Origin of the sequence: Clostridioides sp. ES-S-0048-02 (assembly GCF_020658495.1) — a bacterium.
Taxonomy (GTDB): Bacteria; Bacillota; Clostridia; order Peptostreptococcales; family Peptostreptococcaceae; genus Clostridioides.
In genome coordinates, this window is sequence record NZ_JACVWH010000008.1 from 54,869 (window position 1) to 170,211 (window position 115,343).

Sequence of the window (115,343 nt, forward strand, 5' to 3'; positions counted from 1 at the left end):
AATTCTTTAAGTGGAGCTAAAGCTTTTTCACATATATTAGGCTTAAGTGCTACTATCACTACATCTGAATTTGCAACAGCCACCTTTGAATCAGTTGTAGTATTTATTCCAAATTGTTCTTTTACTTTATCTAAAGCAACTTGACTTAAGTCTGATACAGTTATATCTTCTGCTTTTACTAATCCTGATTTTACTATACCACCTATCATTGCACTTCCCATATTTCCTGAACCAATAAATCCTAAAGTTTTCATATCAAATCTCCTCTTTTTCTATTAGTTTTTATTTTAAAGTAGCTAAATTTATAATATTTTAACTGCTTAAAATTATCTTAGTTATTATAAAATATAATTTTATTATGATTATTATAAATTACTTCTTTATATAGTTTATTAAATATAAATTTAACGATTTTTTCATTAAACTCAACGAGCTAACTTCCTATCCAGAAAGTTAGCTCAGAATTAATCTAAAATTTTTTAAAATGGTATCTGGTAATATATACTATTATACCAGTTACATTTTTATATAGTAAGAAGTTTTATTTACAAACAATCCTAGAATGTTTGCTCAGTTCTACCTATTATTTCATCTTGTAATGTTCTACTTAAATTGTTGAAATGGTCACTATATCCTGCAACTCTAACTATTAAGTCTTTGTAATCTTGAGGATTCTTTTGAGCCTCTAATAATACATTTTTATCAAATACATTGAATTGTATATGATGTCCATCCATATTAAAGTATGCTCTTACTAGATTAGCCATGTTGTCTAATCCTTTTTCACCTTGTACTACTGATGGTGCAAATCTTTGATTTAACAATGTTCCACCAGTTTTTATATGGTCCATCTTAGCACAAGATTTTATAACTGCTGTAGGTCCATTAGTATCTCCACCTTTTTCTGGAGAGATTCCTTCTGAAACTGGTTTTGCACAAAGTCTACCATTTGCACTTGCTCCCATAATTTCTCCAAAGTATACATGGCAAGTAGTTGGCAACATATCTACTCTATATTCTCCACCACAAACAGTTGGTCTACCAGTTACTTCATTGTAATATGCATTAAATATTTCTTCCATTATTCCATCAGCATAATCATCATCATTTCCATACTTAGGAGTTTTATTTGAAACTATATTAAGTATAGCTTCATATCCTTCAAAGTTAGAATCAAGTGCCTTAAGTAATGTATCCATATCAAATTTTTTCTTGTCAAATACATTATATTTTATTGCTGTTAAACTATCTGTTATAGTTCCTATACCAACACCTTGTATATATCTAGTGTTATATCTTGCTCCACCTCTTTGATAGTCTTTACCTTTTGCTATACAATCATCAACTATTGTAGACATAAGTGGGCAAGGCATATGTTTTGCACATATATTTTCTATTACAGCATTTCCTTGTATTTTTATATCAATCATATAATGTAACTGCTTTTTAAATGCGTCAAATAATTCTTCATAAGATTTAAAATCTCTAGGGTCTCCAGTTTCAATACCTATTTGCTTTTTCGCAATTGGGTCATAACCGTTATTTAGTGTTAATTCAAGTATTTTTGGAATATTCATATATCCAGTTAAAACATATGCTTCTTTACCAAAACATCCAGTTTCAACACAACCACTAGTTCCTCCAAGTCTTGCATCTTCTATAGTTTTACCAGCTTCCATAAGCTCTTGAACTATTGCTTCAGTATTATAAAATGCTGGTTGACCCCATCCTTTTCTTGATATTTCACAAGCTCTCTTTAAGAATTTTTGAGGAGTCTTTTTACTTATTTGAACATTTGAACTAGGTTGTATTAATTTCATTTCATCCATAACATCAAGTATTATATAACTAACTTCATTAACACCATCTTGACCATCTGGATTTATTCCACCAGTATTTATATTTGCAAAGTCTGTATATGTGCTACTCTCTTTCAGTGTTATACCAACTTTTGGTGGTGCTGGTTGATTGTTAAATTTAACCCATAAACATTCAAGTAATTCTTGTGCTCTATCTCTATCTAATATTCCATTTTCTACATCTCTTTCATAAAAAGGATTTAGATGTTGGTCTAGTCTTCCTGGAGTAAATGCATCCCATATATTAAGCTCAGTAGTAACCCCTATATGAACAAACCAGTACATTTGTATAGCTTGATGATAAGTTTCTGGTTTATGAGCTGGTACAACATCACAAGTTTCAGCAATTAACAATAAGTCTTTTTTCTTAGCTTCATCAGTTTCTTCTTCTGCCATTTTTCTTGCCTTTTCAGCATATCTCTTTCCTAATATAACCATTGCATCACAAGCTATTGCCATAGCTTCTAAATCAGCTTTTTTATTATATGCATCTAAGTCATTAAGGAAATCTAATTCTTTTAGTCTTGCTTCTATATCTTTCTTTAAATCTAAAAATCCTTTTTTATATATTGTATCTCCACAAACTGTGTGTCCTGGAGCTCTTTGTTCCATAAACTCTGTAAACATACCTGCTTCATATGCTGCTAACCATTCAGGTGTCATAGCATTTATTATCTTATCTCTGGTTTGTCTCTTCTTCCAGAAAGGTATTATTTCCTCTTGATGTATTTTTCTAGATTCTTCAGACACACTAAAATTTATTATGTCTCTATTATGCATTACTTCTAAATCTTCCATTGTATGACAACAAATTTCTGGATATGTTGGTGCTCCATTAGGTGAATCTCCTTTTTCGCCTACTATTAATTCTCCATCATTTATACTAAGAGTTCTGTTTTCAATGTAATGTTTAAATGATAAAGCACGAAGTACAGGAATTTCTACACTTCCTTCATATTTTTTATAAGCTTCTGTCATAAGTACTGCTCTTTCAATAGATATGTGTGGTTCTGCATTAATACTTTCTTCTCTTAATTTTTTAGTTCTTTCAAAAGTTCCTCTTAACATTTTATTACCCCCCAATCTTAGTATTGAAATTACTTGCTTCAAACAGCCTTTTTATTTCTTCTAATTTTTCTTCAGTAGGTCTTTGTAACTCTTCTCCTTCATACTTTTTATAAATTTTATCATACTTATGTTTACCAATATTATGATATGGAAGAAGACTTACATCTTTTATATTCAAAGGCTTTAAAAACTCTATCATTTTTTTAACCTCTAAATTTTCATCATCTACATTTACGCCTACAATTAATGGTATTCTTATATTTATATTAGCTCCTGATTCACTCAAAAGTTTAACATTTTTAAGTATTAAATCATTTGATTTTCCTGTAAATTTTATATGTTTTTCCTCATCAATAAGTTTAATATCGTATAAGAACAAATCTGCACATTCAGCAACTCTTTCGTAATTTTCTGACTTTGCATATCCACAAGTATCAATTGCCACATGAATTCCCTTTGATTTACACATGTTTATTACTCCACAAATAAAATCCATATCTTGAGCCATTACTTCTCCACCTGATAAAGTTACTCCTCCACCTGATTCTTCATAGAAAATTCTATCTTTTTCTATCTCTTTAACCAGTTCTTTAACAGAATACTCTTGACCTACTATTTCTCTAGCATTGTTTATACAATAATCTAAACAAGTTTCACAAAACTCACATTTTTCTTGGTCTAGACATATTTTTGTTTCACCTTTGTAAATTGCTTTGTGAGGACATATATTTATACATGCTTCACATCTTGAACATCTCTCTTCATTATACAAAACTTGTTTTGTATATGTTTGACTTTCTGGATTATGACACCAAACACATTCAAGTGGGCATCCTTTAAAAAAAACTGTACTTCTTATCCCTGGACCATCATGTATACTACATTTTTGTAAATTTATAACTAATGGATTCATAATTTTTTCACCCCTAAAGAATATCCATTCCTTTTTTTTCATCTTTATGTAATTCATCTTCATAGGTTATTTCTATGAAAAGCATTTCTACAATTACATAATACTATATTCGTTATTATTTTGTCTATATTTTTTTAGTAATATTAAAAATTTTTATTTTATTATGATATTTATATTGATTTTATAAATTAAATTTAAATATTTATTAATTTTATTTTTATAAGTAAATATAGATAATCTCTATAAACAATATGTTATTTTAATTAATTTAGATATATATACTATAAAAATTAAATAAAAACAGAGACTACACTTTACCATGTAGTCTCTGTTTCTCTAGTAACATTTAGAATTTTACATTTATTGTTACTGCTTTTCCGCCTCTATTTAATGTAATTTTTGTGCTAGCACCTTTTGAGAAAGTATATAACTTTTTATTAAGGTCATTCATACCAGTTATATCTGCATCTCCTACTTTAGTTATAATATCCCCTACTTTTACTCCTGCTTTTTCTGCTGATGAACCAGATATTACTTCTGCAACATATACTCCTTTGTCAGTACTTAATTTTGTACCTGTAGCTGCTTCATAATTTGATACATCTGTTCCTTTTATACCTAAAGTTACTTTTTCATATTTTCCAGTTTTTATTACTTCTTCAACTATACTTTTAGCTGTATTGATTGGTATCGCAAATCCTAACCCTTCTGCTTGAGAAGCTTTTGCTGTATTTATACCAATTACTTGACCTTTTTGATTTAACAATGGCCCTCCACTATTTCCTGCATTTATACTTGCATCAGTTTGTAATAACCCTGTCATATTAGTTTTTTCTGTTTGTATAGTTCTATCTAATCCACTTATTATACCTTGAGTAACTGTCTTTTGGAAGTCTAGTCCAAGTGGGTTACCTATTGCTATTGATATATCTCCAACTTTTACTTTATCACTATCTGCAAATTCAGCTGGTGTTAATCCAGTTTTATCAACTTTAACTATGGCCAAATCAAGTTGTTGGTCAAACCATACCACTTTACCTGATGTTGTTGAACCATCATTAAATAAAACATTAACACTAGTTGCTTGGCCATCTGATATAACATGAGAATTAGTAAGTATATATCCATTTGAATCTACTATAATCCCAGTTCCTACTCCTTGTGTTTCAGTTGGTATTGCAAACATATTACTAGTATCGACGCTAGTTGTCGTAATACCTACAACAGATGGTGTTGCCTTTTCTGCAACTGCTTGGTAAATGTTTTGGCTCTTTCCATCATCACTTACAACTATGGGCGTAGAACTTCCTGTAGATTTACTTCCTAAATTATCTTTAACTAAAATTATTGTTAGCAAACTACTAAGTATTGAACTTATTATAGCGACTAATATTACTAAACTTATACCTTTCTTTCTTCTTGACATCTCATACCACTCCCTATCTAAATATAATATAAATTATCAAAATATATTTTTCCCAATTTTCCATAAAAAAATGAAATCATCTATTTTGAGTAAACTCTCTTTCGATGATTTCATTATATTATTCTAATCTTAATTAAACCTTAACTATCTAAAATTATTTAAGTCTTTTTTCTAATTCTTCTTTTTCTTTTTCATAACCTGGTTTTCCTAGTAAAGCAAACATATTTTTCTTGTATGCTTCTACTCCTGGTTGGTCAAATGGATTAACTCCTAGTAAATATCCACTTATTCCACAAGCTTTTTCAAAGAAATACACTAAATATCCAAAATTATACTCATCTAACTTAGGTATATTTATTACCAAGTTAGGCACTTTTCCATCAGTATGTGCTAATAGAGTACCTTCAAAAGCTTTATGATTTACAAAATCTACAGTTTTGCCTGCTAAATAATTTAAACCATCTAAATCTACTTCTTCTGAATTTATAGTTATATTTCTCTTAGAACTTTCAACATTAAGTACTGTTTCAAATAAAAGTCTTTTTCCATCTTGAATATATTGTCCCATAGAATGTAAGTCTGTTGAAAAATCTACAGAAGCAGGAAATAATCCTTTATTTTCTTTTCCTTCACTTTCTCCATAAAGTTGTTTCCACCACTCACTCATATAATGTAGTTGAGGTTCATAGTTAACCAATAACTCTACATCTTTTCCTTTTCTATGTAAAATTGTTCTAGCTACAGCATATTTATAACTGTCATTATTTTTTAAGTCAGAATTTTGAAATGCTTCACGAGCATCATTTGCACCATTCATTATGGCATCAATATCAAGTCCTGCAGCTGCAATAGGAAGTAATCCAACAGCTGTCAATACAGAAAAACGACCACCTACATCATCTGGTATTACAAAAGTCTCATATCCTTCTTCTGTAGCTAATTCTCTAAGCGCCCCTTTACTTGAATCTGTTGTTGCATATATTCTCTTTCTAGCTTCTTCTTTTCCATATTTTTTTTCTAAATAATTTTTAAATATTCTAAAAGCAAGAGCTGGCTCTGTAGTAGTACCTGATTTAGATATTACATTTACAGAAACATCTTTACCTTCAATTACATCTAGTAAATCCATAATATATGTTGAGCTTATGTTATGACCTACAAAATATACTTCAGGAGCATTTCTTTGCTCTTTTTTAAGCCCATTTCTAAAAGAATGACTTACCATGTCTATCGCAGCTCTTGAACCCAAATAAGAGCCTCCTATACCGATTACTAAAAGAACCTCAGAATCAGATTTTATCTTCTCAGCAGATTTTTTTATTCTAGCAAACTCTTCCTTATCATAATTTTTAGGAAGGTCTATCCATCCTAAAAAAGTATTTCCTAAACCAGTTTTATTATGTAACATATCATGTGCCACATCTACATACGGCTGCATGACATCTATTTCTTTTTGGCAAAAAAATTCCGTAGCTTTACTATAATCAAAATTTATTTTTCCCATTTAAATCCCTCTTTTCAGCATATGCGTTTTACAGAGATTATAACATAAAATCTAGGTGTTTTTTTAAAAAGTTTGCCACAAAATAATGCATATATCCTCAAGCATTATTAGGAAATCGATTCTTCTAAATATTACAACTCTTTGTCAATTATAAAATTTTAATTAAATAAATGAATAGTCTAATAGCAAAATGTTATCTTTTTATTTCTCTCATATATATAAAATGTAACTTATTATAAATGTATTTTTCTTAACAATAATCTGTTGATTAAAATAATTAAGAATGTTATGCTAATTGTAATTATTAAAAGGGAAAAGAGGTAATTTAATATGTTTAAGCAAAGATTATTTAAGTTATTATCTAGCACATTGGTACTTAGTATGTTATTTACAGCTACTCCAAATATTACTTTTGCTGATAATGACACAAACAATATCTCCGATAAGTATCAAAGCTCTGATATAGAGTTAAATGATTATAGTAAAGGTTCGGAGTCTTACACAAAAACTAGAGCTCTTGCTAAAGAGAAAATTCAAACTTTACTATCTAAATACGGAGCTGTAAGCGCTCAATATGCTCTAATTGATAATGGTAAAATTGAGATTTCTGGAAATGGTGGAGTATACAGCAAACAAGATAATAAAAATTTAACTAAGGATAATATGTACAATATTGCATCTATCAGTAAAGTATTTACTACTACAGCTGTTATGAAGTTGGTTGAACAGGGAAAAGTAAATTTAGATACTCCTGTTGTAAAATATATACCTGAATTTAAAATGGCTGATGATAGATATAAAGAAATCACTCCAAGAATGTTATTAAATCACTCATCAGGGCTAATGGGAAGTAGTTTTAAAAATGCCCTTTTATTGGGAGACAATGATTCTTATAATCATGATAATTTCTTAGAAGAATTAAAGAAACAAAGATTAAAAGCTAAGCCAGGGGCTTTTTCTGTTTATTGTAATGATGGATTTACTTTAGCTGAAATTTTAGTAGAAAGAGTATCTGGTATGTCATTTACTAATTTTCTTGATAAATACATAAACAATCCACTTAACTTACAAAACACAAAAACTCCAGAAAATAGCTTTGATAGTTCAAAACTTGCAAAAGCCTATGTACCTTATTGGGAAGATGCAGTTCCACAAGATAACCTTAATACTATAGGTGCAGGTGGTTTATATTCAAGTGCAGAAAATCTATGTACATTTGCACAAACATTTATGAAAAAATCAAATGGAATTCTTTCTCCTGCTTCAGTAAAAGCTATGGAAAATAAAGAATATTTAAATGGTCTATGGCCTGAGGGAGAAGACTCTATCCTTGGATATGGTTTAGGATGGGATTGTGTCAACACTTATCCATTTAATCAATATAATCTAAAAGCACTTACAAAAGGTGGGGATTCTTTATTATTCCATAGTAATCTTACAGTGCTTCCAGATGAAAATATGGCAGTTGCAGTTGTTTCTTCTGGTGGAAGTAGTCAACTTAACGAAGTAATCGGACAAGAAATTTTACTATCTGCATTAAAAGAAAAAGGTAAAATTAAAGAAATAAAACCTGATAAAACATTTAGTAAGCCACAACAAGTCAAAATGCCAAGTTATTTAAAAGAAAATAGTGGACTTTATGCTTCTTCAAATATGCTAAAAGTTGATGTTAATGATAATGGTACTCTAACAGTATCTTCTCCATACATAGAAAATGGACCTGAAGATAAATATGTATACATAGGTCAAGATAGATTCGTATCTGAAAAAGGTAATAGTTGCCTAAAATTTGTAAAAGAAAAAAATAATATCACATATTTAAATATGAGCTCTTATGATGATGTTCCTGGATTAGGTCAGACAGCAAGTTTATACTACGTAGCTCAAAAGGTAGATGACAATAATATATCAAATAGTGTCAAAGAAGCATGGGAAAAAAGAGGTGAAAAAGGCTACTATATAGTGGATGAAAAATATACTTCTCAATACTATATGTTTGGTTCTGTTAAAGCAATTCTTGGTGTTTCTGATAAAACTCCAGGTTTTTTAGCTAATACTAAAATAATAGATGAGAATAATTCAAATGCTTTTATAGAAATACCTGGTGTAATGGGTCGTGATTTGAGTGATATCAAACTGTATAAAGAAAATGGTACAGAATACCTAAAATTCGCAACACAAACATATGTAAGTGAAGATTCCCTAACTAATTTATCATCAGAAAAATCTTTTACATATCAAATAGATTCAAAGGGGTATGCAAAATGGTACAAAATTGGCGATGATATAGCAAATAAAAAAATAGAAGTTAATCTTCCTCAAAATTCATCTTTTGCAGTTTATGATGATAAAGGAACTCCTGTAAATTACTCTTTAGTGACAAAGAATAATAGAGTTAGATTGCCAAAAGGAGGCGTAATAGCTTTCTTAGGAAGTCCAAATGCCAAATTTGAAGTTACATACCAAGATGAAGTAAATGCAAATGCATTAACAGGAACTGATAGATATGAAACTTCTATTAAGATAAGCCAAGCAGGTTGGGAAAACGCTGAAAATGCCGTTTTAATAAATGATTCTGCAATTGCAGATGCTTTGGCTGCAACACCATTTGCATATAAAAAAGATGCTCCTATATTGCTAACTGGAAGTTCTCAAATAAATGAGAAGACTTTAGCTGAATTAAAGAGATTAAAAGTTAAAAATGTATATGTAATCGGTGGTGAAGCTTCTGTAAACGAAAAATCTTTAGATACTATAAAGTCAGATAATATGTCTGTATCTAGAATTTCAGGAAATGATAGATATGAGACTTCTCTAAATCTTGCTAAAGAATTAAAAGGAATTAGTAATATATCAAAAATATCAGTAGTTAATGGTGAAAAAGGATTAGCAGATGCAGTAAGTATTGGTGCAGCATCAGCTCAAAATGATATGCCTATAATACTTACTAATGAAAATAGTAATATAACTGAAATAAATAATTTATTCAAAGATAAAAAAATAGATAAATCTTATATAATAGGTGGAGAATACACAGTTTCTAAAAATATAGAAAACAAACTTAAAAATCCACAAAGAATATCAGGTAGTACTAGAAATGAAACAAATGCAAAAGTAATAAAAGAGTTCTACAAGGATTCTACTATAAGCAACCTATATGTAGCTAAAAATGGAATCAATAAACAAGATGATTTAATAGATGGTTTATCTGTTGGGGTTTTAGCTGGAAAAACTAAATCTCCTGTAATACTAGTAGGAAATTTACTAGACTATAGTCAAAAAGAACTATTTAAAACTATGAGATTTAAATCAGTAACACAAATTGGTGGAAATGGAAATGAAAATTCATTTAAACAAATTAAAGAAATAGCTTAATATTTTGATTATAAAATATACAGTGTTATAAACAAATTGTATCGCCATTAGACATTGAAACAATTATTCTTTATGATGATTTATTAAGAATAATTAGCCTAAATTTTAAAGGAGTTGAACTTAAAATTTGATTAGAAAAAATCAATTTTAAGACAACTCCTTCTTTTTTGTTCATTATCTATTTTAATTCTTACTTTATTTTAAATTACTATTTTTAATCAGTTCCCAATCTCTTAGCTATAACTTGTTGTGCTATATTAACAGCGTGGTCAGATATTCTTTCTAGATTACTTATTACATCTAAATAAATAACTCCATTTTCTATACTACATAAATTATTATTCAATCTATACATATGATTAGCTCTACAAGATTTCTCCATTATATCAACTTGCTCTTCAATTTTTATAACCTTACAAGCTAAATCCACATCATCAGTTCTCATTGACTCTAAAGCATAAGTATAAGCTGAAACAACTTTATTGTACATAATATCAAGTTCAGCTTGTCCTTCTTCAGAGAAAGAAATATTTGAATCTATTGCAACTTGAGATAATTCAGCTATATTTTTAGCATGGTCACCAATTCTTTCTATATCATTAACTGTATTAAATAAGGTGTCTACAACTTCTCTAGAATTATCATCTAAAGGTGCCTTTGAAAGTTTAAGCAAGTAATTTAAGATAGCTTTTTGTAAATCATTTATTAGTTTTTCACGTCTGTATGTCTTATCTATTTTTTCAGTTGAATGTTCTACTAACGCTTCCATAGATGCATTTAAGCTTTCCTTAGCTTTTTCTCCCATACGAAGTGCTTCTTTTATCGTATTGGCAAGAGCTATGGAAGGAGTTTCTATCATTCTATCATCTATATATTTAATAGTCTTAGCTTCATCTTCATCTGCATCACCAGCTTTATCAGGAACAAGCTTAATGGCTAGTTTTATGATAACCTTTGTAAATGGTAGAAGTATTAAGACGGATATAATATTAAACAATGTGTGTGTATTAGCTATTTGTCTTGCAACATTACTTGGGTCCCAACTTGTAACTAAATTTACAATTGGTTTATTCAACAACAATAAGAATATTACTGTTCCTAAAACATTGAAGATTAAATGCATCATAGCTGCTCTTCGTGCATTTTTATTAGCACCAATACTTGATAGCAATGAAGTTACACATGTACCAATATTTTGACCATAAAGAATTGGTAATGCTGCTGCTAGTGGTATTAAACCTTCTGCTGCTAATGCAACCAACATACCCATAGATGCACTTGAACTCTGTATTATTGCTGTAATACCAAATCCTAATAATAGTCCAAGTAGCGGATAATTACCAAATGTAACAAGTAAATCAGTGAACCCTTGATAGTCCTTTAATGGTTCAACTGCCATTTTCATAAAATCCATACCTGTAAATAATATCCCAAAACCTATAAGTATCTCGGCTATATTTTTTATTCTAGGTTTATTTCCAAATAAATAAAGTATAATACCTATACCTAATGCTACTGGAGCCATTCCAGCTAAATCAAAAGATACTAATTGGGCTGTAACAGTAGTACCTATATTAGCACCCATTATAACCCCTATTGCTTGTTTTAAAGTCATTATGCCTGCATTTACGAAACCAACAACCATTACAGTAGTAGCACTTGAACTTTGTATTACTGCTGTAACTCCTGTACCTACTAAAACTCCCATAAATAGATTACTAGTAAGTAATTTTATTATCTTTTTTAATTTTGTCCCAGCAGATTTTTGCAGACCTTCTCCCATAAGGTTCATACCATATAAGAACAGCCCTAATCCACCCATTAGACTTATTATAATATTCAAATTATTTCCTCCTTGTAAAGAGATTACTGTATTTAAAAAATTTTATAACCTATTGTATTTTATCAAATTATAGGAGTAGTAATGTTAAATTCATGTTAAATATTAAAAAAACATTAAGTTTATGTTAAATTTTTGTATTATTAGCATATTTTTGTATTATTTTTTCTGAACATTTTATACCATCTACTGCTGCTGTGACTATTCCACCTGCATATCCAGCACCTTCACCACAGGGATATAAATTTTTAATACTTATTGACTCCAAACTGTTTTCATCTCTTACTATTCTTATTGGTGATGATGACCTAGTTTCTACACCAGTTAAGACTGCATCATGCATTGCAAATCCATTTAATTTTTTATCAAGAGAGATAAATGCTTCTCTCATAGTTTCTACCACAAAACTAGGCAAACATTCATTCAAATTTGTAAGCTTGTATCCAGGTTTATATGATGGTTCAACACTTCCTAAATTTTCAGAAGTCTTATTATTAATAAAATCTCCAACAAGTTGAACTGGCGCATTGTAATTTTTACCACCTAATTCAAAAGCTAATTTCTCATATTTTTGCTGAAAATGAACCCCTGCTAGTGGATTATCACTATCAAAATCTTCTGGAAGTACATTTACTAGAAATGCACTATTAGCATTTATTTTATCTCTTGCATGTTCACTCATTCCATTTGTAACTATTTCAAAATCATTTGATGCAGATGCTATGACACTTCCTCCTGGACACATACAAAAAGTATATGCTGTTCTTCCATTTGAGACATGTTCTATAAGTCTATAATCAGCAGCTCCTAGTCGAGGATGATTATAAAATTCCTTATACTGTGCTTTATTTATCAAGTCTTGAGGATGTTCAATTCTAGCTCCTATTGCAAATGGTTTCTGAATTATTTTTACACCTCTTGAATGCAACATCTCATAAGTATCTCTTGCACTATGCCCAACAGCTAATATAACTGCATCTGTATCTATTTTTTCACTATCATTTACAATTACAGATTGTATAGAATTATTTAATACAACTATATCTGTAACTTTTGAATCAAATTTAACTTGTCCACCTAGATTTATTATTTCATTTCTTATATTTTTAACTACACTTTTTAATATATCTGTACCAACATGTGGCTTATGTGAATATAATATTTCATCTGGTGCTCCAAACTGAACTAATTCTTCTAGCACTTTTCTACATCGTATATCTTTTATTCTAGTTGTGAGTTTCCCATCTGAAAAAGTTCCTGCTCCACCTTCTCCAAATTGAACATTTGAATTATTTTTAAACTTTCTAGTCGTCCAAAAATTACTTATGTCCTTAGTTCTACTATCAACATCAAGACCTCTTTCAAGTATAATTGGTTCATAACCCATTTGAGCCAAAATAAGCCCTGCAAATAGACCAGCTGGTCCACTTCCAATTACTAAAGGTCTATTATTCAATTTTTTATGACCCATAGCTACATTCACATATTTTACATCTTTTATTTTTGTTACATCTTTTATTTTTGAGTTTAGTATTTTACTTTCATCTCTAACTTCTACATCTACAGAATAAACAAATTCCATCTTCCCTTTTTTTCTAGCATCTATAGATTCTTTATATATACTATATTTTATTAAGTTTTTTTCTTTTATTCTTAATTTCTTAAGTACAATATCTTTTAATAAAGATATATCTTTATCGATTCCAAGTTTTATATTAGATACCCTTAACATATTGTTTTCCTCTCTTAGATTATAATATAAAAAAGCTAGGGTTACTCCTAGCTTTCTACAAATATAACTTCTATATTCTCTTTTACTAGATTTTCTACCCAAATTTCGTCTAGCACAAATTTCTTTATTTTGTCTACAATAAGTTCTTTACCCAAATCTTTTTTTAGATTTTTTACTAAAACCATTGCTTCAACTGATTTATTCAATCTTTCAACGTATAAAGAATTAACTTTAATTAATATAACCCTTAATTCACATATATATAAATCTTCACTACCTAAAGTGATTTCATCATCGTATTTATATACACTAAATTCATATATGTTTTCATATGGTGTTATATTTTCTATACCAATAAACTCCATTAACTTATCCTCTTTTAGTTATAAGGCCTCTTATAACTTTCATGTTATTAAATACCTTTTCTAAGAAGTTTTCTGCTTCTTCATTATCCAAAAGATTTATTTCAAGATTTTCATTTTCTACAATATTTTTAGATTTGCAGTACTCCTTAGCAACTTCTACTAGTTCATTTTTTCTATCCATAGATAAATCGAACTCTTTATAGTCTATTATTATATATTGTTTAGTATCAGGTGATACACCATTATTATATCCTATTTCTATATGATAAATAACTGCATATATTTCTTCTCCGTCGTATACAGGTACTGCTGGGTTAGATTTTATAAAGTTTGTTGATACAGCAATTGCATTTCCTAAACTAAGACTCATTATTAATACCTCTTTCTACACATTATACATATATTATACTATAGATTCTTTATCTATGACTTAAAGCTTTTTATAATTAATTAAGATATTTTTAAATCTTTGTATCTTTTTCCTAATGTACTAGAGCTTATATCATATTTTTTTGATATTTGCACTTGAGTTATAGGTTGTCCTGCTTCTTTCTTAACATAGTACTCAACAGCAGCTGCCCAACCACTTTCAGCTCCTTTTATATTTTCATGACTTTTCTTATATTCATTCCAGAACTCTATACATGCATCTATATTTTCTTTTTCCACATTTTCTTTAAGAGTATCTAAAACTTTACATTCTACTTCAGCTAATTCACCTTCTAAATTAACTTTTTTATTATCATTTTTATCTCTTTCTCTTTTTAAATATTCGGCTATACTTGGGTCTAAAAGCTGTTGTATATATTTATATAATACATGTGTATGATAAATTAAGAACGTCTTCATATCTTTATATAGGTCTTTATATTGATTAAATAAATTCATAACATCATTTAAAATTATATCTTTAACTTCATTTGATATACTTATAGTTACATCTATTAATATATTAGTTCCTTCAACATCAATTATTCTAGCTATCATACAGCTTCCGATTTTAAAGCTTCTTAGAAGTTTTACATCTTCTGTGTAAAGTTCTTTCCCACTTAAACAATCTCTTAAAACTATTTTTCCTGTAGAAATTTCTTTTACTTCGTAAATGCTTACATAGGATTCAAACAAACTTTTTAATATTGAAATTTCTGATTGACTTAGGTTTGCACCATTCTCTTCAAGAAATCCAACCGTCATGACCTTTTTATTTTCCATTATGTGGTCTTGTATTAAATACGTATTAAAAAATCTTTCGAACTTTTCATTTACAGTATCATTTTGCATTATATAAAACATTTCTTTAGCTTTTTCACATTCATCTTTGAATCTATCCTGTCTTGAATAATCATATAATTTTGAATATAAATCTGTATATTGCTTTTGTGAAAGTTCAGTTTTTCTGCTTGCTCTTTCTGAAACAATATCTTTATTTAAACAACATTTCTTGTATTTTTTGCCACTTCCACAAGGGCATAGCTCATTTCTCCCTAACAATATGACTTCCACTCCCTTATTATTAAATTAAAGTACAATTTGTTATTATACCATTTTTTTATCAATCAATCTATAGTATAAGCAAATATTATCTCAAATTTACTTATATTTTGGTATAATATATTCACTTTAATTAGGATTTCGATAAAATCACTAACAATCCCTCTTACAGAAATGGATTATCGTAAAACTAATTCTTCTATAAAGTTTTATGAACTGATAATAGTTTTTTACTTTATCTATTCTTTTTTGTTATGTGACTCTAATTGTCATTTTACATTCTACAAGATTGTTTTTTTCTTGTTTATATTCGTTTGAAATGTTTTTGGCCTCAAGATTACTTGTTTTTAATTTATTAATTTCTATTTTTTCAATTTTATTATGTAACCTTAAGTTCTTCATTACACCTTCAAGTTTCAACACATTTTCAAGTTCTCCATTAACTTTTACTTCTAAATTAGTTTGTTTTTTACTGTAGTTGTCTAAGCTACTTTCTTGATTGATGTATTCCACATTTACAATATCTCTCAATTCATTTTCTACTAATAATACTATATCTTTATTTGTTTTTTTATCTAAAAATGAGTTATTAAAATTATTTTTTAATTTTGTATTACTATCTAATTCAACATTTTTTATATATCTATCATCTTTGTACCCATTACCTTTAATTTTGTAATTATCTTGTCGTTTTATTTCATTCACTATATTTTGTTTTTCTTTCTTCAAATTAGTTAGGTTCTCTTCTAGAGGTCTGGACATTACATTAACTACTAATACAATAATTAATATTAGCAATATTTTCATCAGATTTTTTTCTCTCTTATTTAATTTCAAAATTAATCACCTGTCTAACTTTTTATTCTAAATTTATAACATTCTCCATCTCTTATAATGCTGTCTATATAGTAATATTTTATGTAATTTATTTTTCTTAAATTATCTAAAATATCTAGATTATCACATACTCCTTCCATCTCCATTTTGTTTTTATCTATAGATATTTTAGTAATGTTATCTGTTCCAACTATTTCATATATTTTTTTAATTTCATCAAGCTTTATTCTAGAAAACTTTTCTTTTGTTTTTTCCAGATTTGGTACAGTATATTTAGATTCATTTATGGGTTTATTGTGACTTATATAATTTTCTAATTCATTTATAGATTTCATATACATAAACATTTTTAATGAAACACATATTAAAATTGATATTATCGTTATTTTATAGATTTTATTATATCGCTTAGTTTCTTTAAATCCATTTAAAAAATTTATTGTTTTATAAGCTTTCATTTAAATAATCATCCCTATACTGCTTATATAAGTTATACTAGTATCTCTTAAACCCTTATCAAAATTATTTTCCACCCTTACTTTATTTTTTAATCTCAATGGATTTACTTCAGCAATTTTTTCTGTATCTTTAAAATACTCCTCTATAAAACAATTTTCTATACCATAATAATAAACATATTTAAATCTACTTATTAATTTTTTTACTGAGTCATAGGATTTTATTTCTTTTGATAATAGATATGTTTCTTCTATTTTTTTATTTTTTGTTATGTTTATAATAAATTGATTTTTTTTGCATTCTATAAACACTCCATCTTCTATAAAATTATCTATTAAATTTAAACTTATAAGTTTTTGTAGTATATCAAAATTTATGTTTATCGCTTTTGGGTTCATATTTAGACTTTCTGAAATGATTTTAATTACTTTGATAATATTTTTAGGAAAAAGAATTACTTGTATATTTAACTTATCCTTACTAGAGTTTATAATTTTATATTTTATTGAATAGTTATTTATGTTTATTGGAATATATTGTGTTATCTCAAATTCTATCATGTTTAATATGTCTCTTTTTTTCTTAGTATTCAATATCTCAATATTTCTAATAACTATGTCTTGAGTTTGAATATTAAAGTACAAATTTTTGTATGATTTTTTTATATTATTTATTTCATCTTTTACTACTTTTACTACATTTTCTACATATCCAGTTTTTTCAATCTCATCAATATCACTTTTAATATTAAAGCTAACTTCTTTTATAATAGATTTATCTATAAATATTTTTTTATAGTTTTTTCTTAAAAGTACAACCCTTATATAATCGTCATTTATTTCTAAAGTTAAAAATTTTTTAATTATAACCATCTCCTCCTTAGGTGATAATAGCTTTTAAATTTTACACAGTATATTTGATTTTTACAAAGCCTATACAGTATTTATATAGCCATATTTTAATTATATAAATACTTAATCTTTTATTTATGCATATATTAACTTTAAATAATCAATACCTATTTAAATCATTTAATTATGTTTTGAATTAAACTTAATATATCTACAATTCATTATAATTTAATACTAAAAATATCTTTATAATTTGACACTAAAAACGTATAAAAATAAATATTATCTTGGATAAAATTGTTTTGAGTTTACATTTACACTTATATCTGTACCAGCATCACTTATAACAAGTTCAAACTTACCTGATGTACTTTGAGGAACTGGAACTGTACTTAGATAACCTTTTTCTTTAAGTGATTCTACACTTAGAGATTCCGCTATATTTTTATCATCATTAATAGCCATACTCGCTGCGGTTACTATATTAGCTGCGTTTGTATAATCCGCATTTATCTTAGCACTTTCTTGGACTTTACCATATTTAACTAATGCTATACTAGATATAACGCCTAAAATTGTTACTACTACAATCATCTCAACAAGTGTAAATCCTTTTCGTTTTTTATTTATCAATTAAATTTTCGCTCCTTTTTAAAAGTTTTATTTAGTAAAATTTATTTTTATATTAGAAACTAGTAATTGCATCAAACATTGGAATAACCATTGATAAAACAAAAACTCCAACAATCAATCCCATGAATACAATTATTACAGGCTCTACAAATTTCATTATCTGCTCTATTTTATTATTTAATTCATTTTCATAAAATCTGTTTATTACATCTAGACTCTTATCGAGTTTTCCACTTTCTTCACCTGTATTTGCCATTGAAACAAATAACTTAGGAAATATATTTGCTAGATTCAAAGACTTACCTATACTATTTCCTTTTTTTATATAATTATTAGAAATCTTTAGTCTTTCATAAATGAATTCATTATCTATGACACTTGCTGACATCTCTATTGCATCCACTATTTGTATCCCACTACTAAGTAAAATAGATAATGCCCTTGAAAATCTAGTTGTAGCTATTAATTGATTAACTCCTTTTAAAAAAGGTATTTTGAACTTAAATGAATTAATTAATTTCTTTAGGTTATTATTCATTATAAAAAAATAAATAGTTACTATTGAAATCAATATAAGACTAAATATTAAATAACCTAGATGATTTGTAACTATTATAGAAATTCCTATTAAAACCTTAGTTATGAAAGGTGGTTCAATTCCATTACTGGCAAAAACCACCTGAAAATTTGGTATCACAAATATAAAGATAAATACTATTGATATTACAGATAATATGATAAGTATTATTGGATAGATTAAAATAGTTATTATTTTTGTTTTTAATTTATATTCTTTATCGTAATAATTAGATAAATCGCTCATTATTATATCTAAGTTTCCGCTGGTTTCACCCGCTTTTATCATACTTATAAAAAATTTAGAAAATGTTCCTGTGATTTGAAATGATTCTGCTATGGAATTCCCATTTTGAATATGATTTGATACTGTATTAAACAAACTTTTTACTTTTTTACTAGATTGTCCTTCAATAACTTGAAATATCTTTGTAATTTCACATCCAGATTCTAGTAAAATACCTATTTCTTTGCAAATTATTCTAAGCTCTTTATCACGAATCTTGTTTAAGAGTAAATGAATCTTGTCTAAATTATAAAATATATTTTTAGATAATTTCATGTATTATAATTCCTTCCAAATTATATTAATTACAATTAAATAATCTCGATATTTTCTAATTTAATATGTTAATTTTATTTTATCTAGATATGATTTACAATCGAGAATTTTTATTAAAATCGATTGTATGAAGTTTGATTACACTGTTTAATTAAATTATTTCGTTTACTACTAAACATTCTTCTAATGTTGTTATTTTTTCATTTATTAGCCTTTGGCAGCTATCTTCAAATGTTATCATTCCATTTTTTTGTGCTACTTCTTTAACAATACTAGAATCCTTCATATCCCTTATACATGTTTTTATATCATCATTGATTTCTAGAATTTCATAAATTGCTGTTCTACCAAAATAACCTTTGTCATTGCATTTTTCACAGCCTACAGCTACTTTAGTATTTACATCTCCACTAAAATCATCTTTTATCATAATCTCATGACTACAATGATTACAAACCTTTCTAACTAGTTTTTGAGATATTACACCTATAAGAGATGCATTTAAAAGATATGGTGGGATTTGCATTTCCAATAGTCTAGCTATAGAAGATACTGCATCATTAGTATGCAAAGTGCTTATAACTAAATGGCCTGTTATAGCGGCTCTTACTGCTATCTTAGCTGTTTCTGCATCTCTGATTTCTCCAACCATTATTATATCTGGGTCTTGTCTTAATATAGCTTTAAGACCTACATCAAAACTCAATCCTACTTTTGAATTTACTTGTATTTGACTTATTCCATCCATCTTGTATTCTACTGGATTTTCTATAGTCATTATATTTTTGTTTATCCCTCTTAAATCATTTAATAAGGAATATACTGTAGTAGTCTTTCCACTCCCTGTAGGCCCTGTTACTAATAATATTCCAGCTCTTTTACTTATTATATGATTTATAGAATTTATCGCTTCTTCTGAAAATCCAAGTTCTGATTTATCTTTTAAAAAAGTATCTCTATTAAGGATTCTCAAAACAATTTTTTCACCATATACAGTTGGGATTGATGAAACTCTAATGTCAATTAAACTATCATCTAGCTTTATGTCTACTCTTCCATCTTGAGGAAGTCTTTTTTCTGTTATGTCCATTGAAGCTTTTAATTTAACAACTGTAGCTAATGCTGGATAAACATCTATTAAAAATTTTGATATTTCTTTTAACTCTCCATCAACTCTCATTCTAACTATCAAATGCTCTTTAAATGGTTCTATATGTATATCACTTGCGTTCTCTTTTATAGCTTTCTCTATAAGATTTTCAAATAATTTTTTTGCATAATTTTCATCAAGTTCAAAGCTATTGTAATATTTTTCTATCTTCTCACTTATAAGTTCTCTTCTTTCTTTTTTTAATATAATTTCTTTCCCTGTTGCTAGTCTCAAGTCTTGTAGTGCATATATGTCTTCATCTTCTATTTCTACTACTAGATTGTCATCTTGAAATTCCACTGGAAATACATTATATTTTTTTGCAAGTTTTTCTGGTATTAACATTGGTAAACTGCTTTCCTCTAATATAATCTTACTCACCCTTTATATACTTTAATTTATTAGGTATTTTTAGTTTTTTCATAGAGATATTTTCTTCAGCTTTTATACTAACTTTCATTGGATAAGTACTTTGTATACTATCTAAATATTTACTACCTTTATCTACGTAACTAGATAGTTTATCTTTATCACCAATACATTTTATTTCATAGGGTTGTGCCACTGGAACTCCATTTATATTTATATGGCTACCTGCAAGTACAACTTCTGAGTACTGATTAATTCTTTGACCATTTATTTCTATGTATTTTCCTCCATTTGCTTTTAATTCATTTATGACTTTCACAAGGATTTTATTGTAGTCTATGCTATTGGCAATGTTTCCTGTTTTTTCATCTATGGCATCTATACTTAATACTATTCCGCTACCATTTACATCTGAATATGAAAGACTCTCCCTAAGACTTTCTATTTTAGAGATTTCATCAGAATTCTTTTGATTTTTCTTCATTGAATTAATTTCTTTATCTAATTTATCTTTCTCTTTTGCCAGTTCTTTTATAGATTTTCTTGTTATTCTTATTTCTTTTCTTATTGACTTATCCTTACTTGTATAAACTGTTTCTTCATTGCTATAATCTCTAAATATGGTTCCAACAAGCATACCTAAAATAGTACTTGCTAGTATTATAAACACATATTGTTTTTTCATACTGTATTACTCCTTACAAATTTATTTTTATATGATAATTTTCTTTAATTAAATATTAAACATTTACATATGCTTATTATCTGAACCTCCCATGACTAAAGTCACAGGGTTCCTGCTTCATAGAATTTTGCATACTAACATATGTCTTACCAATTCTCCACAGGCTATCCCCGTAGTTCCTACGGTTCTTACATAAGTTATCTATTTTAAACTGTTATTAGTCTTAATCCTTCTTTTAGTATATTTATACTTGCATTTATATCTCTATCGTGAGTTACATTACAACAAGGACAAATCCATTCTCTTATATTTAAATTCTTTATTGCCTCGTTTTTGTACCCACATTTATTGCATATTTGTGAACTTGCAAAGAACTTACCTACCTTTACAATTTGTCTATCATACCAATTAGCCTTGTATTCTAATTGACGAACAAATTCTGACCATGACACATCAGAAATTAAGCGAGATAGTTTGCGATTTCTAGTCATATTCTTTACCTGTAAATCTTCTATGCAAATAATATCATTCTCTTGTATTAATTTGGTAGATAGTTTTTGTAGAAAATCCTTTCTCTGATTAGCTATATGTTCTTGAAGTCTTGCAACTTTTAATCTTGCTTTATTTCTATTTAAACTACCAATTGTTTTTCTCGATAATTCTCTTTGTAATTTAGCAAGTTTATTTAATGACTTTAGAAGATACTTAGGATTTTCTACAAATTGTCCACAACTTGAGATACAAAATTCTTTAATTCCTAAATCTAAACCTACCTGATTATTAGTATTTTCAAATGCTTCAATATCTATATCAGTACAACATAATGATACATAATATTTACCACTTGGCTCTCTAGATACAGTAGCATTAAGTATTCTCCCTTGAGGTACTTGTTTATCCCTTACTTTGACCATACCAAGTTTAGGTAATTTTATATATTGACTAAAGTACATAATATTTTCATTTGTAAGGTTCGTTCTATATGAAAATCTATTAGTTTTCTTTGATTTAAATTTAGGAAATCCTGTATTTTCTTTAAAGAATTTTTTATATGCGTTTTCTAAATCTTTTAAGGTGTTCTGTAGTGAAAATTTGTCAGGTTCTTTAAGCCAATCTAATTCTTTTTTTAAATTGGTTAAATCAGAACTGCACTGCTTATAAGTAAAAGTTTCTTTATCATTTTCATAAACTTCTATTTTTTTAGAAAGATATTTATTATATACAAATCTACAACATCCAAAAGTTTTGTTAATTAACTCTTGCTGTTTTTTATTTGGATACATTCTAAACTTATAAGATTTTTCCACTACTATCACCTCACTTTACTTGTTTTTTCTGATTATAACTTTAACAAATATAATTATTTAAAACAAGCATTTTGAAGGTTTTTATATTTATTTCTAAATAACATATGTAAGAACCGTAAGTCTTAACTTTTATCATTTTTGAGGTTGTCGTTCACACAAGTTCGTTACTACCTATGCAGTTCTCTTATGAACTTCTTACACTTTCATGCAAGTACAGACTATATCCTATCCTTCGGCATTATCCGTTAATGTCTACCCACCTCCACTACCAATAGCTTGTAGTGTACTTCCCTCAAGAGGAATAGTCGTTGAAGTCTCTCCTATTCGGAGCTTACCTGCTGATTGCCCATTTTAAAGTATTTAGGGTTTAACCTTATACCATCTAACCAATTTTTTCTACTTTTGTAACTTTCACACTTAGTTTTATCCTTATGTTTTAGCTTGGTTAGCTTTAGGGGTTTCCAGCAATTCAATTAGTATTGAATAGGTTCTATCCTATCTCTACATATAAGTTTTTCTATATGCTGACTATTTTAGCTACTAACTCATGACTAAAGTCACGAGTGTGCGTAACTATTTTTTAATCAAAGTTATACGTTAAAATTCATCTTTTAGTATATAATATCATACATTATACTTGTGTCCCCACCCTACTAACATTGAATGTATAGGTATATGAGATTTTGCTATAAGTAGTAAAAGTATCAAATTTAATTATATAACTTATACCTTTAATATATATTAAAGCATAATGCCTAGATATAAAGTATAACGCCTAGATAAATAGATATAAACTAATCTTAAAAGTGTATATTGACAATATTTTTACTTAAACACTATCTTTCTGATTAAATACTTCAATTTAAAAACGTTTCAGAATAAATACATATAGATTATTATTGCAAATGTATATTGTAATTTTTTATATTGACAAAAAACATCCAAATGTTTATACTGTACTTGTATATAACAATACAGTTAAAGAGGTGTTTTTTTGAATATAATTATTTCAAATGGTTCTAGCTTACCTATTTATGAACAAATTAAAGAACAGATTAAAGAACAAATTCTTTCAGGAGAATTAAAAGAAAATGAAATGCTACCTTCACTTAGACAGTTAGCAAGAGATTTAAAGATTAGCGTTTTGACTACTACTAGAGCATATAATGAACTTGAGCAAGAAGGTTTTATTATGAGCCGTCAAGGTAAGGGATTTTTCGTTATGTCAAGTAGCTCTGAACTTATTCGTGAACAGTTAATACGAGAAGTAGAATCAAATCTCAATAATGCAATACAAGCGGCACAAAGAGCGTCTATGACAGATAAAGAAATTATAAGTCTTTTGAGATTATTATTGGAGGTGGAAAAAAGTGAATAATTATTTGGAACTAAAGGATGTTAGTAAAAACTTTAATGATTTTAATCTAAAAAATATAAGTTTTACTTTACCAATGGGATATATAATGGGATTAATCGGCCCAAACGGTGCAGGTAAGACAACAACTATACAATTAATTCTAAATATGTTAGAAAAAGATGAAGGAGAGATTTTAGTTTTTGATATGGACAATGCTAAAAATGAAAATCTTATTAAGCAGAATATTGGTGTTGTATTTGATAATATATTTTATGCAGATAATTGGTCAATAAAAGATACTGAAAAAGCTATATCTATTTTTTATAAGGATTGGAATCACGATATTTTTAAAAGTATGATAACCAGATTTAATCTACCTCTAAATAAAAAAATAAGTGAATTGTCTAGAGGTATGCAAATGAAACTTATGTTATCATGTGCATTTTCTCATAATGCTAAGTTGCTTATACTTGATGAACCCACAAGTGGGCTTGATGTAGTAACTCGTGATGAACTTTTGGAAATTCTACAAGACTACATAAAAGATGGAGATAGAAGTGTATTATTCTCTACTCATATTACTACTGATTTAGAAAAAATTGCTGATTATATCACTTTTATAAATAATGGAGAATTATTTTATACTGGAAGTTTGCAAGATTTATTAGAAAAGTTTAGATTAATTAAAGGAATACCAAGAGATTTAACAGATACACTTAAAAGAGATATTATTGGTCTGCGTGAAACAGATATTGGATTTGATGGATTAATTCATACAAATGATACTGTTAAATACAATAGCTGTATCATAGATACTGCTACTATTGATGATATAGTTATAAAAGTTAGCAAGAGAGGTGTAATAAGATGACCGATTCAATTAAATTTACTAAACTAGATATTTTTACAATGAAATCCTATTTTAATATGAATTTAGTTTTGTTAGCTGTTATAATGCTTTTTTCATATATGGGCTCATCAACATTAACACTTTATATTACTTGTTCTTGGTTTGTTGCCCTTATGATTTCTAACATTTTTGCTATAGAAGAAAAAAATAACTTAAGTCGCTTATATGCTACTCTTTCGATTAAATTAAAAGATATAGTTTTTGGTCGCTATATTTTCATTTTACTTAACTTTGTATTGACAGTATTTCTAATTACTGTACTTTCAATAATAGTATTATTTTTAAAAAGTGAACCTATTGATATTCAAGAAATTATACTAGGAATAAGTACCTCTTTTTTAATTTTTTCTGCTATAGTGGGAGTTCAAATACCTATCTTTTTTAAGATGGGATATCTAAAAGCAAGATTTTGGTCATTAATTCCATATATCATTGTATTAACATTAGTCTTAATGACTTCATTGATTGATAAAATATCATTCGTAATAGATTTTATAATAGGCAACCAAGGCATATTTTCTATTTTGGGGCTTATTTCTAGTTTTATTATTTTAGTAGTATCTTATAAAATATCTTTCTTATTATATAAAAGTAGACGATAATGTAATGATTAAACTTCAAAAATACATATTTTATACTTTGTTTATTTTTATAAGATACATTAAATATTTATCCAATATAATTATATAAAAAACCAAAGATTTATATACATATATGTAAAAGTAAATCTTCTGTACATTGTAAGAATTCAATCATAATAAAATTTCTAATTGGATTCTTACAATGTACAGAAGATTACATATTTTATGTAAACATAGTATTTCTATTAGTTATTTATATATTCTTTTTTATATGCTCAAGATTCACTTTGAAAGTTTTTTCATCTTTTTGAACTTTAAAATTATCATTATCATTAGGTAAAACCGTTATAATACTATCTTTATATTCAGACTTATCAATCTTTAAACTTAATCCTGTCTTATTAGAATCACCATATATATAACAAATAGGTTTTTTATTACTCATAAATACCATTTGCACCATATCCTCACTATCTGTTGGTATGATATTTCTCCATTTATATCCTACAGTTTTATATATTGTTTCAACAGGTGTATATGGTTTAAATACATATAGCTTATCCCATTTAAAAGGAAGTACTTTCCCTAAACTGATTTCTTTAGTTTTACTATCTAGGCTTAAAAGACTTCCATAAAATTCACTGACTTTATCCATTTCTTGATTTTTTTCAAGTGTGGCTAACTGACTAGATTTATCAACAACATTCCATTTATCATTATTTTTTTCTAGTTTAAAGTTAATTTTAGAAACACATTCTCCATGCTTTCCTGGTTGTGTAACTATAACTTGTTCTCCTAAATTATTTTTATAGTCATGTTGTTTAATTTGAACATGTGTATGTCCAGCTACTATTGCATCAATACCATCAACGTTTTGAGCCAAATCTTGTATTCTATTTCCTGGATTTTTAGGTTTTTTAGGTTTCTCACCTGAATGTACTACAGAAACTATAATATCTACTTTATCTTTTTTCATTACATCAACCCATTTTTTTGCATCATCTACTAAGTCATTCATATATAGTTCACCATTATAACCTCCTTGGTCTTTTAACTCTAAAGAATTAGAATCCACATTTTCTCCAACTTCTTTTATTGTAAGACCTAGAATACCTAATTTAACATTACCTTTAGGAGTATTAATATTTTTTATTATATATGGCTTTGTGTAACTACTCCCATCTTTCTTATACGTATTGGCTGATAATACATTAATATCCTGTTTATTAAAATCAGATATCATATTATCTAAATAAAATTTAGAGTTAGATACAAATTCATGATTTCCAAGAACTACAGAATCATAACCTATTTCTTTCATTTCTTTTGCAATAGGAGCTTCTACATACTTTTCTGTTTTATTATCAATGTCAGTTCGTCTATCATCAAAATATTTTTCCATAGTTGAACCAATTGGTCCACTATCAAAGAAATCTCCTGCATCTACTAGAGTTATATTTTTATCTTTTTCTCGTTCTTCTTTTATATAAGAAGTTAACTCATAAGGTAGGTTTCCATGTAAATCGGTAGTTGCTAATACATTTATTTCTGTTGTTTGTTTTAAAGTGCATCCATACATTAGTAGTATAGATAAAAAAGTAATACCTATAATTATTTTATTCTTCATAAATCCTCCAATTTTATTTTTTTAAGTATAAATCTTAATTTAATCCTCTATTATATTTAATTTATAATAAAAATCTAGTATCAATAATACTACACTAATATATAAAAGTCATCTATATATTACATAAAAGCTTACTTATATACCAGAATATGCTCTTGTTTACATAAAAAAAAGTCACTCATAATAGTAACTTTTTTTAATACACCTTTAGACATTATCATCAAAGTCAATTATATAATTCCCTCAATTTTCACAATAAAATAACTCTATAAGATTATAATAAATCTATCTATAGATAAGATATTAATCTTTTACATTTCATTTAATTTTCTTTTTAAGTCTTCAACATATTGTATTTGTATTTTTTTTAAATTCATAAAGAGATAAGATAAAACTTTTATAATAGGATTTTTAACATATATATTTTCTATAAACACTATTTTAGTTTTTTCATTCTCTTCAAAAAATTCACCTTGCCAATTACCATAGAAAAATTTATTTTCCATGTTAAATTTATAAAGCTTATTTTTAGTTTTTTCTGTAACAGTAAATTTTGTACTGTTTCCATCCTTATTGTACTCAATAAAAGTACTTCCATCATCAAATACTTCAATTTTACTTATATCACTTCTCCATTTATAATCACGATTGTCTGTAACTATATTCCAAACTGTTTCCACATCTGCACTAAAATAAGCTGTTATCTCAGATACTCTACATTTTTTCATAAACTCCTCCTATTTTTTATTGGAACCCAAATTTCACTAACATAATTATCTTTATTACTATCTCCTTCAAGGTAAAGTTCAAAATTGAAATCAGCAACTGGTTCATAGCTAGAGCATTGGAAAAACTCACTATATATTTTTACCCATAAGTTTTGAATAGAATTTGGCATGGCACCTGTACACTTAAAAATAGCCCACTTATGAGAAGGTATTTTAAATAAGGTAAATTTATCATTTTTAGGTTTTTCATCCGTCTCAACAGCTGCATAATAATTAAATAATTGTTTGTTTTGTGAAACTGCCATTTCATCTATTCCTAAAATCCCACCTTTTGTAATAGTGTTTTCTTTTACATAAGAAATTAGTTCTCTATACAAACTACTCTTAAACAAGTCTTGCCAAAACCTTGGTATTTGTTTTCTAAATACATCTTCATCTTTCGAAAATTGTTTTTTTAAAGCAATTACTGAAAATTCTCCCTCATCGACAATTTTGTAATCTAAAGTATTTCCTCCATCTAAAGATATTTTTAATGTTATCTTGCTAAATGATTTTAGGCTTGAATTTCCTTTTCTAGCAATAGATGGCGTTATTCCATGAAATCTAACAAAGGCTTTAGTAAAGCTTTCTGCTGTTTCGTAACCATATTTAAAAGCTATGTCTATAATTTTACTATTTGAAGTAGTTAATTCAAGCCCAGCTAGTGTTAATCTTCTATTCCTAATATATTCACCAACAGATATACCTACTAATACACTAAACATTCGTTGATAATAAAACACCGACATATTTGTATACCTTGCTAAATATTCATAATCTAACTTTTCTAAAATATTTTCTTCAATATAATCAATAGATTGTTGTAATCCATCTAGCCATTTCATTTCATATGTACCCCCATATTTTATAATAAATTCTCTAAATTTTCTTGTCTTTTTGTGCAAAGATTTATCTGTTTAAATTATAGCAAAAAACAGCAGACTGCCATAGCTTTAAAGCCATAGCAGTCTGCTGTTGATTATATATACTAGTTAATATTAATTTTAAACAGACATACTTTATATATTTTCCTCATATTTTGAGATTCTCTTAACTAATTCATCTCTCAATTTTCCTACTTCATCAAATCTCATATTCGGACTATAGTAACTTTCTATAATATCATGTTTTGATTTAGCTCTCTTAAGATTTAAAATTGACCAACAAATTAAGTCATCTAAAACTTTCTCATCAAATTTAATATCTTCTTCGTATTTAAGTAATTTTTCTCTATTTAAAAATTGATTCAAATCAATTGTATCTTCATCTTTAAAAGTACTGCTTATAGTTATTCCTATATCTAAATCAGTTAATAATATAGTTTCAATTTTTTCAGGAATAAGCGGATAGTGATAAACTTCTACATTCAAACCTTTCTCAATTGCTTTTTTGTACACTTTACTCAAAAGTGTAGTTTTCCCAGAGCCTATTTCCCCTGACAAATAATAAACCTTCCCTACATCCTTTAAAATATGTTCTGTATAATCTAAGCATCCTACAGGAGTTATCCCTGAGCCAAATAAATGCTTTTCTTTCTTTAACTTTCCTGTACTATCTACTCCATCAAATAATCTTTTTATGAATTCTTCTGTAACTAAATTTACTTTTCCATAGTCCATACAGTCAGAATATTTTTCCTCGATATCTCTAAAAATTGGCTCTGCTGATTTTAAAAATTTAAATGCTCTTTTAAAAGCATTACTAATATCTTTATCATAGTTTGAAATTTCTTGTCTATTTTTTTCTAACTCCTCTGTATTCCAGTAATCTCCTAAATTAATTATCTCGTCCAAAGCACCTGGGAGTTTAGGGTCTACAGTATGTGGAGCAGTTGCATCCATAAGTACCACGCCTAGTTTCTTTATAACTACACCATCCAACGAACTTGGGTCAGAAGGGCAATGATATAATTCAATATCATATCCTCTATGCAAAAACTCTTTATAAATTTTTTTCATTAGTGAGGATTTTCCTACTCCAGGTCCACCCTTTAAACAAAAAACTCTTTTTACATTTTCCGGAATTATATAGTCAAAAAAAGAATATGAGCCTTGTGATGTGTTTCCACCTGGAAATGCCTTTTTTATCTTTCCTTCCATATTAGCGCCTCCTCATAATTTACCATACCTCTTAATTAAGATATTAATATTATACGAGTTTTGTTACAGCTTTATGCTTTTACTAAATATAAAACTTATCATTCAGCAATGACAATAACTTATTTTACTTAATTTCAATCTATTATTTTACTCTAATTTAGATTTTGTCCAAAAGTATAATAAAACCTTCTATATTGTGGTGTAACTGTCTGTGTTGCTTAAATCTAATTGTCTCGATTGTTATTTTATGTTAAAATAAAATTAAAAAATACATCTGTTTTTCTTCAGAAATGGGTGAAATTCCCTATCGGCGGTAAAAGCCCGCGAGCCTTATGGCAGAATTTGGTCAAATTCCAAAGCCGACAGTAAAATCTGGATGGTAGAAGAAAATAGTATACGAGTACCTTTATGTAATTTTACATGAGTAATCTATACAAATCCTTCAACTACCGCATTTATTCATGAAAATAAACATATTCTAAGGTACCTAAGACATAGGTGCTTTTTTGTTGTTTATTTTGTAACTATACTGTACTTATAAAACAAAATCTACTATGTAAAAGATTGGGGTGTTATCAGTGAAACAAAAATGGATAGTATTAATTATCATCTGTATTGGTGTATTTATGTCTACTCTTGATGGAAGTATACTAAATATCGCAAATCCTACAATTGCTGCCGACTTTAAAATTAATATGTCGCAAATCCAATGGGTAGTTACAGCTTATATGTTGGTTGTAACAGCTACTATGTTGTTTTTTGCGAAACTTGGCGATAAGGTGGGTTCAAATTATCTATATACGTTAGGATTTTTTGTATTTACAATAGGTTCCTTTCTATGTAGTATATCTAATAACCTAACAACATTGATTTTATCAAGAATATTTCAAGCAATTGGAGCAAGTATTTTAATGGCAACTGGACTTGGTATAGTTTCTAATGCATTTCCAGCAAATGAGAAGGGAAAGGCTATAGGAATTACTGGAGCAGTAGTTGGGATAGGGAATATGAGTGGTCCTGTAATTGGTGGAATACTTTTAGAGCACTTTGGATGGCCTTCTATCTTCATAATCAATATACCTATTGGTATTATAGCAGTCTTTCTTGGAATAAAATTTCTACCAAAACCTATTTTAGATGAACAAAACAAAAGTTTCGATATTCCAGGACTTCTATTATTTGCATCTTGTACCACACTTATCTTACTTGCAATGAATGGAGAAGGAAATACAAAATGGTATCTAGGAATAATAGCAATTATAGCATTTGTAATGTTGGTATTAAGAGAAGTAAAATTTGAACAAAGTTTTATTGATTTACCTTTGTTTAAAAATAGAAATTTCACTATAGGCAATATTATTGGAATAGCTTGTTATTTTCCTCAAATGGCAGTATTTTTTCTACTTCCTTTTTATCTAGAGCAACTAAAAAATTTATCTCCTATGATGGCTGGTTCTGTCATGACTGTTCATCCACTTATTATGGTACTTATAGCACCTATTTCCGGTTCTCTTTCTGACAAACATGGTGCAAAAAATATTCTGACTGTATCTTTTTCATTTATGACTATTGCTCTGGTTGGAATGGCACTTTTAAAAGCTGATTCTCCATTATATCTTTTGATTCTATGCTTAATTATTTTTGGCTTTGGATTAGGTTCTTTTAGTTCACCAAACAATAGTAGTATCTTGGCAGACGTTCCTCCTCAAAAACAAGGATATGGGGGAAGTTTTCTTGCAACTGTTCGTAATTTGTCATTTGCTCTTGGAACAGCCTTTTTCAGTAGTTTCTTTGCACAAAGACTTACATATCATCAAAAGTCTACAAGTCATACACTAGCTTATGTTGCGGCTAGTAATCAATCTTACTGGATTGCAGCATCAGTATGCTTTATAGGACTCATACTTACCGTTTGCTTTATGAGAAAGACAGAAAAATCTACTTCTTAGTCAAAATTCATTACTAATTATATAAGTCAGTAAATCTTTAAACAAACTAATTTACACTAATTTTATTAATTTTATTAATTTCTAACAATAATTACCGATATTTATTGCTTATAAACAACAAGGATGCCACAAAATTTCCCTTAAAAACATTTTGAGGCATCCTTTATTTGATTTTAATATATATAAACACTTAAAATTAATCTACTGTTATTTCATATCCATGTTGATTGTATTGACTTACAATTTCTTCCCAAAGTTCTTCAACACCAGTCTTTTTTAGCGAAGAAACAGGAATTACTTTTTCACTACTCTCCATTTGCAATTTCTTTCTTATAATACTTATATGCTTTTGATATTGTCCTCTAGATATTTTGTCTGCCTTAGTTGCAATAACTACACAGTTATATCCAAAATGTTTTATCCATTCGTACATAAGTTTATCGTCTGCTGTAGGTTCATGTCTAATATCTACAAGTAGGAATATAGAACATAATTCTTGTCTACTTTCTAGATATAGTTCCATTATACCTCCCCATTTTTCTTTTTCAGATTTGGCTATTTTAGCATACCCATATCCTGGAAGGTCTACAAAATAAAATTCGTTATTTATAAGATAAAAATTTATAGTTCTAGTTTTTCCTGGTGTTTGACTAGTTCTAGCAAAGTTTCTTCTATTAAGTAATGTATTTATTATTGATGATTTTCCAACATTTGACCTACCAGCCAGAGCTATCTCTGGGATACCTTCTGCTGGATACTGTGATTTATTCACAGCACTCATAGTTATCTCTGAACTTCTAATTTTCATTTTTTTCACCACTCTTTAATAAAGCTTGTTCTAATACTTCATCCATATGCTCTACAAGTACAAACTCCATCTTTTCTTTTACATTTTTTGGTATCTCATCTAAATCAGCTTCACACTCTTTAGGAATTAGAACTTTTGTTATGCCAGCTCTATGAGCTGCTAATAGTTTTTCCTTAACTCCTCCTACAGCTAACACTCTACCTCTTAAAGTTATTTCTCCTGTCATAGCTATATTACCTGGTACAGGTCTCTTAGTAAGTGCTGAAATCACTGCAAGTGCCATAGTTATACCAGCTGATGGTCCATCTTTTGGAACAGCACCTTCTGGGATGTGTATATGAATATCATTAGTTTTATAAAAATCAGGGTCTATATCAAACTTGTCCACTATTGATCTTATATAAGAAATACCTGTCTTAGCAGATTCTTTCATAACATCTCCTAGTTTTCCAGTTAATACAATTTCACCCTTTCCTTTAAGCACATTTACCTCTACTTCAAGGGTAACTCCACCAACTGCTGTCCATGCAAGTCCATTTACAAGCCCTATTTGAGGATTAAGCTCTGCAAGTTGGTATTTAAACATATCTTTTCCAAGATATTTTTCTAAGTCAGACTTATTTACAACAATTTCTTCAAGTGTTGGGTCCTCAACATATTTTTTGGCAATTTTTCTACAAACTTTACCAATAGTTCTTTCTAATGTTCTTACTCCAGCTTCTCTTGTATAATGATTTATTATGCTTCTTAAAGTTTCATCATCCATTTTTACAAAATTCTCTTTTAAAGCATGCTCTTTAATTTGTTTTGGAAGTAAGTATTGTTTTGCTATATTTAACTTTTCTTCTTCTATATATCCAGATACTTCTATTACTTCCATTCTATCCAATAATGGTCTTGGAATATTGCTTAAACTGTTTGCTGTTGTAACAAATAGTATCTTTGATAAATCAAAAGGTATTTCTAAATAGTGGTCCACAAAATCCTTATTTTGCTCTGGGTCCAATACTTCCAGCATAGCTGAAGCTGGGTCACCTTTATAATCTGCTGCCATTTTATCTATCTCATCAAATAAAAACACAGGATTTTTAGTCTGAGCTTCTTTGACTCCATTAATTATTCTTCCTGGAATAGAACCTACATAAGTCCTTCTGTGTCCTCTTATTTCGGCTTCATCTCTAACGCCACCTAAAGATATTCTTACAAATTTTCTATTTAATGCTCTTGCTATTGATTTGACTATAGATGTTTTCCCTGTCCCTGGAGGTCCAACTAGACATATTATAGGACCTTTAAGTGATTTAGCAAGAGTTCTTATGGCTAAATACTCTAATATTCTTTCTTTAACCTTCTCCAGCCCGTAATGGTCCTCATCTAGTATAGCTTGTGCTTTAACTATATCTAGTTTATCCTTTGTTTCTTTATTCCATGGTAATGAGAATATAGTATCCAAATAATTTCTACTTACAGATACATCTGGAGACATTGAAGATATCTTTGAAAATTTATCAATTTCTTTTTCTATTTTCTCTTTAGTAGTTTTAGGTGCTTTTATTTTTTTAAGCTTTTCTCTATACTCATCTGCTTCAGAATTTATGTCTTCTTCCTCACCTAATTCCTTTTGTATAGCTTTTAATTGCTCTCTAAGATAGTATTCTTTTTGAACTTTATTCATTTGTTTTTTAACTCTTAAAGTTATCTTTTTTTCTATTTTTAATATATCTATCTCTTCTAGTAATATAGAATATATAAGTTCAAGTCTTTTCTTAATATCAAATTCTTCTAATATTTCTTGTTTCTGACTTGATTTTAGATAAATATTTGCAGCTATTGTATCTATAAATCTATCTACATCTTCTATATCAGCTAAAGATATCAATATTTCTGGTGATACTCTATTTCCAATATTTATATACTCTTCAAAAGCATCAAATACATTTCTTACAAATGCTTCAATTTCAACTTCTGTTTCACTATCTAAATTATCACTATCAAAAACAATTTCTTCTATTACTGCTCTAAAGTATCCTTCTTCTTGCTCTATTTTTTTAACTCTACCTCTTGATACACCCTCAACCAAAACACGAACTGTATCTCCTGGTAATTTTATCATTTGTTTAACTTTACAAATTGTTCCTACATGATAAAAATCCTCTTCACCTGGTTCATCAACATCTGCTTCTTTTTGAGATGTTAAAAATATAAGTTCTTCATCCATCATAGCTTGGTCTAAAGCTTTAAGAGATATTTCTCTTCCTATATCAAAATTTAATATCATATATGGAAATATTGCTAATCCCCTCAAAGGGATTAATGGTAATTCATGATCTATTTTAGTATAATTTTGTTCCATCAACATTACTCCTTTTCTAGTTTAATTATTTTGCATTTTATATTATATATTTGCACATGTTAATTTTCAACATTAACAATAACTTCTTGGCATATTATATTATTATTTTATTATGATATAATATTAATGTTAGTATACTTAGATGTTATTTATCATTTGGAGGTTTCTATTATGTTGAAATTGTTTTTAACCTTTTTAAAAATTGGTGCGTTTACATTTGGTGGTGGATACGCTATGGTTCCTCTTATACAAGATGAACTTGTAAACAAACAAAAACTTTTAGAGCAGGAAGAATTTATCGATTATCTATCCATAGCTCAAAGTTATCCTGGAGTACTAGCAATTAATATATCTGTATTATTAGGATATAAGCTTTATGGTATACCAGGAGTTCTTATATGTACCCTAGGCTCTGCTCTACCGTCATTTTGTATAGTTTTAGTATTGTCATATTTATACTTTAAAAATTCCTCATCTAAAATTCTAGATGGATTTTTTAAAGGAGTTGCGCCTGTAGTAATAGCTCTTATATTGTATTCTTTTACAAGCATGTTTAAGAAACTGCCAAAGTCTAAAACTAACATACTACTATTAATTATAGCAGTTTTATCTGTTGGTGTATTCAATATAAGTCCTATTTATTTAATAATTGGAGGAGGTGTATATAGTCTATGTCAGAAATAACACTACTCTTCTTAATATTCCTTAAAATAGGAGCCTTTAGTTTTGGTGGTGGTTATGCTATGCTACCATTTATTCAACAAGAATTTATATCTAAATACCACCTTATAACTAATCAAGAGTTCTTAGATTTACTTGCTATATCACAATCTACGCCAGGTCCTGTAGCAATAAATAGTGCTACATTTGTTGGATTTAAGACTGCTGGTTTTTTTGGTTCTTTATCTGCAACTATCGGTGTTACAGTATTTGCATTAGTAGGTTTAACCATTATATCAAAGTTATTTGCTAAGTTCAAAAATAATAAAAAGGTAGAGAATTTATTAATGGTACTTAGACCAATTACTCTAGGTTTCATACTGTCAGCCGCTTTTTCATCTGCAAAAGAAGTTAATTGGGACTTATATGGAATAATCGCATTTGCAGCATCATTCTATCTTCTATATAAGGGAAAAATTGGCTCTATTGCAATTGTATTCGTCTTTGGTATTATAGGTATTCTACTCACATTTTTATCATAATAATACCTAATTTCATATTAGCATAAAAAAAGGAGCCTTTTAAAGCTCCTTTTCATCATCTTATGCACTTTCCTCTTGATCCTTAAGTACTATGATAGGATTTACTGAGTCTTCGTTCACAGATTTCTCTGTTACTATAACCTTCTTTATATTATCTCTAGATGGTACTTCAAACATAGTTTCCATCATTACACTTTCAACTATACTTCTAAGTCCTCTAGCTCCTGTATTTCTTTCTATAGCCTTTTTAGCTATTGCACGAAGAGCATCATCTTCAAATTCTAGTTCAACATCATCTAACTCTAATAATTTCTTATATTGTTTTACTAGAGCATTTTTAGGTTGTTGTAGTATTTGCATTAGTGCATCTTCATCCAGCAATTCTAAAGTAGCTAAAACTGGTATTCTTCCTATAAATTCAGGTATTATACCATACTTTAATAAATCCTCTGGAAGTACTTTTTCATATAACTTCCCTAAATCTAATTCTTTTTTACTTTCTATCTTAGCTCCAAATCCTAGTGTCTTATCTCCACCACGTTTTTGGATTATCTTTTCTAGCCCATCAAAAGCTCCACCTAATATAAATAATACATTTGTAGTATCTATCTTTAAAAATTCTTGATGAGGATGTTTTCTTCCTCCTTGTGGTGGGACATTTGCAACAGTACCTTCTAATATTTTTAAAAGAGCTTGTTGAACACCCTCTCCACTAACATCTCTAGTTATAGATGGATTTTCAGATTTTCTTGCAATCTTATCTATCTCATCTATATATATTATACCTCTTTCAGCTTTTTCTATATCAAAATCAGCAGCTTGAATAAGTTTTAAAAGTATATTTTCAACATCTTCTCCAACATATCCAGCCTCAGTTAGTGATGTAGCATCTGCCATTGCAAAAGGTACATTTAAAGTTCTAGCTAAAGTCTGTGCTAATAATGTCTTACCAGAACCTGTAGGCCCTAATAAAAGTATATTACTCTTTTGGATTTCTATATCCTTGCTACTAGACTTTTTACTATATATTCTCTTGTAATGATTGTAAACTGCAACTGATAAAGCTTTTTTAGCTTTTTCTTGACCTATTACATAATCATTTAAGATATTCATCATTTCTTTTGGTTTTGGTAAAGATGTAGTATCTTCATCTATAGTATCTTCTATTTCTTCTTGAATAATTTCGTCACAAAGTTCAACACACTCATCACAAATGTATACATTTGGACCTGCAATTAATCTTCTTACTTGATCTTGATTTTTACCGCAGAATGAACACTTTAATTGTCGTTTCTCTTCGTATTTAGACATATTAACACCTCTCTCTATCTACGGTCTCTTTGTAAATACTTCATCTATTAAGCCATATTCCTTAGCTTCTGATGCACTCATGAAGTTATCACGTTCAGTATCCATTTTGATTTTCTCTAATGGCTGACCAGTTCTTTCAGATAATATTTCATTTAAAGTTTCTTTTATTTTTAAAATTCTCTTTGCGTGAATTTCTATATCTGTTGCTTGACCTTGAGCTCCACCTAATGGTTGATGTATCATTATCTCACTATTTGGTAGTGCTAGTCTTTTTCCTTTTGCTCCTGCTGCCAACAAGAATGCTCCCATAGAAGCAGCCATACCTATACATATAGTACTTACATCTGGTTTGATGTATTGCATAGTATCATATATAGCCATTCCAGAAGTTATACTTCCTCCTGGAGAATTTATATATAAATGTATATCTTTGTCTGGGTCTTCAGCTTCTAAGAATAATAGCTGTGCTACTATAAGCCCTGCTGTGGCATCATTAACTTGATCTCCTAAGAAGATTATTCTGTCCTTTAATAGTCTAGAGAAGATGTCATAAGATCTTTCTCCTCTTCCTGTTTGTTCAACAACTACAGGTACTAATGCCATGGTTTCATACCCCCTTTATTCTATATAATTTACAGTAGCTTTTTTAAGCTACTGTAAATTATTTTACGCATTTAACTAAATTATATTTGCATAACATTATATACTAAACATTCTATAACGTCAACTGTATTAGTTATAGCGGTTATTTTATTAAGCTATTGTTGCACTTTCAACTAATAAGTCTATTGTCTTTCTTATTTTTATTTGTCCTTTTATATCTTCCTTATCAGCATCTCTTAAAGTAGTTTCTATTTTTTCTACTTCCATATTGTAAGCAGAAGCCATTTTTTCTAATTCAGCTTTAAATTCTTCTTCTGTTGCTTCAATTCCTTCAGCTTTAGTTATTGCTTCCAATACTAGAGAAGATTTAACTAATTTTTTAGCATCTTCTTTTCTTTCTTCTCTTAATTCTTCCATAGTTCTACCAGTCATCTCTAGTAATTGTTGTAATCCAAATCCTTGATATTGTAATTGGTAGTTAAGTTCGTTTAACATATTATCTATTTGATGTTCTACCATAACTTCTGGTATTTCTATTTCTGTATTTTCAGCAACTTTTTCTACTACTGAATTTCTAATTTCTGCATCTGCTTTATTTTTAGCTTCTTCTTCTAATTTAGCTCTTACATCTGCTTTTAATTCATCTAAAGTATCAAATTCACTAGTATCTTTAGCAAATTCATCATCTAATACAGATAATTCTTTTACTTTTACATCATTTACTTTTACATTAAATACAACTGGCTTTCCAGCTAAATTTTCTGAGTGGTATTCTTCTGGGAAAGTAACATTAACTTCAACTTCTTCACCAGCTTTTTTACCTACTAATTGCTCTTCAAATCCTGGTATAAATGTGTTTGAACCTATAACTAAGTTATAATTTTCACCTTTACCACCATCAAAAGCTACACCATTGTCAAAACCTTCAAAGTCTATTATAGCTGTATCTCCATCTTCTAAAGCTTTGTCTTCAACACTTACTAATCTAGCATTTTTTTCAACCATTTCTTGTAATTTAGCTTCAACATTTTCATCACTTACAGTATTCTCAACCTTAGCTACTTCTATACCCTTATAGTTTCCTAATTCAAACTCTGGTTTAACTTCAACATTAAGAACCATAACTAATCCATTGTCTTTGCTTATTTCTTCTATATCTAAATCTGGATTGTCTATTGGATCTATATCTAATTCCTTGATAGCTTCTGGATAAACTTCTGGGAATAACACTTCTATAGCATCATTATAGAAGATACCTTTTCCATATTGAGTTTCTATAACAATTCTTGGAGCTTTACCTTTTCTGAATCCAGGTATATTATATTTGCTTTTGCTTTTATTATAAGCCTTATTTACTGCTGCTTCAAATTTATTGTTATCTACTGTTATTTTTAAAGTAACTTTATTACCCTCTTTTTTAATTAGTTCTGCTTTCATCCTTCTAATCCTCCTAGTGATATTTATGTAATACCCGATAATGGTATCATAATTCATTCTATTTATAATTCAACCACTTAATTATATCACATAAGTTTTTTTATTTACAAGTGTTCCATTAATATCGTTGTACTTATTTGATAAAATTTAATTTTTTGAGTGTTTTTTGCTATTTTTTTAGATAAATACACCTTTATATGCGTATTTCCTCTATATTTATATCATCTTCTTCTATCTCCATAATTACAAAACTCTTATACGATACTCCTCTTGGAAGTGAAGTACTTCCAGGATTTATGTAAAGCACACCATTTTTAATTTCTCTAAATGGAGTATGAGTATGACCGAATATAACTATGTCAGCATTAACTTCAGTAGCTTTATTTTCTAACATTTGTGTTCCATATTTTACACCATACTTATCACCATGGCATAAAAATATAGTCTTATTTGCTACTTCAAAGACAAGTTCTTCTTCTATAGCATCAAAATCACAATTTCCTTTAACTGCAATAATTCCCACTTTAGTCATATTATGAAGATATCTTGAGTCTGTAAAGTTGTCTCCTGCATGAATTATTAAGTCACATTCTTCTAAATATGGTATTGTCTTTTCCATATTTTTAATCATCATATGTGTATCACTTATTATGCCTATTCTCATTACTTCACTACCCTTTTCATAAACTCTTGTTTCATAATCTTTAGTCCATTTGCTCTGTGGCTGATTGAATTTTTTATAACACTAGGTATTTCACCAAAAGTTTTATTATATCCCTTTACTATAAACAAGCTATCATATCCAAAGCCATTTTTGCCCTTTTCTTCAAAGCCTATCATTCCTTCACAAATTCCTCTTACTACAAATTCTTTTCCATCTGGAAAAACTACTGCTATTGCAGAGACAAATCTTGCATTTCTTTTACTCATTGGCACATTTTGCATGGCTTTTAATAGCTTTTCTCTATTTTCTTCATCTGTAGCATGCTCTCCTGCATATCTAGCTGAATAAACACCTGGTTTTTTGCCTAATGCATCTACCTCTAAACCAGAATCATCTGCTATAGCTATAAGTTTAGTTTTTCTAGCTATTGTTCTAGCTTTTATCAATGCATTATGCTCAAATGTTTTTCCATCCTCTATTATTTCTATACCTGCTAAATCAACATCTTTTAGAGAATATACAGTATATTCAAAGTCCTTTAAGATTGCACCTATTTCTTCTAACTTATGAGCATTATTAGTAGCAATAACAACTTCATTGCCATAATCCATACCTAATATCTCATCTGCTATTTCACCTAAAACATCCCTTTGATGCCTTATTAGTTCTTTATTCCCTTTTTCTCCTAACTCTAACAATAAATTTAAATCTTTTCTTGAAAAAGGTTTCTCTTCACCAGTCCCCTGTACTTCTACAAACTCACACTTATCAGTCATTATTATATTCATATCTACTTGTGCTTTAGAATCTTCTTCGTAACATAAATCTAGCATATGAGTTTCATTTACTATTCCGACACTAATTGCAGATACAAAATTTGTTATTGGCATTTCTTTTAATGTTTTTGCTTTATATAATTTATAGATTGCTTCTGCAACTGCTACAAACGCCCCAGTTATAGATGCAGTTCTAGTTCCACCATCAGCTTGAATCACATCACAATCTACCCAAATAGTTCTTTCTCCTAATTTATTTAAGTCTATAACAGACCTTATCGCTCTTCCTATTAACCTTTGTATCTCTTGAGTTCTTCCGTCGATTTTTCCTCTAGATGCGTCCCTTATTTTTCTCTGTTGAGTTGCCCTTGGTAACATTGAATATTCAGCATTTATCCACCCAGTACCACTATTTCTCAAAAAAGGAGGTACTTTTTCTTCCACTGATGCAGTACATATAACCTTTGTCTCTCCCATTTCTATAAGAACAGAACCTTCTGCGTACTTTGTATAATTTCTAGTAATCTTTACAGGTCTTATCTGTTCATTAGTTCTATCATAACTTCTGGTCATTTTTTATATCCTTTCCTAATCCTTATATATTTTATAAATTTATTTTTATAAGTTTTAATTTTATTAATCTCATATAATGTCATTTTTCATAATTCGATAGCTTACTGAACTATTCTATCATTAATTATAGTAGTTTTCTACTAAATTAAGTGACTTTTTAGCCCTCTAATATAGCTTTTACTTCATCTTTCGATAATAAAGTTAATAATTCTAAAAATCTCTCTTCATCTATAACTTTAATTCCTAAATCATTTGCTTTTGTAAGTTTAGAGCCAGCTTCTTCTCCAGCTAAAACAAAAGTTGTCGATTTACTTACACTAGATGTAGCTTTTCCACCTCTTTTTTCTATCATATCTTTTGCATCATTTCTTTTTAATGTAGGAAGTGTACCAGTCAATACTATTTTCATTCCTTCAAATATTCTTTCTACTGTTTCACCTGTATTTTCTAATGATTTTGTATTTACTCCTACACTTTTTAGTTTTTCTATGACATTTATATTTTTATCTTCCTTAAAAAACTCAACAACACTATTTGCCATTATACTGCCAAATTCCTCTAAATCTTCTAATTGCTCAATTGTTGTAGAAATCACATCATCTAAATCTTTAAATTTTGAAGCAAGTATCTTAGCTGCCTTAACGCCTATAAATTTAATTCCTAAACCATTTATAAGTCTCCATAAATCATTTTCTTTTGACTTTTCTATTGAATTTATTAAATTATCAGCAGATTTTTCACCCATTCTTTCTAAATCAACTACATCTTCCTGTTTTATATAATATAAATCAGACACATCTTGAATTATTTTTTCATTTAGCAACAATGTAATTATAGATTCTCCTAAACCATCTATATTCATCGCGTCTCTTGATACAAAATGTATAATTCCCCTTCTTATTTGAGCTGGACAAGACATATTTATACACTTTACAGCAGCTTCTCCTTCTACTCTTACTGTTGGTTCTGAACAAACAGGGCATTTTTCTGGCATTTTAAAATCTACTTCCTCCCCAGTACGAGCTTCTTTTATAACTTCTAAAACTTGAGGTATTATATCTCCTGCTTTTTGAACCAATACTGTATCATTTATTTTTATGTCCTTCTCTTTTATATAGTCTTCATTATGAAGTGTTGCTCTACTTACAGTAGTACCAGCAAGTCTAACTGGTTCAAGTACTGCTGATGGTGTTATTGTACCAGTTCTTCCAACTTCTACTATTATATCTACTATTTTAGTTTTTTTCTTTTCTGCTGGAAATTTATATGCAATTGCCCATCTTGGGCTCTTTGCCGTATATCCCATCTCTTCCCTTTGTTTTATATTATTTACTTTTATTACCATTCCATCTATCTCGTATTCTAAATTACCTCTATTTTCTGTCCAATGTTCAATATGTTCGATAACTTCATCTATATTTTTACAAACTTTATAATTTTGACTTACTGAAAAGCCTAGCTTTTCTAAATATTCTAAGGATTCGCTGTGACTTTTTAAGTCATAATCTTCTATATTTTCCATATTGAATACAAATATATCTAGTGGTCTCTTTGCAGTTAATTTTGAGTCTAATTGTCTTAATGAACCTGCTGCAAGATTTCTTGGATTAGCAAATAGTGGTTGTTCCTGTTCTTCTTGTTGTTCATTCACTTTTCTAAAGTTATCTTTTGATATATAGACTTCTCCTCTAACTATTAACTCTTTTTTTTCATCTATTTTAAGAGGTATGCTTTTGACCGTCATTAAATTTTGAGAAATATCTTCTCCCACAATCCCATCACCTCTAGTTGCTCCTTTTTCAAACGCTCCATTATCATAGGTAAGACCTACTGAAAGCCCATCTATTTTAAATTCAACAACGTATTCAACATTGTCTCCCACATAATCTTGAACTCTCTTATCAAAATCTCTCAAATCTTGTTCTGAAAAAGCATTTGATAAACTTAGCATAGGAGTTTTATGTACAATTTGATTAAATTTATCTAATGGCTTACCTCCTACTCTATTTGTTGGAGAATCAACTCTCTTTAGTTCTGGATTTTGTTCTTCCAAAGATATTAGTTCTTTCATTAGCTTGTCATATTCGTAGTCCGATATTTCTGGGCTATCTTGGTTATAATACCTTTCATTATGATAGTTTATTTGTTCTATAAGTTTATTAATTTCATTTTTAACGCTCACTCTTAGCACCTCTTCATATTTTTTAAATTGAATCATTTTAAAATTTCCCTATAATTAATTATTTCCTATTTATATATTTTTTAGTATATCACTTTTTTGACTTTAAATTTATTACAAAAAAAACTCTTATAGTATCTCTAACAATACCAATAAGAGTTTTTTATTTTCATTAGAATTTTTATATATTTAATAACCTTTTGATATATCTACAACATTATCTACAGGTTTATTTTCTATTATATAATGTTTTAAATTATTATAGACCATATTAAATGTTCTCTCTTTATTTTTATCAGACACCCAAGAGTTATGAGGAGTTACTATAACATTTTCAAGCTCCCATAGTTTATTATCTTTACTTAAAGGCTCACTTTCAAATACATCTAACGCTACACCTCTAAACTTCTCTACACAATCTTCTAAATCTTTCTGATTAATGGTGTTTCCTCTACCTACATTAATAAATACAGAACCTTCTTTCATAAGATTAAACATATCTTTATTTACTATTCCGTCTGTACTCTTTGTAGAAGGCATTGCTACGACTATTATGTCACATTCCTTAAATACAACATCCATACCTTCAGTAGAAAAACACTTGTCGAAGTATTTTTTATTACTTCCATCAGTATTGACTCCCCATATTTCTACACCAAAGGCCTTTAACCTTTTAGCTGCTTCTGATGATATAGTTCCTGTTCCAAGAAATCCAACCCTTTGACCATATAATTCTGATACAGAAAAATCCATTTTCCATTCTTTATTTTTCTGTTGTTTAAAAAATTTTGCACTATTTTTATAAATTTCTAAAATATACATAACAATGCTTTCACCAATAGGTATACTATACCCGCCTCTATTGTTAGCTATTTTGATATCTCTTTTTAACACATCTTCTTTTGGTATTTGGTCTATACCTACACTTGTTGTTTGTATATATTTTAAATTTTCCATTTTGGAAATATCTAGTCTGTCAAAAGGATTATATGTAACTAGCACATCTGCAGTGTTTACATCTTCATTATTTTCTATACTATCTTCAGAATAATGTATAACATCATATCCTAATTCATTTATTTTTTTAAATTTTTCTTCTCCATAATTTATTGTAAATAATACTTTCATTTTACTTTCCTCCATCCACTTATATTAAGATTTTTATATCTTACAGTATAATATGATACTTAACACATATTAGTTAAATTTATTAGAAGATGGTTCTAAAAACTAATTTACTTATGCTCAATTGTTTTTCCTGAAGACATAGCATTGCGTTCTTGAACTAAATTTTCTATTAAATTATTTAATGTCCAATCAATAGATGTCTCTGTTACCATTGCTGTAAAAGGTCTATTTATTCTTACTTTTTTCAATCCTTCTAAAAATGCATTTACTTGTGTGCTGGAAATATTATTAAATATTACAGACTTACTTTTAATTCCATTATCACATTCACTTGATATATTCCCATCCAAAATATCTCTTACTATGTTTTCACCATTTTTATCACTTAAAATGATATGGTCTCTTATTCCAGCAAAATTACTAACATTTTTAATTAATGATAATTCTTTTTGATTAAAATTTACAAACATAATACATTTCCTGCTGTGTATTTTATCTAGATTATTATTATTTATTTTTTCAAATGACATTTTATCCATCCTTTCATTTATCTATATATTTTAATTTACCCTATCTATTTAAAATAATCAATTTTTACAGATAATTTTTATATTAATACCCCAAATTACATACAACTAATTCATCTATCCAAAACTAATATATAAATTTAGAATAATTAGATTAATATTTACAAATTATAATCTAAAGGAGAGATATCATACCATGAAGACACTACTAAACAAAAATTTTAGCATTAAAAACTTTTCATCTGCTTGGATTATAGTACTTGGTTGCATGTTGATACAAGCTATACCATTTAGTATTGTAGCAAGTATACAGCCTCAGTTTATAAGTTATGTTGTAGAAGGAGAAGGTTTTAGATTAGCATCTTTTTCTCTAATATTTACTTTTGGTACTATTGCTTCAGCAATTGCTTCACCATTTATAGGTAAATTATTTTCCAAGGTCAATGTTAAGATATTATATTTATTAGGCTGTATAATTTCTAGCATTGGTTTTGCTACATTTTCTATATGTACTGAACTATGGCAATTTTATACAGTATCATGCATCGTACAAATTGGAGCTACAATTATATCTGCGATAGGAATACCAATTTTAATAAGTGCTTGGTTTGATGAAAAAAGTAAAGGAAAAGCTATGGGCTTTGCTTTTGCTGGTGGCTCTATTGGTAGTATATTTCTACAACAACTTGTAGTTCGTTCATTAGCATCTCAAGGATATAGCCGTTCTTATCTAACATTTGGAATTGTAGCACTAATAGTTGGTATACCTGTGACATTATTTATGCTTAAAATGCCTAAAGATACTAATGAGAAAATAAACTCTAAAATAAAAAATGATGAAACATCTAATAAAATATCCCCTTCAGTATGGGGTTATACGTTAAAAGAGGCTAAAAAGAATAAATATTTTTGGATTATGACAATTGGATTTGCTTTTGTAGGTATATATGTTTCATCATTATCTGTACAATATCCGACCTACCTTAGAAATTATATAAATCCAATTTTAATAGGAACAGTAGGTTCCACTTTTGCATTATTTGCTCTTATTGGTAATTTATTTGGAGGATTATTGTTTGATAAATTTGGTCAAATAAAACCACTGATTATATCTTTTATATTTGTACTTATAGCTACTTTATCATTACTATTTGTCGATAAATCTTCTAATCTTGCATTTGTATTTGCTATTTTAAAGGGTCTTTCTGTATTTGCTTATATGATAGGACCTGCTTATTTAACTGGTGCTTTTTTTGGTCAAAAGGAGTTTGGCAGTATTTTTGGAATTGTTCAGTTAATTTTTGCAATTGGATTTGCACTTGGTTCAACATTATTTGGATTACTCGTTGATAATTTTGGCTATAAATTCTCTTGGTCTATTATAATTTTATCAGTTATAGTCGCCTATGCTTTACTTATCACAGCTTCTATGGGAATGACAAAGCTAAATAAGAAAAGGTTAGATAAATTGGCACAATAATTAATTCTTAATCCCTATAAAAATTATACAAAAAAGATGGAGACTCTAATAACAACTAGAACTCCATCTTTTTATTAATTATATTATAATATAGCTAACTTTCTTTTATTTTTAACAGTATTATCTATATCCTCATCTTTAACTATAGTAAATGCTTTTGTTGGACATACATTTACACATGCTGGTCCTTCTGGTGAATCTATGCAAAAATCACATTTGTTTGCTGTCATTCTTTCTCTAAAGCAAAGCTTTCCTTTGTCTATATCTTTTAGTGTAACTATATCTATTGCTCCTATAGGACATGCCAGCATACAAGTCTTACATCCTATACAATTTTCTTCATTTATTTTTATTGTATTACCCACCCTAACTATACCACCATTTGGACAGGCCTTTGCACAAGGAGCATCCTCACAATGTCTACATTGTATTGGAGCACTAACTTCCTTTGTTTTTATGACAGAAAGTTTTGGATTAAAGTTTATCTCGTCTGGACTTTTGTAAAAAATATCTTCATCTGAATGTGCAACCACACATCCTATCATACAAGTTCTACATCCTATGCACTTATCAGGGTCTGCTATAACAAAATAATTCATTACTTAGCCACTTCCTTTCCTATACAGTATGTAGTGTGTAATAAATGATGAGATTTTTCTCCTAATGGCTCCACTAGATATTCATCATATAATTTTTTAATGTCAGAATTTTCATGAGATTTTCTAATTGCCAAGTGTTCATCATGCACATATGTTGCTTTTGTTCTATTTTCATAGGCTAATTCTTTATACTCTTCTAGTAAAACTTTTGGCTGACCTCCACCACTTACACATCCAACAGGACAAGTCATAACCTCTATAAAATCTATATCCAACTTTCCTTTTTCTAAATCTTCAAGTACTGGTATTACATTTTGCAGTCCACTTACTACACCAACTCTTAAGTCTAAATCTCCTACCTTAATAGTTGATTTTCTAAAACCACTTTCTCCTCGTACTTGTTTTACTTCTACATTAGGTATGCTTTCTCCAGTTATAAGCTCATAACCTGTTCTTATAGCTGCTTCCATAACTCCACCAGTAACACCAAATATAGTTCCAGCTCCACTGTAACTACCTAAAGGGCTGTCAAACTTTTCTTCTCTTAAATTTTTAAAATCAATTCCCATGTCTTTTATTAGGTAAGCTAGTTCTCTAGTAGTTAACACTACATCTACATCTCTATATCCACTAGAATCCATCTCTTCTCTATCACATTCATACTTTTTACATGTACATGGCATTATAGAAACACTAAATATTTTAGATGCATCCACATTATTTATTTCTGCGCCATATGTCTTAAATATTGCGCCACCCATCTGTTGAGGTGATTTACAAGAAGATAAGTGATTAGTTAACTTAGGATAATTTTTTTCCATAAATTTAACCCAAGCTGGACAACAAGATGTAAACATTGGAAGAGTTCCACCTTCTGTAACCCTCTTAATTAACTCACTACCTTCTTCCATTATAGTTAAATCAGCTGCGAAATTAGTATCATAAACTCTATCAAATTTTAATGCTCTAAGCGCTGCTGCCATTTTTCCAGCACCTAAATATCCTAGATAGTATCCAAAATCCTCTCCCAAAGCTACTCTAACTGCTGGTGCACATTGAACCATAGTAAATACATCTGGGTCACTTAAAGCTTTTTTTACCCTATCTACATCGCATACATTATGTGCTGCGAATATAGGTTCATTTATTGATTCTGGTATTTTTCGTTCTTGTTTTTTATCTTTCAAAAACTCAAATCCTTCATCTATAACTGAAGCATACGATTTACAAGTTTGAACACATTGACCACACATAACACATCTATCTAGGTTTATCTCTTGTGGTTTTCCTTCTTCCCCCTCAATAGCATTTACTGGACATACCTTTGAACATTCTCTGCATCCAGTACATAAATCTTTATCTATATTTATTATCATAAACGTCACCCCTTTATCCTTTATTTATTTGTCAACAATAAACTAAGTGCAGCTTGTCTATTCTTAGCTTTTTTGTCATCTATTGGAGTAACAAGTTTTAATGCATCTTGAGGACATGCGCTTATACAAGCTATTTTTTCATTGTCTTTACATAAATCGCACTTATACGCTATTTTTTTATTTTCTTCCAAAATTACTTGTTCTACTTCTTTACCATCTTTATATTGTGGAAGTAAATCTATAGCTCCAAAAGGACATGCTAGGAGACAAGTTTTACACCCTATACACTTTTCTTCATTAACAAACATGACATTGTTCTCTTTGTTTATAGCTTTTTGTGGACATGAATTTAGACAAGGAGCATCTTCGCAATGTCTACATTGTATTGGCATACAGAAAGTATCACCTTTTACTAAATAGAGTCTAGGTATAACTGGTATGTCAACTGTCCCAACCGTATATCCTACATTATTATGTTGGTTATGCATTGTAAAACAAGCTACTTCACAAGATCTGCAACCTGTACATTTACTTGGGTCTGCTATTACAAAAGAGCCTATTTTATTATTCATATTATCCCACCTTTCAATTTGTATATTTCTAAGTCCCTAGTTATTTTTATTATATATATTTATATATTTTAGTGTTTTTTCAATACTTATATTTCGCTTGCATTTTTTACACAAATTATATTTATTGGCATATACTTTGTCAGTATCATCAATTACTACTCCACACACTTCACATCTTGAATATTTTTTTTCTTCTTTATTAGCATACATACGCTTCAGTCTCACTTTTTGATAACTCTCTGTGAATTTGCATAGATATTCATTCGTCTTCCTCTTACAAATCCAATAAGAGTTATATTTAATTTTTTAGAAAGCTCTATTGATAAATTAGTTGGTGCTGATTTTGATATTACAATAGGAATTTGAGTCATAGCTGCCTTTAGCATCATCTCTAAAGATATTCTCCCACTTACAACTACAGTTTTATCTTTTAGTGATATTTCATTTAAAACACAAAACCCTATTGCTTTATCCATTGCGTTATGCCTTGCTACATCTTCACAGGTCACTATTTTTTTATCATTATCAAATATGGATACACTATGTACTCCACCTGTATTTTTAAATAATTCTGACGAATTTAAGTTTTTATCCATTATACTGTAAATCGCATCATAATTTATTTTTATATTACTCTCTACAGGAGCACAACTTATATAGTCTAGTGAGTTTAAAAATATAATTTGTTCCTCTTCATCCTTATGTCTCTCTTGAATAGTTACTTTTGTAACACGTTCCTTATCATTTATTTCTATATCTAATATGTCTTTTTTATTTTCTATATATCCCTTTGTTCTCAAAAAACCAACTACAAGCTCTTTTAAATTATATGGTGTACATAAAAATGTATTTATGTATTTATCATTTAAAATAAAGCTAAGTGGATATTCTGCAATTATTTCTTCATATTCATTTGATAAATCATGTTCATTTATTTTGCTTATTTCTAATTTAAAAGAATTCATGTATTCATAATCTACTAAACTATAACTGTTTTCAAAAACTTCACCTTTACTATTTTCTTGGGACTTAGTTTTTGAGTATATATTCTCCATAAGATATTTGCCCTTCCGCTTTTTATAAATCTTTAATCTAATAACTACTAAACATTTGTGGCAGTCATTTTATCTTTAAGACTTTGATATTCTTCTCTTACACATTTCTCTGCTAACTCTTGGTCATCAAGTTTTTCAAGTTTAACAGCACAATATTTGTATTCTGGTGTTTTAGATATAGGGTCTAAGTTTGCTATTGTAAGCTCATTACAAGCTCCAACCCACCACTGATAAGTCATATATGTTGCTCCTTCTTTAACTCTGTCAGTTACTGTTGCTCTTGTTATTACACTTCCTCTTCTTGAACTAATTCTAACTAGTTCATCATCTTCAATTCCTAATCTATCTGCATCATTACAATTTATTTGAACACGACCAGGCTCATCTTCTAATGAGCTAAGTGTTCTACAGTTACCAGTCATAGTTCTTACTGAATAGTGACCAACTTCTCTCACAGTACATAAACTAAATGGATACTCATCATCTTCAACTTCCATAGGAGGTCTCCATTCTGCAGCAAATAAATTACCTCTTCCATTAGGAGTAGAGAATTTTTGTCCTTCATATAGATACATAGTTCCTTTGTCTTCCATACTTTCACTCTTACAAGGCCATTGAACAGAACCTTGGGCCTCTATTTTTTCATAAGTAGCACCTAAGAAATTTGGACATAATGCTCTAAGTTCATCCCATATTTCTCTAGTATTTTTGTAGTTCATAGGATATCCCATTGCTGTAGAAATTTCACTTATAATTTGCCAGTCTGGTTTTACATCTCCTTGTGGCTCTATAGCTTTTCTCATCAATTGGAATCCTCTATCTGCACATGTATATACTCCATCATGTTCGCCCCAAGAAGTAGCTGGAAGTATAACATCAGCATGAAGTGCTGTCTTATTCATAAATATATCTTGAACAACAACAAACTCTAACTCATCTAAAGCTTCTCTAACTTCTGATGCATCTGGGTCACTTTGTACTGGGTCTTCCCCAAATATATAATAAGCTTTAAGCTTCTTCTCTTTTAACACTAAATTTGGAACTTGAGTTAAACTATATCCATTATTAGGAGATAACTTTACTCCCCAAGCATTTTCAAATTTTTCTCTTATCTTATCATCAGTTACATTTTGATAACCAGGATATACATTAGGAAGAGCCCCCATATCACAAGCTCCTTGAACATTATTTTGTCCACGTACAGGTCCTATTCCAACGCTTTCTCTACCAAAATTACCTGTAAGTAGAGCAATTGATGCAAGCCCTTTAACTACATCAACAGCTTGACCAAATTGGCAGACACCCATTCCATAAAGTATCATTGCCTTCTTACCTTTTGCATATTCTCTCATAGCTCTTCTTATAAGTTCTTCTGGAATTCCTGTCAGCTTCTCAGCATATTTAGCTGTATATGGTTTAACAATTTCTTTGTACTCATCAAATCCTTGTGTATGGTTTTGAACAAAGTCTTTATTGTAAAGACCTTCTTCTATTAAAACGTTTCCAAAAGCATTTACTAAAACCATATTTGTTCCACCCTTTATAGGTAGATGTATATCAGCAATTCTTGCAGACTCAGTTAATCTAGGGTCAGTAACAATTAACTTAGCTCCATTTTTCTTAGCTTTAATTATTCTATTTGCAACTATTGGATGTGAATCTGCTCCATTATATCCAAATATGAATAAAACATCTGCGTTTTCTATTTCTGGTATAGAATTAGACATTGCACCACTACCTAATGAGTAAGCCAGACCGGCTACAGATGGTGCATGTCAGACACGAGCACAATGGTCAATATTATTAGTTCCTATTGTAGCTCTCATAAATTTTTGCATTATATAATTTGCTTCATTACCAGGCCCTCTTGCAGAGCCTGTTCCCATAATAGAATCAGGACCATATTTTTCTTTAATTTCGTTTAATCTTGAAGCTGTATAACTTATAGCTTCATCCCATTCAACCTCTTCTAACACACCTTGTTTTCTTATCATTGGTTTTTTTAGCCTAGGTGTTAAAATTTTAGGGTCATTTAGAAAATCCCATCCATAACGACCTTTTAAACATAAACTTCCTTGATTTGTTCTACCATCAGCTGGCTCCGCTTTTAATATCTTGTTATCTTTTACTACTAGATATAATTGGCATCCAGCTCCACAGTATGGACAAACTGTTAAAATTTTCTTCTCCATACATTTCCCCCCTTAGATTTATCCCCTGATGAGTAAAATTTACCTTAAAGATAATAAAGTACTTTTATAATATGCAAAATTTACAAATATTTTGCAATATTATCTATTAAATTCAACAATTTTCTCACAATTCCTTTTAAATTTTAAAAAAAATATGTCATAACAATCCTTATATTTTAATCGCCTAATTAAAATATTATAGTTCTTATGACATATTTTTTACTATATGCTTATTTAGATTTATCTAATTTTCACTTAAAATGGCATTTCTACCAATTCTATTTTTCATTCTATAGTGAGTGATTACAGTAAAGATACCACTTCCAATCAGAATCAAATAGTACATAAATCCACCATATAAAAATACTGCATAACCCATTAGAGGTTGAGGGAATACTGATTTAAATATAGTGAAAAATGCTAATTCATTAGCTCCTACATTACCAGGTGTTGGTATTGGAGATATTGCCATATATAAAAAAGCTTGTAGTGTTAATATATAAATATAACTATAACCTTGTAAATTAAATGCTTTATATATCCAAAATGAGACACTAAAGTAAGCACTTAATTGAATAAAAGTCACTATAATAGTTAAAATCAATACTTTTTTATTTTTAGCAAAAAAACTTATTGCTTTACTATAATCATCTATAAAATTTTCTATAGAGTCTACTTTACTCTCTAGGAATCTTAAAAACTTAAATTTTGATAAATATTTTACTGAAACTCTCATAAAATATTTTATTTTTTGAGGATTTAAAATAACTAAAATTATCATAATTAAAACAAATGAATTAATTGCTATTCCTAGAAACACTAAGGGCATGATTACTTTCATTTGTTTTTCTAGCATAGCTAGATTCATTAATACTAATATTGTGCAATAAACAGTAACTACTATTTGAAAAATAATAGACTTATTTGTAACAACTGCACTTGCTTTGCTAAGTGGCATTTTGCATTTTTTAAGTACATATATTTGTACTGGTTGGCTTCCTGAAGCAAATGGAGTTATTAGATTATAATAAAATCCCATAATGGCTAGCTTGAAACCAATAAATCTAATATTGACTTTGTGAGTACTTTCTATAATTATCTTCATTACTAATCCTTCAAGCATTATGTGAGACATTATTGCCAAAGCCCCTACAAATAAAAACTTTTTATCTACCATAGTTATAACATTTGATAACATCTTAATATCTAATGTTTTAAATACCAAGTAAATTGTTATACCTATTAATAAAAATAAAAATGTATACTGTAGTAGACTCTTTCTAATATTTTTTAGTTTATCCATTAGAAAAACCATCCTTTGCTCAAGATTTATATTAAACACCATATTATTAGTATACACTACTAATATTAATATTTTATAACAAAATACCTTACAATTTTGTAATTTACAAAAAATATTAATCTATAAATTAAATTTTAATATATAGATTAATATTTTACAAACATTTTGTAGATATATAATGTATTTACACTGAGTAATACTTTATTATATCCACTTATATCCTATCCCCCATACAGTCTCTATTGTATAAATATCATAAGATTTCAACTTGCTTCGTATATTTTTTATGTGTTCTGTAATAACACTTATATCACTTTCTCCATCAAATCCATATATATGCTCATATATTCTTTCTTTTGAAAAGACTTGTCCCTTATTTTTTGCTAGAAATTCACATATTAGGTACTCACTCTTAGTAAAATTTATCTTATTATTATCAACAGAAATTTCTTTTCCCAAAAAATTAAATTGAACATTTGATATAGTTAATGAATTTTTTTTCTCTCTATTTTCTCTTCTCAAATGAGCATTTATTCTGGCTCTTAACTCACCTACACCAAAAGGCTTTGTAATATAATCATCTGCCCCTATACCAAGACCATACATAACATCACTTTCCATATTTTTAGCTGTCAAAAACAATATTGGACAATCAACCTTATTTCTTATAATTTTACATACTTCAAAACCATCCATTTTGAGCATCATTACATCTAATATTATTAGATTAAAAGGATTATAATCAATATCAAAAATGTTTTCTACATCACTAATTACCTTTACTTCATGCCCATCTCTTTTTAATATATTTTCAATTAACTTTAACATATCTAATTCATCATCTACTACTAGTATCTTAGACATACTAACACCTCCATTACATATTTAATGACACCTTAATTTATATATTTAGTTATATCTTTATAAATTTATATAAAATCTCATACTATTATATTATAACTTAAAGCAATTAATTAATATTTTATAGTAGAATCATTTTAACACTTCAAACATAAAAAATTTATATTTTAAACACTTAATATTTATTTTACATAGATTCCTTTAAATAGCAAAATTTATTTATTAATTTAATATTGTAATATTCTGGATATATAATAAAATCAATAATAAGAAAACTTTTTATAAATATATAAATAGGTCTTTAAATCGGAGGAAAATATTATGGATAAAAATATCAAAACAAGTAATTATAATGTTCCATTTGATTATGCACGAAAAAAACTCAAAGAATTGGACCCTCATACAATTAGTAATTTAAGTAATATTGACTTTAATAGTGATTCAAGCAAATTTACTATTGATTTTTTTGGTAGACAGTATATAGTTGATTATCCGAGTGGAGAAGTTTGGAATAGTAATGGAAGTCTCTGTAAAAATTTCGAACTTAAGATTCTAATGCTTAGGTATTTGTGTAATTCTAAAGGTATACCTCTTACAAATAAATATATAACTTTTAAAGAAGTTCCTGGAGGCAATGTCTATTATCCTAACTTTCTAAATAGAACTCTAGCAAGACTTTCAGAAATCTTTACATCTAAAATAGATAAATATAAACTGGTCATGGAGAATATTGGAGCTGAAAAAATAAAGATGGGTGACCTAGCTTATAAGTTTACATACATAGGTAATACTTCTATGATATTTATACTTTGGTTTGGAGATGATGAATTTCCACCAAATTCAAATATATTATTTGACTCTAATATAATTTATTATTTTAATGCAGAAGACTTAGCAGTTGTTCCTGACACAGCTATAGATGCAATTTTGAATAAAGTAAATCAATTATAAACATTGATACTATTGTAGTAGAATTCTTGATAAATTTAGTCAGAATCTAATATGAAATGGAATTAAGAAATGAACGTAGAAAATCAATATTTATCAGATAAGGTAAGCCAAGTACACTAGCTACAACACACTACTATGAGATATTAGAAAATCTAGAAAAAAGATAATGTTATTATACACAAATAAGTATAGCTTCTTTGTATTTTTTAAAGCTGCTATACTTATTTAAAATGATGTTACATAAAACATGTTAAACTGGCTGGTCTAACCGATTTAAATATTATTGTTTACTCTTTCCAATTTGTAACACAATCTCATAATTTAACTTACTTCTCCTTAGGTCAACTCCAGATATACTTTTTATCATCCCACAGTCTAACATGTCTTCAAAGACCTTTCTAGATATGCCAAGCTTCTCACGTAATAACGTGGATACCTTTAATTGACATGGATACTTACTTGCAATACGAATTTGTGTAGAGTCATCAATACAAATATCTTGACCTACTATTTTATATTCTGGGATGCCAACTTTCGCCCCATTTCTATGTAAAAACTCAACATTCATAGCATATTGTTTAACAAGATTATAATCATTCGTATAAAATTGTTCTAATATCTCTGGATTTAAGTTTTTTGGATTAATACGAGAATATATGGTTGAATTCCATGTTGAATCACAATTTGAGCATTTATATATTAACCAAATATCTAAATACTTATGTTGGGCATTCACTCTAAATAAATCTGAACAAATGTATTCAGTCTTTTTCCCACATTTTTTACAGTACCTAATTACTGGCAATTGGGATTTATACTCAATCTCCCAAGTAATTTTTTGCATAAATACATTTTCCTTTCTATAATATTGCTAAAATAGAAAGTCGTGAAAAGGTGGAATATAATCAAGCATTTTTTTCAAAACAGTACCTCCTAATTTTTAATAAATTTAAATTTCAATTACACACTTATATAATAAATTATTTTCTCTTAATATAGACACTACTGCTGAATTTTCTTATTATATAAGCTTCTGAAATTAATTAAATTATAGCATCCACTAAAAAAAAACTATACCTTAAACATTTTTAACAAAAGAAAATAAGCCAGTATAGTTATATAACTATACTGGCTTACATTTAAATATCTTTTCTTTTTTCTTGTAATATAATTCTTTGAATACTCTTCAAAGACAGATAATATTTTTCTGATAAATACTGCAAATCATGACCAACTTGATAATCTTCATAAATTTGCATATTTCTAATTGTTAAATCTTCACGAGTAGATGTATTACTTCCCCATTCTCTTTTATTGTTTGATTTTCTGGGAATATAAATACATTCTCCATCCACATATTCTTGTATCAATTCAAGTAATTCTTCTGGTAATATATGTATTGCTTTTTTATAGCTCATTTTGCTCTCCTATTAAACAGTAATTTTTTATTAGGAATAGCAAAGGGCTATCTGTATATTAAATTTTATAGTTGCAATAGCCCTTGCTATGCAAAAATAAAGATTAAATCAAGCATAAAGTCTCATCCCTCCTTATATCACAGCGATACATATAAGTCTATCAATAGCACAAATAGTTGTCAATCAACATAATTTCTTTATTTTTTATTTATATTTGTAGTTTATTATATATCAAATTAGAATTGTTAATTAAAAGAAACTTTTACATTGATGGGTTTATTACTGAACATGGAACTCCAACTATACATTTTCCACAGATATCACATCCACCTATATAAGAATATTTTTTCTCATTTATCATACACATTTCATAACACTTATTTCTATCAAACCCATCTTCTTTTAAAGCTTCTTTCACACATTTACTTACACACTTTTTACAACTATTATTCTGTTTATACAAGCAGTATTCCTTTTCTGGTCTTTTAGTTGGTTCTAATTTTAAGCTTGTGATTATACTTCCTATCCTTCCACAACATCCTTTTTCTGTAATAAGCATATTGTTTAGACCAAAAGTTCCAAGACCTGCTATGAATGCTACATGTCTTTGTGACCAATCACTAATCAATTTATCATTATCAAAATTATATGACCCAGGAATAGCATAGGAGTCAAATCCCATGTTGCCTAGCTCTTCACATAAAAAATTATTTAAATCGGAAATCAATTTATTAGTTTCTATATAAGCTCTTGCCCAACTTTCTGAACATTCGAGCCCTCCAATATTACTATTATTTATGTTTTTATCAAAGGGTATAAAATATGTAATTATAGTCTTACCATCTTTTAAAAAATCTTTTGGCATAGCATGAGATGTTCCTACAATATTTTTTAACTGATAAAACATTTCATCTTCAGCAGAAGCATAGGCAAATAAAAGTTCTTGCCACTTTTGAGTCACATCATTTGAATTATAATAATCTTTTACAAAGTTATTCATTAATTTTTCAATTCTATTTTTCATAATATCCCCCCAAAAAAGTATCTCTTTCTAATTTAATACTATTATTTTATATTATATAATAGTATGCTATATTCTGCTCATCAATTAATATAAAAAAGCTTCTAATATCAATCAGATACTAGAAGCCTTTTTTTAATTATATAATTTAGTTAATCGAAATTCCTGCACTTGCATATCCTGCTACAGTATTAACTAATGAAAGTCCTGACGCTGTCGCTGTAAATACTAGTAAGAATCTAGTTTGTGCTGTTACTGATATATTTAATCCTGTTACAATTCCATTAGAAACTGAACCAAGTGATAATATACCTGTAAGTGGTGGAGCCAGTGTAACTGTTGCTCCTGGTACAGCTGTAAATGAGTTGTTTGGTGCAGTTGATTCATAAAGTGTAGCTGTAATTGTGACTGTTGAACCAATAAGTGAAAGCGCTGCTGTTGTACTAAAATATGCTGAAATAGATGTTATTGTTCCAGCTCTTGGCATTGAAAATGCAAAGTTAGTCAATGTTCCTGCTGCATTTGTAAGGTCTATTACTCCACCAACTATACTTAGGCCTGGAGCTGAACTTCCAAAACCTACAAATCCTGGTGTGCCCACTAATCCACCAGCTATAGTTGTAAGTGCTAGTGGTATACCTGATGCAAAAGGTATTATAGCACTAGCTCCTGGTATTCCTGTTGCCCCTGTTGAACCTGTTGCTCCTGTTGGACCTGTTACTCCTGTTGCTCCATCTGCTCCTGTATTTCCTGTTGCTCCTGTTGCTCCTGTTGCTCCATCTGCTCCTGTATTTCCTGTTGCCCCTGTTGGTCCTGTTGCTCCATCTGCTCCTGTATTTCCTGTTGCTCCTGTTGGGCCTGTTACTCCTGTTGCTCCAGCTGCTCCTGTATTTCCTGTTGCTCCTGTTGGACCTACCAATCCATCTGCCCCTGTATTTCCTGTTGCTCCTGTTGGTCCTGTTGCTCCATCTGCTCCTGTATTTCCTGTTGCTCCTGTTGGACCTGTTGGACCTGGTACTCCATCTGCTCCTGTGTTTCCTGTTGCTCCTGTTGGACCTACTAATCCATCTGCTCCTGTTGGGCCTGTTGCTCCTGTTGCTCCTGTCACTCCTGTTATTCCTACCCCTGTTGCTCCTGTTGGACCTGTTGGACCTGTTGCTCCATCTGCTCCTGCTGCTCCTGTTGGACCTGTTGGACCTACTAATCCATTTGCTCCTGTATCTCCTGTTGCTCCTGTTGGACCTGTTGGACCTGTTGCTCCATCTGCCCCTGTATTTCCTGTTGCTCCTGTTGGGCCTATCAATCCATTTGCTCCTGTTGCTCCTGTTGGGCCTGTTGGACCTGTCGCTCCAGGTGTTCCTGTTGCTCCTGTTGGACCTATTAAACCTGTTGCTCCTGTTATTCCTACTCCTGTTGCTCCTGTTGGACCTGTTGGACCTGCCAGTCCATCTGCTCCTGTTGCTCCTGTTGGACCTGTTGGACCTGCCAGTCCATCTGCTCCTGTATCTCCTGTTGCTCCTGTTGGACCTGTTACTCCTGTCGCTCCAGGTGTTCCTGTTGCTCCTGTTGGACCTGTTGGACCTGCCAATCCATCTGCTCCTGTTGCTCCTGTTACTCCTGTTGGACCTGTTGCTCCAGGTGTCCCTGTTGCTCCTGTTGGACCTATTAAACCTGTTGCTCCTGTTATTCCTACTCCTGTTGCTCCTGTTGAACCTGTTGGGCCTGTTACTCCAAATCCTGTTGCTCCTGTTATCCCTGTTGGACCTGTTATTCCATTTGCTCCTGTTACTCCTGTTGGACCTGTTGGGCCTGTTACTCCATCTGCTCCTGTATTTCCTGTTGCTCCCGTTGGACCTGTTGGGCCTGTTACTCCAAATCCTGTTGCTCCTGTTGCTCCTGTTGGACCTACTGACCCTGTTGGACCTGTTGGACCTATTAACCCTGTTGCTCCTGTGTTTCCTGTTACTCCTGTGTTTCCTGTTGGGCCTGTTGGACCCATTGGTCCGGTTGGACCTGTTGGGCCTGTTGGACCTGTTCTACCTCTTGGACCCATTGGTCCGGTTGGACCTATACATGATGGTGGGCAACCATGATGACAGTCACAACTATTACAACTATCACAACTGCTATTGCAATCATCATAGTTGTTATCATGGTTATTACCATCAAATGGGCCAAAATATTTATTTCTACTCATTACTTAAAGCACCTCCTAATATATTTGAGCTTTCATGCTCTCTATATAATATGTCAAAATTAGTATTATTGTGACTTATCAATAACTTTTATATTTACTAAAATAATTTTCATTGTACAAAATAGCACTATCGTTAGGTTTGATTTCTTTTGCTTTTTCATGATAAGATATCGCTTTATCCATTTCTCCTAGTTTGTCATAGCATACACTTAATTGTATATATGGTAAGTATCCATAACAATCATTTGACTTAAATCCTCCATTAATGTCATTTTTATCTCTAGTTAATGCTACTTTATACCAAAAAATAGCTTCTTTATATCTTTGTCTATCAAACAAGTGCTTTCCTATATCACAGCAAACTTCTGCTCTTGGCTCATCAAATTCAAAGCTTCTAAATAAAGAATATAAGGCACTTTTTTCATCATTAATTAAGTAATAACATGTGGCTAAATCTCTGCAAGCACTTATACAATCCTCAATCCACCCTTTTGAAGAGTCTAAAAACTTAGTAAAACCTTCTATAGCATCTTTATATCTTGCATTATAATACAATTCTCTTGAGTAATAAAACTGATGTCTTGGCTCCAATATCCTACCTTCTGAAATCATTTTTTCAAAAATTCTGAGATTTCTTAAAGGGTCCTGTCTATGAAGTTTTTTATGTGATATTGCAATGTCAGAATAAAATATTTCTCCAACAAGAGGTATTACTTCATGAATAGGGTCAACCCATTTATAATTAGAACTTCTCTTAAATAAGCGTTCTCTATAATATGATAAAGTTGGTTTTCCGTTTTCATCAAATGATACATTGTATTTTGCCATGACCATATCAATAGAAGTATCTAAATTTTCTTTAACTTTTGATAGTTCTTTTCTATCCTCTTCTAAAATTATGTCATCTGCATCAAGCCACATTATATAGTCTTTAGAAGCTTTAGAAAATGAAAAATTTCTCGCAGCAGAGAAGTCATCTATCCATTCGAAATCGTACACCATGTCTGTATATTTTGAAACTATTTCTTTTGTGGAATCTGTGGAACCAGTATCTACAACTATAATTTCATCTACTAAATCCTTTACACACTCTAAACATCTGCCTATAACTTCTTCTTCATTTTTAACAATCATGCACAAACTTATTGTAATCATAATGTACAACTCCTTTGTCTTTTATATATTACAGACATAAGTAATATATGGTATTTACTCTTATTTTGTTATTGAAATATGGAAAATTTTTAACGACAAAAAATTAGTAGGTAAGTTTATTTATCATATATGTTTATAGTTCATTTTTATTTAATTCATAATTTAAATATATCGATTTGATTGATATTTATTTTTGCGTTACCATAAGTATAAGAATACGTAAAATTTAACCATTCATACAAGATAAAAAATAAAACTATTTTTGATAGGAGGTAAATTATGAAAAAATACTTTGAAATATTAAAATCTAGTGGAGCTGACATTGCAGTTTCAATAGACCCTAAAACGATTGTCACAGCAGCATGGACAATTTATAAGTGTCAGTTTGGTTGTAATACATATGGTCATAGTCATTGTTGTCCACCCAATACTCCAACCTATCAACAGACGCAAGCAATAATAGATTGTTACAAAAAAGCTATTTTATTTCGATGTCATAAAATGAGTATTGTTACTCCTTTAGCTGTTGAAATAGCAAGAGAACTTTTTTTAGATGGATATTATAAATCAATTGCTTTTGGAAGTGGCCCTTGTACAAAGTGTGCTAAATGTAATCCTGATACTTGTAGTTTTCCTAACAAGACTGCTCCATCAATGGAAGCATGTGGTATTGATGTTTTTGCTACAGTAAGGTCAAATGGACTTGAAATAAATACTTTACGAGAAAAAGGAGAAATTCAAAACCACTTTGGCTTATTATTAGTTGATTAAAAAAATTAATATTTTCTACTGAACTTTTTATATCAATTTTTTGTATTTATTATCTGCATAATAGTATGCAATTATATATTATAAACTTATATTTATAATCTTCTTTATCTTTTATCATAAGTTCATAGGATTTACATCTAAATTAACCCCTTATGCAAATTAACCAGTGTGGTCTATAAGTTATCATATCATTGCAACCACATTGGTTAATATCTCTAGAAAATCTCTAAACTGATACGTAAAATTACTATTTATTACTTATTTACTTGACATTTTAAAAAACTTCTTTTTTTAAACAAAAAAATAATCATGTTCATTTAAACATGATTATTTTGACATTAGTTATATACTATAAATTAAGCTTTTAAAATAATACTCTACTCACACTTCTCCATTATATGATCAATCAATCCATATTCTTTGGCTTCCTTTGCAGTCATAAAATTATCTCTATCTGTATCTATTCTAATCTCTTCTATTGATTTTCCAGTATTCTCAGAAAGAATTCTATCTAATTTTTCCTTTGTTCTCAACATATTATCTACTGCTATTTTTACATCTGTTGCTTGACCTTTAGCTCCACCCACAGGTTGATGTATCATAATCTCTGCATTAGGTAAGGCATATCTTTTTCCTTTTGTACCTCCAGCAAGTAAAAAAGCACTCATACTTGCAGCCATACCAATACAAATAGTTGATACATCACATCTTACATAGTTCATAGTATCGTATATAGCAAACCCTGATGTTACAGCCCCTCCTGGGCTATTTATATATATAGTTATATCTGCATCTGGGTCTTCTGATTCTAAGAATAGTAATTGAGCTACTACTAAACTTGCAATAGCATCATTAATTTCTTCGCCTATAAATATAATTCTATCTTTTAATAGTTTTGAATATATATCATAAGACCTTTCACCTTGACCTGTCTGTTCAATTACATGTGGTACTAAACTCATGCTACTTTCACCTCACAATTAATATTAAAGTTGAGATAAGAATTGATTTCATCTCTTCTTCGTTCATAACTAATACTTGTATAAGAAATACAATCTACATTTTGGATTTGATGATTTGGATTTAAAACAAATATTTGTTGAATAGGATAAAATTCATCTTTACTTCTATATACTTGTGGAGATTCTTTATATAAAGTTTTAAATGCTAATGTGAAAGACTGGTGTGTAGCATATCCAACTGTAAGAGCTATATCTATAATGTATTTATCTGTAAATACAAGTTGTCTAGCTGCTTCAGTAAGTCTCCTTCTTTTAATGTATTGATACATAGTACATCCCACAATATTTGTAAACATTCTGTGTAAATGATATTTTGAATAACTAGCAACATCAGCTATTTTATCTAGATTTAGATTTTCTGTAAGATGTTCTTCTATATAATCAATGATTTCCATAATTACATCTGTATTTGTTTTCAACCTCATCATCTCCTTTTAAGTATTATAACTCATACAATAATTTTCTTCTTAATATAAATTGCTATCTTAAATTAATGACTGATATAAAAACTCAATTAATAATAAATTTATAATTTGTTGAATTGTCTTAGCTATTATTTACTAATTTTATTTTTCCTATATTCTTTCAAACCTTTATTTAATAAAATAGATTCTTCCTTATCTCTTTTACAAGTAGCAAGTGTTATACAAAGATAGATAATAAATATAGATAGTGCTATAAACAGAGTTTGAAAAATATGACCACTATCAATCCAATTACTTTTAAATGAAAACCACAGAACGAAAACAAATAGAAAAATTATATGAATTACTTGTCGAATTAGTAACTCTTTTCTACCTAGTTCTCGTTTTGAATAAAAAATTAATGTGGATAGAGATGTGACCAATGCAATTAATAAAATCTGTTGGAAAATATTTATACTAAATGTCTCATCAGGGCTAAATACTAAACAAGAAGTAAAAACAGATATTAAAACTCCTGTAGTTATCATACAAAAATAACGAACTACATACTTTAGTGTATTTATTAAATTCATATTCAATCAACTCCTTTATATATTTAGTTTTTTCTTCAACATTGGTACATATTGGCGTGAAATAATTGTCTTTTCACCATTATCTAGTATTACTTCAAATCTACCATTAAACGCTGGTACAATTGAGTCTATTTTTGTAAGATTTAATATTACAGACTTAGATATTCTAAGAAAGTCACTATTAAAAAAAATTTCCTCAATCTGATAAAGCTTCTTCTTAAACTCATAAACATCATTTTTACAATAAAGATAAGTGTGGTTATCTACAGATTCGAAGTAATAGACATCTAAAGGATTGATACGATAGAGTTGTTCATTTTTATATGCTATAAGAGACTCTCTTTGCATCTTGATGTTAAAAATCAATTTAAGTATTTCATCATCAATATTTCTGCATCTTATTATAATTTCATCCTCTTCTCCGTCTAAGGGAGTTTCAATTATTACCTTCACTCTAACACATCCTTTCTTTTGATTTCTATAAAAAGACTATAGTATATTTTCCTACTATTAATTTCTAGCTTTTTTTCTTGATACCATAAGTATAGTAACAAAATAAAATACTATTGCAGAAATAACTAGAAACATAATATGAATTGAATTTTCAGACAAACTGCCAATACCACCAAATGTTACTCCCATATGCTCATTAAATTCAGTTAATGCATTTGTTGAATCCACAAATGTTACTTTTGATGGAGACTCCGTAATAATTTGTCTAAGCAATACAGTCCCATGTGAAATTGGAAATAACTTTATAAGGGTTTGCACTGCTTGAGGTAAGCTTCCAATAGGTATATAAATTCCTGTCAAGAATCCAATAAGAGTACCTATAATCGTAGAAGCAGTTGAAAATGTATCTATGCTATTTAACAAATTTACAATAAAAAATATCATTGCACTAGATGATAAAACGGTTAATAAAATTACACCAATAACCTTTATAATAGAAAGCATAGGTAAAAATTGTCCCCCACTTGATACAATATATATCTCTGCAAGTATAAATTGTCCCCCACTTGATACAATATATATCTCTGCAAGTATAAATGTAAATATACTCATAATTACACCAATTAAATATGAACTTAAAATATATCCTCCTACCAGCTCTCTTGTTTTAACAGGTGAACAATAAAAATCTTTGTTTCTTTTTAACTCCTTATCCAATACTGTAACTCCAAAAGAACCCATTGTTGTAGTTACAGAAACAACAGAAATAATTCCTGCCATTGCCCAACTATTCATTAATATGTCTATATCTTTAATATTTGGATAACCTTCCTTTAAATTTTCTCCTAAAAAAATAACATAGATGCCGATTACAATTATTGCACCTAAAAAAGATGAAAATACTCCTCTTTTATTTCTTAAAAAAATCATTATATTTCTTTGTGCTATATTAAACATTTTTTTCACCTCTATTTCTAACTATAGTCAAAAATACATCATCTAAATTATTTGCTTTGTATTTATATTTTAGTTCATGAGGTGAACCTTTTGCTGTTATAACACCATAGTCAAGCATTACAATATAATCAGCTTTTGAAGCCTCCTCCATATAATGGGTTGTAAGAACTATAGAAAAACCATATTGTTTTTGTAATTTTAATATAGTATCCCATACACATTTTCTAGATTCTGGGTCAAGCCCTGTTGTAGGCTCATCTAGAAACAGTATTTTAGGAGTATTTAAAAGAGCTCTTGCTATATCAGCCCTACGCTTTTGACCTCCAGACAATTTACCATATGGTCTATCTATAAATTCCATAGCTCCTACAGATAAAGCAGCTTTATGTACAATTTGTCTTACTTTATCTTTATTCTTGATATAAAATTTTGCACGAATTGTAAGATTCTCTCTTACTGTCAAAAGTAAATCTAGTATACTTTCTTGAAATACTACTCCAATTTTTTCTTTAATTTTATTATCCTCTACACCTAATTTATGCCCATCTATAATCACTTCTCCGCTATCATAACTCAATAACGTACAAAGAATATCAATTGTTGTAGATTTTCCAGCACCATTAGCTCCCAGTAATGCAAACAAATTCCCTTCCTCTACATAAAAATCAATCCCTTTCACAGCTTTAAAAGTATCATAGCTTTTTTGCAAATTAATTACTTATATTATCTTATTCATACATTTCATCTACCTTCCTTAATTGATGATTTCAGAATACAATAAGTAATTTGTCCACACAATACAACTGGAAGTATGTAGTATAAATGAATATGTGAGTTGTAAAAAAACTAAAGTAAAATACATACCTAAAAATAAGATATTGTAAAAAACCTTTCCTAATACATCTTAATTTGTATGTATTATTTTTCTAAGCATTCTTACTCCCTGTTCAATTTCATCAAAATTAAGATGAGCATATCCTAGGACAACTTCATGGTCATATTCTGCTTTATTCTCAATTGCATATTGCTGTATAGGATAAACCCTGATATTTGCTTTATAAATTTGATTGATTAGTTTTTCAGTAAAAATAACATTATAAAAATGAACAACTATATGAAGCCCAGCTACTTGCCCCTTTATTTTAAATTCATTTGTAAATTCAATATTCAAAATATCAATAAGATATTTACGCTTTCTATTATATAGCTTCTTCATTTTAAATATATGTTTTTCCAAATCTCCATTTTTAATAAATTCAGCTAGAACATACTGAGATATAGATTCTGTATGAACATCAGAATACATTTTTAAGGATTTATAGTCATCTATTATATCATCTGGTAACAACATAAATCCCATACGAATGGCTGGAGATAGTATTTTACTAAACGAACCTATATAAATTACTTTATTTGGATTAAGTTCATAGAGGGAACTAATTGGTTGACCTTCATATCTAAATTCACTGTCATAATCGTCTTCAACTATATAGCAATTATTCTCTACTGCATATTTAATAAGTTCTAGTCTTCTTTGAATTGGTAAAATACCACCTAATGGATATTGATGTGAAGGTGTTGTATATATAAAAGAAACATCCTTTATAGATTTTATTAGGTTAGTATTTATACCTTTATCATCCACTTGAATTCCAACAACTGAATATCCCACAGTAGAAATTACTTTTAACAATCCTTTGTGGATAGGATCCTCCACAATAACTTTTTGATTATTTTTATATAAAACTTGTGATATTAAAGATAGCCCTTGTGTTGAACCAGAAACAATCATAATATTTCGTGGACTACATCTAATTCCTCTAATACGAAATAAATATTGTGATATTTCTTCTCTTAATTTCCACACCCCTGCAGTACTATTATATCTAAAATCTAAGTGTGACAAATCATGTAGTATTTGTTTATATAACTTTGATAATTCTTTGCGTGGAAATAGCTTTAATTCTGGAATTCCAGAACAGAAATCTATATAATTATTTTGTTTATACTCATGTAAACTATCTCTAATTTCAGAAGTATAGTCTAACTTAAAGTCAATTTGATGGTCTAATATTACTTTGGCTATAGTTGTGCCATAGCCATGCCTTGTTTCCAAATATCCCTCTGCAATTAATTGATTATATGCATCTAACACTGTATTTCGTGATACAGAAAGTTCTTTTGCCAAAGTTCTAGATGAAGGTAGTTTTTGTTCAAAATTTAAGCTCCCGCTTAAAATCATGTCTTTTATCTCACAATAAATTTGTCTTGACAATGATATGCCACTATTTCTATTAATTGTAATCCACATTTTAATACCTCCAAAAGTGGTTCTATAAAATTACTATAAAAATGGAACTACAAAATCCATTTTTTACTTGCTAAGATTATACCATAAAACAAAAAATTAAAAGGAGTCTAAATTATGTTAGAAATATCAAGTAACACAAAGGAAATTTATCCCAATATTAAATTTGGAGTTATGATTGTAAATATGACCTATTCAACACCTAATGAAGAAAATTTTTTACTTCTTAAAAACTCTGAAATTGAAAATATTATTGCACAAAACCCTGAATACAATCGCAAAGAAAAAATTAAAACAGAGCCTCTTTCCAACTACATAAAGTATTATAAAAAATTTAAAAAAACTTATCCTGTATTACTTCAATTAGAATCCCTTTTACTAAAATCAAAAGGTATTCCAAATGTAAATCTGCCTATTCAAGCAATGTTTTTAGCAGAATTAAAAAATCTTCTTCTAACAGCAGGACATGACCTTGATAAGATAGAATTGCCTTTAAAAATAGATTTAGCAAATGAAAATGAACATTTTTATGGTATAGGAGAAAGAAAGCAAACTCTAACAAAAGACGATTTATTTTTATCAGATAACCTTGGTATACTATCTAGTATTCTTAATTGACCAGATAATCGTACACAAATTACAAAAAAAACTAAAAATATTCTATACTTTGTATATGCTCCTGATGGAATTTATGAAAAACAAATTTATAACCACCTAAGTGATATAAAGGATTATATTTTAAGTGGTTTTCCAGACTCGAAAATTGATTTAATTGATGTATTTTAATTAATATCGATGTATTTTAGTTAATATAATGAAAATTTAAGCTTAGCAGATATTCAAAGTATTAGTGGGTATTCTAAGTAATTAAAATAGTGAAGTATACATCATTGTTCAACTAGATATATACTTCACTAAAATTAATTTTATATAAGTATTAACTTTTTATAAAACTTTATTTTAAAAAATAACTCATTATATATCTCATATAGATAGTTTACTTTTATATCTAAAGAGTTTCATAAGAAACAATTTCATTTAAAGGAAGACGAGTTTTATCATGTCTATTTGGACTTTCTGGTGTTCCAACTTCGTATCCTATTAGTAATATATTTACTGGCTCAAGATTATCTGACAAATTAAATTCTTCTCTAATTACATCTGGATTGAAATAGCATACCCATACACTCGCTAATCCAAGTTCAGTTGCTTGTAACATCATGTGATCAGTAACTATACTTGTATCAATATCTGTAAGTTGTTTACCATCAAAAGGTCTTGTCCAAACTTTATCCTTATCCCCACATACGATAATTGCTAATGGTGCATCATATATATTCGCAGCCTTAGAAACTTTATTAAGACCTTCTTTTTCTTGTATTACAATTAATCTTTGAGGCTGACGATTACCCCCTGTTGGAGCTACTCTAGCAACTTCTAAAATTTTCTCAAGCTTTTCTTTTTCAACCTTTTTATCCTGATAATTACGACAAGAATATCTTTTTTTTGCGATTTCAACAAAATTCATTTATTTCCCCCCCTATCATTTTATTAGGCTAAGTTGATGATTTATTTAACCTATGCTATAATCTTATCACTATAATTATATATTACAATAATGTACTTTTTTGTAACATAGTACCAAAAAGGGTACTTCAAAATATATTGAGAGGTCTAAAAAAATGAAAAAATGTTCAAGTAATTACAGTTGTTCTATAGAAGCAACCCTTGCATTGATTGTTGGTAAATACAAGACACTTATTCTTTGGCATCTTAAAGATACCACATTAAGGTTTAATGAACTTAAAAAATTAATACCTAAAGCAACTGCTAAAATGCTAACTCAACAATTACGTGAATTAGAAACAGATGGCTTAATTGTAAGAGTTGTTTATCCTGTTGTACCTCCAAAAGTTGAATATTCATTATCTGATTTTGGAAAAAGCATTATTCCTATTTTAGATGTTATGTGTGATTGGGGTTCTGATTACTTAAATAATCTTTAATTTATTATAATTTAAATCCCATAGCTAATTTTACAACTTCCATATGTTCCTTAGATGTCAACATTTCTAAAAGCTTAAAAGCTACATGTGGTGCAGTTTCTGGACAATATGAAGTTATAATGTTTCTATCTACAACAATTGGCTCATTGACTACATTTACATCAAATTTACTTAACTGTTTTTGTCTTTGACCATCTTTTAAATGATATGTAGTAGCTTTACGATTTTTTAAAACACCACTTTTACCAACAGGTAAAGCTGCTACACAAATAGTAGCAATTATCTTCCCTTTTGCATCAAACTCTCTTATTAAGTCTAAAAAAGATATATCATATGCTTCGTCATAAAATCCAAACTCTTCAAATCCTCCAGGAATAGCTAATGCATCATAATCATCTACACATATTTCATCTATTGTTTTGTCAACTAATACTGGAACATTAAATGTGCTTACAACTTGCTTTTTAAATCCACCAGTTACTACATCTATATCGTAATCATAATCATTTCTAGCCCATCCCATAACATCTACAAATACACTAAATTCCATAGTTTCAAAACCTTTTGCTAAAAAAACTAAAACTTTCATATTGTATTTTCCTCCTAAAAATATGTAAGAAAGTAGGTATTAATATAATCAATATTTTAGTATATGCTTATCTAAAAAATATCTTTGATTGTATTAATTTCCTCTTTAATTGTTGATAAAACAATGGTTGTATTAGCTTTCTGGATTCCTCTAATTTTTTTCAAAGTTATTGATATAAATTCTTCAAGTTCATTTGTATCCTCTGCTAATACTTTTATTAAATAATCATATTCTCCTGAAATGTGATGACATTCTAATACAGTGTCATACTCCAACATAGTCTTCTTAAACTCTTCTATACTTTTAGATAAATCTGTATTGATAAATACGAAAGCTAAAAGTTTATACTTTGTTTTTTCTCGATTGATTTGAATAGTATACTTTTTAATTATATTTGACTGTTCAATTTTCTTTATACGCTCTGAAACTGCTGGTATTGATAGATTAACTTGTCTACTTATTTCAGAAGTTGAGGCTCTACTGTTCTTTTTTAGAGAATTAATTATTTTTAAATCTATCTCGTCTATGTCTATTCACCTCCTTAATTATTTAATATAATTTTATCTAATAATTTAAAATAAGTAAATAATTTAAATTATTTCAATAAAATTTAATGAAATATAGTATTTATCATTAAATTTTTAAACTAATTAAATACAACATACATGACACACTTAAAATATTTAAACTAAATTAAAATTAGTATTTTTATTGTATATCAACTAAATTTTTCTAAGTGTAAAGCTAATACTCTTCGAATTATTATTTTATAGTAACAAACTTTTTTATTTTATAAAAAAAGTAATGATTATAATTTATATATTTATAAAATTACAATCATTACTTAGTATTAATAATATATGTATTTCTCTATATACATATATTATATGTATCCTTTTACATACCTTTAAATTTATCTACTTCTTTAAGAAATGTATCTTTTGGCATAGGCTTTGCATACAAATAACCTTGTGCATAGTAACAATCAATACTCATTAAAAATTCTGCTTGTTCTATCCTCTCAACACCCTCACAAATCACCTCTAATCCCAAGTCATTTGCCATCTCAACTACTTTACTAATAATCTTACCTACCTTACCTTTTCCTTCAGAATTATCTAAGAGAGATTTATCTATTTTAAGAATATCTACAGAAACTTGATTAAGAAGATGTAATGAAGAATATCCAGAACCAAAATCGTCAACAGAAATTAAAAAACCAAGTTCCTTAATCTCATTTATCATATCATTTGATATACTATCATTTTCAAATAGACTTTCAGTTATCTCAAGTTCAATGATGCTTTTAGGTATATCATATTTAGCAAGCAAACTTTGTAATCTATTTATATAATCTTTTTTCTGAAAATGTACTCTTGATTGATTTACAGAGATTGAAATGGGTTTAACTCCAGAACTTATCCAAAATCTTGTCAACTTACATACTTCTTCTAACACAAAAAAATCAACATCTATAATTCCACCACTCTTTTCAAGTATAGGTATAAATTCTCCTGGATTCATAAATCCAAGTTCTTTATGATTCCACCTAACAAGTGCTTCTGCACCAATAATGTTATTTGTTCTCATATCAAACTTAGGTTGATAATAAACCTGAAATTCATTATGTTCTAATGCATAATCTATCCTATCAACAATCTCTTTTTCTTTGTTAAGACTTTCTCTAAGAGATTCATCAAAATATATAATAGATGAATTACTTCTTTTTGCTTTTCTTCTAGCAATTTCAGCATAATCAATAGCCTTTGTAATAACAATGTCTTGCTCTTTGATAATATATACTCCAAAATTTGCCTTTACTTTAATGCCAATCCCCTTAACTTCAAAGTATGAAATACTTTTACTTATATCAATAAGAGTTAATTCCAAATCTTCTTTTAAATCATAGGGTAGGAGTAAAAGGAAATGGTCTGCTTTTACATGAGCTATTAATGCCCTGTCTCCAATAACGCTATTCAAAACTGATGCAACTTCTTTTATAATCATATCTCCAGAATCTCTACCATAATTTTCATTTATGATAGCAAACTTAGATATATCAAAAGCAATTACTGTATAAAATTTTTCTCTATGCTTTTCTAGAATTCGTGGTGCTTGATCTTCAAATCCATTGTAATTCCAAACTCCATTCTCTACATCTTTAAATGCCAAATCAAAAATATGATTGGAATGTCTTTTGTTGATTGCAATAACATAAGAAAGTACTGCTATTATAACTAAAAAGAAACAAAAAGAAATTAAAACTGTTTGAACTGGATGCTGATGAATATACTGTGATAAACTAATTTTATAGTCTTGAAAAATTGTATGCTTTGCAATAATTTCTGAATACTCATCTTTATTAAGTGCATTTATTCTCTTATCCAAAATGGAATATAATGTTGGATTTATATTTTTTCCAACACCTAAAGATATATTAGTTTTATAATCATTAACTAGAATTGCTTTTAAATTATTATAATCTTTTTGTATATAGTCTTCAGCAGAATATGTATTTACAAATGCTGCATCTGCATCTCCACTTTTTACTGCATTTATAGCTTTTTCTTCAGATTTATATCTTTGAATATTGCTACCTTTATAGTGTTCTTTGATATACTCATCATTGAATGTATCGCTCTCAGCAACAGCTATATTATCAATTTTGGTATTTTTATAATTTTTAGTTATAATGCTATAGTTCAATGTCATATAAGGAGATGTAATCTTAATTCCATTCTGCTCTGACCACCCATAATCTGAATTAAAAAAACATATAACATCTGCCTTTCCCTCTTTTACCATATCAATCGATTCTTTATATGAATTAGCTTTTACATAATCTATACTTAATCCAAGCTCTTTTACAATTAAATCAAATATATCTGGTACAATACCTTTAAGTCTACCTGTATCTAAATATGATAATGGATATGAGTTTGGCATACTTACTACACGTATATGATTATTTCTTTTTAAGTAATTGCTTTCTTCCCTGGAAAGAATAAATGTATCTTTATTACTAGACTGATAGTACTTACTATATAAATTAAACTTATATGCTGGATTGTCCATCTCAATATCTTCTAAAGCTTCATTTACATCTTGTAACAGTTCAGTGTTACCTTTTTTTACAATACAATAAAATGGGGATGGAGCAAATTGCGCAATTACGCTTTCATTTTTGACTTTTCTCAAACTACTAGTTAATATAGCATCTACTTTTCCATTTTTTAGTTCATTTTCCAATTCTTCCTGATTTTTAAAATATTTAAATGTGTAATTAAATCCTTTTTCATTTGCAAATTTCTTTAAATGTTCATTTCTACTATTTCCATAAAGTAGTCCAACCTTTATTCCATTAAAATTTTTATAATCATTTGGTGTATACTTTGAATTTCCACTTTTTACTGTAAGTCGTGCATAACTACTTCCCATAGGTACCTCTGAAAAATCAAATTTCTCAGCACGTTCTTTTGTATATTGTGCAGAAGTAAGTAAATCAATCTGTCCATTTTCTAACATAGTTTGACACTCTTCCCATGTACCAGATACATACTCATATGTCCAGCCAGTATACTTTGCAATCTCATGAAGATATTCATATCCATACCCATTTCTATTTCCATTTTTATCATAATCATGATATCCTTCAAAATCAAAAAAACCTACTTTTATAACACGTTTTTCTGTCTTTGCAAGTGATTGTATTGGAAAACACATAAATATCATACAATTAATTAAAAATACGATGAAAATCAGTCTCTTAATTGACACAAACTTTATCCCCCCTCATATAAAACCTTCCCTCAAATTATTTATAATCATTCTAATAATACATTACTTAGATTTATATCATACATAAACTTATCATTATACTTAATACTTAAAAAAATATATGTTTATCTAAGAATAAATAAACATATATTTTTAGTGATTACTCTAAAAGTATAACTTTATATAGTAATTATATATTTTTATTTATTATAATTATATAAATATCTTAGCATACCATTAAAAGTTCAACAATACTACACCTTTGATTTTATAAGTCGCAATATTTTATGAATATATTCTGCTAGGGAAAAATATGTAATTTATAGCAAGTAATAGAAAATATTAACTGTACTTAGTTTTTTTCAAGCTATTGACAAATATTTTTTTATAGCTTACAATTTTAGAGAAATTAAATATTTCGGTAGGTGAGGCTACCATAGGGATACGGGTTGCTGCCGCAAAATAGTGGAGACACTATGAGAAGGTCAACAGTTTATGTCGATTCCAAGGCATAATCTAACGCAATTTCATCGCCCTATGAAGTTAAAGCTTGAACGATGAATGAAACAGTTTGTACTGTTTTATAAATATACTTAGGTTTTTATACCTTGGTTATTTTTATATGGATTTAAATCCCTTGTCATTGTTCTTGCTTTGACAAGGGATTTTTTAATACCTATTTGTCTATTATAGGCTTATATATTTTGAATTTAGGAGGTGGAGAAAATGGACGTAGGAAGTAGTAGTAGCATAAGCCCTGTCGGGCGAAGTAGTCACTTATTTGAAGAATACATGTACTATTTTGTACGTCTTATTTCTTCTACCTGTTTTTAATAAATATAAAATAAGCGATGTGTTTTCGTCACAGGCTTATGTCTTTACTTCCTTTTTTCTGTACAAAACAGATAATTATTAAGGAGGATTTAGACATGATAAAAAAATTAAATAAAAAATTTATTACAAGAACTTCATCTAGTTCAACTTCAAAGGAACGTTTAATTGATTCAGCTACAATGAGCGCCTGTATTTTATTAAACGAATATGAAAATTCTTATAATGGCTATTGTGAAAAAATGGTTAATAAAATGCAAGATAAGTACGGCAAAAATGAAATCACTCAAAAAAAAGGTGATTCTTTTATAAAAAAACTTATAAAATCTTTTATAAATCCCTTTACTATTGTACTTCTTACTTTAGCTATAATTTCCTTTATTACAGATGTTATTTTAGCAAAACCTGATGATAAAAATGCAACTACAGTTATTATAGTCTTAACAATGGTAACTATAAGTGGTCTATTGCAATTTATTCAAGAATCTCGCTCTGGAAAAGCAGCTCAAGCTCTAAGTGAAATGGTAAATACTACTATATCAGTTATGCGTAATTCTAAAGAATTAGTGGAAATACCACTAAGAGAAGTTGTAGTTGGAGATATTATCCATCTTGCTGCTGGTGATATGGTTCCAGCTGATGTACGTATATTACAGTCTAAAGATTTATTTGTTAGTCAGTCTTCTATTACAGGAGAAAGTGAACCAATAGAAAAGTTTTATAATACTAAAAAAAGTACTTCAAATAATGTTCTTGATTTAGACAACCTTGCATTTATGGGTAGTAATGTAATCAGTGGCTCAGCTATAGCTATTGTCATTGCAGTAGGTGATTGTACTATATTTGGTTCTATTGCTCAACAAATAACAAATAAAAAAACTATAACAAGTTTTGAAAAAGGTGTTAATTCAGTTTCATGGTTACTTATAAGATTTATGTTTGTCATGGTTCCAATTGTTCTCTTTGTAAATGGCTTTACAAAAGGTGATTGGACAGAAGCATTTTTGTTTGCACTTTCAGTAGCAGTTGGACTTACACCAGAAATGTTACCAATGTTAGTATCTGCAAACCTTGCAAAAGGAGCAGTTGCTATGTCAAAGAAAAAGGTTATTGTTAAAAACTTAAGTTCTATCCAAAACTTTGGTGCTATGGATATACTTTGCACTGACAAAACAGGAACTTTGACTCAAGATAAAGTAATCTTAGAATATTCTCTTGATATTCATGGCAAGGAAGATAGACGAGTTCTTCGTCATGCATTTTTAAATAGTTACCATCAAACAGGTCTTAAGAACCTTATGGATATAGCTATTATCAACCATGCAAATGAAAATGGTATGCAAGAACTTTGGAAAAACTACACAAAAATTGATGAAATCCCATTCGATTTCAATAGAAGAAGAATGAGTGTAGTTGTTAAAAATAAACTAGGAAAAACTCAGCTTATTACAAAAGGTGCTATTGAAGAAATGCTATCAATTTGTACTCATGTTGAATATAAAGGTGATATTCAGTTAATCACTAATGAAATACGTAAGGAAATTCTTACAACTGTTTCTAAGTATAATGATGATGGGATGAGAGTTTTAGGCATTGCCCAAAAAAACAACCCTTCACCTATAGATTCTTTTTCAGTTTCTGACGAAAGTAACATGGTTTTAATAGGTTATCTTGCATTTTTAGACCCTCCAAAAAAAAGTACAGCTAATGCTATAAAAGCATTACTTGAAAATGGAGTTGATGTAAAAGTCCTAACTGGTGATAATGATGCAGTAACAAAATGTATTTGTAAACAAGTAGGCATTAAAGTTAAAAATATCCTACTTGGTTCAGATATAGAAGACATGAGTGATACTAAACTTGATGAAATGGTGAAATGTACAAGTATATTTGCAAAACTTTCTCCAGAGCAAAAATCTCGTATAGTCGCATCTCTTCGTAGAAATGGTCATACGGTTGGTTTTATGGGTGATGGTATAAATGATGCTGCTGCTATGAAAGAATCTGATGTTGGAATATCTGTTGATACAGCTGTTGATATTGCTAAGGAATGTGCAAATATTATACTGCTTGAAAAAGACCTTATGGTATTAGAAGAAGGTGTTATTGAAGGAAGAAAAACATATGCAAATATTATAAAGTATATAAAGGTGACAGCAAGTTCTAATTTTGGCAATATGTTTTCTGTATTAATAGCAAGTGCATTTCTACCATTTTTACCAATGTTACCAATTCAAATTTTAGTGCTAAACTTAATCTATGATATCTCATGTATAACTATTCCATGGGATAATGTAGATGATGATTATCTAAAAATCCCAAGAAAATGGGACTCATCATCTATAAGTAAATTTATGACTTGGATTGGTCCAACTAGTTCAATATTTGATATTACAACATATATATTAATGTATTTTTTCATATGTCCAAGAGTATTTGGCGGAAGTTTTCATAGCTTAGATACTACAAGTCAACTTGGTTTTATATCTCTATTTCATGCAGGATGGTTTGTAGAATCTTTATGGTCTCAAACATTGGTTATTCATATGATAAGAACTCCACACATTCCATTTGTTAAAAGTAGAGCTTCATGGAGACTAACGCTCTTAACAACAATAGGAATTACAATTGGAACTATTATACCTTATACATCATTTGGAAATGCTATTGGTATGATTCCACTACCAAATATCTATTTTATAGGGTTAATTTTTACTATCTTATCTTATATGGTATTGGTAACTATGATAAAAAAAATCTTTATAAAAAAATATGGAGAATTGCTATAATTTAAATATTTATATAATATATAATATATAAATATATTCAAATAAAAGAAGCTATTTACTTTTTTAAAATCTTGTAAGTAGCTTCTATTTTATTGTAATTAATTCATATCCTTTATTTTTATAATATAACTTAAACTTATTGTATTATAAAAGTTCTTGTGTAAAAATATCTTTTATATTGACTATAATTAAGTATTATGATAACATGATTTAAGCTATAATTAGTGATATATGTATTAAATTAAATAAAAAAATCAAAAGTACAATAGTACAATTTAAATATAAATGAATTAGAATTAATATTGAGATTAGGATGTGAATAATTATGATTTATATAAAATTAGTTAAACTTGTTAGAAAACTTAACTCTACACAAATGTATATGATGAAGCGTTGTGTAGAGGTTAATCTGGAAGCTTAAAGCTTCTATCTTCATCGGCAAATATAGGTTTAGTGTAGTTTTTTAGCTATGCTTATTTAAATTTACCTATTTGCCGATAGATATATAGATTTTATGGCCATAGATAGCAATGCTTATCTATGGCCTTTTGTTTTTCCAAAAGCAGAGGTCGGCATTTTATAATGCTATTCCTCTGCTTTTTTATTTTCATAAAATTTTTATAGTAAAAAAGGAGTTCGAATTATGAGTTTATTAAAAGTAAATAATTTATCACAGTGTTTTATGGATAAATCACTGTACGAAAAAGCTGACTTTGATTTATTTAAAGGCGAACATATAGGTGTGGTTGGCCAAAATGGTGTAGGTAAAAGCACCTTAATTAAAATTTTATTAGGAGAAGTTATCCCAGATACAGGAGAGATTAAGTGGCAACCTAATATCAAAATAGGTCATTTGGACCAATATGCAGATATTAATAGAGATACAACAATATCATTGTATTTACACACTGCATTTGAAGACCTCTATAAAATAGAGAAAGAAATGAATTTGCTATATCAAGAAAGTTCTATATCTGGAAATGAGCAACAACTTATTAAGGCATCAACTTATCAAGAGCAATTAATAGCAAGTGATTTCTACTCTATAGACAATGAAATAAATAAGGTAGCAAATGGTCTTGGACTAGATTCAATAGGAATGAATCGTATTATTGGGGAACTTAGTGGAGGTCAAAGAGCAAAAGTAATTATGGCAAAATTACTACTTTCTAATTATGAAGTTTTATTATTAGATGAACCAACAAATTTTTTAGACAAAGAGCATGTTGAATGGCTTGCCAATTATCTAAATACATTTAGAGGTGCATTTATTGTAGTCTCCCATGATTTCGACTTTCTAGAAAAAATTTCCACAGGTATTCTCGATATAGAATTTGGAATGATTAAAAAGTATCATGGAAAATACTCAGAATTTCTTAAACAAAAATCACACTTAAGAGAGGATTATATTAGAAAATATCAAGCGCAACAAAAGAAAATAGAAAAAGAAGAAACATTTATACGTAAAAATAAGGCTGGTGTAAATTCAAAAATTGCAAGAGGAAGACAAAAACAATTGGATAGAATAGAAAAAATAGCTCCTCCTAACTTTACAGGAAAACCATGTATCCAATTTGCAGAAATTGAAATATCTGTGCAAAACACACTCACAGTAACTAATCTTGAAGTTGGATACTATTATCCATTACTACCAAAATTAAATTTTTCTGTTAATGCAGGTCAAAAAGTAGTTATAACTGGATTTAATGGAATTGGTAAATCCACTTTGTTAAAAACATTGGTTAAAGATATCCCTTGTATTTCTGGAAGCTTCCTCTTTTCTGACCAGATAAAAATTGGTTATTATGAGCAGGATTTAAAATGGGAAAATCCTACTAAAACACCACTTCAAATAATGGCAGATATATATCCAAAATTAAGCACAAAGGAAATCAGACGCTCTTTAGCCAAGTGTGGTGTAAAAGAAGAACATGTTTCAAGAAGTGTTTCCACACTAAGTGGTGGTGAACAGTCTAAGGTTAAATTATGTTGTGTGATGTTGTCACCTTGTAATTTCTTGATTTTAGATGAACCAACTAACCACTTTGATGCAGAAACAAAAGATGCTTTACAAAATGCTTTGAAACAATTTAGGGGAAGTATTATTTTAGTTTCTCACGAAGAAAAGTTTTATAAAGGTTGGATTGACAAGGTATTTAATTTGAAATCGTAAATATTTTACTAAAGTATAAGCATATTAATAGGCACTCATAAATGAGTGCCTAAAAAACAATCACTAAAATTCATCCTAATCAACTCTATTCACAAGCTTATATCCAAGCCCTTTGACTGTTATAAGTATTTTAGGATTTGAAGGATTATCTTCAATCTTTTCTCTTAGATGTCTTATATGTACCATAATTGTATTGTCGCATATACTACTATATACACCCCATACCTGTTCATAAAGACTTTCTTTTCCTATAATTTTATTTAAATTTTGAGCCATATAACTTAAAAGTTGATATTCTCTACCTGTTAACTCAATTTCATTTTCATCTTTATACACACGGCATCCTTCTGTATCAACTGTAATATTACCTAACCTAATTATTGATTTTTCTGATGATACAACACTTTGATATTGTTGTCTACGCAACTGAGCTTTGACTCTAAAAACAACTTCTCTTGGACTAAATGGCTTTGTTATATAATCATCTCCTCCACTACTAAGACCAAGTATTTTGTCAATATCATCATCTTTTGATGAAAGAAAGAGAATTGAACAATATGAAAACTCTCTAATTTTTTTGCACACTTCTATGCCATCTACATCAGGTAACATTATGTCGAGAATAACAACATCTGGACATTCTATCTTACACAAAGAAATCGCATCTAAGCCATTATAAGCTTTAACAATATTTTTAAAGCCATCCTTTATCAATACTTCCTCAATTAAATTTATTATATCTTTTTCATCATCAACAAGTAATATTTTCTTATCAAAGTATGTTTCCATAGTAAAATCACTCCTAATAAAGAGTTATTGTCTTTTATCTACTAACCCTCTAACTCTATGCGTTCTGCTTAAAGTATATTCAAATAATTAAACAAAATCAAGTACATATCAATTATAAATTAAATTATAGCTAATTGTAATCTTTCTCATATTAATTCAAACAATTAAATAAAATTTGAACAGAATTATCAAGAATATTCCATCCTTTTAGAAATATTAATAAGATTATGTTGTTGCTATAATAACCTTATGAATTATATGTGTTATGCTAGCAAATTACATTTAGCATTTTCAACATATTGTTTACATATAGTCCATACTTTCTCTATTGTCTCTTTGTTATTGACATAAGGTGGATAAACATCTGTGCTTGTAATGCTTTTTATAAATGATATTGAGTCATTAGCCATTTCAACAATCTTTCCTTGGTGATTTATTAGTTTTCCAGTCATACCTGTATAAACATTAGAGGTGCAAATCGAAAAGTAAGCCTCTCCAATAATTTCTGATTTTGGTATAATAATGTTTTGTAAAAATGCAAGTACTTTCCAATACGAATTAAATTTCTTAATTGTTTCTTTACTCATTTTTGTTGCTGGAACCATAATTGCATTTACACTTATATTATAAGGCTTGTATTCTTGTTTCATCATACTTGTAACCATAAGTAAAGCTATTTTAGAATCTCCATAAATTTTATAAGAATTATATTCTTTATCTTCTACAGTTTCACCACTTAAAACTCCAAAATTAATTTTTCTTCTTTCATCAAAAAAATGCTTTATATTTGTACTACATACATTTAGAATTTTAGGATTTTTTGATTTAGCAAGCATATCCAATAATAAATTGGTCATAAGAACTGGCCCAAATAGATTGGTAGCAAATGTTAATTCTATACCATCAATACTTCGTTGAAAATTTTTTTCTCCATGTTTAAAATGTCCAGCATTATGGATTAAGATATCCAATACATTGTATTTTTTTTTATAGGTCTCACAAAAACTATAAATTGATTGTCTCGATGAAATATCTAGTTGAAGCAAATCCACATTAATATTTTTAGTTTTAGCTATAATTTCGTGACACACGGGTTCACTAATCTGAATATTACGACATGCCATTATAATCCTATAACCCTCTGATGCAAACTTAAATGCTGCTGCCTTTCCTATCCCTGAATTAGCTCCAGTTATTATTACAGTTCCTTTCATGTTAGCTACCCCCTTTTCCTTGATTCTGACTATTGTTTGGCCACTCATTAATTAATTTCTTCTTTAAATTTTCAAACCATGCTATTTCAAAATTTGTCCTGTCAATTCCAAACTTTAAGGTCAATAACTCAAAATCAATTATATCTTGAATATCTCTTTGTATGTTGGAATGTTCAGTATCTTGTAAAAAGTGATTAAACTGTTCTTGGTTTTCTTCTAGATAGGTAATATACTGTAATTTTGCAACATTGATGTCTTGTATTTTGATATTCTCCAACTGCTCTCTTTCCTTTTTGAGGTCAACAATATAAGATTGAATTAGTGACAATCTTTTTTGCGTTGGAACAAATCCCATAAAAAATAATTTACTTAATTCCATATCCTTCACTTTACCTGCAACCATAGACGTCTCTACCCATTCTAAAAAACATGCTTTTCCTGCATCCGTTAATGAATAAAATTTCTTATTGACACTATTTTCAACAAACTCTTCATACACTATCATCTTCTTTTCAAGCAACTTTTTTATTGCCGCTTGAATACTTCCCATACTGTTGCTACACATCGAAGTGAAATTCATTTCTATGACACTTCTCAGTTCATAAATTGTCAGCTTCTTAAGCATAAGTAATCCTAAAATAATTTTGTCCATTTTATTTACTCTCCTTTTATATTACTAATAGCAACATTTCTAATAGATAAAATCAATCACTAAAAAAGTCAAAGTAACACCTTACAATATTCTGTTTATTTAAAAATAAGATGCTAATTTTATGGCAAGAAAATCTGCTTTAGTAAGGAGGAAAAAGAGAAGAAATACTAAATTCTGCTATTCAATTATTCTTAAAGTATGGGTATGAAATCATCTCTGTTAGCATGATATTAAATAAGGTTAATGGAGAAGTTGGAATGTTTTATCATTATTTTAGCTCTAAGCAAGAGCTATTTTACAAATCATTAGAGCATTTCACTATTTTACAAATTAGTTAATAATAAGGTCCAATAAAAATAAACAGCATACAGTTATTTCTGAATTTTTAGGTAGAACGTTAAAAGTTCCACCTCTTATATTTACAAAGTGAATATATAATAAAAACATTTTAAGGAGGTTTGATTATGAAAATTTTATTTATAAATTTACCTTTTTCTGGACACGTATACCCTACCCTTGGGTTAGTGGAAAAATTAGTGAATAGAGGTAATTCTGTAACATACTTACTAACTGAAGAATGGAAAGATAAAGTCTTAGAAGTGGGAGCTGATTTCCTTTATTATGAAGATAACGAAAAACTTTCTATTCAAATAAAAAATGTCTATCAAGCCTCTATAAAGGTAGCACATGAATTCGATTTAATTATTTATGAGCATTTTTTCTTTCTAGGAAAACATATAGCAGAGAGATTCAATAAACCTGTTATTAGGATTATTACTGCACCAGCTACTAATAAAGTTTTGATGAAAGAATTTATTAATTCGGGTGGCGTGTTAAGTGTATTTCGTTTTGAATGGGTATGTCGTAGATGGACTAAAAAAGTGTCAAAGGGAATTAAATTAAAGACTGATTCTTGGTTAAAAGAGATTACTGAAAATCCTCCAGAACTTAATCTTGTATATACTGTAAAAAAATTCCAACCATATGCAGAAGATTTTTCAGAAAATAAATTTAAGTTTCTGGGTACCTCTATTTATCAACGTAATAAAAAAAATGAATTTATATTGCCAAAATCAAAAAATAATTTGGTCTATATTGCTCTAGGTACAATTGTAAATAAAGCAATGTCATTTTACAAAAAATGTATCAATGCTTTTAAAGATGAAAATGTAACTGTCATTATATCTGTTGGTAATTCAATAAATATATCAGATTTATGTAAGATACCAAATAATTTTTATATTTTCCCTTTTGTACCACAGCTTGAAATATTAGAAAAAGCAAGTGTTTTTATAACTCATGGTGGCTTAAATAGTGTTATGGAGTCTCTTTATTTTGGCGTTCCTATGGTGGTTATTCCGTTTATAAGTGACCAACCAACTAACGCACAGCAAATTGAACGCTTAAACTTAGGAAAAAAGATTTCTCACAAACACATTACAAGTGACATTCTTAAAAATTCTACCTTAGCTGTTCTTAATGATTCGACTATAGCTCAAAGTATATTGCTTATGCAAAAAGAAATTAGAAATGCAGGTGGTAATGAATTTGGTGCTGATTTGATTATTCAGTATATGGATAACAAAATGGTAAAAGAACATTAAAATCGTACTGTTGTTAGGAACAAACTTGTCAGTTAAGGAATGAATCCAAAGGAAAGAATACAATAAAAGCCCATAAATAAATGAAAAATCGTTACTTATGGGCTAAATGATGTACAGTCGAAAAAGATATATATTAATTATATTTATTATTGTATTTATATATAGTTATACTTATTCTTATATCTATATATAAAACTAACTGTTAAAAATAAGGTTAAAAGCTCAGCAATTGGCACTGCTAACCATATTCCATCTATATTCAAGATATTTGGTAATGTCAATAAACCTATAGCTATAAAACCAAATGTACGTAAAAAAGATAGTATTGCAGATATCTTTCCATTAGATAATGCTGTAAACATAGATGATGTAAACCTATACTGGTAATTAGTATTCCAATTATATCTACAGATAATATAGTCAAAGTAAAAATTTTCTTTGCTCCATCCATATCCATTCCCCATCTTGCAAGCTACAATAGCACTTCCTCCAGTAGCAAGCCTGGTTCCAAGTCCAACAATAATATTAATAATAGGACAGACAAGATTAATTGCAGATAAAGCATTTGTATCTACAAATCTAGATACAAATATAGTATCTACAATCGTATATAATCCCATAAAAATTATATATAATTATTTAAATAGAGTTTTAATATATCTTGCTATTATAATATCATATATGATAAGTATAATACCTTAATCTTTAATCTAATTATTTTTCATCTTTTAATCAATACTTACATAAATTTTAGTTTCTATTGTCTAGTATCATATGAAACAGGTTTATGAAATAAGTACTTCTATAATACTACTAATATCTATTTTTAACTCTTTAGATAATATATGTATTATTACTTCTTCAGTGGCTGAGATACTTGCTACAACACAAACTATACTTGCAAGTAAATTTGTATTCATAATATTATAAACTAAAGGTAAACAGAATAACATAAAACCAGATAATTTATTTCCATATGTATGTAATATAGCAAATGTGTTGTATTTACGAATCACTATAATTATTGATGTAATTCGAACAAGGACAATTGTTAATATCCATAATACTATATATTTTGAAATATTTATCACTGGAAGCATAATAATAAACATTGATATTACTAAACATATATCAGCCATACTATCAAGCCTTGAGCCAAGCTTACTTTCTATATTCATTTTTCTAGCTATATATCCATCAAGAAAATCACTTACTCCACACATAATATAGACTGTAAAAAATAAAGAAGAAAACATCTCTATTTTGAGCAAAGCTATTGATAAAATGATTCTAAGTATAGTAATAATATTTGCTATATTTTTCATTCCTTGTCACCTCTAAACTGAAAATTTATTAACTACTTGCACTTTTATAATGTTTCAGTCCTAATTTCCAAAACCTCCACATAAATACTGTAAATACAAATACAATACTAATTGAGTAGATTAATCCTTTTATTGTTAATGTCCCAGACAAAATTTGAGTTGGGATTGTTGACATAATTCCATATGGTAAAATCAAATAAAATAGTAGCTTAAAAATACCTTCATAAATTACACCTGGAATTTTCATATTCATTGGTAGTAAATTATCTTCCAATCTCATTATAGCCGAGGATGATATAACAAAAAATGGAATTGTCCGAAATATAATACACACATCATAAAAAAGCAATGTCATCAATAACACCATACATGTATATGCCAGTACCATAGCAAAAATTATTTCTGAATTTAATCCAGATACTCCATATACAACTATAAGTATACTTGCCAAAATTAAAGGTGATGAACCGATATTAATATTCTCAAATGTCAATCTAAACAATGGGTCTATTGGCTTTGTAATATAATAATCTAATTCTCCTTCTTGAATTTTGCGTGGAATATCATAAATTCCAAAACAGAAAATGGTCATATTTATAGCATTTATTAATGAAAAAGTTCCTATAAATATTATCATCTCTCCACGCAGCCAACCTCCTATTGAATCTACATGAGAGTAAATGCCATTAAACATTAACAATTGTAATATAAATAATGAACTATCTACAAAAAATGCTCCAAAAAAATCAAATCTAAACACCATCATTTTTGATAATTTCATTTTTAGTAACATAAATATTATTTTAAATTTTTTTTTCATTATATCCCCACCCCATCAAATAGTGTTCTCATCTTCTTATAGACAATTTTATTTACTATAAAGAAGAATAAAACCCATAATGCTATAATAATCAGTCCTTGTACTGCATCATTACTATTTCTACCTATTAACAACATAGATGGTAAATAGGTTGTGTAATAAAATGGAAACAATTTCATAACATTTACTACAACTTCTGGTAAAAGAACAAGCGGTATCATTGTTCCTGTAACAAATTCAGTTATGTTATCGATCATCATTCTAAAAAAACCAATCTCTAGAAATTTAAATGATAAAATTCCAATAAAGAAATGAAGCTGCATCATAAAAATAAGCCCTAAGAAAATCATCAAAATTGAAATTAAAATTTGTATTGGATTTGATGTAAAAGCAAAATCTATTTTAAATATAAAAATCCATACAAAAGCAGAAATCATATTAAATACTAAGTAAAAAAAGGTCATTCCAAAATTTTTAGCAAAAAAATAATTTTGTGCACCAATCGGAATAATCATGTATTTTGAAAATGTACCCAACTTTACACGATTGCATATCTCCTCACTTGTACTTCTTGACATATCAATACCTGATAAAAATGAACTTATTATATAATAGGACAACATTGAATTAAATGTAAAGCCAGAAACTATGTCATTTTCACCAAAAATTGCCTTCCACAAAATATAAGCAAATAAAATTTTTATAATAGTAAACATCATGTTAACTACTACATCAAACCTCCAAATAAGTTGTACTTTGAAATTAATTTTAGCTATTTCATAGTACTTTCTTATATTTTGTTTAAATCTATAAAACAATGATTGTCTTGAATATGCTTCATTATAGTTGTTCATAATACTCTTCACATCCTTCTTTGTATATTCGTTCTACAACATTCCCTATATCTTCTTCTTCAATTGTTACATCCTCAACATCATACTTATCAAAAATCCATTTAACAGTTTCATTACCTTTTTCTTTTGGTACAATTACTGATGTTTTATGTTTTGTTTGCTCAATAATCTTATAGTCTTTTGGAAATAAAATTTTAGTTTCCTCAGTGAAGCTAACTGTTATTTTCTTATATTTTTGAAAATGATTAAATAATTCATCTGTAGAGCCATCATATATTTTATGACTATTTTCTATGACAATACTTCGACTACAAAGGCTCTTTATATCCTCCATATAATGAGAGGTAAGCATTATTGTAGTACCTTTTTTCTTATTTACTTCTTTCAGAAAATACCTAATTTGTTTTTGTGCCACTGCATCTAGACCTATTGTTGGTTCATCTAAAAATAAAATTTTAGGATTATGAAGAAGTGCTACAATAAGCTCCATTTTCATTCTTTCTCCTAAAGAAAGTGTTCTAACTTGAACATTTAGATAATCAGATACTTCAAACAACTCTATAAAATAATCCAAATTCTTTTTATACTCTTCATCAGATATATCATATAACTCTTTAAATAAAAGAAATGTATCTGCTGGCGTCAATTCAAAAAATAGCTGACTTTTTTGCCCCATAACAACAGCATATTGTTTTTTAAAGTTATTTTCTAACTTATTTGGATAATAACCCATGACAGAAATTTTTCCAGAAGATGGAGCAATAATTCCAGTCATTATTTTGACAAGAGTTGTTTTTCCAGCTCCATTTTTACCTATTAATCCAACAAATTCTCCTTCCTCTATTTTTAAATTAAGGGATGATATAGCTGTTTTTTCTGTATATTTTCTATTAAATAAAGATTTTATGCTTCCCATAAATCCTGGTTCTTTCTCAAATCTCCTATAAGATTTAGTCAGTTCATTAAGCTCAATAATACTCATTTTTATTGCCTCCATATCTTGTATTTTCTACAAAAAAAGTCCACAGGTATTCATATCTGCCTTTTTATGTGGTATACATATTTACCTACACAAAAACAGAAAACTCCTGTGGACTAGAAAATTTAATCTTTTCTATTTCAACATAATTATATTCAAAATAACACTATGTAAAATTAATAAAGGTGTAGCAGATTAAAGCCCACTACACCACAATTTAACAAAGTAATATATAATAATATTATTATTTGTTGTCATATGTTAGTTATCTATAAAGGCAGAACAAGACACAACAATTAAATGTATCAAAAATACACTTAAAAATTCTGATTAAACAGAATACCTATGCGTCTCCAACTATTTACTTGTTGGTTACCATTATATATAACTCCGACATCAAGCAAGACACTCCTTTACTAATATTATTGCTGATAGTTTACCATAAAATTTTTTTATATTCAAGTATAATTTAAGATGCTCATATATTTAAATTTATTTTATTTCTTTACAATTGAAATTAAATTTCATTAATTGCTTTAAGCAAAATTTAAAAATACATTATTTACATTAGAGATGATTACCCTATGCTTCTTCTTATAAAGTACACTATTGTACAAGTCAGATGCAATTTTTTTAATTCTATATTATAATATTGTAACAAGCATCCAAATAAATAGTACTAACTAAAAGAATTATAAACTACAAATCTTAAGGGGTTACTCTATGGAAAATAATACAATACAAGAACAATTATGTGATTTATCAAAGAAAATCTGGCACATTTATATTTTAAATCCAGACGAGGATGGCTTACAATTTATCATGTCTTTATTAGATGATAATTTTACATTGTTTGGAACAGGAAAACATGAATTCTATACATCATTAGAGAACTTCATTATAAATCTTGAAAAAGACCAAATAGAATCAGAAGAAATAAATTTTAAAATTATAGATGAGTGGTACTCATGTACTAAAGTTACAAATGAAACTTTTATAGTATATGGAACTCTATGGGTAATAGAAGAAGAGTACTTAGAAAGAGACATATATGTAGAAATGGATACTCGATTTACTATGGTATATAAAGTTATAGATGGTAAAATCACACTGCTCCATATACACCATTCTATTCCAAACTTTGATCAGGTAAAAGATGAATACTATCCTAAAACAATAACTGAAAAAGCAAAAGAAGCTCTAGCTATGGCTAATGAATTTAAGTTGAAATCAGAAAAAGACCTTATGACTGGATTATATAATCGTCATTTTTTTGAAGTACATATAAAAGAAATGCTAGAAACTACTTCATGTGGGTATTTTTATATTTTTGATTTAGATAATTTTAAGCAAATAAATGATATATTTGGTCATATTAGAGGAGATGAAATATTAATACAATTTGCTAATGTTTTGACTAAAGTGTTTACCAATAATGCTATTATTGGAAGACTTGGAGGAGATGAATTTGCTGTATTTGAATATATCAATCAGTCTAAGGAAGATGTTGAAAATAAAGCAAAAAAAGTTGCAAAGTTATGTTCTGATATCAATTCTTGCTCTATAGGCATATCAAAACTAGAAAGCAACTTAGATACGTTTCAATCTTTATATAAACAATCTGATTATGCTCTATATTATACAAAAAGAAACAACAAAGGAAAATTTAGTTGGTTTTAAGCAGTATTATTTGATGTATTTGTAATATGAATGCTAAAGGAACATAAAAAGTACACAGACACAGAGCCGATATACTGCTATCGCCAACAAGTTTATCGGCTCTGTATCTGTTCATCTGACTATCTGATAACTAGAACTTCAATAAATAAGTAGCCTTTCAATCCATCAACAAATGAATAAATATGGTAGAACAACTGCACTCAGGTTTGAAATATCTTATTTATTTTTAGAATGTTTTTTAATGATTTTATTTGTTTTTGTAATGTTTTTGAATTTCTTTTCCTTCTCTGCAAAATAGTTGCCCACTCACCATTTTTTCTCACCCATACTCCAATGTGTTCCATATTACCATCACAATCTGTGGCACGATCACTAGGAATAATATCCACATGAAACTGTGTAGGCAATGAGTACAGTGATTTCTATGTTGTATCCCAGAGCCTTCTGAAACTACAAAGCAAGCACACTTCGTGCAAATAAAATTATCTAGACAGGTGTTATCCTGATAACAAGTTCACTTTCTATTTGTATAATTCATTTTTAAATCCTCCATATCTTGTATTTTCTACAAAAAAAGCCCACAGATACTTATATCTACCTTTTTATGTGGTATACATATTTACCTACACAAAAATAGAAAACTCCTGTAGACTGGAAAATTTAATCTTTTCTATTTCAACATAATTATATTCAAAATAACTCTATGTAAAATTAATAAAGGTATAGCAAATTAAAGCCCACTACACCACAATTTAACAAAGTAATATGTAATAATATTATTATTTGTTGTCATATGTTAGTTATCTATAAATGCTGAGCAAGACACTCATTCACTAATATTATTACTGATACTTTACTATAAAATATTTTTATATTCAAGTGTAGTTTAACATACTCATATATTTAGGTTTGTCTCATTTCTTTATTCTATAGCATTTAGGAGTCTTTTCAAATCTAATATTCACTTAATATTAATTTTTTATAATAAGTATTTTTTATATTTTTCCTTATGGCAATACATAAAGATAATTCTATAAATTTGTTATTTCATAACATTGTTCCAAAAATATAATACAAGTACTACTTATTTGATTCAATCCATTTTCTTCTATTGGAAAATGCCCTGCACCTTCAAGCATCGTAATCTTTTTATTACCTGTTAATCGGTCAAAAAACAGTTTACTTAATGATACATATTTCCAATAGACGTATGAGCTTTTTTCGCTATAGTTCTCATAGAAGAATTTTCATAACCTTTTTTTAAAAATTCGTTTGTTGCAACTTCTGCAATTTTCTTTTCTATTTCTTCTTTTTTTATTTGCATCTTTAGTAATCCTCCTAGAAATATCATACTTGCAGATAATAATAATTACAATGTATGTTCATTATTAAAAAACAGAATTTTAATTTTGTTCATTATTGAATTATGAAATAGAAAAAAAGGCTCCCTAATGGCTCTGCCCGATAAGGATGTTTTCCATCCTTGAGATTGGCCGTAGGATACACAGCGAGTATCCTACGGCTTTTCTCTGTTCTAAACTCTGCCGACAAAGTTGAAATAGACCTCAACCTGCTGGGTGTAATTTTTCTTCTTCCGTGGCTCGCTGCGCTCATAAACAACGATTTTTTCGATAAACTCTCGCACGAGTTCGGGCGTCAGCTCCCGAATATCAGTGTACTTTTCCACGATTTTCAGAAAGCGGTCGGCGTTGAGCAGCTTATCCTGCTCGGCGTCGATTTCTGCCTTTGCGGACGATTTATGGCATTTACCGCATTGTATCAAGACTATATGCTTTATTACCTACTGACCGGCACGGCGATTGCGCCTACCAAAAACGGCAAAGCTGATTTTGAAGCCATAGACAAAATGGAGCTTGCAGACAAAAAAGAACAGCTTGCCGCAATCGACAAGCTGAACCCCAAGGGCGCAAATATTGTGAGCTTCACCATTCTACAAAGCCTCAATGAATTTCTGTATTTTGAATTTACAGAATTACTCAAGCAGGGTTTGCGTGTGCGAAAATGCCGCAACTGCGGCCGATATTTCGTTCTCAAATCCAAGCACGAAACCTTTTACTGTGACCGAACGGCAGAAAACGGACTCACATGTAAGGCAATCGGCAACAAAGCGGAGTATCTGAAAAAGCTGGCGGAGGATGCACCGCTGCTCGATTATGAGCGGATTTACAAGGCGCATTACGCTAAGATGATGCGGGATGAAGCCAAAGAAATGCCCGCCGACGATAAGATTGGTGCGGCACGAAAAGCGTTCACTTTTTGGGCGGAAACGGCGAAAGAAACAAGACAGCAGTATGTGGCGGGGGGAATTTCAGAAACGGAATTTGCTAAAAAGCTTGAATTGCAATGACTTTTGTATTTCTTTTAGACGATATTTTTGGTATACTGAATTAGAAAGATACCCTCCTGCGATTTGGTGGTAGCGGCGGGATGGGTTCAATTTATATTAGACGAGGTCAAACTTATGAACATTCAAACGAAACGGTTAGTACTTTTGCCTGTTGAAAAAAAGCATAAACACGACATTTTCGCTAACTTCTCAAATGAGGTAACAACATACATGTTTCCTTGTCCTGCGAATAAAATAAGCGAAACTGAAAGTGTTATTGAAAATTTCACGAAACAACGCATTGATGGCACTGATTTTGTGTATGTGATTACACTTTCGGATACGGGTGAGTTTTTAGGAACATGCGGTTTGCACAAATTAAAAGGTGAAATTCCTGAACTTGGCATCTGGACAAAAATATCAGCTCATGGTAATTATTATGGCAGAGAAGCTATTGGTGGACTGATCGAGTATGCCGAAAATATGGGTATTAAAAAGCTGCTCTATCCTGTTGACAAACGAAATATTGCAAGCAAAAAAATACCGCTCTATTTTGGGGGTGTGCTATCCAGCGAGAAAGAAGTAATAACACCGGATGGACGCAAATTATACCTTGAAGAATATATGATTGATACGAAATGTGGTGAAAAAAGTGAATGAGATAACAAACCGAATATTAAATAAGATTGGTAATCCAGAATTAACGGAGAAAATGGCTTCGTTGTCACAATCTGACCTGAATACATTGCTGCTTGAGATAATGAAGCAAAAAAATATATCTCCTCCAAATATGCTGAAAAGCTATGCGCTAAACCGTTTTTGCGTTCCGAGCGGTTGCGATGCCATAGATTATCACAAGTATGAAATTATGCTATTAGAGCTTGCAAAAAGTGTTGGTATTAAAAGCGTTATGCTTTCTCCCGTTGCACCGTTTGGTAACTGCTCTACATTTGGCTGTGTGGATCAAAACAATATAGTCAGTGCACTTCGTGGAACAGAAGTACTTGCTGACCCAACAAATATGCTCGCAACCATAATTGCGGATAAAATAAAAAATAAAGCACTTGATAATTCTACTGCCGCGCACTTTTGCACAACTGCAAGAACGACGAGAACTCAACCTCTTTTAAGCAAAAATCATTTTGCTCACTTCGGGATATTTTGCATTGTATCGACAGCTAAAGACACTGGCTCTTATTTGAGTGAGAAAGAAATACTTTTAAAGCAGCTTGAGTATTATAAGCTACTGTTACTCGAAAAGTATCATGCAAAAATGTCGGTCACTCTTAGAAAGCGTGGTGGCTATACCGATACCGATGGATTTTTTCAGAGAATGTCAGAACTGATACAAACCGAGCTACCTGATACACCGTTTGATTTTGATTTAGACCATGAGGATAATAATTATTACAAAGGAATCAATTTTAAGATTTATATGGAAAAAGACGGTGAAACCCTTGAAATTGGTGACGGTGGGTTTGTTGATTGGACGCAACAGATGTTATGCAATAAGCGAGAGAGATTGCTTATTAGCGGCATTGGAATTGAGCGAATGATGATGCTATAATCATATTATGAGCAATTTGCTGTGTGCCACTCTCGTTGGCTGCTTTTCGAGAGTATCGAGATAATCTACACAAACAAGCCGCCACACCAACTTTTTACGGTTAGTGCGGCGGCTGTTTTTAAGTGTAAATCAGTTCTGCAAACACAATTTCATCGGCTATCGTCTGTGCCTGTGTCCGTAGCCGAATGCGCTCCATCGTATCCTCAAGGGGCATTGGGTGGGCTGTGAGCCTGTCTGCCTGTATCCGCTCGGAACGGTCAAAGGCGGTCTTATCAATCTGCTTACAATGTTCTGCAAGTTTGCCTGTCAAAAACAATTCCCGATACATCCCAAACTTATACTTATGTAGATACCGTAATCGAAATAAACCATATTTACTTAAATCGTTTTCTATGTTTTCCATTCCAGTTTCAATGTTCGGATAAAGCAACCCATTAATACCAATATATTCCAAGTCAATCATCATCGCCCACCTCCAAAATCTCTAACATCAGCTTTGCCACCAGCTTGAAGCCATCAATAAAAGACTGTGTAGCATACATGGAAGTCGCATCGGAATCTTTGGAAAGAAACTCATCGAGCTCCGCTTTCATTGGTTCGCATAGAGCTTATCCTCAAGGGCATCGTGAGCCTTCATGGCAATCTCTCTTGCGGCTTTATATCCGCCAAGTCGAATCCTCGTCCGCTCGCCTGGGCAAATATCCCCATTATAAAGCAACTCAATTGTCTGTTGCATTATCTCGCCTCCTTCACCTATTATGGTAAGCGATAAATGCTTGCGCGTCCAGACCGGAATCCCAGACAAAGATTTAACGATTTAAAGTGATTTATCCGGCAATAGTACAGCAAAAAGCCATTGGAACCGTCTGTAAAGATAGTTTCAATGGCTTTTTGGTTTTGTGTGAAATGGATGCTTACAATTTACTTGGAACCGTTTGGCTGTATGCCTTGCTGTTACTTGGTTTGTAAACATCCTTATCACAGAGAGCCTAAAGAGCCTTTCCTGTTTTATTGTTTAAATCTTAATATATACATTACTATTGCTTGATTATCTTAGCTACAGTTTCCACATGTGTAGAATGAGGGAACATATCTACAGGTTGTGCCTCAATACATTTAAATCCATGCATATTTAGATAATCTAAATCCCTTGCTAAAGTAGAAGGATTACAAGAAACATAAACAATTCTCTCAGGATTCATTGAAACAATTGTATCTAAAACCTTTTCGTCACAACCCTTTCTAGGTGGGTCTACAACTACAACATTAGCAGTCTTACCCTCACTATACATCTTAGGAACAACCTCTTCTGCCTTACCCACATAGAATTCAGCATTATGTATATTGTTTAATCTAGCATTTACCTTAGCATCTTTTATAGCATCTTCTATAATTTCTATTCCATAAACTTTTTTAGCCTTTTGCGCTAAAAATAAAGAGATTGTACCTATACCACAATAAATATCAAAAACAGTATCAGTATCCTTTAAATCTGCATATTCAAGAGCTTTATCATATAATACCTTAGTTTGTATAGGATTTACTTGGAAAAATGACAATGGAGAAATCTCAAATACTAAATCTCCTATATAATCATTTATTTTACCATCTCCATACACAACTATATTCTCTTTTCCAAGAATGGCATTTGTATTTTTTTCATTTATATTTACAACTAAAGTCTTAAATCCAGGTATATTTTCCTTTAATACTGAAGCTAATTCTTTAAGATATGGAAGTCGGTTTCCATTTGCGACTAATACAACCATTACTTCTTTAGTTGTAAATCCAATTTTTGTCACCAAATGTCTAATTACTCCAGTCTGAGCCTTTTCATCATATATGCTTACCTTATAAGCTCTTATATATGTTTTTATTATCTTAACAATTTTATCATTTAGTTCATGTTGTATTACACATTTTTCTGTCGATATTACATCGTGAGTCTTCTTTTTGTAAAAACCAATAATAGGAACTCCATTGTTCTTTTGTATTGGAAATTGAGCTTTATTTCTATATCTATATGGCTTCTCCATGCCTATAGTATCATGAACTACCACATCATCCAACTTACCTATTCTTGTAAGCACTTGTTTAACTTCATTTGTTTTCATTTCAAGTTGTTTATTATAGTCTAAATCTTGTATTTGGCACCCTCCACAATCCTTAAGATTGTCACTACACACTCTTTTTACTCTAAATGGAGACTTCTCTATTATTTCAACAATGTCTCCTACAGCATAATTTTTCTTGACCTTATTAATTTTAACTTTAACTTTATCTTGTATTAATCCGCCCTCTACAAAAACTGTAATACCATTGTACTTTCCAACGCCTACTCCAGCCTGTCCAATGTCTACTATATCTACAATATACATCTCGTTTTTTGAAAGCATAAATCACCCTCCAATCACTATATTAAATTTAAACTCTTACAAATTCTTTTCTTTAAATATATATTAAAATCTTGCTATTAACTAAACTATATTTTTTACTAAGCTACAATATTTTATTTTACCAAAAAAAAAGGAGCTTATAAAGCCCCTTGACAAAATAAATTTATTATTTTCTTATAAAACTCTAGTTGAACCTCTATATATTACACCTCTTGATGCATCCACTGTTACAACTTCTCCATCTTTTACTAGATTAGTTATATCATTTGCAGACACAATAACTGGTATATCTAAATTTATTCCTACGATAGCTGTATGTGATGTCATTCCACCATTTTCAGTTACTACAGCTCCTGCTTTCTCTATATAATTGTTCATTTCAGCATCAGTAGTTGTAGAAACTAATATATCTCCTTTATTGAAGTCTACACAAGTATCTCCATTTTTTATTATACGAACTTTACCTTCTACTGTTTGATTACCTACACCTATACCTTGAACAATTTCTTCACTTATTACATGAACCTTTATTAAGTTAGTAGTTCCGCTTACTCCTACTGGTACTCCAGCAGTTATAACCACTAGTTCTCCATTATCTATATAATCTGCTTGTCTAGCTGCTTCTATTGCTTTTTCTATAACTTCATCTGTATTTCCTGCAACAGAAGATTTAACTGGATAAACTCCCCATGTAAGAGCTAGTTTATTCATAGTTTTTTCATTATTTGTAGTAGCTATTATTGGAGATTTTGGTCTAAATTTAGACACCATTCTAGCAGTATAACCTGAAGAAGTAGATGTTATTATAGCTGATGCATCTAAATCTACAGCTGTTGTACAAGTAGCATGGCTTATTGCATCTGTTACTGTAACATTATTAGTACCATTTTCCTTTAACAATCTATCATAATCCAAAGTTTCTTCTGTTCTTTTTGCTATTGTAGCCATCATTTTTACAGCTTCTACAGGATATTTCCCAGCAGCAGTTTCTCCAGATAACATTATTGCATCTGTTCCATCATATATAGCATTAGCTACGTCTGTAACTTCTGCTCTTGTTGGTCTTGGATTTCTTATCATAGAATCAAGCATTTGTGTAGCAGTTACAACTGGTTTTGCTAATTCATTGCATTTTTTTATCATCATTTTCTGAACTATTGGCATTTCTTCAGTAGGTATTTCAACACCTAAATCACCTCTAGCTACCATTATACCATCAGAAACTTTTAATATTTCATCTAAGTTTTCTACCCCTTCTTGATTTTCTATCTTAGATATAATTTGTATATCAGTTGCATTGTTATTTTCTAAAATTTCTCTTATTGCTAGTACATCAGATGCTTTCCTTACAAATGAGGCAGCTATATAGTCTATACCTTGGCTTATTCCAAATTCTATGTCGCTTATATCTTTAGGAGTTATTGCTGGTAAATTTATTTTTACACCAGGCACATTTACCCCTTTATGATTTTTTACTATTCCAGAATTTTCAACGATACATACTATATCTTCGCCATTTATTTCTTTTACTCTTAAACCAACTAAGCCATCATCTATTAGTATAGAATCTCCTACTTTAACATCTTCCGCAAGACCCTTATAACTTACTGTACATATTTCTTTAGTTCCTACAACATCTTTCATAGTTATAGTAAATTTTTGTCCTTCTTCTAAAGATACCTCTGGGTCTGCAAAATTACCTGTTCTAATTTCTGGACCTTTAGTGTCTAATAATATAGCAACTGGTTTATTTAGTTTTTCTCTAACTTTTTTTGCCATATCTATTCTTTCCTTGTGTTCTTCATGTGAACCATGGGAAAAGTTAAATCTGCACACATTTAGACCATTTTGCATAAGTTGAGTTAAAACTTCTTCACTTTGTGATGCTGGCCCTAGCGTACAAACAATTTTTGTTTTCTTTACATTATTTAACATATTTGCTCCTCCTGAAATATTATTTCACAGATTTATTTTAAATACTAAAATTTATATAGATAATATTTTTGCCATTTCATAAGCTTCTTTATCAAAAACCTTCTTTTGAGATAAAGCTTCACTTATTTCTAAGTCAATTATTTTGTTTTCTTTTATTCCGACAACTCTAGCTGACTTTCCATCTAGTAGTAATTCTACAGCTCTTACACCAAGTCTGCTTGCTAGTATTCTATCAAATACAGTTGGACTTCCTCCTCTTTGAACATGACCTAATACAGTTACTCTTAAATCTGCTCCTGATTCTTTTTTAAGTTCCTTCTCTAAATCGCTAGCACTTCCAACTCCTTCTGCCAACACGATTATACTATGTCTCTTACCTCTTTTTTGAGTTGTCTTTAATCTTAAAGCAACTTCATCTACTTTAACCTCTACTTCTGGTACTATTATAGTTTCAGCTCCTCCTGCAAGACCTGCATATAAGGCTAAATCTCCACAGTGTCTTCCCATAACTTCTACTATATTAACTCTTTCATGAGATGATGATGTATCTCTTATTTTACCTATAGCATCTATAATAGTATTCATTGCAGTGTCAAATCCTATAGTATAATCTGTATATGCTAAGTCATTATCTATAGTTCCTGGTATACCTATAGCTGGAAATCCTAAGTCACTAAGTTTTTGAGCTCCTGTAAATGAACCGTCTCCTCCAATTACTACTAAGCAGTCAATTTTATACTTTTTAAGAATTTTTACTGCCTTTAATCTACCTTCTTCTGTTTTGAATTCTTCACATCTAGAAGATTTTAATATAGTTCCTCCTCTGTGTATAATATCCCCAACAGAAGATAAGTTCATTTCAGTTAAATCTTCTTCCAACAATCCCTTATATCCTCTATTGATTCCATATACTTTGCATCCATAATATATTGCTGACCTTACAACCGCTCTAATTGCAGCATTCATTCCTGGAGCATCTCCTCCACTTGTTAGTAATCCTATAGTTTTCATTTTTTACCTCCTTGGATTTTATGTCAAATTTTTATTATAATCATTCTTATCATATCTTAATGGACTTTTTTCGTCCCTATATCATTTTTCAATCCCATTAAGACTAAAAAAATTAAATGTCCTTAAATGTCCATTTTGTGATATTATATCACAAAACGGACAATATTTTTCATATTATTATAATATATTTAGATTTTTATCCAAAAAATTAAGCTTTTATCTTTATGTTATCCTTAGGAAGTAATCTTTCTAAATTGTTTATAAATTCATCACATATAAAGGTGGATACTCCTGTCATTTTATATGCTTTGCGCTTACCATTTATATTTTCATCCATAGGATATAAGTATATACTGTCATTGCCTGGATATTGCTTTGCTATTTCTATAATATTGTAAGTTGTATCTGTGTCAGACATACTATCTATTTTTAAATACAGTTTTTTTCCACTTTCTAACTTCACATTTTGTACATTTTTAGTTCTTACTGAATTATATTTTTTAGCTTCAAAGTCAGTATTGTCTTTTATATCTTTTATTTCTCTAGCTATAAGTTTTGCATTTTCGCCTTCTTTTATACTTAATGTTCCTTTTACATAAATTATATTATCTTCGTTTAAAATAACATTATATTTTTGTAATAACTGAGGAAAAACTATTATTTCTATAGCACCATATAAATCTTCTAACTCAATAAATGCCATAATTTCATTTCTTTTTGTGGTTTTTATCGTTTTATTTACAATCATTCCACCCATTATTGCATCAGTTTCATTCATTTGTATATATGACTCTTCATCCTCTTTTAATGAATTTAACTTTCCATTATCTATAGACGTTTTTTCTTGTAATTCTTTTTCAAATTGCGATAAAGGATGCCCACTTACATACATTCCCAGAACTTCTTTTTCAAGATTAAGTTTCTCTCTTTCTTCATATTCTGGTCTTTTAGGTAAATTATATATTTGTTGAAAGTCACTATCTTCTTCACTATCTCCAAAAGCATCAAATAATGAAATTTGACCTTGAACATTTTTCTTTCTATCCATAGAAACACTTTCTAATAAAGTTTCATAACCAGCCATCAGACTAGCTCTATTTTCACTTATATTATCAAAAGCTCCACATTTTATTAAGCTTTCTATTACTCTTTTATTTGTATCTTTTTGGTCTAATCTCTTAACTAAATCAACTAAGTCTATAAATAATCCCTTAGACTCTCTCTCATCAATTATATTATTTATTATATTTACACCAACATTTTTTACAGCAGCCAGACCAAACCTTATGTTGTCACCTTCAACCGAGAATTTTGAAAAACTTTTATTTATGTCTGGTGGCAACACATCTATATCTAATGCTTTACATTCTCTTATATATTCAACTACCTTATCAGTATTTCCCATAACACTAGTTATTAAAGCTGCCATAAACTCAACAGGATAATATGTTTTTAAATAAGCTGTCTCATATGCTAAAACTCCATATGCAGCTGCATGTGATTTATTAAATGCATAACGAGCAAAATCTATCATGTCATCAAATATTTTATTGGCTATTTCCTCTTCTACACCATTTCTAACACACCCTGCAATTTCTATGTTGCCATCTTCATCAAATTTCCCATGAATAAAATATTGTCTTTCTTCTTCCATTACATCCATTTTTTTCTTACTCATGGCTCTTCTAACCAAGTCACTACGACCATAACTATATCCACCTAAATCTCTAACAACTTGCATAACTTGTTCTTGATATACCAAACATCCATATGTAACTTCCATTATTGGTTTTAATTTCTCATGTAAGTATGTTACATCTTTTGGATTACTTTTATTTTTTATATACGCAGGTATAGAGTCCATTGGACCTGGTCTAAATAGGGATATTCCCGCTACAATATCTTCAAAATTATCTGGTTTCAGTTGTTTCATAAAACTCCTCATACCAGCACTTTCCAACTGAAACACTCCTAAAGTATTTCCAGATGAAAGCATTTCATATACCTTTGGATCATCATAGTCCATCTTTGAAAAATCTATATTTTCAGTGTAATTTTTTATTGTTCTATTCTTTTCTATTAAATCAAGTGCATCTCTTATAACTGTAAGTGTTCTTAATCCAAGAAAGTCCATCTTTAAAAGACCAAGCTCTTCAAGTGTTGTCATAGTAAATTGAGTTGTGATTGCATCTTGATGCTTGTACAGAGGTACATACTCATCTACAGGATTTTTGGATATAACAACTCCTGCTGCATGAGTGGAAGCATGTCTTAACATTCCCTCTATTTGCTTTGATATATTGATTATCTCTTTTGTTTCAGGGTCTTGGTCATATAAATCCTTAAGGTTTGGATTTGTATCTAATGCCTTATCTATAGTCATTCCTAAAGCAAATGGTATTTCTTTAGCTATCTTATCAACCTTATTGTAGCCTATATCTAATACTCTTCCAACATCTCTTATTGCGGCTTTTGCACCCATTGTTCCAAAAGTTATTATTTGTGCAACATGGTCATCACCATATTTTCGCTTTACATAGTCTATAACTTCTTCTCTTCTTTCATAGCAAAAATCTATATCTATATCTGGCATAGATATACGTTCTGGATTTAGAAAACGTTCAAATAGGAGAGAATATTTTATTGGGTCTATATCAGTTATCTTAAGTGTATATGCTACTATTGAACCTGCCGCACTACCTCTACCTGGTCCTACTATAATATTATTTTCTTTAGAGAAATTTATAAAGTCCCAAACTATTAAAAAGTATTCCACATAACCCATTTTTTCAATTACATCTAATTCATAGTTTAATCTATCTAGTATCTCACTATCAGGATTATCATATCTTTCTTTTAATCCATTAAAACACAACTCTCTTAAATAAGTTTCTGGTGTATATCCATCTGGAACATCATATTTAGGAAGATGTATAGTATTAAAATCAAACTCTACATTACACATATCGGCTATTTTTACAGTATTATCAATAGCCTCTAGTGCATATGGGAATAACTCTTCCATTTCTTCTCTTGATTTCAGATAAAACTCATCACTTCCAAATCTCATTCTATTTGGGTCATTTACTGTTTTACCCATTTGAATACACATAAGAACATCATGTATTTTTGAATCTTCTTTATTTACATAGTGAACATCATTAGTAGCAACTAGTGGAATACCAGTCTCTTTTGATAATTTCACTAATCCAGAATTCACCTCTCTCTGTTCTGGTAAATTATGGTCTTGAATTTCTAAAAAGAAATTTTCTTCACCAAATATATCTTTGTAATCAATGGCAAACTTTTTTGCTTTTTCATAATTTCTATTCATCAAAGCACGTGCAACATCTCCTGCAAGACATGCAGAAAGTGCTACAATCCCTTCACAATGCTTTCTAAGTTCTTCCATATCGACTCTAGGCTTATAGTAGAAGCCTTCTACATATGAAGTTGAGACTATTTTTATCAAATTTTTATAGCCTTCCATATTCTTAGCTAACAAAACTAAATGTCCTTGATATTTATCATAATTAGGGTCTTTATCTCTTAATCCACGTGCAGCTGTATAAACTTCACACCCTATAATTGGTTTTATTCCTTCTTTTATAGCTGTTTTATAAAAATCTATAACACCAAACATACAGCCATGGTCAGTAATAGCAATTGAACTCATATTTAATTCTTTAGCTCTTTTTATAAGTTTTTTCACCCTCGAAAATCCATCAAGTAAACTATACTCGGTATGTACATGAAGATGAGCAAAATCTTTTTCCATTAAATCACCTCCTGTTTTATAAATTTAATTTTACCACAAATACATGTCTTAAAACAAAAACAGAGACTTTTATCTCAAAATAGGAATTAACTTCCACCTATAACCCTATATGTTGAAATTAATTCTTATTTTGAGATTGTCCCCTCAAATTTATTATAATGATTTTTTTTTCAAGTCTGTTGCGATTTCTTCTATTTTTCTAAGTCTATGATTGACACCAGATTTTCCTATTGGCGGGTCTAACATCTCTCCAAGCTCCTTGAGAGTCATATCTTCATACTCAATTCTAATCTTGGCTATTTCTTGTAAATTTTCTGGTAAGCTACTAATCCCTATAGTTTCTTGTATTAGTCTAATATTTTCTACTTGTCTTACGGCTGCATTTACTGTTTTAGAAAGGTTAGCTGTCTCGCAATTTACTATTCTGTTTACATTATTTCTCATTTCTTTTACTATTTTAGTATTTTGGAGACTTAAAAGAGCGTGGTGTCCTCCTATAATACTTAATAAATCGGATATTTGTTCACTCTCTTTAAGATAAACAACATAATTATTTTTTCTAGCCACAATTTTACTATTAAAGCCTAAAGAATTTATAAGTTCTTTTAATGAATCTGCAAAATCCTCATTGTTAGTTACAAATTCCATATGATAGTTTTTTTCTGGGTCACTTATAGAACCTCCACCAAGAAAAGCTCCTCTTATAAAAGCTCTTTTACATCCCTCATGTTTAACCAAACTTTCTGGAACTCTATTTATAGTAAAAAATCCCTCTTTTTCTTCCAATACACCTAATTTTTTTAATAACATTTCTGAACCCATTTCACTTGTTACCATTAATACATAACTATTATTTCTCTTTAACATTTGATTTTTATTTACAGAAATTGTAGTATTTATGCTGAAATTCTTTTTTAATAACTTAAAGACTTTACGGGCTATTGAGTTTAATTCTGTTGTTATTTTTAAATTTAGTTTTTTATATCCAACAATTTGTATACTTCCCCCTGATTTAACTAGAGCTGACAGTTCAGCTATATTACAACATTCATTCTCAGATACAATTCTCGCTAGTTCATTTTTGGTTTCAGTTGAAAAAGACATATATATCACCCATTAACTAATTTTTCTTTAACCTTTTTTTTATTTCCTGTAAGGCAACCTTTATTATTTCCTTTTCATCATCATACCTAGCTAGGTCTACCACTCTATCTAGATGGATAAATTTAGCATCAATAAAGCCTTCCTCTTTTTGTGGAATAGTATCCATATTTTTTGCTTGCATTAAGTACCAAAAAACTGTTTTATGAACTGCTCTATTTTCATCCCAGTTTTCTTTGAATGTATAGTGTATTTCACCTAAATATTTCAATATATCTGCTTTTACTCCAGTTTCTTCGCTTACTTCACGTAATGCTGCCTCTTGGTTATTTTCCCCTTCTTCTACTTTTCCTTTGGGTAGCACCCAATCTCCATTGAACTTCCTTAGTAAAAGAATCGTATTGCCAAACAGGACTACACCACCAGCACTAACCTCTTCTCTCATCGATGTTCACTCCTTAAAACTAACATAATGATAAGGATTTCTACACTTTTTTTTAAAATCCTTTTTTACTAACTTTTGTTGTAATTATGATTTAGGGCTAACTCAATAACTATGTTAGATATATATTTTGCATCATGTCTTATATAATTATTTTTTATTTCAATCAAATTTTTTTCTACGGTTTTTATACCCATCTCTTTTAACTTATCTTTTTGTTTTTTATCTAGTAAAACCTGTTCTGCTCCATCTTGTTTATATAAATCAAGCATTCCTTCTGGCAATATTTCGTTATTTGCTATCACATAATCTATCAAATTATTGTCAGTATGCTTTATTATCGCATTAATATGTTCTAATACATTATATCCTTCTGTTTCCCCTGGTTGAGTCATTATATTTGATATATACACTTTTGGCGCTAGAGAGGCTTTAATGGCGTCTACAACACCATCTACAAGTAAGTTTGGTATTATACTAGTATATAAACTTCCAGGACCCATAATTATAATATCAGCATCATAAATAGATGCAATAACATCTCCTAATGGTTTAACATCTTTAGGATTTAAAAAAATCTCATCAATAGAACTTTTTTGATTTTTCGATTCTTCAGGTATACTAGATTCGCCATTTACTATTTCACCATTTTTTAATTTGGCAACTAAGTTTACATCTTCTAGTGTTACTGGCAAAACCCTACCTGTTATAGCAAAAATCTCACTTAATTTATACACAGCTTTTTCAAAGTTTCCATATAATCCATTCATAGCAGCTAAAAATAGATTCCCAAAACTTTGACCTTTTAAAAGTCCCTCTGTAAACCTATATTGCATAACTTCATTCATAGTTGGTTCTATATTTGCAAGTGCTAACAGGCAATTTCTTATATCTCCTGGTGGAAGCATTCCTAAGTCTTCTCTTAATACTCCTGAACCTCCACCATCATCAGCAACAGTAACAATCGCAGTTATATTCTGCGTAGAGTGTTTAAGCCCCCTCAGAAACACTGATTGACCAGTTCCCCCACCTATTACTACTACATTAGGGTCTCTATTTTCAATAACAGACCTCTGAAATAACCTTACTTTTTCATTCTTTGCTTTCTTATATATAAATAACGATACAATTAATGCAATCCAACCTAAAATTCCTACAATAATAAGTAATTTAGCCATGTTTGCCTCCATTATCGTAACATAGAGTCTCTGTGTTTTTTTACAACTCTATATCCTTTATTAGATAAATCCTCCGCTATAAGATTTGTTATAGTAACTGACCTATGTCTTCCACCTGTACATCCAACACCAATTACTAGATGTTGTTTTCCTTCTTCTATATATTGAGGTACTAAGAAATGAATCATATCCAAAAGTTTTACATAAAATTCCTCACTAATTTTAGAATTCATAACATAATCTCTAACTTCTTTATCGTCACCAGTTTTAGATCTCAATTCTTCAACATAATATGGATTAGGAAGAAATCTTACATCGAATACTAAATCTGCATCAGCAAGTATACCATGTTTAAATCCAAAAGATACTACAGATATAGTTAAATTAGGATTATCTTCACCAGAAGAATATATTTTCTTTATTTCTTCTTTAAGGTCTTTTGGTTTCATATTAGTTGTGTCAATTATGCATGTAGAAAATCCCTTTAAAGGCTCCATTATTTTTCTTTCCATTTTTATACCTTCTGGAATTTGCATGTCTTTCGCCAATGGGTGATTTCTTCTTGTCATTTTATATCTCTTTAACAATACATCATCATTACAATCTAAATACACCATTTCATATTCATAATTTTCTTTTTCTAAGTAGTTTAAACTTTCATGAAGAGCTTCAAAAAACTTTCTTCCTCTTATATCTATACCTAGAGCAACTTTATCAATACTTGAATTTGGTTGATAACATAATTCTGCAAATTTAGTTATCAAAGCAGGAGGTAGATTATCTACACAATAAAATCCCATATCCTCTAAAGCTCTCATTGTTTCACTTTTTCCAGACCCTGAAAGACCTGTAACTATAACAAATTTCATTGCTAACTCCTCCTTTTTATCTTCTGTTTATTACACTTTTATCTTTCGATTATTACACTATAATATTTTCTACTAATGATATATCCATATTTGAATCATATACAGCTTTTATAGCTCGTTTAAAATCACCCACTCTTTCTGGGCAATGTGCATCTGACCCTATTATAAATTTATTTCCTATTTCTTTTATTTCGTTTATTTGTTTTACATTTAAAAAAGAATGACTACTATTTATTTCAAGCCTTGTATCTGTCTTTTTTGCTACCTTTGCTATTTCTTCTATATATACATCACCTTTATCACCAGGATGTGTAATTACAAAAATATCATTATTATTCATAGCATTTATTACGGCTTTTGTATTATACTCTTTTGCTTTTTCAGTTTTAAAAATATAGTTATTACAATGATTTAATAAACTTCCAAATGATGTAGGAGTAGAACCAAAATGGTATCCAGCCATGATATAGTCAAGTTCTTTTATAAATTTTTCATCCATGTCTATATTACCTTTATCATCTAATATGTTACACTCCATACCCAAAAGTATATTTATATCACTATATTTATCATTCAAAGAATTTATTTCTTCTCTCATTTTATGAATATCTTTCCTCTTTACACCATATGCAATATGTTTATAACTATGGTCTGATATTCCGATTGTCTTTATCCCTTTAGCAATGGCCACCTTTACATTATCTTCAATAGTTCCCTTACCATGACTATATAATGTATGTGTATGATAATCAGCCAATATTTTCATTTGTTAATCCTCTCCAAGTATTTTGACTTCTTCTTCCAACATAACCCCAAACTTGGCATATACAGCACTTTTTATAACATATATTAAATCTAAAATATCTTTAGCACTTGCTTCTCCTAAATTAATCACAAATCCACAATGCTTCTCAGATACTTGAGCACCTCTTAAAGTAAGTCCTCTTAGTCCAGTTTCTTCTATTAACTTCCCTGCAAAATATCCTGTTGGTCTTTTAAATGTACTTCCTGCACTAGCAAAATTTAATGGTTGCTTAGTTGTTCTTCTTGTTGTTAAATCATCCATTAAACTTTTTATTTCATCATAATTTCCTTTTTGTAAATCTATTTCTGCTGATAAAGCTATATACCCATTTTTCGTTATTATACTTTTTCTATACCCAAATTCCATCTGTTCATTTGACAGTTCAAAGATATTTCCTTCCATATCTATTAATCTTACCGATTTTACTATATCTTTCATTTCACCACCATATGCTCCTGCATTCATGGCTAATGCTCCACCCAATGTTCCAGGTATACCTGAGGCAAACTCAAATCCTTTTAATTCTTGTTTTTGAAGAGCTTTACCTAAAACAGATAATAAAGCTCCTGACTGAGCAATTATTTTAGTGCCCTTTATCTCATAAGAATTAAAGTTGTCTGCAAGTTCTATTACTATGCCTCTTATTCCACCATCTTTAATTAGAATATTTGAGCCATTTCCAATTATTAAATATGGAATAGACTCTTTTTTCACTAATTGAAGTACATTTTTTAACTGCTCTTCAGTTCTAGGTCTAACCAATATATCGGCTGGCCCTCCAACTCTAAATGAGATATGTTTTTTCATAGGTTCATCTATTTTTATATCATCTTTGCTTAATATATTTAATAAATTTTCATATATATCTTGATTATTCATTGTATTTCCTCCCAAATTATACTAAACTTCAGTTGTCATTATTATCTAAATTATATTAATATATAGTATTAACTATATTCAATAATATATGATTTTGCTTATCATACAGATTTCATATTTTTAAGTTTTTTAATTCCAAACTATATTCAATAAATATATAATAAAGTAAAAAAAAAAAAATAACAACATATAAAAGAACATAAATAATTTAAAAAAAGCATCAATATCGCTGATATCAATGCTTTAAAAGGCTATTTAATTCGTATTATTTATCTAACTATTTTTCACATAGCAAAGATAATAAATTCCCCCAACTATTATAGAACCTCCAACTACATTTCCAAGCGTTACAAATACCAAATTAGTTATTAATTGAACCATAGTAATATCTGCTCCTAATGCCATTCCCATTGGTATAAAAAACATATTTGCAACACTATGTTGGAATCCACATAACACAAATAACATTATTACTGTCCAACATGAGGCTAACTTAGATACTATGTCTTGAGATGCTGTAGCCATCCATACAGCTAAAACTACTAAAATGTTACAAAGTATTGCTTTTAAAAACATTGAAACTATCGTTGAATTAACTTTAGCTTCTGCTACAGCTATGGCTTTTGTAGCTACATCCCCTGTTAATGTAGAAGAATAATATAAAAGTGCCACTAAAAGTAGTGAACCTACTAGATTTGCAAAATAAACTAATCCCCAGTTTCTTAGCATTTTCCCTAATGTTATTTTTTTATCCATAAGTGGAATAAACATTAAGGTATTTCCAGTGAATAATTCTGCCCCTGCTACCACTACAAGCATAAGACCTACTGGAAAGACCATAGCACTTAAAAAACTAGCTATTCCTGGGTCTATCTTACCAAAAGTCTGACTAATTATTATACTACCCAATGCCCCAAAACCTATAAATGCTCCTCCAAGTAAACCTAATAAAATTGCATTTTGTGTTGAAATATTCGCTTTTTTAATGCCTGCACTTATAGTTGCTTGTGCAGTTTCCCCAGGTGTCAAGAATCCTTTACTCATAAATCCTTCCCCCTTAAAAATTATACTTTTCCTTGTCTTTTTATGGCAATAATTATATAATAACAATATGATATATAATAAATTTTATTAATATAAAAAATATACTATATGTTTATATATACTTGTCTCATATAATTATATTATTTATTATATACCAACTTTGTTAATTTCGAAATAATTTATATTGAATTTGAAAAATTTACCTTTCGAATATTTATTTTACTTTTTTATTGTTGAGGTATTATATATAATAGATATATGTTTGTGTTATTATATATAATTACTTATTTTAATAAATATTTAAAGGAGGAAATTTTATGTTTGATATATCATTTTTCGAAATGTCAATATATGAAATAGCAGTTACTACAATATATATAATTAATTTCATGGTTATACTAAATCTCATTTTTAGAGAAAAGAGAAATATAAATACAACTCTAACATGGCTTCTTATATTAGTATTAATACCAGCTCTTGGATTTATACTTTATATAGCTTTTGGCAGAAATATTTCAAAAAACAATATGTTTAGATTAAAAGAAAAGGATGATAAGATAATCAAAAGCAATATACTAGATACTCAAGTTAAATTACAATCTACATCTGAAATTAATTCAGAGATACATCAACATAAGGATATGATTTATGCATTAGCTAATTCAAATAATGCTCATTATACCAATAATAACGATGTGTGGATTTACGCTGAGTCTAGTCAATTTTTTAACACTCTTCTTGAAGAACTTAAGAAAGCAAAGAAATATATAAACATACAGTTTTACATTTTCAAAGATGACAAAATCGGAACTGAAATAATTGACATTCTAGTAGATAAAGCCAAAGAAGGTGTAGAAGTAAGACTTTTATTTGACGCCGTTGGTGGTAGAACACTAAAAAATAGTACACTTTCTAGATTAAAAGAAAGTGGTGTTAAAGTTGGAAGTTTCTTTCCATCATTCTTAAAAATTGTAAACTTTAACTTAAACTACAGAAACCACCGAAAAATAGTTGTCATTGATGGAAAAGTAGGATTTGTAGGTGGATACAATGTTGGAGACGAATATCTAGGTAGAAATCCAAAATTTGGTCTATGGAGAGATACACATACTAAACTTACTGGTGATTGTGTAATTGACCTAAATATGAGGTTTATCCTTGATTGGAGATATACAACTAAAGAAGATTTAGATTTAGAAAAGTACTTCGTAGAAAGTGAAACACCTTCTGATTGTCCTTCTGAAAATATTGGGATTCAGATAGTATCAAGTGGTCCAGATATATTAGAACTTGATGAAATTAAATATGGTTACCTTAAAATGATTCAGAAAGCTAGAAAGTATATATACATACAGAGTCCTTATTTAATACTTGACTCAACATTTATAGATACTTTAAAAATAGCTTGTTTATCTGGTGTTGATGTAAGAATTATGATTCCTTCTAAACCTGACCATCCTTTTGTATACTGGGCATCATATTCATATGCTGGAGAACTTTTAAAATTTGGAGCTAAAATCTACACTTATGGTGAAAATGCATTTTTACATGCTAAGACAATAGTTATAGATGACTCTATATGTTCTATAGGAACAGCTAATATGGATATAAGAAGCTTTGAGCTTAATTTTGAAGTAAATGCATTTATGTACTCTTCAAAAAAAGCACTAGAGCAAAGAGTTATATTTGAAAATGATATTTTAGATTCAAAAGAAATAACATTAGATGTATATAATTCTAGGTCTACTTATATAAAAATCAAGGAATCAATTTCTAGACTATTATCATCAGTTTTATAAATCTTTTATTTTATAAAAATTTTACCTTTTGGTTTATTTTTTAAAGTTTTTTATATATATTATTTTTTTTTTATTGGATTCAGTCCATTTTTTTTATTTTTTTTAACTATTCTGAATTATTTTATATTATAATAGACTAGTATAGTTTTTTTTTAATAGGTAACTTTTTTGCATTGTTTTTATGAATAAAGAAATTGTTGTATATTATTCTTTCTTTATTGTTTTGGTTTTGTTCACCAACATAATATTGGTGTCAACTCATGGTTAATTATTTTATGAAAAATAATAACTTTAAAAAGAAAAGGGGGATTTGTTATGTGCGATTTTATTTCACACAACAAGCAGTTATTTGACGAATTAGATATATTTATTGACTCTCTTGCAACAAAGGAAGGTGCTTTGATACAAGTTCTACATGAAGCTCAAGGTATATTTGGATATCTTCCAAAAGAAGTACAACTTCATGTTGCTAAAAGACTTGGAGTAGCTCCTGCAAAGGTATATGGGGTTGTTACATTCTATTCTTATTTCACTACAGAACCTGTAGGTAAGTATAAAATAAGTGTCTGTCTAGGTACTGTATGTTTTGTAAAAGGTGCTGATAAGATATTAAGTGCTTTTGAAAAACAGCTTGGTATAAAAGTTGGAGAAACTACTAGTGATTTTAAATTTTCTTTAGAAGGTTTAAGATGTTTGGGGGCATGTGGTTTAGCTCCAGTTGTTACTGTAAATGGTAAAGTTTATGGTAAAGTAAAACCAGATCAAGTAAGCGAAATATTGGATACTTATAGAGAATTAGAATTGAATTGTTAAGAGGGGTGAATAAATAATGCGTAAAGTAAATTCATTTGATGAATTAAAAGTTTTAGCTGATGAGCTAAAACCTAGTCTTAGCCTAAGAAAAAATTATTCTAAGGAAAATGTATTAAGAAGAGAATTACTTGTTTGTTGTGATACTGGATGTACATCTTCAAACAGTATGGAAATAGTTAGTGAGTTAGAAAATGAAATAAAAAAATCAGGAATACAAGACAAGGTTGATGTTCGTTTAACAGGTTGTTTTGGTTTCTGTGCTCAAGGTCCTATCGTAAAAGTTTATCCTGATAACGTTTTCTATGTGAAAGTTGAACCATCTGATGCTGAAAAGATAGTTCAAAATCACTTAATTAGAAATACAGTTGTTGAGGAATTATTATATGAAGAAGAATCTTTAAATAAAAAAGTAGAAGCACAAGAAGAAATGTCTTTCTACAAAAAACAATTACGTATAGCTCTAAAGAATTGTGGGCTTATAGACCCAGATAGTTTAGAGGATTATATTGCTAATGATGGTTATTTAGCTCTAGGTAAATGTTTAACGACTCTTACTCCTCAAGAAGTTATTGCAGAAGTAAAGACTTCTGGTCTTCGTGGTAGAGGAGGAGCTGGATTCCCTACAGGTTCTAAATGGGAAGCTGCTTCAAAGAATCCTGCTGGCCCAACTGATAAAAAATTCGTTGTCTGTAATGCTGATGAAGGAGACCCTGGTGCATTCATGGATAGATCTGTACTTGAAGGAGACCCTCATAGTGTACTAGAAGCTATGGCAATATGTGGATATGCTATAGGTTCTGATACAGGGTACATATATATAAGAGCTGAATATCCAAAATCTATAGAAAGACTAAAAGTAGCTATAGCTCAAGCTGAAGCACATGGCTTACTTGGTGAAAATATTTTAGGTACTGGATTTAACTTCAAATTAGAATTAAAATACGGTGCAGGAGCTTTCGTTTGTGGTGAAGGTACAGCTTTAATGCATTCAATTGAAGGTAGACGTGGTGAACCTAGAATGAAGACTTATAGTTCTTCTAAAAGTGGATTATGGAAATCTCCTACTTGCTTAAACAATGTTGAAACTTTTGCTAATATTCCAGCAATCATACTTAAGGGTGGAGATTGGTTTGCTAACTTAGGTACTGATGATTCTAGTGGTACTAAAGTTTTTGCTCTTGGTGGAAAAGTAGAAAATGTAGGTCTTGTTGAAGTTGCAATGGGTACTACTTTAAGAGATATTGTATTTGAAATTGGTGGAGGAATTCCTGAAGGCAAAAACTTCAAGGCAGTTCAAACAGGTGGACCGTCTGGTGGATGTATACCAACTGAACATTTAGATATACCTATAGATTTTGGTTCATTAAGCTCTATAGGCTCAATGATGGGTTCTGGTGGTATGCTTGTTCTTGATGAATCTGACTGTATGGTAGATATAGCCAAATTCTTCCTTGAGTTTACTGTTGAAGAATCTTGTGGTAAATGTACACCTTGTCGTATAGGTACTACGAGATTATTAGAAATATTAACTAAAATTACAGAAGGTAATGGTACTCTACAAGATTTAGACGACCTAGAAAACCTTGCTGAAACTATACAAACTGCTTCATTATGTGGTCTTGGTAAAGCTGCTCCAAACCCTGTTTTAAGTACTCTTCAATATTTCAAAGATGAGTATATAGCACATGTTGTAGATAAGAAATGTCCTGCTGGCAAATGTCAAAACTTACTTTCTTACTTCATAACAGATGCTTGTAAGGGTTGTACAAAATGTTCTAGAGTGTGTCCTGCTGGTTGTATAACAGGTTCTGTTAAAGAACAACATACAATAGATACTTCTAAGTGTCTAAAATGTGGTGCTTGTATAGATAATTGTACATTTAATGCTATAATCAAGAAATAACTTATTTGGAGGAGGAATAACAATGAGTTTAGTTAATTTAACTATCAATGGCAAACATGTTTCAGCACCTAGTGGAACTTCTATCTTAGATGCTGCAAAACTAATAAATATAAAAATACATAACCTTTGTCATTTACATATGAATGAGATAGATAAGCTTGATACTTGTGCTTCTTGTCGTGTTTGTATGGTTGAGACAGAGAGAGGTTTAGTTCCAGCTTGTGGAACAGTTATAAAGGAAGGTATGAGAGTTCAAACTAATAGTGCTAAAGCATTAAATGCTCGTAGAACTATTGTTGAGTTACTATTATCAGACCATCCACAAGATTGCTTTATATGTGAAAAAAATGGAGACTGTGAATTACAAACTATAGCTGCTGATTTAGGAGTAAGAAAGATAAGATATCAAGGTTCTAAGTCTTTTGCAGGTAAAGATACCTCTACTAAATCTTTAGTTAAAGACCATTCTAAATGTATATTATGCAGAAGATGTGAAACTGTATGTAATGATATCCAAACAGTTGGAGCATTATCTGGAGTTAATCGTGGATTTAATACTTTAGTTAGTACATTTTTTAATGCTGATATGGTTGAAACAGAGTGTACATTCTGTGGCCAATGTATTTCTGTCTGTCCAACTGGAGCGTTAACAGAAGTAGATAATGTTCCTAAACTATGGGATGTTTTAAATAAAAAAGAAAAAACTATAGTAGTGCAAGTTGCCCCTGCTGTAAGAGTTGCTATTGGTGAAGAGTTTGGATTAGAACCAGGTTCAATATCTACAGGAAAAATGGTTGCTGCTTTAAAAGCACTTGGGTTTGAGCATGTATTCGATACAAACTTTGGTGCAGAC

The 115,343-nt window shown here is 29.2% G+C and carries 103 protein-coding genes, 1 pseudogene and 2 riboswitches (2 of these 106 running past the window's edge); of the genes and pseudogenes, 24 read left to right on the forward strand and 80 right to left on the reverse strand.

Going from position 1 to position 115,343, the window contains the following annotated elements; genetic code table 11:
- From proC to IC173_RS12065, 5 genes are all read right to left on the reverse strand, one after another.
- Positions 1–254: the 5' end (the start) of a pyrroline-5-carboxylate reductase gene (gene proC, locus IC173_RS12045; protein ID WP_227433674.1), read on the reverse strand. It extends 550 nt beyond the left edge of the window; the window shows 254 of its 804 coding nt (coding positions 1–254); the start codon lies at positions 252–254; its stop codon lies beyond the left edge, outside the window.
- Between the two features lie 303 nt (positions 255–557).
- Positions 558–2,927 carry a trans-4-hydroxy-L-proline dehydratase gene (gene hypD / locus IC173_RS12050; protein ID WP_227855634.1) on the reverse strand — a complete coding sequence of 790 codons (2,370 nt, stop codon included), beginning with the start codon at positions 2,925–2,927 and terminating at the stop codon, positions 558–560.
- 4 nt (positions 2,928–2,931) lie between these two features.
- Complete coding sequence (locus IC173_RS12055; RefSeq protein WP_227433672.1) at positions 2,932–3,840, reverse strand: trans-4-hydroxy-L-proline dehydratase activase; 909 nt, start codon at positions 3,838–3,840, stop codon at positions 2,932–2,934.
- Positions 3,841–4,186: 346 nt separating this feature from the next.
- Positions 4,187–5,266 carry a serine protease HtrA gene (gene htrA / locus IC173_RS12060; protein WP_227433671.1) on the reverse strand — a complete coding sequence of 360 codons (1,080 nt, stop codon included), beginning with the start codon at positions 5,264–5,266 and terminating at the stop codon, positions 4,187–4,189.
- Between the two features lie 154 nt (positions 5,267–5,420).
- The gene (locus tag IC173_RS12065) at positions 5,421–6,770 is read right to left on the reverse strand and encodes a glucose-6-phosphate isomerase (protein WP_227855635.1); all 1,350 of its coding nucleotides are present in this window, start codon (positions 6,768–6,770) and stop codon (positions 5,421–5,423) included.
- 330 nt (positions 6,771–7,100) lie between these two features.
- Here IC173_RS12065 and IC173_RS12070 point away from each other — a divergent pair, with 330 nt between their 5' ends.
- On the forward strand, positions 7,101–10,145 hold the full coding sequence (locus IC173_RS12070) for a serine hydrolase (protein WP_227855636.1): 3,045 nt from the start codon (positions 7,101–7,103) through the stop codon (positions 10,143–10,145).
- Between the two features lie 214 nt (positions 10,146–10,359).
- Here IC173_RS12070 and IC173_RS12075 read toward each other — a convergent pair whose 3' ends face one another.
- From IC173_RS12075 to tnpB, 13 genes are all read right to left on the reverse strand, one after another.
- Positions 10,360–11,988 carry a Na/Pi cotransporter family protein gene (locus IC173_RS12075; protein WP_227435832.1) on the reverse strand — a complete coding sequence of 543 codons (1,629 nt, stop codon included), beginning with the start codon at positions 11,986–11,988 and terminating at the stop codon, positions 10,360–10,362.
- A 124-nt stretch (positions 11,989–12,112) separates the two neighbouring features.
- The gene (locus tag IC173_RS12080; RefSeq protein ID WP_227855637.1) at positions 12,113–13,717 is read right to left on the reverse strand and encodes an FAD-dependent protein; all 1,605 of its coding nucleotides are present in this window, start codon (positions 13,715–13,717) and stop codon (positions 12,113–12,115) included.
- Between the two features lie 47 nt (positions 13,718–13,764).
- The gene (locus IC173_RS12085; RefSeq protein WP_227481853.1) at positions 13,765–14,082 is read right to left on the reverse strand and encodes a hypothetical protein; all 318 of its coding nucleotides are present in this window, start codon (positions 14,080–14,082) and stop codon (positions 13,765–13,767) included.
- A 4-nt stretch (positions 14,083–14,086) separates the two neighbouring features.
- On the reverse strand, positions 14,087–14,452 hold the full coding sequence (locus IC173_RS12090) for a hypothetical protein (RefSeq protein WP_227435824.1): 366 nt from the start codon (positions 14,450–14,452) through the stop codon (positions 14,087–14,089).
- Positions 14,453–14,532: 80 nt separating this feature from the next.
- Positions 14,533–15,573 (reverse strand): YecA family protein, encoded by a 1,041-nt coding sequence (locus tag IC173_RS12095; RefSeq protein ID WP_227435821.1) that lies wholly within the window; start codon positions 15,571–15,573, stop codon positions 14,533–14,535.
- A gap of 252 nt (positions 15,574–15,825) precedes the next feature.
- Entirely contained in the window at positions 15,826–16,410 is a 585-nt protein-coding gene (locus IC173_RS12100; RefSeq protein WP_227855638.1) for a hypothetical protein, read from the reverse strand.
- Between the two features lie 14 nt (positions 16,411–16,424).
- On the reverse strand, positions 16,425–16,868 hold the full coding sequence (locus IC173_RS12105) for a hypothetical protein (protein ID WP_227824498.1): 444 nt from the start codon (positions 16,866–16,868) through the stop codon (positions 16,425–16,427).
- Complete coding sequence (locus tag IC173_RS12110) at positions 16,869–17,741, reverse strand: pilus assembly protein PilM (protein WP_227855639.1); 873 nt, start codon at positions 17,739–17,741, stop codon at positions 16,869–16,871. It abuts the gene before it with no gap.
- Positions 17,742–18,002: 261 nt separating this feature from the next.
- Positions 18,003–18,353, reverse strand: a complete 351-nt coding sequence (locus tag IC173_RS12115) for a type II secretion system protein (protein WP_227855640.1) — start codon at positions 18,351–18,353, stop codon at positions 18,003–18,005.
- A gap of 52 nt (positions 18,354–18,405) precedes the next feature.
- Positions 18,406–19,491, reverse strand: a complete 1,086-nt coding sequence (locus tag IC173_RS12120) for a type II secretion system F family protein (protein WP_227855641.1) — start codon at positions 19,489–19,491, stop codon at positions 18,406–18,408.
- Positions 19,492–19,642: 151 nt separating this feature from the next.
- A complete protein-coding gene (locus IC173_RS12125) occupies positions 19,643–20,986 on the reverse strand; it encodes a GspE/PulE family protein (RefSeq protein ID WP_227481847.1) in 1,344 nt (447 codons plus the stop codon).
- A gap of 28 nt (positions 20,987–21,014) precedes the next feature.
- Positions 21,015–21,695, reverse strand: a complete 681-nt coding sequence (locus tag IC173_RS12130; protein ID WP_227435794.1) for a DUF881 domain-containing protein — start codon at positions 21,693–21,695, stop codon at positions 21,015–21,017.
- 206 nt (positions 21,696–21,901) lie between these two features.
- Complete coding sequence (tnpB, locus tag IC173_RS12135) at positions 21,902–23,011, reverse strand: IS200/IS605 family element RNA-guided endonuclease TnpB (RefSeq protein ID WP_227855642.1); 1,110 nt, start codon at positions 23,009–23,011, stop codon at positions 21,902–21,904.
- Between the two features lie 985 nt (positions 23,012–23,996).
- On the opposite strand from tnpB, the gene IC173_RS12140 reads away from it, so the two are divergent.
- From IC173_RS12140 to IC173_RS12150, 3 genes are read left to right on the forward strand one after another with little or no spacing between them, the layout of a single operon-like run.
- Positions 23,997–24,380 carry a GntR family transcriptional regulator gene (locus IC173_RS12140; protein ID WP_227435791.1) on the forward strand — a complete coding sequence of 128 codons (384 nt, stop codon included), beginning with the start codon at positions 23,997–23,999 and terminating at the stop codon, positions 24,378–24,380.
- On the forward strand, positions 24,373–25,230 hold the full coding sequence (locus tag IC173_RS12145) for an ABC transporter ATP-binding protein (protein WP_227855643.1): 858 nt from the start codon (positions 24,373–24,375) through the stop codon (positions 25,228–25,230). Before IC173_RS12140 ends, IC173_RS12145 begins: the two co-directional genes overlap by 8 nt.
- A complete protein-coding gene (locus IC173_RS12150; protein WP_227855644.1) occupies positions 25,227–25,871 on the forward strand; it encodes an ABC-2 transporter permease in 645 nt (214 codons plus the stop codon). Before IC173_RS12145 ends, IC173_RS12150 begins: the two co-directional genes overlap by 4 nt.
- A 232-nt stretch (positions 25,872–26,103) precedes the next feature.
- On the opposite strand, the gene IC173_RS12155 is transcribed toward IC173_RS12150, so the two are convergent.
- From IC173_RS12155 to IC173_RS12170, 4 genes are all read right to left on the reverse strand, one after another.
- Positions 26,104–27,477, reverse strand: a complete 1,374-nt coding sequence (locus IC173_RS12155; RefSeq protein WP_227855645.1) for a metallophosphoesterase — start codon at positions 27,475–27,477, stop codon at positions 26,104–26,106.
- A gap of 311 nt (positions 27,478–27,788) precedes the next feature.
- Complete coding sequence (locus IC173_RS12160) at positions 27,789–28,205, reverse strand: SRPBCC family protein (protein ID WP_227855646.1); 417 nt, start codon at positions 28,203–28,205, stop codon at positions 27,789–27,791.
- A complete protein-coding gene (locus IC173_RS12165) occupies positions 28,202–29,089 on the reverse strand; it encodes an AraC family transcriptional regulator (protein ID WP_227435774.1) in 888 nt (295 codons plus the stop codon). Before IC173_RS12165 ends, IC173_RS12160 begins: the two co-directional genes overlap by 4 nt.
- 174 nt (positions 29,090–29,263) lie before the next feature.
- Positions 29,264–30,343 carry an ATP-binding protein gene (locus IC173_RS12170; RefSeq protein WP_227481844.1) on the reverse strand — a complete coding sequence of 360 codons (1,080 nt, stop codon included), beginning with the start codon at positions 30,341–30,343 and terminating at the stop codon, positions 29,264–29,266.
- A gap of 276 nt (positions 30,344–30,619) precedes the next feature.
- A riboswitch (FMN riboswitch) is annotated at positions 30,620–30,735 on the forward strand.
- A 186-nt stretch (positions 30,736–30,921) separates the two neighbouring features.
- On the opposite strand from IC173_RS12170, the gene IC173_RS12175 reads away from it, so the two are divergent.
- Positions 30,922–32,292: an MFS transporter gene (locus IC173_RS12175; RefSeq protein ID WP_227855647.1), complete on the forward strand. Its 1,371-nt coding sequence runs from the start codon at positions 30,922–30,924 to the stop codon at positions 32,290–32,292.
- 196 nt (positions 32,293–32,488) lie between these two features.
- Here IC173_RS12175 and yihA read toward each other — a convergent pair whose 3' ends face one another.
- Entirely contained in the window at positions 32,489–33,100 is a 612-nt protein-coding gene (yihA, locus tag IC173_RS12180) for a ribosome biogenesis GTP-binding protein YihA/YsxC (RefSeq protein ID WP_227855648.1), read from the reverse strand.
- Positions 33,090–35,453 carry an endopeptidase La gene (lon, locus tag IC173_RS12185; RefSeq protein WP_227855649.1) on the reverse strand — a complete coding sequence of 788 codons (2,364 nt, stop codon included), beginning with the start codon at positions 35,451–35,453 and terminating at the stop codon, positions 33,090–33,092. Before lon ends, yihA begins: the two co-directional genes overlap by 11 nt.
- Before the next feature lie 171 nt (positions 35,454–35,624).
- On the opposite strand from lon, the gene IC173_RS12190 reads away from it, so the two are divergent.
- Both IC173_RS12190 and IC173_RS12195 read left to right on the forward strand, forming a co-directional pair.
- Positions 35,625–36,137, forward strand: a complete 513-nt coding sequence (locus IC173_RS12190) for a chromate transporter (protein WP_227435756.1) — start codon at positions 35,625–35,627, stop codon at positions 36,135–36,137.
- Positions 36,125–36,655 carry a chromate transporter gene (locus tag IC173_RS12195; protein WP_227435754.1) on the forward strand — a complete coding sequence of 177 codons (531 nt, stop codon included), beginning with the start codon at positions 36,125–36,127 and terminating at the stop codon, positions 36,653–36,655. The genes IC173_RS12190 and IC173_RS12195 overlap by 13 nt, the downstream gene beginning before the upstream one ends.
- A gap of 60 nt (positions 36,656–36,715) precedes the next feature.
- On the opposite strand, the gene clpX is transcribed toward IC173_RS12195, so the two are convergent.
- From clpX to IC173_RS12235, 8 genes are all read right to left on the reverse strand, one after another.
- Positions 36,716–37,966 (reverse strand): ATP-dependent Clp protease ATP-binding subunit ClpX, encoded by a 1,251-nt coding sequence (gene clpX, locus IC173_RS12200; RefSeq protein WP_227435752.1) that lies wholly within the window; start codon positions 37,964–37,966, stop codon positions 36,716–36,718.
- A gap of 18 nt (positions 37,967–37,984) precedes the next feature.
- The gene (clpP, locus tag IC173_RS12205) at positions 37,985–38,569 is read right to left on the reverse strand and encodes an ATP-dependent Clp endopeptidase proteolytic subunit ClpP (protein ID WP_227435751.1); all 585 of its coding nucleotides are present in this window, start codon (positions 38,567–38,569) and stop codon (positions 37,985–37,987) included.
- A 150-nt stretch (positions 38,570–38,719) separates the two neighbouring features.
- Positions 38,720–40,006 (reverse strand): trigger factor, encoded by a 1,287-nt coding sequence (gene tig, locus IC173_RS12210; protein ID WP_227855650.1) that lies wholly within the window; start codon positions 40,004–40,006, stop codon positions 38,720–38,722.
- Positions 40,007–40,199: 193 nt separating this feature from the next.
- Positions 40,200–40,670 carry a metallophosphoesterase family protein gene (locus IC173_RS12215; protein WP_227435747.1) on the reverse strand — a complete coding sequence of 157 codons (471 nt, stop codon included), beginning with the start codon at positions 40,668–40,670 and terminating at the stop codon, positions 40,200–40,202.
- Entirely contained in the window at positions 40,670–42,019 is a 1,350-nt protein-coding gene (rph, locus tag IC173_RS12220; protein ID WP_227435745.1) for a ribonuclease PH, read from the reverse strand. The genes IC173_RS12215 and rph overlap by 1 nt, the downstream gene beginning before the upstream one ends.
- Positions 42,020–42,176: 157 nt before the next feature.
- Complete coding sequence (ligA, locus tag IC173_RS12225; RefSeq protein WP_227855651.1) at positions 42,177–44,201, reverse strand: NAD-dependent DNA ligase LigA; 2,025 nt, start codon at positions 44,199–44,201, stop codon at positions 42,177–42,179.
- 186 nt (positions 44,202–44,387) lie between these two features.
- The gene (locus tag IC173_RS12230; protein ID WP_227855652.1) at positions 44,388–45,326 is read right to left on the reverse strand and encodes a phosphoglycerate dehydrogenase; all 939 of its coding nucleotides are present in this window, start codon (positions 45,324–45,326) and stop codon (positions 44,388–44,390) included.
- 107 nt (positions 45,327–45,433) lie between these two features.
- Entirely contained in the window at positions 45,434–45,856 is a 423-nt protein-coding gene (locus tag IC173_RS12235; RefSeq protein ID WP_227481839.1) for a DUF3783 domain-containing protein, read from the reverse strand.
- Positions 45,857–46,049: 193 nt separating this feature from the next.
- On the opposite strand from IC173_RS12235, the gene IC173_RS12240 reads away from it, so the two are divergent.
- The gene (locus IC173_RS12240; protein ID WP_227855653.1) at positions 46,050–47,333 is read left to right on the forward strand and encodes a conjugated bile salt MFS transporter; all 1,284 of its coding nucleotides are present in this window, start codon (positions 46,050–46,052) and stop codon (positions 47,331–47,333) included.
- Between the two features lie 83 nt (positions 47,334–47,416).
- On the opposite strand, the gene IC173_RS12245 is transcribed toward IC173_RS12240, so the two are convergent.
- From IC173_RS12245 to IC173_RS12280, 8 genes are all read right to left on the reverse strand, one after another.
- Complete coding sequence (locus tag IC173_RS12245) at positions 47,417–47,932, reverse strand: 4Fe-4S dicluster domain-containing protein (protein WP_227435736.1); 516 nt, start codon at positions 47,930–47,932, stop codon at positions 47,417–47,419.
- On the reverse strand, positions 47,932–49,308 hold the full coding sequence (locus IC173_RS12250) for a [FeFe] hydrogenase, group A (RefSeq protein ID WP_227855654.1): 1,377 nt from the start codon (positions 49,306–49,308) through the stop codon (positions 47,932–47,934). The genes IC173_RS12245 and IC173_RS12250 overlap by 1 nt, the downstream gene beginning before the upstream one ends.
- A gap of 20 nt (positions 49,309–49,328) precedes the next feature.
- Positions 49,329–49,880 carry a 4Fe-4S dicluster domain-containing protein gene (locus tag IC173_RS12255; protein WP_227435731.1) on the reverse strand — a complete coding sequence of 184 codons (552 nt, stop codon included), beginning with the start codon at positions 49,878–49,880 and terminating at the stop codon, positions 49,329–49,331.
- A gap of 36 nt (positions 49,881–49,916) precedes the next feature.
- Positions 49,917–50,090: a hypothetical protein gene (locus tag IC173_RS12260; RefSeq protein WP_227435728.1), complete on the reverse strand. Its 174-nt coding sequence runs from the start codon at positions 50,088–50,090 to the stop codon at positions 49,917–49,919.
- A gap of 11 nt (positions 50,091–50,101) precedes the next feature.
- A complete protein-coding gene (gene fdhD, locus IC173_RS12265; RefSeq protein WP_227855655.1) occupies positions 50,102–50,935 on the reverse strand; it encodes a formate dehydrogenase accessory sulfurtransferase FdhD in 834 nt (277 codons plus the stop codon).
- 47 nt (positions 50,936–50,982) lie between these two features.
- On the reverse strand, positions 50,983–53,127 hold the full coding sequence (gene fdhF, locus IC173_RS12270; RefSeq protein WP_227855656.1) for a formate dehydrogenase subunit alpha: 2,145 nt from the start codon (positions 53,125–53,127) through the stop codon (positions 50,983–50,985).
- A 244-nt stretch (positions 53,128–53,371) separates the two neighbouring features.
- Entirely contained in the window at positions 53,372–54,430 is a 1,059-nt protein-coding gene (locus IC173_RS12275; RefSeq protein ID WP_227435711.1) for a lysylphosphatidylglycerol synthase transmembrane domain-containing protein, read from the reverse strand.
- Between the two features lie 204 nt (positions 54,431–54,634).
- Positions 54,635–55,294 carry a response regulator transcription factor gene (locus tag IC173_RS12280; protein ID WP_227855657.1) on the reverse strand — a complete coding sequence of 220 codons (660 nt, stop codon included), beginning with the start codon at positions 55,292–55,294 and terminating at the stop codon, positions 54,635–54,637.
- 318 nt (positions 55,295–55,612) lie between these two features.
- Between IC173_RS12280 and IC173_RS12285 the strand changes: the two genes are divergently transcribed.
- Positions 55,613–56,242: a DUF3786 domain-containing protein gene (locus tag IC173_RS12285; protein ID WP_227824509.1), complete on the forward strand. Its 630-nt coding sequence runs from the start codon at positions 55,613–55,615 to the stop codon at positions 56,240–56,242.
- Between the two features lie 280 nt (positions 56,243–56,522).
- Here the strand turns inward: IC173_RS12285 and IC173_RS12290 are convergent, their stop codons facing one another.
- The 5 genes from IC173_RS12290 to IC173_RS12310 all read right to left on the reverse strand — a co-directional run bounded on the left by IC173_RS12290 (position 56,523) and on the right by IC173_RS12310 (position 62,033).
- Positions 56,523–57,086: a DUF1062 domain-containing protein gene (locus tag IC173_RS12290; protein WP_227435703.1), complete on the reverse strand. Its 564-nt coding sequence runs from the start codon at positions 57,084–57,086 to the stop codon at positions 56,523–56,525.
- 295 nt (positions 57,087–57,381) lie between these two features.
- Positions 57,382–57,660 (reverse strand): CD3324 family protein, encoded by a 279-nt coding sequence (locus IC173_RS12295; protein ID WP_227435701.1) that lies wholly within the window; start codon positions 57,658–57,660, stop codon positions 57,382–57,384.
- Positions 57,661–57,922: 262 nt separating this feature from the next.
- Positions 57,923–58,684: an epoxyqueuosine reductase gene (locus tag IC173_RS12300; RefSeq protein WP_227481833.1), complete on the reverse strand. Its 762-nt coding sequence runs from the start codon at positions 58,682–58,684 to the stop codon at positions 57,923–57,925.
- Between the two features lie 145 nt (positions 58,685–58,829).
- A complete protein-coding gene (locus IC173_RS12305) occupies positions 58,830–60,878 on the reverse strand; it encodes an exosporium glycoprotein BclB-related protein (RefSeq protein ID WP_227855658.1) in 2,049 nt (682 codons plus the stop codon).
- A gap of 78 nt (positions 60,879–60,956) precedes the next feature.
- Positions 60,957–62,033: a glycosyltransferase gene (locus IC173_RS12310; RefSeq protein ID WP_227435695.1), complete on the reverse strand. Its 1,077-nt coding sequence runs from the start codon at positions 62,031–62,033 to the stop codon at positions 60,957–60,959.
- Between the two features lie 279 nt (positions 62,034–62,312).
- Here IC173_RS12310 and IC173_RS12315 point away from each other — a divergent pair, with 279 nt between their 5' ends.
- Positions 62,313–62,804, forward strand: a complete 492-nt coding sequence (locus tag IC173_RS12315) for a DUF2284 domain-containing protein (protein WP_227435693.1) — start codon at positions 62,313–62,315, stop codon at positions 62,802–62,804.
- 377 nt (positions 62,805–63,181) lie between these two features.
- Here IC173_RS12315 and clpP (IC173_RS12320) read toward each other — a convergent pair whose 3' ends face one another.
- The 7 genes from clpP (IC173_RS12320) to IC173_RS12350 all read right to left on the reverse strand — a co-directional run bounded on the left by clpP (IC173_RS12320) (position 63,182) and on the right by IC173_RS12350 (position 68,544).
- Positions 63,182–63,766 carry an ATP-dependent Clp endopeptidase proteolytic subunit ClpP gene (gene clpP / locus IC173_RS12320; protein WP_227855659.1) on the reverse strand — a complete coding sequence of 195 codons (585 nt, stop codon included), beginning with the start codon at positions 63,764–63,766 and terminating at the stop codon, positions 63,182–63,184.
- A complete protein-coding gene (locus tag IC173_RS12325; protein ID WP_227855660.1) occupies positions 63,763–64,245 on the reverse strand; it encodes a helix-turn-helix domain-containing protein in 483 nt (160 codons plus the stop codon). Before IC173_RS12325 ends, clpP (IC173_RS12320) begins: the two co-directional genes overlap by 4 nt.
- 134 nt (positions 64,246–64,379) lie before the next feature.
- The gene (locus IC173_RS12330) at positions 64,380–64,823 is read right to left on the reverse strand and encodes a DUF3021 family protein (protein ID WP_227481831.1); all 444 of its coding nucleotides are present in this window, start codon (positions 64,821–64,823) and stop codon (positions 64,380–64,382) included.
- Between the two features lie 15 nt (positions 64,824–64,838).
- On the reverse strand, positions 64,839–65,276 hold the full coding sequence (locus tag IC173_RS12335; protein ID WP_227855661.1) for a LytTR family DNA-binding domain-containing protein: 438 nt from the start codon (positions 65,274–65,276) through the stop codon (positions 64,839–64,841).
- A gap of 57 nt (positions 65,277–65,333) precedes the next feature.
- Positions 65,334–66,233, reverse strand: coding sequence for an ABC transporter permease (locus IC173_RS12340; protein ID WP_227855662.1), 900 nt, complete (start codon positions 66,231–66,233; stop codon positions 65,334–65,336).
- Positions 66,226–66,912 (reverse strand): ATP-binding cassette domain-containing protein, encoded by a 687-nt coding sequence (locus tag IC173_RS12345; protein WP_227855675.1) that lies wholly within the window; start codon positions 66,910–66,912, stop codon positions 66,226–66,228. Before IC173_RS12345 ends, IC173_RS12340 begins: the two co-directional genes overlap by 8 nt.
- A 225-nt stretch (positions 66,913–67,137) precedes the next feature.
- Complete coding sequence (locus IC173_RS12350) at positions 67,138–68,544, reverse strand: PLP-dependent aminotransferase family protein (RefSeq protein ID WP_227435676.1); 1,407 nt, start codon at positions 68,542–68,544, stop codon at positions 67,138–67,140.
- Between the two features lie 114 nt (positions 68,545–68,658).
- On the opposite strand from IC173_RS12350, the gene IC173_RS12355 reads away from it, so the two are divergent.
- Positions 68,659–69,159, forward strand: coding sequence for a B3/4 domain-containing protein (locus IC173_RS12355; RefSeq protein WP_227855663.1), 501 nt, complete (start codon positions 68,659–68,661; stop codon positions 69,157–69,159).
- Between the two features lie 391 nt (positions 69,160–69,550).
- Here IC173_RS12355 and IC173_RS12360 read toward each other — a convergent pair whose 3' ends face one another.
- Complete coding sequence (locus IC173_RS12360) at positions 69,551–70,069, reverse strand: nitroreductase family protein (protein WP_227435671.1); 519 nt, start codon at positions 70,067–70,069, stop codon at positions 69,551–69,553.
- A 154-nt stretch (positions 70,070–70,223) separates the two neighbouring features.
- On the opposite strand from IC173_RS12360, the gene IC173_RS12365 reads away from it, so the two are divergent.
- Entirely contained in the window at positions 70,224–70,547 is a 324-nt protein-coding gene (locus tag IC173_RS12365; protein ID WP_227855664.1) for a winged helix-turn-helix transcriptional regulator, read from the forward strand.
- Positions 70,548–70,551: 4 nt separating this feature from the next.
- Here the strand turns inward: IC173_RS12365 and IC173_RS12370 are convergent, their stop codons facing one another.
- The 3 genes from IC173_RS12370 to IC173_RS12380 all read right to left on the reverse strand — a co-directional run bounded on the left by IC173_RS12370 (position 70,552) and on the right by IC173_RS12380 (position 74,913).
- The gene (locus IC173_RS12370; protein WP_227481826.1) at positions 70,552–71,136 is read right to left on the reverse strand and encodes a DJ-1/PfpI family protein; all 585 of its coding nucleotides are present in this window, start codon (positions 71,134–71,136) and stop codon (positions 70,552–70,554) included.
- A 71-nt stretch (positions 71,137–71,207) separates the two neighbouring features.
- Positions 71,208–71,669 carry an Lrp/AsnC family transcriptional regulator gene (locus IC173_RS12375; RefSeq protein WP_413927552.1) on the reverse strand — a complete coding sequence of 154 codons (462 nt, stop codon included), beginning with the start codon at positions 71,667–71,669 and terminating at the stop codon, positions 71,208–71,210.
- 364 nt (positions 71,670–72,033) lie between these two features.
- Positions 72,034–74,913 (reverse strand): EAL domain-containing protein, encoded by a 2,880-nt coding sequence (locus IC173_RS12380; RefSeq protein WP_227855665.1) that lies wholly within the window; start codon positions 74,911–74,913, stop codon positions 72,034–72,036.
- Between the two features lie 410 nt (positions 74,914–75,323).
- Positions 75,324–75,482, forward strand: a riboswitch (M-box (ykoK) riboswitch).
- Positions 75,483–75,842: 360 nt separating this feature from the next.
- On the opposite strand from IC173_RS12380, the gene mgtA reads away from it, so the two are divergent.
- Together mgtA and IC173_RS12390 are read left to right on the forward strand one after the other, a co-directional pair.
- Positions 75,843–78,533 (forward strand): magnesium-translocating P-type ATPase, encoded by a 2,691-nt coding sequence (mgtA, locus tag IC173_RS12385; RefSeq protein ID WP_227845363.1) that lies wholly within the window; start codon positions 75,843–75,845, stop codon positions 78,531–78,533.
- Between the two features lie 643 nt (positions 78,534–79,176).
- The gene (locus IC173_RS12390; RefSeq protein ID WP_227855666.1) at positions 79,177–80,706 is read left to right on the forward strand and encodes an ABC-F family ATP-binding cassette domain-containing protein; all 1,530 of its coding nucleotides are present in this window, start codon (positions 79,177–79,179) and stop codon (positions 80,704–80,706) included.
- 75 nt (positions 80,707–80,781) lie between these two features.
- On the opposite strand, the gene IC173_RS12395 is transcribed toward IC173_RS12390, so the two are convergent.
- The 3 genes from IC173_RS12395 to IC173_RS12405 form a co-directional block, all read right to left on the reverse strand.
- Positions 80,782–81,495, reverse strand: a complete 714-nt coding sequence (locus tag IC173_RS12395; protein ID WP_227855667.1) for a response regulator transcription factor — start codon at positions 81,493–81,495, stop codon at positions 80,782–80,784.
- Positions 81,496–81,758: 263 nt separating this feature from the next.
- A complete protein-coding gene (locus IC173_RS12400) occupies positions 81,759–82,709 on the reverse strand; it encodes an SDR family NAD(P)-dependent oxidoreductase (protein ID WP_227435656.1) in 951 nt (316 codons plus the stop codon).
- Position 82,710: 1 nt separating this feature from the next.
- The gene (locus IC173_RS12405) at positions 82,711–83,361 is read right to left on the reverse strand and encodes a PadR family transcriptional regulator (RefSeq protein ID WP_227435647.1); all 651 of its coding nucleotides are present in this window, start codon (positions 83,359–83,361) and stop codon (positions 82,711–82,713) included.
- A 164-nt stretch (positions 83,362–83,525) separates the two neighbouring features.
- On the opposite strand from IC173_RS12405, the gene IC173_RS20995 reads away from it, so the two are divergent.
- Positions 83,526–83,699, forward strand: a complete 174-nt coding sequence (locus IC173_RS20995) for a TetR/AcrR family transcriptional regulator (protein ID WP_413927553.1) — start codon at positions 83,526–83,528, stop codon at positions 83,697–83,699.
- A gap of 126 nt (positions 83,700–83,825) precedes the next feature.
- Positions 83,826–84,965, forward strand: coding sequence for a nucleotide disphospho-sugar-binding domain-containing protein (locus IC173_RS12415; protein ID WP_227855668.1), 1,140 nt, complete (start codon positions 83,826–83,828; stop codon positions 84,963–84,965).
- A gap of 155 nt (positions 84,966–85,120) precedes the next feature.
- On the opposite strand, the gene IC173_RS12420 is transcribed toward IC173_RS12415, so the two are convergent.
- The 5 genes from IC173_RS12420 to IC173_RS12440 form a co-directional block, all read right to left on the reverse strand.
- A complete protein-coding gene (locus IC173_RS12420) occupies positions 85,121–85,585 on the reverse strand; it encodes a hypothetical protein (protein WP_227855669.1) in 465 nt (154 codons plus the stop codon).
- Between the two features lie 165 nt (positions 85,586–85,750).
- Positions 85,751–86,290, reverse strand: coding sequence for a CDP-alcohol phosphatidyltransferase family protein (locus IC173_RS12425; RefSeq protein WP_227835053.1), 540 nt, complete (start codon positions 86,288–86,290; stop codon positions 85,751–85,753).
- Between the two features lie 28 nt (positions 86,291–86,318).
- Complete coding sequence (locus tag IC173_RS12430) at positions 86,319–87,110, reverse strand: ABC-2 family transporter protein (RefSeq protein ID WP_227855670.1); 792 nt, start codon at positions 87,108–87,110, stop codon at positions 86,319–86,321.
- Entirely contained in the window at positions 87,110–87,964 is an 855-nt protein-coding gene (locus IC173_RS12435) for an ABC-2 family transporter protein (protein WP_227855671.1), read from the reverse strand. The genes IC173_RS12430 and IC173_RS12435 overlap by 1 nt, the downstream gene beginning before the upstream one ends.
- Entirely contained in the window at positions 87,951–88,946 is a 996-nt protein-coding gene (locus IC173_RS12440) for an ATP-binding cassette domain-containing protein (protein ID WP_227855672.1), read from the reverse strand. Before IC173_RS12440 ends, IC173_RS12435 begins: the two co-directional genes overlap by 14 nt.
- A 720-nt stretch (positions 88,947–89,666) precedes the next feature.
- Here IC173_RS12440 and IC173_RS12445 point away from each other — a divergent pair.
- Positions 89,667–90,623 carry a diguanylate cyclase domain-containing protein gene (locus IC173_RS12445; RefSeq protein ID WP_227835050.1) on the forward strand — a complete coding sequence of 319 codons (957 nt, stop codon included), beginning with the start codon at positions 89,667–89,669 and terminating at the stop codon, positions 90,621–90,623.
- 200 nt (positions 90,624–90,823) lie between these two features.
- On the opposite strand, the pseudogene IC173_RS12450 reads toward IC173_RS12445, so the two are convergent.
- The 3 genes and pseudogenes from IC173_RS12450 to IC173_RS21000 form a co-directional block, all read right to left on the reverse strand.
- Positions 90,824–91,101 (reverse strand): annotated as a pseudogene (locus IC173_RS12450) (RNHCP domain-containing protein).
- A gap of 705 nt (positions 91,102–91,806) precedes the next feature.
- The gene (locus tag IC173_RS12455) at positions 91,807–91,947 is read right to left on the reverse strand and encodes a TetR family transcriptional regulator (RefSeq protein WP_227435620.1); all 141 of its coding nucleotides are present in this window, start codon (positions 91,945–91,947) and stop codon (positions 91,807–91,809) included.
- Positions 91,948–92,157: 210 nt separating this feature from the next.
- Entirely contained in the window at positions 92,158–92,310 is a 153-nt protein-coding gene (locus IC173_RS21000; protein WP_413927172.1) for a DUF4368 domain-containing protein, read from the reverse strand.
- Between the two features lie 180 nt (positions 92,311–92,490).
- Here IC173_RS21000 and IC173_RS12465 point away from each other — a divergent pair, with 180 nt between their 5' ends.
- The 3 genes from IC173_RS12465 (at position 92,491) to IC173_RS12475 (ending at position 94,537) form a co-directional block, all read left to right on the forward strand.
- Positions 92,491–92,991: a DUF6076 domain-containing protein gene (locus IC173_RS12465; protein ID WP_227855678.1), complete on the forward strand. Its 501-nt coding sequence runs from the start codon at positions 92,491–92,493 to the stop codon at positions 92,989–92,991.
- A gap of 114 nt (positions 92,992–93,105) precedes the next feature.
- The gene (locus tag IC173_RS12470) at positions 93,106–93,630 is read left to right on the forward strand and encodes a GNAT family N-acetyltransferase (protein ID WP_227435616.1); all 525 of its coding nucleotides are present in this window, start codon (positions 93,106–93,108) and stop codon (positions 93,628–93,630) included.
- Positions 93,623–94,537 (forward strand): hypothetical protein, encoded by a 915-nt coding sequence (locus tag IC173_RS12475; RefSeq protein ID WP_227831761.1) that lies wholly within the window; start codon positions 93,623–93,625, stop codon positions 94,535–94,537. Before IC173_RS12470 ends, IC173_RS12475 begins: the two co-directional genes overlap by 8 nt.
- A 118-nt stretch (positions 94,538–94,655) precedes the next feature.
- On the opposite strand, the gene IC173_RS12480 is transcribed toward IC173_RS12475, so the two are convergent.
- From IC173_RS12480 to IC173_RS12540, 13 genes are all read right to left on the reverse strand, one after another.
- Positions 94,656–95,000 (reverse strand): TnpV protein, encoded by a 345-nt coding sequence (locus IC173_RS12480; RefSeq protein WP_227855673.1) that lies wholly within the window; start codon positions 94,998–95,000, stop codon positions 94,656–94,658.
- The gene (locus IC173_RS12485; protein WP_227855674.1) at positions 94,993–95,130 is read right to left on the reverse strand and encodes a DUF6809 family protein; all 138 of its coding nucleotides are present in this window, start codon (positions 95,128–95,130) and stop codon (positions 94,993–94,995) included. The genes IC173_RS12480 and IC173_RS12485 overlap by 8 nt, the downstream gene beginning before the upstream one ends.
- Before the next feature lie 444 nt (positions 95,131–95,574).
- Positions 95,575–96,933, reverse strand: a complete 1,359-nt coding sequence (gene rlmD, locus IC173_RS12490; RefSeq protein WP_227836314.1) for a 23S rRNA (uracil(1939)-C(5))-methyltransferase RlmD — start codon at positions 96,931–96,933, stop codon at positions 95,575–95,577.
- 174 nt (positions 96,934–97,107) lie between these two features.
- A complete protein-coding gene (gene pyk, locus IC173_RS12495) occupies positions 97,108–98,868 on the reverse strand; it encodes a pyruvate kinase (protein WP_227835029.1) in 1,761 nt (586 codons plus the stop codon).
- A 51-nt stretch (positions 98,869–98,919) separates the two neighbouring features.
- Complete coding sequence (pfkA, locus tag IC173_RS12500; RefSeq protein ID WP_227435605.1) at positions 98,920–99,879, reverse strand: 6-phosphofructokinase; 960 nt, start codon at positions 99,877–99,879, stop codon at positions 98,920–98,922.
- 208 nt (positions 99,880–100,087) lie between these two features.
- Complete coding sequence (locus tag IC173_RS12505; RefSeq protein WP_227435603.1) at positions 100,088–103,657, reverse strand: DNA polymerase III subunit alpha; 3,570 nt, start codon at positions 103,655–103,657, stop codon at positions 100,088–100,090.
- Positions 103,658–103,810: 153 nt separating this feature from the next.
- Positions 103,811–104,761: a DNA-binding protein WhiA gene (gene whiA / locus IC173_RS12510; protein WP_227435601.1), complete on the reverse strand. Its 951-nt coding sequence runs from the start codon at positions 104,759–104,761 to the stop codon at positions 103,811–103,813.
- Between the two features lie 16 nt (positions 104,762–104,777).
- Entirely contained in the window at positions 104,778–105,203 is a 426-nt protein-coding gene (locus IC173_RS12515) for an NUDIX hydrolase (RefSeq protein WP_003416968.1), read from the reverse strand.
- A gap of 68 nt (positions 105,204–105,271) precedes the next feature.
- Entirely contained in the window at positions 105,272–106,378 is a 1,107-nt protein-coding gene (locus tag IC173_RS12520; protein WP_227435600.1) for a gluconeogenesis factor YvcK family protein, read from the reverse strand.
- Positions 106,379–106,389: 11 nt separating this feature from the next.
- The gene (rapZ, locus tag IC173_RS12525; RefSeq protein ID WP_227435598.1) at positions 106,390–107,247 is read right to left on the reverse strand and encodes an RNase adapter RapZ; all 858 of its coding nucleotides are present in this window, start codon (positions 107,245–107,247) and stop codon (positions 106,390–106,392) included.
- A gap of 52 nt (positions 107,248–107,299) precedes the next feature.
- Positions 107,300–108,013: a PHP domain-containing protein gene (locus IC173_RS12530; protein ID WP_227435589.1), complete on the reverse strand. Its 714-nt coding sequence runs from the start codon at positions 108,011–108,013 to the stop codon at positions 107,300–107,302.
- A 3-nt stretch (positions 108,014–108,016) separates the two neighbouring features.
- Positions 108,017–108,931 (reverse strand): UDP-N-acetylmuramate dehydrogenase, encoded by a 915-nt coding sequence (murB, locus tag IC173_RS12535; protein ID WP_227435587.1) that lies wholly within the window; start codon positions 108,929–108,931, stop codon positions 108,017–108,019.
- A gap of 273 nt (positions 108,932–109,204) precedes the next feature.
- Positions 109,205–109,975, reverse strand: a complete 771-nt coding sequence (locus IC173_RS12540) for a formate/nitrite transporter family protein (RefSeq protein WP_227435585.1) — start codon at positions 109,973–109,975, stop codon at positions 109,205–109,207.
- A gap of 317 nt (positions 109,976–110,292) precedes the next feature.
- Here IC173_RS12540 and cls point away from each other — a divergent pair, with 317 nt between their 5' ends.
- The 4 genes from cls to IC173_RS12560 all read left to right on the forward strand — a co-directional run.
- Entirely contained in the window at positions 110,293–111,774 is a 1,482-nt protein-coding gene (gene cls / locus IC173_RS12545) for a cardiolipin synthase (protein ID WP_227435582.1), read from the forward strand.
- 315 nt (positions 111,775–112,089) lie between these two features.
- Positions 112,090–112,587, forward strand: coding sequence for a complex I 24 kDa subunit family protein (locus IC173_RS12550; protein ID WP_227435580.1), 498 nt, complete (start codon positions 112,090–112,092; stop codon positions 112,585–112,587).
- A 16-nt stretch (positions 112,588–112,603) separates the two neighbouring features.
- Entirely contained in the window at positions 112,604–114,490 is a 1,887-nt protein-coding gene (locus IC173_RS12555; RefSeq protein ID WP_227435578.1) for an NADH-quinone oxidoreductase subunit NuoF, read from the forward strand.
- Between the two features lie 22 nt (positions 114,491–114,512).
- On the forward strand, positions 114,513–115,343 hold the start of the coding sequence (locus IC173_RS12560) for an NADH-dependent [FeFe] hydrogenase, group A6 (protein ID WP_227435576.1). 951 nt of this gene lie beyond the right edge of the window; the window shows 831 of its 1,782 coding nt (coding positions 1–831); it begins with the start codon at positions 114,513–114,515; its stop codon lies off the right edge, out of view.

Bases quoted from the DNA above. Each gene is read 5' to 3' on its own strand.
- hypD (WP_227855634.1), bottom strand. From the start codon at position 2,927: ATGTTAAGAGGAACTTTTGAAAGAACTAAAAAATTAAGAGAAGAAAGT.
- IC173_RS12055 (WP_227433672.1), bottom strand. From the start codon at position 3,840: ATGAATCCATTAGTTATAAATTTACAAAAATGTAGTATACATGATGGT.
- htrA (WP_227433671.1), bottom strand. From the start codon at position 5,266: ATGTCAAGAAGAAAGAAAGGTATAAGTTTAGTAATATTAGTCGCTATA.
- IC173_RS12065 (WP_227855635.1), bottom strand. From the start codon at position 6,770: ATGGGAAAAATAAATTTTGATTATAGTAAAGCTACGGAATTTTTTTGC.
- IC173_RS12070 (WP_227855636.1), top strand. From the start codon at position 7,101: ATGTTTAAGCAAAGATTATTTAAGTTATTATCTAGCACATTGGTACTT.
- IC173_RS12080 (WP_227855637.1), bottom strand. From the start codon at position 13,717: ATGTTAAGGGTATCTAATATAAAACTTGGAATCGATAAAGATATATCT.
- IC173_RS12085 (WP_227481853.1), bottom strand. From the start codon at position 14,082: ATGGAGTTTATTGGTATAGAAAATATAACACCATATGAAAACATATAT.
- IC173_RS12090 (WP_227435824.1), bottom strand. From the start codon at position 14,452: ATGAGTCTTAGTTTAGGAAATGCAATTGCTGTATCAACAAACTTTATA.
- IC173_RS12105 (WP_227824498.1), bottom strand. From the start codon at position 16,868: ATGAAAGCTTATAAAACAATAAATTTTTTAAATGGATTTAAAGAAACT.
- IC173_RS12110 (WP_227855639.1), bottom strand. From the start codon at position 17,741: ATGGTTATAATTAAAAAATTTTTAACTTTAGAAATAAATGACGATTAT.
- IC173_RS12120 (WP_227855641.1), bottom strand. From the start codon at position 19,491: ATGAAATTATCTAAAAATATATTTTATAATTTAGACAAGATTCATTTA.
- IC173_RS12125 (WP_227481847.1), bottom strand. From the start codon at position 20,986: ATGTTAATACCAGAAAAACTTGCAAAAAAATATAATGTATTTCCAGTG.
- IC173_RS12130 (WP_227435794.1), bottom strand. From the start codon at position 21,695: ATGAAAAAACAATATGTGTTTATAATACTAGCAAGTACTATTTTAGGT.
- IC173_RS12150 (WP_227855644.1), top strand. From the start codon at position 25,227: ATGACCGATTCAATTAAATTTACTAAACTAGATATTTTTACAATGAAA.
- IC173_RS12155 (WP_227855645.1), bottom strand. From the start codon at position 27,477: ATGAAGAATAAAATAATTATAGGTATTACTTTTTTATCTATACTACTA.
- IC173_RS12160 (WP_227855646.1), bottom strand. From the start codon at position 28,205: ATGAAAAAATGTAGAGTATCTGAGATAACAGCTTATTTTAGTGCAGAT.
- IC173_RS12165 (WP_227435774.1), bottom strand. From the start codon at position 29,089: ATGAAATGGCTAGATGGATTACAACAATCTATTGATTATATTGAAGAA.
- IC173_RS12170 (WP_227481844.1), bottom strand. From the start codon at position 30,343: ATGGAAGGAAAGATAAAAAAGGCATTTCCAGGTGGAAACACATCACAA.
- yihA (WP_227855648.1), bottom strand. From the start codon at position 33,100: ATGAAAATTAGAAGTTCAGAGATAACTATGAGTGCTGTGAATAAATCA.
- lon (WP_227855649.1), bottom strand. From the start codon at position 35,453: ATGGAACAAAATTATACTAAAATAGATCATGAATTACCATTAATCCCT.
- IC173_RS12190 (WP_227435756.1), top strand. From the start codon at position 35,625: ATGTTGAAATTGTTTTTAACCTTTTTAAAAATTGGTGCGTTTACATTT.
- IC173_RS12195 (WP_227435754.1), top strand. From the start codon at position 36,125: ATGTCAGAAATAACACTACTCTTCTTAATATTCCTTAAAATAGGAGCC.
- clpX (WP_227435752.1), bottom strand. From the start codon at position 37,966: ATGTCTAAATACGAAGAGAAACGACAATTAAAGTGTTCATTCTGCGGT.
- clpP (WP_227435751.1), bottom strand. From the start codon at position 38,569: ATGGCATTAGTACCTGTAGTTGTTGAACAAACAGGAAGAGGAGAAAGA.
- tig (WP_227855650.1), bottom strand. From the start codon at position 40,006: ATGAAAGCAGAACTAATTAAAAAAGAGGGTAATAAAGTTACTTTAAAA.
- IC173_RS12215 (WP_227435747.1), bottom strand. From the start codon at position 40,670: ATGAGAATAGGCATAATAAGTGATACACATATGATGATTAAAAATATG.
- rph (WP_227435745.1), bottom strand. From the start codon at position 42,019: ATGACCAGAAGTTATGATAGAACTAATGAACAGATAAGACCTGTAAAG.
- IC173_RS12230 (WP_227855652.1), bottom strand. From the start codon at position 45,326: ATGAAAGTATTATTTACAATAAATTATGGAGAAGAAAAATTTAAAAAA.
- IC173_RS12235 (WP_227481839.1), bottom strand. From the start codon at position 45,856: ATGTCATTTGAAAAAATAAATAATAATAATCTAGATAAAATACACAGC.
- IC173_RS12240 (WP_227855653.1), top strand. From the start codon at position 46,050: ATGAAGACACTACTAAACAAAAATTTTAGCATTAAAAACTTTTCATCT.
- IC173_RS12245 (WP_227435736.1), bottom strand. From the start codon at position 47,932: ATGAATTATTTTGTTATAGCAGACCCTGATAAGTGCATAGGATGTAGA.
- IC173_RS12250 (WP_227855654.1), bottom strand. From the start codon at position 49,308: ATGATAATAAATATAGATAAAGATTTATGTACTGGATGCAGAGAATGT.
- IC173_RS12255 (WP_227435731.1), bottom strand. From the start codon at position 49,880: ATGAATAATAAAATAGGCTCTTTTGTAATAGCAGACCCAAGTAAATGT.
- IC173_RS12260 (WP_227435728.1), bottom strand. From the start codon at position 50,090: ATGTATGCTAATAAAGAAGAAAAAAAATATTCAAGATGTGAAGTGTGT.
- fdhD (WP_227855655.1), bottom strand. From the start codon at position 50,935: ATGGAGAATATATACTCAAAAACTAAGTCCCAAGAAAATAGTAAAGGT.
- IC173_RS12275 (WP_227435711.1), bottom strand. From the start codon at position 54,430: ATGGATAAACTAAAAAATATTAGAAAGAGTCTACTACAGTATACATTT.
- IC173_RS12280 (WP_227855657.1), bottom strand. From the start codon at position 55,294: ATGTCTAAGATACTAGTAGTAGATGATGAATTAGATATGTTAAAGTTA.
- IC173_RS12285 (WP_227824509.1), top strand. From the start codon at position 55,613: ATGGATAAAAATATCAAAACAAGTAATTATAATGTTCCATTTGATTAT.
- IC173_RS12290 (WP_227435703.1), bottom strand. From the start codon at position 57,086: ATGCAAAAAATTACTTGGGAGATTGAGTATAAATCCCAATTGCCAGTA.
- IC173_RS12295 (WP_227435701.1), bottom strand. From the start codon at position 57,660: ATGAGCTATAAAAAAGCAATACATATATTACCAGAAGAATTACTTGAA.
- IC173_RS12300 (WP_227481833.1), bottom strand. From the start codon at position 58,684: ATGAAAAATAGAATTGAAAAATTAATGAATAACTTTGTAAAAGATTAT.
- IC173_RS12305 (WP_227855658.1), bottom strand. From the start codon at position 60,878: ATGAGTAGAAATAAATATTTTGGCCCATTTGATGGTAATAACCATGAT.
- IC173_RS12310 (WP_227435695.1), bottom strand. From the start codon at position 62,033: ATGATTACAATAAGTTTGTGCATGATTGTTAAAAATGAAGAAGAAGTT.
- IC173_RS12315 (WP_227435693.1), top strand. From the start codon at position 62,313: ATGAAAAAATACTTTGAAATATTAAAATCTAGTGGAGCTGACATTGCA.
- clpP (WP_227855659.1), bottom strand. From the start codon at position 63,766: ATGAGTTTAGTACCACATGTAATTGAACAGACAGGTCAAGGTGAAAGG.
- IC173_RS12330 (WP_227481831.1), bottom strand. From the start codon at position 64,823: ATGAATTTAATAAATACACTAAAGTATGTAGTTCGTTATTTTTGTATG.
- IC173_RS12340 (WP_227855662.1), bottom strand. From the start codon at position 66,233: ATGTTTAATATAGCACAAAGAAATATAATGATTTTTTTAAGAAATAAA.
- IC173_RS12350 (WP_227435676.1), bottom strand. From the start codon at position 68,544: ATGTGGATTACAATTAATAGAAATAGTGGCATATCATTGTCAAGACAA.
- IC173_RS12355 (WP_227855663.1), top strand. From the start codon at position 68,659: ATGTTAGAAATATCAAGTAACACAAAGGAAATTTATCCCAATATTAAA.
- IC173_RS12360 (WP_227435671.1), bottom strand. From the start codon at position 70,069: ATGAATTTTGTTGAAATCGCAAAAAAAAGATATTCTTGTCGTAATTAT.
- IC173_RS12365 (WP_227855664.1), top strand. From the start codon at position 70,224: ATGAAAAAATGTTCAAGTAATTACAGTTGTTCTATAGAAGCAACCCTT.
- IC173_RS12370 (WP_227481826.1), bottom strand. From the start codon at position 71,136: ATGAAAGTTTTAGTTTTTTTAGCAAAAGGTTTTGAAACTATGGAATTT.
- mgtA (WP_227845363.1), top strand. From the start codon at position 75,843: ATGATAAAAAAATTAAATAAAAAATTTATTACAAGAACTTCATCTAGT.
- IC173_RS12390 (WP_227855666.1), top strand. From the start codon at position 79,177: ATGAGTTTATTAAAAGTAAATAATTTATCACAGTGTTTTATGGATAAA.
- IC173_RS12395 (WP_227855667.1), bottom strand. From the start codon at position 81,495: ATGGAAACATACTTTGATAAGAAAATATTACTTGTTGATGATGAAAAA.
- IC173_RS12400 (WP_227435656.1), bottom strand. From the start codon at position 82,709: ATGAAAGGAACTGTAATAATAACTGGAGCTAATTCAGGGATAGGAAAG.
- IC173_RS12405 (WP_227435647.1), bottom strand. From the start codon at position 83,361: ATGGACAAAATTATTTTAGGATTACTTATGCTTAAGAAGCTGACAATT.
- IC173_RS12415 (WP_227855668.1), top strand. From the start codon at position 83,826: ATGAAAATTTTATTTATAAATTTACCTTTTTCTGGACACGTATACCCT.
- IC173_RS12420 (WP_227855669.1), bottom strand. From the start codon at position 85,585: ATGGGATTATATACGATTGTAGATACTATATTTGTATCTAGATTTGTA.
- IC173_RS12425 (WP_227835053.1), bottom strand. From the start codon at position 86,290: ATGAAAAATATAGCAAATATTATTACTATACTTAGAATCATTTTATCA.
- IC173_RS12430 (WP_227855670.1), bottom strand. From the start codon at position 87,110: ATGAAAAAAAAATTTAAAATAATATTTATGTTACTAAAAATGAAATTA.
- IC173_RS12435 (WP_227855671.1), bottom strand. From the start codon at position 87,964: ATGAACAACTATAATGAAGCATATTCAAGACAATCATTGTTTTATAGA.
- IC173_RS12440 (WP_227855672.1), bottom strand. From the start codon at position 88,946: ATGAGTATTATTGAGCTTAATGAACTGACTAAATCTTATAGGAGATTT.
- IC173_RS12445 (WP_227835050.1), top strand. From the start codon at position 89,667: ATGGAAAATAATACAATACAAGAACAATTATGTGATTTATCAAAGAAA.
- IC173_RS12455 (WP_227435620.1), bottom strand. From the start codon at position 91,947: ATGCAAATAAAAAAAGAAGAAATAGAAAAGAAAATTGCAGAAGTTGCA.
- IC173_RS12465 (WP_227855678.1), top strand. From the start codon at position 92,491: ATGGAGCTTGCAGACAAAAAAGAACAGCTTGCCGCAATCGACAAGCTG.
- IC173_RS12470 (WP_227435616.1), top strand. From the start codon at position 93,106: ATGAACATTCAAACGAAACGGTTAGTACTTTTGCCTGTTGAAAAAAAG.
- IC173_RS12480 (WP_227855673.1), bottom strand. From the start codon at position 95,000: ATGATTGACTTGGAATATATTGGTATTAATGGGTTGCTTTATCCGAAC.
- IC173_RS12485 (WP_227855674.1), bottom strand. From the start codon at position 95,130: ATGAAAGCGGAGCTCGATGAGTTTCTTTCCAAAGATTCCGATGCGACT.
- rlmD (WP_227836314.1), bottom strand. From the start codon at position 96,933: ATGCTTTCAAAAAACGAGATGTATATTGTAGATATAGTAGACATTGGA.
- pyk (WP_227835029.1), bottom strand. From the start codon at position 98,868: ATGTTAAATAATGTAAAGAAAACAAAAATTGTTTGTACGCTAGGGCCA.
- pfkA (WP_227435605.1), bottom strand. From the start codon at position 99,879: ATGAAAACTATAGGATTACTAACAAGTGGAGGAGATGCTCCAGGAATG.
- IC173_RS12505 (WP_227435603.1), bottom strand. From the start codon at position 103,657: ATGGAAAAAGATTTTGCTCATCTTCATGTACATACCGAGTATAGTTTA.
- whiA (WP_227435601.1), bottom strand. From the start codon at position 104,761: ATGTCTTTTTCAACTGAAACCAAAAATGAACTAGCGAGAATTGTATCT.
- IC173_RS12515 (WP_003416968.1), bottom strand. From the start codon at position 105,203: ATGAGAGAAGAGGTTAGTGCTGGTGGTGTAGTCCTGTTTGGCAATACG.
- IC173_RS12520 (WP_227435600.1), bottom strand. From the start codon at position 106,378: ATGGCTAAATTACTTATTATTGTAGGAATTTTAGGTTGGATTGCATTA.
- rapZ (WP_227435598.1), bottom strand. From the start codon at position 107,247: ATGAAATTTGTTATAGTTACAGGTCTTTCAGGGTCTGGAAAAAGTGAA.
- IC173_RS12530 (WP_227435589.1), bottom strand. From the start codon at position 108,013: ATGAAAATATTGGCTGATTATCATACACATACATTATATAGTCATGGT.
- murB (WP_227435587.1), bottom strand. From the start codon at position 108,931: ATGAATAATCAAGATATATATGAAAATTTATTAAATATATTAAGCAAA.
- IC173_RS12540 (WP_227435585.1), bottom strand. From the start codon at position 109,975: ATGAGTAAAGGATTCTTGACACCTGGGGAAACTGCACAAGCAACTATA.
- cls (WP_227435582.1), top strand. From the start codon at position 110,293: ATGTTTGATATATCATTTTTCGAAATGTCAATATATGAAATAGCAGTT.
- IC173_RS12550 (WP_227435580.1), top strand. From the start codon at position 112,090: ATGTGCGATTTTATTTCACACAACAAGCAGTTATTTGACGAATTAGAT.
- IC173_RS12555 (WP_227435578.1), top strand. From the start codon at position 112,604: ATGCGTAAAGTAAATTCATTTGATGAATTAAAAGTTTTAGCTGATGAG.